The 104,833-nt window shown below is 62.1% G+C and carries 86 protein-coding genes, 1 tRNA gene and 1 pseudogene; 77 read left to right on the top strand and 11 right to left on the bottom strand.

The window, feature by feature from the left end:
* Nucleotides 1–181: 181 nt before the first annotated feature.
* Both ACQ4W4_RS25060 and ACQ4W4_RS25055 read right to left on the bottom strand, forming a co-directional pair.
* Nucleotides 182–760 carry a superoxide dismutase gene (locus ACQ4W4_RS25060; protein WP_076567501.1) on the bottom strand — a complete coding sequence of 193 codons (579 nt, stop codon included), beginning with the start codon at nt 758–760 and terminating at the stop codon, nt 182–184.
* A 327-nt stretch (nt 761–1,087) separates the two neighbouring features.
* Nucleotides 1,088–2,107, bottom strand: a complete 1,020-nt coding sequence (locus tag ACQ4W4_RS25055; RefSeq protein WP_436544254.1) for a LacI family DNA-binding transcriptional regulator — start codon at nt 2,105–2,107, stop codon at nt 1,088–1,090.
* A 426-nt stretch (nt 2,108–2,533) separates the two neighbouring features.
* Here ACQ4W4_RS25055 and ACQ4W4_RS25050 point away from each other — a divergent pair, with 426 nt between their 5' ends.
* From ACQ4W4_RS25050 to ACQ4W4_RS25025, 6 genes are all read left to right on the top strand, one after another.
* Nucleotides 2,534–3,823: an extracellular solute-binding protein gene (locus tag ACQ4W4_RS25050; protein ID WP_436544253.1), complete on the top strand. Its 1,290-nt coding sequence runs from the start codon at nt 2,534–2,536 to the stop codon at nt 3,821–3,823.
* Nucleotides 3,824–3,830: 7 nt separating this feature from the next.
* A complete protein-coding gene (locus ACQ4W4_RS25045; protein WP_436544252.1) occupies nt 3,831–4,829 on the top strand; it encodes a carbohydrate ABC transporter permease in 999 nt (332 codons plus the stop codon).
* On the top strand, nt 4,826–5,644 hold the full coding sequence (locus ACQ4W4_RS25040) for a carbohydrate ABC transporter permease (RefSeq protein ID WP_034751746.1): 819 nt from the start codon (nt 4,826–4,828) through the stop codon (nt 5,642–5,644). The genes ACQ4W4_RS25045 and ACQ4W4_RS25040 overlap by 4 nt, the downstream gene beginning before the upstream one ends.
* Before the next feature lie 32 nt (nt 5,645–5,676).
* On the top strand, nt 5,677–7,053 hold the full coding sequence (locus ACQ4W4_RS25035) for a GH1 family beta-glucosidase (RefSeq protein WP_436544251.1): 1,377 nt from the start codon (nt 5,677–5,679) through the stop codon (nt 7,051–7,053).
* Nucleotide 7,054: 1 nt separating this feature from the next.
* Nucleotides 7,055–8,107, top strand: coding sequence for an ABC transporter ATP-binding protein (locus ACQ4W4_RS25030; protein WP_436544250.1), 1,053 nt, complete (start codon nt 7,055–7,057; stop codon nt 8,105–8,107).
* 107 nt (nt 8,108–8,214) lie between these two features.
* Nucleotides 8,215–10,677 (top strand): TonB-dependent receptor, encoded by a 2,463-nt coding sequence (locus ACQ4W4_RS25025; protein ID WP_436544249.1) that lies wholly within the window; start codon nt 8,215–8,217, stop codon nt 10,675–10,677.
* 83 nt (nt 10,678–10,760) lie between these two features.
* Here ACQ4W4_RS25025 and xseA read toward each other — a convergent pair whose 3' ends face one another.
* Together xseA and ACQ4W4_RS25015 are read right to left on the bottom strand one after the other, a co-directional pair.
* Nucleotides 10,761–12,122 carry an exodeoxyribonuclease VII large subunit gene (gene xseA, locus ACQ4W4_RS25020; RefSeq protein ID WP_436544248.1) on the bottom strand — a complete coding sequence of 454 codons (1,362 nt, stop codon included), beginning with the start codon at nt 12,120–12,122 and terminating at the stop codon, nt 10,761–10,763.
* Between the two features lie 316 nt (nt 12,123–12,438).
* Complete coding sequence (locus ACQ4W4_RS25015; protein ID WP_436544247.1) at nt 12,439–12,582, bottom strand: hypothetical protein; 144 nt, start codon at nt 12,580–12,582, stop codon at nt 12,439–12,441.
* Between the two features lie 869 nt (nt 12,583–13,451).
* Between ACQ4W4_RS25015 and ACQ4W4_RS25010 the strand changes: the two genes are divergently transcribed.
* The 9 genes from ACQ4W4_RS25010 (at nt 13,452) to ACQ4W4_RS24970 (ending at nt 20,770) form a co-directional block, all read left to right on the top strand.
* A complete protein-coding gene (locus ACQ4W4_RS25010) occupies nt 13,452–14,057 on the top strand; it encodes a MotA/TolQ/ExbB proton channel family protein (RefSeq protein WP_436544246.1) in 606 nt (201 codons plus the stop codon).
* Complete coding sequence (locus tag ACQ4W4_RS25005; RefSeq protein WP_436544245.1) at nt 14,054–14,497, top strand: ExbD/TolR family protein; 444 nt, start codon at nt 14,054–14,056, stop codon at nt 14,495–14,497. Before ACQ4W4_RS25010 ends, ACQ4W4_RS25005 begins: the two co-directional genes overlap by 4 nt.
* A 113-nt stretch (nt 14,498–14,610) precedes the next feature.
* Nucleotides 14,611–15,666, top strand: a complete 1,056-nt coding sequence (gene lpxK / locus ACQ4W4_RS25000; protein ID WP_436544244.1) for a tetraacyldisaccharide 4'-kinase — start codon at nt 14,611–14,613, stop codon at nt 15,664–15,666.
* Complete coding sequence (locus tag ACQ4W4_RS24995; RefSeq protein WP_010395789.1) at nt 15,647–15,823, top strand: Trm112 family protein; 177 nt, start codon at nt 15,647–15,649, stop codon at nt 15,821–15,823. The genes lpxK and ACQ4W4_RS24995 overlap by 20 nt, the downstream gene beginning before the upstream one ends.
* Nucleotides 15,824–15,825: 2 nt before the next feature.
* Nucleotides 15,826–16,584 (top strand): 3-deoxy-manno-octulosonate cytidylyltransferase, encoded by a 759-nt coding sequence (kdsB, locus tag ACQ4W4_RS24990; RefSeq protein ID WP_436544243.1) that lies wholly within the window; start codon nt 15,826–15,828, stop codon nt 16,582–16,584.
* 275 nt (nt 16,585–16,859) lie between these two features.
* Nucleotides 16,860–17,516, top strand: a complete 657-nt coding sequence (gene adk / locus ACQ4W4_RS24985) for an adenylate kinase (protein WP_436544242.1) — start codon at nt 16,860–16,862, stop codon at nt 17,514–17,516.
* 178 nt (nt 17,517–17,694) lie between these two features.
* The gene (locus tag ACQ4W4_RS24980) at nt 17,695–19,818 is read left to right on the top strand and encodes a sodium-translocating pyrophosphatase (protein WP_436544241.1); all 2,124 of its coding nucleotides are present in this window, start codon (nt 17,695–17,697) and stop codon (nt 19,816–19,818) included.
* Nucleotides 19,819–20,009: 191 nt separating this feature from the next.
* A complete protein-coding gene (locus ACQ4W4_RS24975) occupies nt 20,010–20,405 on the top strand; it encodes a hypothetical protein (protein WP_436544240.1) in 396 nt (131 codons plus the stop codon).
* A gap of 14 nt (nt 20,406–20,419) precedes the next feature.
* Nucleotides 20,420–20,770: a glycine zipper family protein gene (locus tag ACQ4W4_RS24970; RefSeq protein ID WP_436544239.1), complete on the top strand. Its 351-nt coding sequence runs from the start codon at nt 20,420–20,422 to the stop codon at nt 20,768–20,770.
* Here ACQ4W4_RS24970 and ACQ4W4_RS24965 read toward each other — a convergent pair.
* Nucleotides 20,767–22,836, bottom strand: coding sequence for a TonB-dependent receptor domain-containing protein (locus ACQ4W4_RS24965; protein WP_436544238.1), 2,070 nt, complete (start codon nt 22,834–22,836; stop codon nt 20,767–20,769). The genes ACQ4W4_RS24970 and ACQ4W4_RS24965 overlap by 4 nt on opposite strands.
* Before the next feature lie 279 nt (nt 22,837–23,115).
* Between ACQ4W4_RS24965 and ACQ4W4_RS24960 the strand changes: the two genes are divergently transcribed.
* The 20 genes and pseudogenes from ACQ4W4_RS24960 to ACQ4W4_RS24865 all read left to right on the top strand — a co-directional run bounded on the left by ACQ4W4_RS24960 (nt 23,116) and on the right by ACQ4W4_RS24865 (nt 47,583).
* A complete protein-coding gene (locus ACQ4W4_RS24960) occupies nt 23,116–23,553 on the top strand; it encodes a hypothetical protein (protein ID WP_436544237.1) in 438 nt (145 codons plus the stop codon).
* 236 nt (nt 23,554–23,789) lie between these two features.
* Nucleotides 23,790–25,034: a hypothetical protein gene (locus tag ACQ4W4_RS24955; RefSeq protein ID WP_436544236.1), complete on the top strand. Its 1,245-nt coding sequence runs from the start codon at nt 23,790–23,792 to the stop codon at nt 25,032–25,034.
* A 4-nt stretch (nt 25,035–25,038) separates the two neighbouring features.
* Nucleotides 25,039–26,481, top strand: coding sequence for a UbiA family prenyltransferase (locus ACQ4W4_RS24950; RefSeq protein WP_436544235.1), 1,443 nt, complete (start codon nt 25,039–25,041; stop codon nt 26,479–26,481).
* 42 nt (nt 26,482–26,523) lie between these two features.
* A complete protein-coding gene (locus ACQ4W4_RS24945) occupies nt 26,524–26,868 on the top strand; it encodes a DMT family transporter (RefSeq protein WP_436544234.1) in 345 nt (114 codons plus the stop codon).
* A gap of 163 nt (nt 26,869–27,031) precedes the next feature.
* Nucleotides 27,032–27,790: a 3-hydroxyacyl-CoA dehydrogenase gene (locus ACQ4W4_RS24940; protein WP_436544233.1), complete on the top strand. Its 759-nt coding sequence runs from the start codon at nt 27,032–27,034 to the stop codon at nt 27,788–27,790.
* A gap of 84 nt (nt 27,791–27,874) precedes the next feature.
* Nucleotides 27,875–29,650 carry a gamma-glutamyltransferase gene (gene ggt / locus ACQ4W4_RS24935; RefSeq protein ID WP_436544232.1) on the top strand — a complete coding sequence of 592 codons (1,776 nt, stop codon included), beginning with the start codon at nt 27,875–27,877 and terminating at the stop codon, nt 29,648–29,650.
* Between the two features lie 108 nt (nt 29,651–29,758).
* Complete coding sequence (locus ACQ4W4_RS24930) at nt 29,759–30,928, top strand: patatin-like phospholipase family protein (protein ID WP_070224601.1); 1,170 nt, start codon at nt 29,759–29,761, stop codon at nt 30,926–30,928.
* A 119-nt stretch (nt 30,929–31,047) separates the two neighbouring features.
* The gene (locus ACQ4W4_RS24925; RefSeq protein WP_436544231.1) at nt 31,048–35,211 is read left to right on the top strand and encodes a hybrid sensor histidine kinase/response regulator; all 4,164 of its coding nucleotides are present in this window, start codon (nt 31,048–31,050) and stop codon (nt 35,209–35,211) included.
* Nucleotides 35,212–35,297: 86 nt separating this feature from the next.
* Nucleotides 35,298–36,005 carry a response regulator gene (locus ACQ4W4_RS24920; protein WP_436544230.1) on the top strand — a complete coding sequence of 236 codons (708 nt, stop codon included), beginning with the start codon at nt 35,298–35,300 and terminating at the stop codon, nt 36,003–36,005.
* Between the two features lie 93 nt (nt 36,006–36,098).
* Complete coding sequence (locus tag ACQ4W4_RS24915) at nt 36,099–37,718, top strand: AMP-binding protein (protein ID WP_436544229.1); 1,620 nt, start codon at nt 36,099–36,101, stop codon at nt 37,716–37,718.
* A complete protein-coding gene (locus ACQ4W4_RS24910; protein ID WP_436544228.1) occupies nt 37,715–40,108 on the top strand; it encodes a bifunctional salicylyl-CoA 5-hydroxylase/oxidoreductase in 2,394 nt (797 codons plus the stop codon). The genes ACQ4W4_RS24915 and ACQ4W4_RS24910 overlap by 4 nt, the downstream gene beginning before the upstream one ends.
* A gap of 1 nt (nt 40,109) precedes the next feature.
* Nucleotides 40,110–40,910, top strand: coding sequence for an SDR family NAD(P)-dependent oxidoreductase (locus ACQ4W4_RS24905; RefSeq protein WP_436544227.1), 801 nt, complete (start codon nt 40,110–40,112; stop codon nt 40,908–40,910).
* Nucleotides 40,911–40,923: 13 nt separating this feature from the next.
* The gene (locus tag ACQ4W4_RS24900) at nt 40,924–41,436 is read left to right on the top strand and encodes a MarR family winged helix-turn-helix transcriptional regulator (RefSeq protein WP_436544226.1); all 513 of its coding nucleotides are present in this window, start codon (nt 40,924–40,926) and stop codon (nt 41,434–41,436) included.
* Nucleotides 41,437–41,438: 2 nt separating this feature from the next.
* A complete protein-coding gene (locus ACQ4W4_RS24895; protein ID WP_436544225.1) occupies nt 41,439–42,293 on the top strand; it encodes an enoyl-CoA hydratase family protein in 855 nt (284 codons plus the stop codon).
* A gap of 4 nt (nt 42,294–42,297) precedes the next feature.
* Nucleotides 42,298–43,458: pseudogene (locus ACQ4W4_RS24890) on the top strand (acyl-CoA dehydrogenase family protein).
* Between the two features lie 23 nt (nt 43,459–43,481).
* Nucleotides 43,482–43,874 carry a RidA family protein gene (locus ACQ4W4_RS24885; RefSeq protein ID WP_436544256.1) on the top strand — a complete coding sequence of 131 codons (393 nt, stop codon included), beginning with the start codon at nt 43,482–43,484 and terminating at the stop codon, nt 43,872–43,874.
* Nucleotides 43,875–43,991: 117 nt separating this feature from the next.
* Complete coding sequence (locus tag ACQ4W4_RS24880) at nt 43,992–44,738, top strand: PEP_CTERM-anchored TLD domain-containing protein (protein ID WP_436544224.1); 747 nt, start codon at nt 43,992–43,994, stop codon at nt 44,736–44,738.
* A gap of 172 nt (nt 44,739–44,910) precedes the next feature.
* A complete protein-coding gene (locus tag ACQ4W4_RS24875; RefSeq protein ID WP_436544223.1) occupies nt 44,911–46,383 on the top strand; it encodes an MBOAT family O-acyltransferase in 1,473 nt (490 codons plus the stop codon).
* A 6-nt stretch (nt 46,384–46,389) separates the two neighbouring features.
* Complete coding sequence (locus ACQ4W4_RS24870) at nt 46,390–47,412, top strand: SGNH/GDSL hydrolase family protein (RefSeq protein ID WP_436544222.1); 1,023 nt, start codon at nt 46,390–46,392, stop codon at nt 47,410–47,412.
* A 96-nt stretch (nt 47,413–47,508) separates the two neighbouring features.
* Nucleotides 47,509–47,583: transfer RNA gene (locus ACQ4W4_RS24865), tRNA-Arg, on the top strand.
* 377 nt (nt 47,584–47,960) lie between these two features.
* Here ACQ4W4_RS24865 and ACQ4W4_RS24860 read toward each other — a convergent pair.
* A complete protein-coding gene (locus ACQ4W4_RS24860; RefSeq protein WP_436544221.1) occupies nt 47,961–49,925 on the bottom strand; it encodes an acyltransferase family protein in 1,965 nt (654 codons plus the stop codon).
* A 388-nt stretch (nt 49,926–50,313) separates the two neighbouring features.
* Between ACQ4W4_RS24860 and ACQ4W4_RS24855 the strand changes: the two genes are divergently transcribed.
* From ACQ4W4_RS24855 to ACQ4W4_RS24785, 15 genes are all read left to right on the top strand, one after another.
* Nucleotides 50,314–52,206, top strand: coding sequence for an ATP-binding cassette domain-containing protein (locus ACQ4W4_RS24855; RefSeq protein WP_436544220.1), 1,893 nt, complete (start codon nt 50,314–50,316; stop codon nt 52,204–52,206).
* A 178-nt stretch (nt 52,207–52,384) separates the two neighbouring features.
* Nucleotides 52,385–53,047, top strand: coding sequence for a CAAX prenyl protease-related protein (locus ACQ4W4_RS24850; protein WP_436544219.1), 663 nt, complete (start codon nt 52,385–52,387; stop codon nt 53,045–53,047).
* Between the two features lie 40 nt (nt 53,048–53,087).
* Nucleotides 53,088–54,344, top strand: coding sequence for an XrtB/PEP-CTERM-associated polysaccharide biosynthesis outer membrane protein EpsL (gene epsL / locus ACQ4W4_RS24845; protein WP_436544218.1), 1,257 nt, complete (start codon nt 53,088–53,090; stop codon nt 54,342–54,344).
* An 8-nt stretch (nt 54,345–54,352) separates the two neighbouring features.
* Nucleotides 54,353–55,735, top strand: a complete 1,383-nt coding sequence (locus ACQ4W4_RS24840) for an undecaprenyl-phosphate glucose phosphotransferase (protein WP_436544217.1) — start codon at nt 54,353–54,355, stop codon at nt 55,733–55,735.
* Between the two features lie 669 nt (nt 55,736–56,404).
* Entirely contained in the window at nt 56,405–57,394 is a 990-nt protein-coding gene (locus ACQ4W4_RS24835; RefSeq protein ID WP_436544216.1) for an EpsD family peptidyl-prolyl cis-trans isomerase, read from the top strand.
* 47 nt (nt 57,395–57,441) lie between these two features.
* The gene (gene epsE / locus ACQ4W4_RS24830) at nt 57,442–58,230 is read left to right on the top strand and encodes a polysaccharide export protein EpsE (RefSeq protein ID WP_436544215.1); all 789 of its coding nucleotides are present in this window, start codon (nt 57,442–57,444) and stop codon (nt 58,228–58,230) included.
* Nucleotides 58,231–58,292: 62 nt separating this feature from the next.
* Nucleotides 58,293–59,708 carry a chain length determinant protein EpsF gene (epsF, locus tag ACQ4W4_RS24825; RefSeq protein ID WP_436544214.1) on the top strand — a complete coding sequence of 472 codons (1,416 nt, stop codon included), beginning with the start codon at nt 58,293–58,295 and terminating at the stop codon, nt 59,706–59,708.
* A 14-nt stretch (nt 59,709–59,722) separates the two neighbouring features.
* The gene (gene epsG, locus ACQ4W4_RS24820) at nt 59,723–60,598 is read left to right on the top strand and encodes a chain length determinant protein tyrosine kinase EpsG (protein ID WP_436544213.1); all 876 of its coding nucleotides are present in this window, start codon (nt 59,723–59,725) and stop codon (nt 60,596–60,598) included.
* On the top strand, nt 60,599–61,504 hold the full coding sequence (gene xrtB / locus ACQ4W4_RS24815) for an exosortase B (protein WP_436544212.1): 906 nt from the start codon (nt 60,599–60,601) through the stop codon (nt 61,502–61,504). It begins immediately after the preceding gene.
* Nucleotides 61,501–62,196: an exosortase-associated protein EpsI, B-type gene (gene epsI, locus ACQ4W4_RS24810; protein WP_436544211.1), complete on the top strand. Its 696-nt coding sequence runs from the start codon at nt 61,501–61,503 to the stop codon at nt 62,194–62,196. The genes xrtB and epsI overlap by 4 nt, the downstream gene beginning before the upstream one ends.
* A gap of 110 nt (nt 62,197–62,306) precedes the next feature.
* Nucleotides 62,307–63,815: a lipopolysaccharide biosynthesis protein gene (locus tag ACQ4W4_RS24805; protein WP_436544210.1), complete on the top strand. Its 1,509-nt coding sequence runs from the start codon at nt 62,307–62,309 to the stop codon at nt 63,813–63,815.
* Between the two features lie 10 nt (nt 63,816–63,825).
* Nucleotides 63,826–65,256, top strand: coding sequence for an O-antigen ligase family protein (locus tag ACQ4W4_RS24800; RefSeq protein WP_436544209.1), 1,431 nt, complete (start codon nt 63,826–63,828; stop codon nt 65,254–65,256).
* Nucleotides 65,256–66,194, top strand: coding sequence for a glycosyltransferase family 2 protein (locus ACQ4W4_RS24795; RefSeq protein WP_436544208.1), 939 nt, complete (start codon nt 65,256–65,258; stop codon nt 66,192–66,194). Before ACQ4W4_RS24800 ends, ACQ4W4_RS24795 begins: the two co-directional genes overlap by 1 nt.
* Before the next feature lie 181 nt (nt 66,195–66,375).
* Nucleotides 66,376–68,622 (top strand): DUF4962 domain-containing protein, encoded by a 2,247-nt coding sequence (locus ACQ4W4_RS24790; protein ID WP_436544207.1) that lies wholly within the window; start codon nt 66,376–66,378, stop codon nt 68,620–68,622.
* 246 nt (nt 68,623–68,868) lie between these two features.
* Nucleotides 68,869–70,113: a glycosyltransferase gene (locus ACQ4W4_RS24785; protein ID WP_436544206.1), complete on the top strand. Its 1,245-nt coding sequence runs from the start codon at nt 68,869–68,871 to the stop codon at nt 70,111–70,113.
* On the opposite strand, the gene ACQ4W4_RS24780 is transcribed toward ACQ4W4_RS24785, so the two are convergent.
* Nucleotides 70,089–71,195, bottom strand: coding sequence for a glycosyltransferase (locus ACQ4W4_RS24780; protein WP_436544205.1), 1,107 nt, complete (start codon nt 71,193–71,195; stop codon nt 70,089–70,091). The genes ACQ4W4_RS24785 and ACQ4W4_RS24780 overlap by 25 nt on opposite strands.
* 342 nt (nt 71,196–71,537) lie before the next feature.
* On the opposite strand from ACQ4W4_RS24780, the gene ACQ4W4_RS24775 reads away from it, so the two are divergent.
* The 10 genes from ACQ4W4_RS24775 (at nt 71,538) to ACQ4W4_RS24730 (ending at nt 82,395) form a co-directional block, all read left to right on the top strand.
* Nucleotides 71,538–72,818 (top strand): nucleotide sugar dehydrogenase, encoded by a 1,281-nt coding sequence (locus tag ACQ4W4_RS24775; RefSeq protein ID WP_436544204.1) that lies wholly within the window; start codon nt 71,538–71,540, stop codon nt 72,816–72,818.
* A 54-nt stretch (nt 72,819–72,872) separates the two neighbouring features.
* A complete protein-coding gene (locus ACQ4W4_RS24770) occupies nt 72,873–73,901 on the top strand; it encodes a DUF354 domain-containing protein (RefSeq protein WP_436544203.1) in 1,029 nt (342 codons plus the stop codon).
* A gap of 68 nt (nt 73,902–73,969) precedes the next feature.
* A complete protein-coding gene (locus ACQ4W4_RS24765; RefSeq protein ID WP_436544202.1) occupies nt 73,970–75,061 on the top strand; it encodes a Gfo/Idh/MocA family protein in 1,092 nt (363 codons plus the stop codon).
* Nucleotides 75,062–75,108: 47 nt separating this feature from the next.
* Nucleotides 75,109–75,999, top strand: coding sequence for a hypothetical protein (locus ACQ4W4_RS24760; RefSeq protein WP_436544201.1), 891 nt, complete (start codon nt 75,109–75,111; stop codon nt 75,997–75,999).
* Nucleotides 75,996–77,105: a non-hydrolyzing UDP-N-acetylglucosamine 2-epimerase gene (gene wecB / locus ACQ4W4_RS24755; RefSeq protein WP_436544200.1), complete on the top strand. Its 1,110-nt coding sequence runs from the start codon at nt 75,996–75,998 to the stop codon at nt 77,103–77,105. The genes ACQ4W4_RS24760 and wecB overlap by 4 nt, the downstream gene beginning before the upstream one ends.
* Before the next feature lie 156 nt (nt 77,106–77,261).
* On the top strand, nt 77,262–78,416 hold the full coding sequence (locus tag ACQ4W4_RS24750) for a nucleotidyltransferase family protein (RefSeq protein WP_436544199.1): 1,155 nt from the start codon (nt 77,262–77,264) through the stop codon (nt 78,414–78,416).
* Between the two features lie 14 nt (nt 78,417–78,430).
* Nucleotides 78,431–79,861: a mannose-1-phosphate guanylyltransferase/mannose-6-phosphate isomerase gene (locus ACQ4W4_RS24745; protein ID WP_436544198.1), complete on the top strand. Its 1,431-nt coding sequence runs from the start codon at nt 78,431–78,433 to the stop codon at nt 79,859–79,861.
* Nucleotides 79,862–80,018: 157 nt separating this feature from the next.
* Complete coding sequence (locus ACQ4W4_RS24740) at nt 80,019–80,573, top strand: FxDxF family PEP-CTERM protein (RefSeq protein WP_436544197.1); 555 nt, start codon at nt 80,019–80,021, stop codon at nt 80,571–80,573.
* A 78-nt stretch (nt 80,574–80,651) separates the two neighbouring features.
* A complete protein-coding gene (locus ACQ4W4_RS24735) occupies nt 80,652–81,230 on the top strand; it encodes an FxDxF family PEP-CTERM protein (RefSeq protein ID WP_436544196.1) in 579 nt (192 codons plus the stop codon).
* A gap of 142 nt (nt 81,231–81,372) precedes the next feature.
* Nucleotides 81,373–82,395 carry a TIGR03790 family protein gene (locus ACQ4W4_RS24730; RefSeq protein WP_436544195.1) on the top strand — a complete coding sequence of 341 codons (1,023 nt, stop codon included), beginning with the start codon at nt 81,373–81,375 and terminating at the stop codon, nt 82,393–82,395.
* A gap of 46 nt (nt 82,396–82,441) precedes the next feature.
* On the opposite strand, the gene ACQ4W4_RS24725 is transcribed toward ACQ4W4_RS24730, so the two are convergent.
* Nucleotides 82,442–83,176 carry a PEP-CTERM sorting domain-containing protein gene (locus ACQ4W4_RS24725; RefSeq protein ID WP_436544194.1) on the bottom strand — a complete coding sequence of 245 codons (735 nt, stop codon included), beginning with the start codon at nt 83,174–83,176 and terminating at the stop codon, nt 82,442–82,444.
* Nucleotides 83,177–83,639: 463 nt separating this feature from the next.
* On the opposite strand from ACQ4W4_RS24725, the gene ACQ4W4_RS24720 reads away from it, so the two are divergent.
* From ACQ4W4_RS24720 to ACQ4W4_RS24705, 4 genes are all read left to right on the top strand, one after another.
* Nucleotides 83,640–86,633 (top strand): ExeM/NucH family extracellular endonuclease, encoded by a 2,994-nt coding sequence (locus tag ACQ4W4_RS24720; protein WP_436544193.1) that lies wholly within the window; start codon nt 83,640–83,642, stop codon nt 86,631–86,633.
* An 11-nt stretch (nt 86,634–86,644) separates the two neighbouring features.
* Nucleotides 86,645–87,283, top strand: coding sequence for an NF038129 family PEP-CTERM protein (locus ACQ4W4_RS24715; protein WP_436544192.1), 639 nt, complete (start codon nt 86,645–86,647; stop codon nt 87,281–87,283).
* 184 nt (nt 87,284–87,467) lie between these two features.
* The gene (locus tag ACQ4W4_RS24710; RefSeq protein ID WP_436544191.1) at nt 87,468–88,181 is read left to right on the top strand and encodes a winged helix-turn-helix domain-containing protein; all 714 of its coding nucleotides are present in this window, start codon (nt 87,468–87,470) and stop codon (nt 88,179–88,181) included.
* A complete protein-coding gene (locus ACQ4W4_RS24705) occupies nt 88,178–88,846 on the top strand; it encodes a LuxR C-terminal-related transcriptional regulator (protein ID WP_436544190.1) in 669 nt (222 codons plus the stop codon). The genes ACQ4W4_RS24710 and ACQ4W4_RS24705 overlap by 4 nt, the downstream gene beginning before the upstream one ends.
* On the opposite strand, the gene ACQ4W4_RS24700 is transcribed toward ACQ4W4_RS24705, so the two are convergent.
* From ACQ4W4_RS24700 to ACQ4W4_RS24690, 3 genes are all read right to left on the bottom strand, one after another.
* Entirely contained in the window at nt 88,843–89,256 is a 414-nt protein-coding gene (locus ACQ4W4_RS24700) for a protease inhibitor I9 family protein (protein WP_436544189.1), read from the bottom strand. The two genes, ACQ4W4_RS24705 and ACQ4W4_RS24700, sit on opposite strands and share 4 nt — an antisense overlap.
* Before the next feature lie 104 nt (nt 89,257–89,360).
* Entirely contained in the window at nt 89,361–92,513 is a 3,153-nt protein-coding gene (locus tag ACQ4W4_RS24695) for a S8 family peptidase (RefSeq protein ID WP_436544188.1), read from the bottom strand.
* A gap of 43 nt (nt 92,514–92,556) precedes the next feature.
* Complete coding sequence (locus ACQ4W4_RS24690; RefSeq protein ID WP_436544187.1) at nt 92,557–93,315, bottom strand: NF038120 family PEP-CTERM protein; 759 nt, start codon at nt 93,313–93,315, stop codon at nt 92,557–92,559.
* A gap of 463 nt (nt 93,316–93,778) precedes the next feature.
* Here ACQ4W4_RS24690 and gspG point away from each other — a divergent pair, with 463 nt between their 5' ends.
* From gspG to ACQ4W4_RS24625, 13 genes are all read left to right on the top strand, one after another.
* Nucleotides 93,779–94,222 carry a type II secretion system major pseudopilin GspG gene (gene gspG, locus ACQ4W4_RS24685; protein ID WP_436544186.1) on the top strand — a complete coding sequence of 148 codons (444 nt, stop codon included), beginning with the start codon at nt 93,779–93,781 and terminating at the stop codon, nt 94,220–94,222.
* Nucleotides 94,223–94,258: 36 nt separating this feature from the next.
* Nucleotides 94,259–95,464, top strand: coding sequence for a type II secretion system F family protein (locus ACQ4W4_RS24680; RefSeq protein WP_436544185.1), 1,206 nt, complete (start codon nt 94,259–94,261; stop codon nt 95,462–95,464).
* On the top strand, nt 95,461–97,167 hold the full coding sequence (locus ACQ4W4_RS24675; RefSeq protein WP_436544184.1) for a GspE/PulE family protein: 1,707 nt from the start codon (nt 95,461–95,463) through the stop codon (nt 97,165–97,167). Before ACQ4W4_RS24680 ends, ACQ4W4_RS24675 begins: the two co-directional genes overlap by 4 nt.
* The gene (locus ACQ4W4_RS24670; protein ID WP_436544183.1) at nt 97,160–97,978 is read left to right on the top strand and encodes a hypothetical protein; all 819 of its coding nucleotides are present in this window, start codon (nt 97,160–97,162) and stop codon (nt 97,976–97,978) included. The genes ACQ4W4_RS24675 and ACQ4W4_RS24670 overlap by 8 nt, the downstream gene beginning before the upstream one ends.
* Entirely contained in the window at nt 97,975–98,523 is a 549-nt protein-coding gene (locus tag ACQ4W4_RS24665) for a ubiquitin family protein (protein ID WP_436544182.1), read from the top strand. The genes ACQ4W4_RS24670 and ACQ4W4_RS24665 overlap by 4 nt, the downstream gene beginning before the upstream one ends.
* On the top strand, nt 98,520–99,092 hold the full coding sequence (locus tag ACQ4W4_RS24660) for a hypothetical protein (RefSeq protein ID WP_436544181.1): 573 nt from the start codon (nt 98,520–98,522) through the stop codon (nt 99,090–99,092). Before ACQ4W4_RS24665 ends, ACQ4W4_RS24660 begins: the two co-directional genes overlap by 4 nt.
* Nucleotides 99,089–99,610, top strand: a complete 522-nt coding sequence (locus ACQ4W4_RS24655; RefSeq protein WP_436544180.1) for a hypothetical protein — start codon at nt 99,089–99,091, stop codon at nt 99,608–99,610. The genes ACQ4W4_RS24660 and ACQ4W4_RS24655 overlap by 4 nt, the downstream gene beginning before the upstream one ends.
* Nucleotides 99,610–101,640 carry a secretin GspD/PilQ domain-containing protein gene (locus tag ACQ4W4_RS24650; RefSeq protein ID WP_436544179.1) on the top strand — a complete coding sequence of 677 codons (2,031 nt, stop codon included), beginning with the start codon at nt 99,610–99,612 and terminating at the stop codon, nt 101,638–101,640. The genes ACQ4W4_RS24655 and ACQ4W4_RS24650 overlap by 1 nt, the downstream gene beginning before the upstream one ends.
* Entirely contained in the window at nt 101,637–102,131 is a 495-nt protein-coding gene (locus ACQ4W4_RS24645) for a type II secretion system protein (protein WP_436544178.1), read from the top strand. The genes ACQ4W4_RS24650 and ACQ4W4_RS24645 overlap by 4 nt, the downstream gene beginning before the upstream one ends.
* Nucleotides 102,132–102,134: 3 nt before the next feature.
* Entirely contained in the window at nt 102,135–102,527 is a 393-nt protein-coding gene (locus ACQ4W4_RS24640) for a type II secretion system protein (RefSeq protein ID WP_436544177.1), read from the top strand.
* Nucleotides 102,528–102,532: 5 nt separating this feature from the next.
* Complete coding sequence (locus ACQ4W4_RS24635) at nt 102,533–103,183, top strand: type II secretion system protein (protein WP_436544176.1); 651 nt, start codon at nt 102,533–102,535, stop codon at nt 103,181–103,183.
* Between the two features lie 242 nt (nt 103,184–103,425).
* The gene (locus ACQ4W4_RS24630; RefSeq protein WP_436544175.1) at nt 103,426–103,923 is read left to right on the top strand and encodes an FxDxF family PEP-CTERM protein; all 498 of its coding nucleotides are present in this window, start codon (nt 103,426–103,428) and stop codon (nt 103,921–103,923) included.
* Nucleotides 103,924–104,672: 749 nt separating this feature from the next.
* Nucleotides 104,673–104,833 (top strand): transposase (locus ACQ4W4_RS24625; protein ID WP_436544255.1); only part of this gene is annotated, 161 nt, incomplete at its 3' end.

Genomic DNA, 104,833 nt, shown 5'->3' with positions numbered 1-104,833 from the left:
GACAACGCTCAATTTAAAAGCCAGGCTGTAATCTCGCTGACTGCGTCGAAACCCTTGTTCCATCGGACACTCCTTCTCTGTAACGAAAAAGTGTCAACTTATTCCAGGACGGGTCAGCAGGCAAAAAAAAGCCTGCGCGGGACGGCGCAGGCTTTTTTCGCCCTACGTTGACAAGGACCGCTTACGCGAAGTTCTTGGCAACGAAGTCCCAGTTGACCAGGCCCCAGAACGTTTCCACGTACTTGGCGCGCAGGTTGCGGTAGTCGATGTAGTAGGCGTGTTCCCACACGTCGCAGGTCAGCAGCGGCTTGTCGCCGGTGGTCAGCGGGCAGCCGGCGTTCGAGGTGTTGACGATGTCGACGGAGCCGTCGGCTTTTTGCACCAGCCAGGTCCAGCCCGAACCGAAATTGCCCACGCACGATTTCGTGAATTCTTCCTTGAACTTGTCGAACGACGACCATTTGGCGTTGATCGCGTCAGCCACGGCACCCGTAGGCGCGCCGCCGCCGGCCGGCTTCATGCCGTTCCAGTAGAAGGTGTGGTTCCATACTTGCGCCGCATTGTTGAAGATGCCGCCCGACGATTTCTTGATGATGTCTTCCAGCGACAGGTTCTCGAACTCGGTGCCCTTGATCAGGTTGTTCAAGTTGGTGACATACGCCTGGTGATGCTTGGCATAGTGGTATTCCAGGGTTTCTTTCGAAATATGCGGCGCCAGAGCGTCCATTTCATACGGCAGTGGTGGCAGAGTATGTTCCATGTGATGTCCCTTTATGGTGAGTATTCGGAGTCTACCGGCCTGCGGCCGGAGGGTTGAGCCAAGCTTGCTTGAAGCAGGCATTCTTGCTGAACGAGCCACTATTGTAAAGCGGATGCGCCATTGCTGCAGATTCCCGCATGCGTTGCGGATACTGGTAGCGTATTGATTCTCGTTCAGGAAAATAGTGGTATGGTGAAGCGTCAGCACCTTGAGAAACCGTAGCGAGCAAGCCCGATATCGGGTTGAGTAGCGCAGCTGTACAAAAAGTACAGCGAGCAACGCCGACCCGAGAGTGGGCTGCGCAGTAGGTTTATCATGCTGCAATCCTTAGCGGATGCGGCGCGTAGTCTCGCGTACGATCAGTTCCAGCGGCGGGATGGCCGCCTGCACGGCTTCACCGTTGATCAGTCCCAGCAGCGCTTCCGTGGCGATGCGGCCGATGTCGTACAGGGGCTGGTGGATGGTCGTCAGCGGCGGCGTCGTGTAGGACGAGCCGGGCAAGTCATCGAAACCGACGAGCGAGATGTCGTCAGGCACGCGGATACCCTTGCGGTACAAACACAGGCGCACGCCATAGGCGGACAGGTCGTTGGCGGCGAAGACGGCGCTGAATTGCTGCTGCGTATCAAATAAGTGGTTCATGGCCAGCATCCCGCTTGCCTCGTGGAAATCGCCTTCGACCATCAGCTTCGGATCGATGGCGATGTCCGCTTCGCGCAGCGCGCGCTGGTAGCCCGTCAGGCGCTCGGCCGCATCCGTGTTGTTGGCCGGGCCGGCCACGAAGGCGATGCGCCGGTGGCCCAGTTCGATCAAGTGGCGCACGGCCAGGTAGGCGCCGTATTCGTTGTCGAGCTTGAAGCCGATGGCGCTTTTTGTGGCCAGCAGGCGGCCGGTCGAGACGATGGGCCGCTGCTGCGAGAAATCGAGCACGCTCTCGTCCGAGATGCGCCCGGACAGCAGGATGATGCCGTCGACCTTTCTCGCCAGCAGCAGACGGATGCGGTCCGCTTCTTCCTGCGCATTCCAGTGCCCGCTGACGATGACGGACGCGTAGCCCGTGTCCTTCAGCCCATCGTCGACGCCGCGCAGGCTTTCATCGAAGAAGGGGCTGGAAATATCCTGCACCACGATGCCGATGGTCATCGAGCGGCCCTTCTTCAAGCCCTGCGCCATCTGGTTCGGCGCGAATTTCATGTGTGCAATGGCCGCCAGCACGGCGTCGCGCTTGTCGTCGGACACTTTAGCCGTGCCATTGAGGATGCGCGAGACGGTGCTGGGCGACACGCCGGCCTGGCGGGCCACGTCGAGTAGGGTGGAAGGGGGAGCAGCGTGGGCGCTATCGTTCAAGGTGATTCCTGGGTATCAAGATGGCTGGTCGTCAGTGCTCTGAAAACCTTTTCATCGAAAGATTACCATAAATGCCCACGGGGGGCCGTAGGTCGGGGCAGGTCGGGGTAGGTCGGGTTAGCCCGCAGGGCGTAAGCCGACATATTGTTGGCCGTTCACGTCGGATGACGCGCTTGCGCATCTCGGCGGCCCCGCTAACCCGACCTACGCTTGAAAACGTTTTCACAAAAAACAACGGCAGCCCAAATGATGAATTTGTGCGCTTTTTCATAGGAGAACACGCACCACGGCGGCCCGCTTGCCACGCTGCCCTCAATAAAAATGACAACTTTTTCGGTTGACTTGATTTTCTTTGCGGTGTTAAATGGATACATGTTGTGAAAACGTTTTCAAGATAGAAGACGCTCAATAAACGGAGATGAAATAATGAAGTCAAGCATCCTTGGCGCCGCCCCTTTGGCAGCGCTGACCCTGGCCGCCAGTGTGAGCGCCGCGCCCGCCGCCGTTCCGCCGGCCGCACCGTTGCCGGCGCTTGCCCCCGCCACGATTACCGTCGCCTCGTTTCCCGACCTGGACCGCGCCGTCAAGACGGCCTTGCCCCTGTGGGAAAAGCTGTATCCGCAGGTGAAGGTCAAGCTGGTCAGCCTGCAGATCGACGACCACCATAACTCGATGACGACGGCGCTGGCGGCAGGCGCGCGCCTACCCGACGTGATGGCCATCGACTTCCGCTATGTGGGCAGCTTCGCCGAATCAAAGGGGATGGAAGATTTGCTGCAGCCGCCATACGGGGCAGGGCAGTACCGCAGCCAGTTCGTGCCGTTCACCTTCGTGCAGGCGACCAGTTCGCGCGGCACCTTGGGCGCCATGCCGGCCGACCTGGGACCGGGTACCCTGTTCTACCGCAAGGACTTGATGGACAAGGCGGGCATCAAGGAAGCCGATCTGACGGCTTCGTGGGAGTCCTACATCGCCGCCGGCAAGAAGCTCAAGGCCGCCACCGGCACCTATCTGCTGGCCGGCGCCAGCGACCTGGCCGACATCGTCATCCGCGCCAATTTGAAGGATGGCGAAGGCATTTATTTCGGCGACAAGGGCCAGGTGCTGGTCGACTCGCCCCGCTTCGTCAAGGCGTTCGAACTGGCCAAGGCGGCGCGGGTGGCCGGCATCGATGCGCGCACCGTGGCCTGGACGGGCGAGTGGGCCGAAGGTTTTAAACGCGACAAGGTGGCCAGCCAGATGATGGGTTCCTGGCTCAGCGGCCACCTGGCCAAGTGGCTGGCGCCCGATTCCAAGGGCCAGTGGCGCGCGGCGAACCTGCCGGCCGGCGCGCTGGCTTCCTACGGCGGCTCCTTCTACGGCATCCCGAAAAAGGCGGCCAACAAGGCGCAAGCGTGGGAATTCATCAAGTTCATGACCATCAACAAGGATATCCAGCTGCATTCGCTCAAGGAGATCGGCGCCTTCCCCGCCCTGAAGGCGGCGTATGCGGACCCGATGATGGACGAGCCGCAAGCGTATTTCGGCGGCCAGAAGACGCGCCTGCTGGCGCGCGACACGGCGGCGAAGATTCCCGTCATCCGCGTCGACAAGTTCGACGCCGTGGCGCGCGACATCGTCAACATGGAACTGGAAAGCGTGCTGGCGCAAAACAAGGATATCAAGACGGCGCTGGCCGACGCCAAGGCCCTGATCACCCACCGCGCGCGGCGCTAGGAGCAGCATGACTACCTCCATGCCTTGTACCGAGGGCGCGCCCGCTGCTGCTGCGGCGCGGCCCGCAAAAAAACGCTACAACATGAAGCAGTGGGCGCCGTACATCTTCATCAGCCCCTTCTTCATCCTGTTCGCCGTCTTCAGCCTGTTCCCGCTGCTGTTTTCCATCTATTTGTCGTTCAACCAGTGGGAAGCGGCCAGCGGCGTGGAAGCCATGCAGTGGGTGGGTCTGGACAACTACAAATATGCCTTGAGCGACCCGTGGTTCTTGCGCTCGCTGGGCAATACCGTATGGCTGGCGCTGGCCTCGGGCGTGCCGCAGCACCTGGTCGCCATTCCGCTGGCGGCGTTTATCCACAACAGCTTCAAGCGCTCGCGCAACCTGGTGATCGGCATTTACTTCTTGCCGTTCATCACCTCCAGCGTAGCCATCGCCATGGTCTTCAACACCCTGTTCTCGCGCGACTACGGCCAGATCAATGTGCTGCTCCAGTGGTGCGCCAGCCTGCCGCTGGTGGGCGGCCTGTTCCCGGCGGAATCGATCGACTGGCTGGGCAGCTCGCTGTTCATCAAGCCGGCCGTCGCCTTCGTGATTTTCTGGCGCTATCTGGGCTGGAACCTGGTGCTGTACCTGTCCGCGCTGCAGGTCATCCCCAAGGATTTATATGAAGCGGCGACCATCGACGGCGCCTCGAAACGCCAGCAATTCTGGTACATCACCCTGCCGCAGCTGCGCCCCATGATCTACTTGGCCGTGACCCTCACCATCATGGGCAATCTGCAGCTGTTCGAGGAACCGTTCGTGCTGGTGGCCGAATCGAGCGGCGTAAGCCAGTCGGTGATGACAACGGCCATCTTCGTCTACAAGACGGCGTTTTCCTCGGGCGACTTCGGCACGGCATCGGCCATTTCCTGGCTGCTGTTCCTCATTATCGCCAGCACCACCTGGGTGAACAACCGCATCTTCAGCCGCAATGAACGTCATGAACGCAAGGAGGCCAAATGAAAACCACCCGCTGGACGGCCTACGCCATGGTGGCCATCGGCGCCCTGATCATGGTCGCGCCGTTCTACTTCATGTTCGTCTTTGCCACGCACACGAGCGCCGAGATCTACAGCCTGCCGCCGCCGCGCTGGTTCGGCACGGCCCTGCTGAACAACCTGGAACTGCTGCAGGAGCGCCTGCCGTTCTGGCGCAATATCGGCATCAGCCTGTACGTGGCCCTGATGACGACGGCGCTGACCCTGTTCTTTTGCTCGCTGGGCGGCTATGCCTTCGCCATGTACGAGTTTCGCTTCAAGCGGCCCCTGTTCACCCTGGTGATGGCCTCGATGATCATTCCGTCGTTCATGAACATGATTCCCACCTTCATGCTGATGGATTTCCTCGGATGGCTGGACCAGCCGCGCGCCCTGTATGTGCCGGGAGCGGCCGGCGCGCTGGGCATCTTCCTGATGCGCCAGTACATCGGCACGGCGATACCGAAGGACCTGATCGAGGCGGCGCGCATCGACGGCTGCGGCGAATTCGCCATCTACTGGCGGGTCGTGCTGCCGCTGATCGGCCCCGCCATGGGCACCCTGGGCCTGATCACTTTCATCAACTCGTGGAACAATTTCATTACGCCGCTGGTCGTCATGCGCTCGGTCGAGAACTACACGATCCCGCTGGCCCTGCGTAGCATGCAGGCGCCGAACAACACGGAGTGGGGCGCGCTGATGACGGGCGCCGCCATCGCCGTGCTGCCGCTGCTGCTGATGTTTTTTGTCGCCTCGAAGCGCCTGATCGAAGGCCTGACCCAGGGCGCCGTCAAAGGCTGATCCACACATTTATCTCAACCCCTCACACTGACATGACCACCATGCATAACGACGACATCGACACCAACTTCCCCGCCACGTTCACCTGGGGCGTGGCCACCAGCGCCTACCAGATCGAGGGCGCTGCCGCCATCGACGGCCGCGGCCCGTCCATCTGGGATACCTTCAGCCACACGGACGGCAAGATCATCGACGGCAGCAATGGCGACGTGGCTTGCGACCATTACCACCGCTATGCCGAGGACGTGGAGCTGATCGCCAGCCTGGGCGTAAACGCCTACCGCTTTTCCATGTCCTGGTCGCGCGTGCAGCCCACGGGTTCCGGCGCCTGGAACGAGGCTGGCTTTGCCTTTTATGCGCGCCTGCTCGACGCCCTGGCCGCCAAGGGTCTCGACGCGCATCTGACCTTGTACCACTGGGACTTGCCGCAAGCCTTGCAGGACGAGGGCGGCTGGCTCAATCGCGCCACCTGCTACCACTTCGCCGCCTACGCGGCCGAGGTGGCGCGCCGCTTCGGCCACAAGGTCGCCAGCATCGCCACGCACAACGAACCGTGGTGCACGGCCGTGCTGGGCCACGGCACAGGGCAGTTCGCGCCCGGCATGGCCGATCCGGCCGCCGCCGTGCAAGTGTCGCACCACCTGCTGCTGTCGCATGGCCTGGCCATGCAGGCGATGCGCGCCGTGAACGCGCCGGCCAAGCTGGGCATCGTGCTCAATCAATGGACGGCCACGCCTGCCACCGACAGCGCCCAGGACCGCGAACTGGCCGAACTCGAATATGCGCGCTCGGTGCAGTGGTATATGGACGCCATCTTCAAGGGGCGCTACCCGGCGCTGGCCCTGAAACACGCCGACGCTTCTGCTTTGTCCATCTTTGAAAACGATTTCACGGATATCAAACAGCCCATCGATTTCCTCGGCGTGAACTATTACACACGCGCTTACGTGAGCGCCGAGACGCCGCCGCGCAAGCCCGAATGCAAGCTCGGTGTCAACGACATGGGCTGGGAAACCTATCCACAGGGCTTGACGGAGCTGCTGGTGGGCCTGCATCGCGAGTACCGGCTGCCGCCCGTCTACATCACGGAAAACGGCATGGCCGTGGCCGACAAGCCGGTCGACGGCAAGATCCACGACGAGCCTCGCATCGAGTACGTGCGGCTGCACCTGGACGCCTTGCGCGCGGTGATCGCGCAGGGCATCGACGTGCGCGGCTATTTCTACTGGAGCCTGATGGACAACTTCGAGTGGAACTCGGGCTACGCCAAGCGCTTCGGCATGCTGTACGTCGATTACGCCACGCAGCAGCGCAGCTTCAAGGACAGCGCCCTGTGGTACCGCGACTTTATCGCCGCGCAGCGCGCATCCCATGCACCGGCCCAGCTGGTCCTGGCCGGGGAGCACTGACATGGCCGCCATTTCGCTGCGCGGCATCCGCAAGACCTATGGCGACGGCCCGGAAATCGTCAAGGGCCTCGATCTCGATATCCATGACGGCGAATTCATGGTCTTCGTGGGACCGTCCGGCTGCGGCAAGTCGACCCTGCTGCGCATGATCGCGGGACTGGAAGACATCAGCGCGGGCCAGCTGCGCATCGGCGACTTGCTGGCCAACGACGTGGCGCCGGCCGAGCGGGGCATCGCCATGGTGTTCCAGAGCTACGCCCTGTATCCGCACATGACGGCGCGCGACAACATGGGCTTTGCCCTCAAATTGGCGGGCAGACCGGAAGCGGAAGTGCGCGCGGCCGTCGGCAAGGTGGCCGAGATCTTGCAGATCACGCACCTGCTCGACCGCAAGCCCAAGGCCTTGTCGGGCGGCGAACGCCAGCGCGTGGCCATCGGCCGCTCCATCGTGCGCCAGCCCAAGGTGTTCCTGTTCGACGAGCCGCTGTCCAACCTCGATGCGTCCCTGCGCGTGCAGACGCGCATCGAGCTGGCCAAGCTGCACCAGGAACTGGGCACGACGATGATCTACGTCACGCATGACCAGGTCGAAGCCATGACCCTCGGCGACAGGGTCGCCGTTTTCCACGGCGGGCACCTGGAGCAGGTGGGCGCGCCTTTGGACCTGTACCGCCATCCGGCCAGCCAGTTCGTGGCCGGCTTCATCGGCGCGCTGCGCATGAACTTCCTGCCGTGCGCCGCCGTCCCCGCGCTGGCCAGCCAGCTCGGCGGCGAGGCGGGCATGCTGGTCGGCATACGCCCCGAGCACCTGCGCCTGGTGCCGCGCAATGAAGGCTATGGCGCCAGCGTGACCCTGATCGAGCAGCTGGGCGATGCGCAGATCATCCACGCGACGCTCGACGATCGCAGCGACGGCGGCCCGCATGCGGTGGCCATCAAGCTGCACGGCGAAGCGCGCCACGCGCTGGCGCAGGGCAGCGCCATCGGCTTCGCGCCGGAGGAGGGCCATGCCTTTCTGTTCGACACGGCCGGGCGCGCCGTGGCCACCCATTGACCCGGCACGGAGGCGACATGACTTCAGATTGACACCCAAAAAATGTGCAGCAGTAGCCAAAGAGCTATGTGATCATCATTCAACCAGCGGTACAGGAGACAACAACAATGCAACAGCTCAAACGCAATACCATCGCCCTCAGCCTGGCGCATGCGACCTTCGCCCAGTTCATCTTGCTGGGCAGCGGCGCCGCCATGGCCCAGGAAGCGGCCAGCACCACGGCGGCCACGGATGCGGCAAAACCGGCAGCCGAACAGATGGACCGCATCGTCGTCACGGCCACGCGCCGCAACACCTTCGTGCAGGAGACGCCGCTGGCCGTCACCGCCTTCAACCAGGACACCCTGCAAAACAACCAGGTCAAGGATCTGGCGTCGCTGGCCACCATGGTGCCGAGCCTCGTCGTCGAACAGCATGGCGACTCGGGCGGCGTGCACGTCTACATGCGCGGCGTCGGATCGGCCAACCACACGGAGCTGGGCGACCCGGCCGTCGCCTTCTATGTCGACGGCGTGTATTCGCCGCGTCCCCAGGGCGCCACGGCGCTGATGTATGATTTGAGCCACGTCGAGGTGGCGCGCGGACCGCAGGGCACCCTGAACGGCCGCAATTCGACGGCCGGCGCCGTCAATCTCGTCTCGGCCGCGCCGAGCACGGCCAAGTTCATGGGCTCGGCCGGCATCACCGTGGGCGACTACCGCCACCTGCAGACGCAGGGCATGATCAATATCCCGTTCTCTGACGACGTGGCGCTGCGCATCGCCGCCATCAAGGATAGCCACGACGGCACGGTGGACTTCCGCCGCGGCTCGAACGTCATGCCGGGCACGGCCAAGTATGGCGCCGGCGACCAGATGGGCGTGCGCGCCTCGCTGCTGTGGAAGTTCACGCCGCAGCTGCGAGGCACCTTCATCGCCGACTACTTCCTCGACCAGGGCGCCGGCAACGTCTACCTGGCGGCCGAGCCGAAGCCGGGCGAGAAGCTGCGCTCGGCCCTGATCGACACGCCGGGCACCCTGGATCAGTCCATTTTGACCTACAAGGGCAAGCTCAATTACAAGCCGACCGATGCGCTGGACTTCACGTACCTGGGCAGCTGGAGCCGCTACAAGCGCCAGAACAGCAACGATGCCGATGCGGGCCTGTTCCCCGGCTTCAAGTCGGAAAACCGCACCGACTGGGCGCAGTTCGACAGTTATTCGCACGAGCTGCAGGCGCGCTCGGACGACGATGCGCCGTTCCAGTGGGTGGCCGGCCTGTTCCTGTTCAATGAAAAGAACAAGGTGCGCTTCGATATCGACCGCAGCCAGATTTCGCAGGCGGCCGTGCAGCAGGATATCGCCAACGGCGCCGTGATCTTCGTGCAGCCGACCGTGGGCCAGTATGCCTCGTCCATGTCCTTCATCCAGGGCGACCGCCAGCTCAAATCGAAGGCCGTGTTCGGGCAGGTCAGCCAGCAAGTGACGGACCAGATCAAGCTGACGGCCGGTGCGCGCTACACGAAGGACCATAAATTCGACATCGGCGGCAAGAACTGGGCTTGCCCGAACTGGCCCGCGAACACGCCGCTGGGCACCACCGTGCTCACCGCCGACCAGCTGCGCCAGCTGGTCACGCCGGGCACGGGCCTGGCCAACACGCACAATATCGGCCCGGGCGGCGCCATCACGGCCGCCGCCTGCGGCAATACGCCAGGCGACAATACGGCCGACCTGAAATACGGCCAGGCCACCTGGCTGGGCCGCATCGAGTACAAGCTGCGTCCGGACATTTTGCTGTTCGGCTCCGTGACGACGGGCTTTCATTCGCCGGCCATCGGCGACGGCGGCGCCACCACCAAGCCGGAAAAGCTGACCAGCTATGAAATCGGCTTCAAGTCGGACTTGCTGAATCGCGAACTGACCCTGAACCTCGATGCCTTCCTGATGAAGTACAAGGACAAGCTCGAATCGCAGGTGGTCAACAGCGTGCTGGCCAACTTCAACGCGGCCGGCGCCACCGTCAAGGGCCTGGAAGCGGAATGGGTGTGGCGGCCGACGAAGGTCGACCGCCTGACGGGCAACGCCACCTGGCTCAAAGCCGTGTACGACGACTTCATGTCGTGCGACGTCGATGCGGCGCGCGCGAATGGCCAGTCCTGCGGTTCGACGGCGCCATTGGTGAATGTGGGCGGCAGCACCATGAAGCACGCGCCGAAGTTTTCCACCACCGTCCAGTACGAGCATGATTTCACGGTGGGCGGCGGCCAGCTCACGCCGCGCGCCTCGGTGCATTATGAAACCATGTCGTACGTGGGCGCGGGCGCGTTCAACGGTGACGTGCCGGGCCATGCGGGCGTCAAGCGCCAGGAAGCCTACACGACCCTGGACCTGAGCCTGCGCTTCCAGCCGGCGAACAAGGCGTACACGGTGGAAGCGTTCGTGCAGAACGCCACCGACAAGGCGGTCAAGCTGGACGTCAATGAAATCTGCACGGACGTGGGCATGCCATGCCAGCCGACGCAGCAGATCTACGGCGCCTTCTACAACGCGCCGCGCACGTTTGGCGCGCGCGTGTCGATGAAGTTTTAAATGGAGTAGTGTGAAAGAGCAGTTGCAGTCGCAGTCCACTCAGTAGGGGAAGGTGTTGGGCCGGGGAGCTTCCCCGGCCTTTTTTATTCCAGGGTCGCCTGCACGCTGGCGATGCCGATCTGCGCGCTGCCTTCGGCCAGGCGCACGTTGACGTTCTGGCGCGCCTGCAGCTGCGCCGGCGAGCGCACGATGGCGCCTTTTTCGTCGCGCAGGATGGCGTAGCCGCGCTCCAGGGTACGCTGCGGATTCAACAGTTCCAGCTGCGCCGCCAGGCCGTCGAGGCGGTGGCGCCGCTGGCTGAGCATCTGCGCCATGGCGGCGCCGCCGCGCCGCTGCGCTTCCACCAGGCGCGCGCGCGGCGCCGTGACGTCGGGCCGCAAGGCGGCCCAGCGGCTGCGCAGGCGTTCCAGTGCATATTGCGACTGGTTCACGGGCGCGCGCGCTGCATGCGTCATGGCCGTCGACAGGGCCAGCAGCTGCAGGCGCTGCTGCCGCAGCTGCGCCTTCGGGTTGAGCAGGCGGCGGCTGTGGCGGTCCAGCGTCTGCGCCGCGTCGTCGAGGCGGCGGCGCATGGCGCGGCGCAGGTCGGCCGCATCGGCGCGCAGGGACGCCATCCAGTCCGCGCGCGGCGTGGCCGCCAGTTCGGCCGCGGCCGTCGGCGTGGCCGCGCGCAGGTCGGCCGCGAAGTCGGCGATGGTGAAATCCGTCTCGTGGCCCACGCCGCTGATCACGGGCATGGAGCAGTCGGCGATCGCATGGGCCACGGCTTCATCGTTGAACGACCATAAATCCTCGATGCTGCCGCCGCCACGGCACACCAGCAGCACGTCGCATTCGGCCCGTGTTGATGCCGTGCGGATGGCGTGCGCGATCTTTTCCGGCGCCTGCTGGCCTTGCACGGGCGTCGGGTACAGGATGATATTGACGTGCGGGGCGCGGCGCTGGAGCGCGATCAGCACGTCGTGCAGGGCGGCCGCCTGCGGGCTGGTGACGATGCCGATGCTGCGCGCGAACATGGGGATGGCGCGCTTGCGTTCCTGGTCGAACAGTCCCTGCGCGGCCAGCTTTTCCTTCAGGCGCTGGAACGCTTCGTACAGGGCGCCCACGCCGGCGCGGCGGATGGCTTCGACGTTGATCTGGTAATCGCCGCGCGCGCCGTACAGGGTGACGAGGGCGCGCACTTCGACCTTGTCGCCTTCGCGCGGCGTGAAGCCGGCGTACTGGGCGCGGCCACGGAACATCACGGCGCGCACCTGGGCGCCGTCATCCTTCAGGGTGAAATACCAGTGGCCGGAGGCGGCGCGCGTGAAGTTGGAAATCTCGCCGGCGATCCAGGTCAGAGGGAACGAGCGCTCGAGCAGGCGCGCGACGGCCTGATTCAGGGCGCTGACGGTCAGCACGGGCGGGGCGGCAAAGCCGCTGTCAGTCGGGTTGTCTGTCATCATAAAGCTGGGAGCGGGAAGGGAACTGTCCACATATTATCGGCGAGGTCATGCTTATGTCATACATCGTGCAAAACAACAAGATCTATTTCTAAGTAATTGATTTCATGATGAATTCCCGTATGCCTGATTTGCGTGCACAGGGAAAAAATCCTTTAATATCAAGCACATCAGTGCAGCCCCTTCCACTTACGCACAAAGTTATCCACAGAAAGTGTGCGGAACTTTTTGCCTTGGACAAACGTTGGCCGTCAAACCTATATTGACCGGTAAAAGTACCTTGCTACATTTTTGCGCATGGAAATAAAGTGCATAGGAATCAATCGCTTAGTATGCCATGCATGGCCTTGCGCACAATCTTATCCACAAAAAATGTGCAGAACTCTGGCGCGGTGCCTGATTTATCCACCGGAACGTGCATGGCATGGCTTGCCTGCATTTTACGCAGCATAAAAATAGCCATATAAATCAAGTATTTAGCATGAAGCTGTACGCCTTGCTCACAATCTTATCCACAGAATATGTGCAAAACCGCATAAATCGTTTCGTCTTTTCCGGTACTTTTCCACGGCGCGAGCAGGCGCTCGCGCTGCCTTATTTTTCAGCATCGAAAAAAACTCCTTTAAAATCAATGCTCTTGCATGGAGTCAATCGGCTTGCTCACAATCTTATCCACACTTTATGTGTGGAACTGCGCTGACGGTGGAAAAGTGCCGTCTGGACGTACAATCGGACGCCGAAAACCCCGCTTTTGCGGCCTTGCTGCATTTTTATGCATGGCAATAAAAACGATATAAATCAATGCACTTAGCGCCTATCTTTGCGCTTGCACACAATCTTGTCCACAGATTGTGTGCAGAACTTTGACTGCCTATCTGCCGCCGATTGCGCGCTGGCTGCCACTTTTTTACTCATTGAGTTAATTTCCTTTAAAATCAAAGACTTGATTGAATTTCCTGGGTTTGCGCACAATCTTGTCCACAGTAAATGTGCAGAACTCTTCAAGTATTAATTTATTGACATTGACTACTGTCGATAAGCTGCTATGCCTGTATTTTGCGCAGCACGATAATCTTCATGTAAATCAATCACTTGCATGCTGGACTTCATGCTTGCTCACAATCTTATCCACATAAAGTGTGCAAAACTGTGCCGCAGTGGCAGCTGCTCGCCGCGCGGTGGGGACAAGTGCCATGCAGGCACCACTTGCCGCCGGCGCGGCAACGCGCTACATTGCGCCATCCCTGCGCGCACGTACCATCGGTCTTCGGCGCTCGGTACAATACAGGCTGTCCGGGCGGTCCATCGCCTTCCCTTTACCAGGAGTTTCTTTTGCTCGCTATATTTCAAGCCGCTGGCTGGCCCATCTGGCTGTTGTTGATCGCTTCCATCGTCGCCCTGGCCCTGATCATCGAGCGTCTGCTGTATTTGCGACGCGGCAAGATACTGCCCCGCAAGCTGTTCGATGAAGTGGTGCAGGTATATCGCAGCGGCAAGATCACGCCGGACACGGTGGCCAAGCTGGAAGGCAATTCGCCGCTGGGCGTGGTGCTGGCCGCCGCCCTGCGCAATGTCGACGCGCCGCGCGAGGTGATGAAGGAATCGATCGAAGAGGCGGGCAGCGGCGTGGCCCACACGCTGGAACGTTTCCTGACGACTTTGGGCACCATCGCCACCCTGGCCCCGCTGATGGGCCTGTTCGGCACGGTGGTGGGCATGATCGAAATCTTCGGCTCGCAAAACGCCAGCGGCTCGAATCCCGCACAATTGGCCCACGGTATCTCGGTGGCCCTGTATAACACCGGCTTCGGCTTGGCCATCGCCATGCCGACTCTCGTCTTCTACCGCCATTTCCGCGCCCTCGTCGACAGTTTCGTCATTGACATGGAGCAGCAAGCGGTCAAGTTCGTCGACATCGTCCACAGTGGCCGCAAATGAACTTCCGCAAAGGCAAGGGGCGTGAAGACCCCGAAATCAACCTGATCCCGTTCATCGACGTGCTGCTGGTGATCCTGATCTTCCTGATGGTCAGCACCACCTACAGCAAGTTTACGGAACTGCAGATCACCTTGCCGACGGCCGACGCCGAGCAGGCCAAGGAGAAGCCGCAGCAGATCGACGTCACCATCGATGCCAAAGGCAATTACACGGTCAACCGCGAACCCATATCGTTCCGCGACGTGGCCGGCCTGGCCGACGCCCTGCAAAACGCGGCCAAGGCTGCCAACGGCGGCAAGCCGCCCGCGCAGACGCCCGTGGTCGTGGTCAACGCCGACCAGTTCGCCATGCACCAGATGGTCATCCACGTGATGGAAGCGGCGCGCCTGGCCGGCTATGAAAAGCTGACGTTTGCGGCGCAGGCGGGCGGCAGCAAGTAGGTCGGCTTAGCCGGAACCGCGTAAGCCGACACAAGCCGCAGCCGAGCATGTCGGATGACGCTGCGCCTGGCGGCGCGGCTAATCCGACCTACACCATTTTTACGTCTTCCTTCATGCCCACATCCTCCCCCGCCAAGCTTGAAACCACATTGACTCGCGCCTGGCTGACACGCGGTCCGCTGGCGTGCGCGCTATGGCCCGTCTCGCTGCTGTTCGGCGCCCTGAGCGCCGTGCGGCGCGTTTTGTACCGCGCCAACATCCTGCAATCGGCGCGCCTGCCCGTGCCCGTCGTCGTCGTCGGCAATATCTTTATCGGCGGCACGGGCAAGACGCCGCTGACGATCTGGCTGGTGCAAGCCTTGCGCGAGGCGGGCATGCGCCCGGGCGTGATCTCGCGCGGCCATGGCAGCGCCGACCGGCTGCCGCGCGCCGTGACGGGCGAGTCCACGCCGCAGCAGGTGGGCGACGAGCCGCTGCTGATCTTCCAGCGCGGCGGCTGCCCCGTGATGGTGGGGCGCGACCGCGCGCAGGCGGGCAGGGCGCTGCTGGCCGCGCACCCGGAAGTCGACGTGCTGGTCACGGACGACGGCTTGCAGCATTACGCCTTGCAGCGGGATGTGGAAATCGTGCTGTTCGACGGCCGCGGCGCGGGCAATGGCTGGCTGCTGCCGGCCGGTCCCTTGCGCGAATCGCCGCGCCGCCGGCGCGACGTGACGGTGATCAATGTGCCTGAGCTGGCGCCGGCGCTGGTGGACAAGGTCGCGCCCAAGGGCTCCCTGGTGGTGCAGATGCGGCTCGATGGCGGCGTGGCCGAACGCCTTGCCGACCGCACGCAACGCATGGCGCTAGCCGACCTGGCGACCGGCGGCCAGCGCATCGTGGCGGCGGCCGGCATCGGCAACCCGCAGCGTTTCTTTGCCATGCTGCGCGCGGCCGGATTGGACTTCGCGGAACTGCCCTTGCCCGACCATCACGACTTCCTCGACCAGCCATTTGCGGCACTCGACACGGATGTGATCTTGATCACCGAGAAGGATGCAGTAAAATGTGCGCAAATTGAATATCTCAAAGATGACCCGAGACTGTGGGTCGTCCCCGTCAGTGCGCGCATCGATAGCGCGCTGGCCCAACAAATTGTGGAGAAATGTCGTGGACGCTCGACTGCTTGATATCCTGGTCTGCCCTGTTTGCAAGGGTCCGCTTGAACACGATAAGAAGGCGCAGGAACTGATTTGCCGCGCCGACCGCCTCGCCTATCCTATCCGCGATGGCATCCCCATCATGTGGGCGGACGAAGCGCGCACCCTGCAAGACGCAGTGGAATAACGATGGCGTTCATCGTCATCATCCCGGCCCGCCTGGCTTCGACCCGCCTGCCGGGCAAGCCGCTGGCCGACCTGGGCGGCAAACCCATGGTGGTGCGCGTGGCCGAGCAGGCAGCCCTGTCCGGCGCCGCGCGCGTCATCGTCGCCACCGACCATGAATCCATCCGCGCCGCCTGCGCGGCGCATGGCGTGGAAGTGTGCATGACGCGCGCCGACCATCCGTCGGGCACGGACCGCATCGCCGAAGTGGCGCGCACGCTCGAGCTGCCGCCGGACGCCGTCGTCGTCAACCTGCAGGGCGATGAACCGCTGATCGATCCATCCCTGCTGGCCGCCTGCGCCGCGCAGATCAGCAGTGCCGTTCCGATGGCCACCTGCGCCCATCCGCTGCACGAGGTAGCCGATGCGTTCAACCCAAACGTGGTGAAGGTCGTGCTGGACAAGAACGGCCGCGCCTTGTATTTTTCGCGCGCCACCATCCCCTGGCACCGCGACGGCTTCGCGCAGTCGAAAGACAGCTTGCCGGCAGGTTACGTGCCCCTGCGCCATATCGGCCTGTATGCGTACAGCAATGCGTTTTTGCAAGAATACCCGCAATTGTCCGCCTCGCCGCTGGAAGCCATCGAGGCGCTGGAGCAGTTGCGCGTGCTGTGGCACGGTGTCGCCATCGCCGTGCACGTCACGGACTCGGCCCCGGCCGCCGGTGTCGACACGCCGGAAGATCTTGCCAGAGTACAGGCGCACTACCGCCACGTCACCTGAGAAAACGTCCATGGCTGCCTTGCCCTGAACGTGTTTCAGACGCCGTGCGTGCGCGAGAAAAACTTTATGCGGGGCCTGCCACAAAAAACCACATTTTGAAACGTCCGCCTCGCTAATTGCTGGCTTTGATCAATCAGGGCATAGCAATTCGATAGCAAACTGGCGTTCCGGGGATTTTTTGTGGTAAGTTTCGTAGGGAAAGATAGCCATAGCAACATCATCTAAAAATAATTACACATACCACCATCCAAAATCTGTTTTTTAGGAACTTTTCAATGCGTCTGATACTTTTAGGAGCACCCGGTGCCGGCAAGGGCACCCAAGCTAACTTCATCAAAGAAAAATACAACATTCCACAAATCTCCACGGGCGACATGCTGCGCGCGGCGATCAAGGAAGGCTCCGAACTGGGCCTGGCAGCGAAAAAAGTCATGGATGCGGGCGGCCTCGTGTCGGACGACATCATGATCGGCCTGGTCAAGAACCGCCTGCAGGAAGCCGATTGCGCCAATGGCTACCTGTTCGACGGCTTCCCGCGCACCATCGCGCAGGCGGACGCCATGAAGGATGCCGGCATCAATGTCGACTACGTGCTGGAAATCGACGTGCCCGATGCGTCCATCATCGAGCGCATGGACGGCCGCCGCAGCCACCCGGGTTCGGGCCGCGTCTACCACGTCAAATTCAATCCGCCCAAGGTCGACGGCGTCGACGATATCACGGGCGAGCCGCTGATCCAGCGCGACGACGACAAGGCGGAAACCGTCGAGAAGCGTCTGGACGTGTACCACAACCAGACCAAGGTCTTGCTCGGTTACTACAACGACTGGGCCAAGTCCGGCCTGCCAGGCGCGCCGAAGTACCGCCGCATCGCCGGCGTCGGTCCGGTCGAGCAAATCCGCGACAGCGCATTTGCCGCCCTGGCGGAATAAGCAGTTTTGAAAAGCGGACCTGAGTGTCCGCTTTTTTTGTGCCCGCGCTTCAGGCGGGCGCCGTGTCGTTTTCGTGGTTCAGGTTTTTTGCAGGTCGTGTTTTCCTGGCTGCGCGTGCCTACCCGGTGCGGTCTGCAGCTGTCGGCAATGACGTCGGATAAAAACAGAAGGGGACGATATGGCAGCCAGTTTGTGGTTTGCGGTAGCCTGCGGCGTGATCGCAGTCATCTATGGTTTGGTGTCGCGTAGCTGGATCCTGCGGCAGGATCCCGGCAACGCGCGCATGCAGGAAATCGCCCTGGCCATCCAGCAGGGCGCGGCCGCCTACCTGGCGCGCCAGTACCGCACCATCGCCATCGTCGGCGTGGTGCTGCTGATCGCCATCTACGTGCTGCTGGGCCTGCATACGGCGCTGGGCTTTCTGATTGGCGCCGTGCTGTCGGGGGCCTGCGGCTTCATCGGCATGAATGTCTCGGTGCGGGCCAATGTGCGCACGGCGCAGGCGGCGACCCTGGGCATCAACCAGGCGCTGAACGTGGCCTTCAAGGGCGGGGCGATCACCGGCATGCTGGTCGTGGGACTGGGCCTGCTGGGCGTGACCCTGTTCTACTGGCTGCTGATGAAGACGGGCGCGCCCGGCCTGACCCAGCATGACCTGATCAAGCCTCTGATCGGCCTGGCCTTCGGCGCCTCGCTCATCTCCATCTTCGCGCGGCTCGGCGGCGGCATCTTCACCAAGGGCGCCGACGTGGGCGCGGACCTGGTGGGCAAGGTGGAGGCGGGCATTCCCGAGGACGATCCGCGCAACCCGGCCGTCATCGCCGACAACGTGGGCGACAACGTGGGCGACTGCGCCGGCATGGCGGCCGACCTGTTCGAAACCTATGTCGTGACCTTGATCGCCACCATGCTGCTGGGCGCCTTGCTGATGGCAGAGGCGAGCGGCACGGCCATCATCTATCCGCTGCTGCTGGGCGCCGTTTCCATCCTCGCCTCCATCGTCGGCTGCTCGATGGTCAGGACGGCCCCCGGCAAGAAGATCATGTCGGCCCTGTACACGGGCCTGTGGTGGGCGGCCGGCCTGTCCCTGGTCGGCTTTGCCGTGGTGACGTGGCTGCTGTGGCCCGACGACGCCATGCGCTACAAGATGCTGGGCGCCACCGTCGTCGGCATCGTCCTCACGGGCCTGATGGTGTACATCACCGAGTACTACACGGGCACGGATTTCAAGCCCGTGCGCCACATCGCCGAAGCGTCGACGACGGGCCACGGCACGAATATCATCGCCGGCCTGGGCGTGTCGATGAAGTCGACCGCGTACCCGGTGCTGGCCGTCTGCGTCGCCATCCTCGTCTCGTACCAGCTGGCGGGCCTGTACGGCATCGCCATCGCGGCCACCTCGATGCTGTCGATGGCTGGCATCATCGTCGCGCTCGACGCGTACGGCCCCATCACCGATAACGCGGGCGGCATCGCGGAAATGTCGGGCCTGCCCGACTCCGTGCGCGCCATTACCGATCCTTTGGACGCCGTCGGCAACACGACCAAGGCCGTCACCAAGGGCTATGCCATCGGTTCGGCCGGGCTGGCCGCGCTGGTGCTGTTCGCCGACTACACGCATGCGCTCGAATCCGTGGGCCAGCACATCACCTTCGATTTGTCGAACCCCATGGTCATCGTCGGCCTGTTCATCGGCGGCCTGATACCGTATCTGTTCGGCGCCATGGCGATGGAAGCCGTGGGCCGCGCGGCCGGCGCCGTGGTGGTCGAGGTGCGGCGCCAGTTCCGCGACATCAAGGGCATCATGGAAGGCACGGCGCGGCCCGAATACGACAAGGCCGTCGACATGCTGACGGCGTCGGCCATCCGCGAAATGATCGTGCCGTCCTTGCTGCCGGTGGTGGTGCCCATCGTCGTGGGCATGCTGCTGGGGCCGGCGGCGCTCGGTGGCTTGCTGATGGGGACCATCGTCACGGGCCTGTTCGTGGCCATTTCCATGACCACGGGCGGCGGCGCCTGGGATAATGCGAAGAAATACATCGAGGATGGCCATTTTGGCGGCAAAGGGTCGGACGCGCACAAGGCGGCCGTCACGGGCGACACGGTGGGCGACCCGTACAAGGACACGGCCGGACCGGCCGTCAATCCCTTGATCAAGATCATCAATATCGTGGCCCTGCTGCTGGTGCCGCTGCTGCCGGCCACGGGCTGGCTGGCTGTCAAGGCGCCGGCACCCATCCACGCGCCCGTGCCGCCCATCCTGGCGCCGGCGACACCCGTGCAAAGCTTGCCGGCGCAATAGACTGCGCCACTCCATGCAGCCCCGCGGCCCGCGCTGCGGGGCTGTTTGCGTTTGTATCAGTGAAACTTTCCTGCCGTCCATATCCCCAGCGTATCAAAGGTGAGCAATTGTTACGGCGCCTTTGCTTGTGCTGGCTCTCTGTCAATAATGAAACGAGCGTCACAGTCTGGCATGGAAGGCGGGAGGATGTCATGGACAGCATCAGCAGGAAGGGCGGCGCGCTGGCGGCGCTGCTGGTATTGGCGGTCACGGCGGGAGTAGCTCAGGCGGCGCCGGGCCGGCACGGCGGTTTTCACGACGGCCACGGCCATCACGGCCACTTCCATGGCCGTTCGCACGTGGGCGTCTGGGTGGGATCTCCCTGGTGGTATGGCTATGGGCCTGGCTGGTATGGCGACCCGTGGTATGGCTACCCCTATCCATATGGGCGCACCCTGATCGTGCAGCCGCCGCCCGTGTACATCGAGCAGGGCGGCGAGCAGACGGTGCAGATGTGGTATTACTGCGCCCGCCCGCAGGGCTATTATCCCTACGTGAAAAATTGCAGTACGGCATGGCGTGCCGTATTGCCGAGCAGCGTGCGCTGACCGGGGAGGTTAACATGAACACGAAAGCGTTGATGGGGTATGCCGGCTTGCTGGCGCCCCTGTTGCTGGCGGCATGCACGGTGATGCCGGAAGGCCCGTCGGCCACGGCCTTGCCCGGTACGGGCAAGAGTTTCGCGCAATTTCAGGGGGATGATGCCAGTTGCCGCGGTCATGCGCAGGTGCAACTGGCCGGCACCGCCGCGGACCACACTTCCTCGCATGGCATGCAGCGCCGCTACGATGATGCCTACCAGCAATGCATGTATGCGAGCGGCCACAAGGTCCCGGCCGCCGGGCAGCTGCTGGGCAGCGTGCCGGCCAATGCCGCCACGCCGCCGCCCGATACGCCGCCGCCCCGCTATTAGAAGCGCGACGTCAGGCCGACGAACATGCGCCGTCCCGGCACGTAATAGTCGACCAGGCCGTCGGCCATCGGGCCCTTCTTGAACAGGTTTTGCACGCCGCCGCGCACGGTCCATTGCGGCGTGACCTTGTACGACACGACGGTGTCGACGATGGTGTAGGCCTTGTCGGCCAGCTTGCCCGCGTCGAGTTCCTTGCCCGTGTACTGGGCCGACACTTCGCCGAACAGCTGGTCGTTGACTTGCCAGCCCAGCGCCGAGTACCACGACAGCTTCGGCGTCGACAGCAGGTTGGCGCCCGTGGTGAGGTTTTTCGCCTCGGCCATGTAGGTCACGTTGTTACGCCAGTTCAGGTTTTTCGTCAGCGGGATGGTGGCCGTCGCTTCCAGGCCGCTGGTGCGCGCTTTCTGGATATTCGTCATCTTGGTCCACCACTGCTTCTGGTAAAAACCCAGCGGCGCATAGTCGATCTTGTTCTTGAAATCCGTGTGGAAGTACGTCAGGCCCACGTCCCAGCCATTCTGTTCCCACGCCACGCCGATCTCGCCGGCCGTGCTCGTTTCCGGCTTCAAGTCCGCATTGCCGGCCATGTAGCAGCCGCCCGTGATGTAGCCCAGCGGTTTGAGGCTGCCGCAACCGCGTCCGCCCGACTGCGTGGCCGCCGCCGGCGAGTTTTCCTTCAGGCTGGGGGCGCGGAAGCCTTGCGACACGCCGCCCTTGATGGTCCAGGCGGGGGCAGGGTGGTACACGAGGTACAGGCGCGGGCTGTAGTGGTTGCCGAACTTGCTGTGGTGATCGAGACGCAGGCCGGCCGTCGCCGTCAGGTTGTCGCGCAGGAAAAGCTGGTCTTCCGCAAACAGGGCCGAGGTGGTGCCGGAGAGGGTGGCGCCGCTCACGGGGTTGCCCAGGTAATCGGTGGGCACGGTGCCGATGGTGTCCCTGTTCGTCAGTTCCTGGTGCTTCCACTGGCCGCCCATCACCAGCATCTGCTCGATGCCGCCCCAGCCGACCCGTTTTTCCAGGCTGGCGTCGAGTGTGCTGTCCTTGGATTTGGCCACTGTGCCGACGACTTCGTTGTCGAAATCGTTGTGATACAGGTTGACCATGACCTTGCCGAAGTCCCAGCGGCCTTCATAGCCGATGCTGGCGCTCTTGCGTATCAGCTTGCTCGCGCCCCAGGCGCCGAACAGCGGGTAGCCGTCCGCGTCGAGCGTGGTCGAATCCGTCGATTGCTGCTTGCCGTAGCTGGCGTCCAGCGACAGGTTCTGCTTCTTGTCCAGCGCCCAGTTCAGCTGGCCCGAGACAGTCTGGTTGCGTTCGCCGCCGATGCCGCCCGATTTGCCGATCGCTTTTTCATCGGGATTCTGGCGCGTCTGGCCCACGCCCAGGCGCATGCCCACCGTGTCCGACAAGGGGCCAGCCAGGTTCACGCCCAGCTGGTGCGCCGTGCCGCGGCCGCTGTCCTGCGGCTGCGTGTAGTTGGCCGTGGCCGAACCGTTCCATTTGCCCGGCACCTTGCGCGTGATGATGTTGATCACGCCGCCCATGGCGTCCGAACCGTACAGCGACGACATGGGTCCGCGCACCACTTCGATGCGCTCGATCATGTCGGGCGAGATCCAGTTCAAGTCCTGGCGGCCCAGGTCGGGACGGTAGGCCGTGTCGGCTGAACTGCCCACGCGCTTGCCGTCGACGAGGATCAGGGTGTATTTGTCGGGCAGGCCGCGCAGCTTGATCTTCGATTCCTCGCCCACGGGGCTGGTGCCGCCCGTCACGCCGGGAATGCGGCGCAACAGGGTATTCAAGTCATACACGGGCTGGCGCTCGATTTCCTCGCGCGTGATGACGCTGATGCTGGCCGGCGCATCCTTGATGTCGATGGCCGTACCGGACGCGGTGACGACGACCGTGTTCATGGTCGGATCGGCGGCCGCATTGCCTTCGGCCCAGGCGCTGCTGACGGCCAGCGACAGCAGGCAGGGCAGGACGATGGCGGCGCAATGGCGGGAACGGGCGGGAGTGGCGGCGGGGGCTGCGAAGGTTGCGAAGGCGGGACTGCGCTTGGTCATGGTGAACTTTCCGGATGTTGTTTTTTCCTGGCTGCCTTCCGGGTGGCTCGGGCATGAATGATTGAAAATGCAATAAACTGCGCTCCTATTTCACGAATGAGAATAAGAATCGTTCTTATTGTAATGCTATCCTGGCAAGAAGGAAAGTGCTGAAAGGAAATAAAACGCCGTTGCAGCATGTGTCTGGCGGCTGCCAGCGTGTGCGTGTTACTCGTGCTGGCATCTGGCGCCGTGTGTGCCAATAATGAAAGCGGTATGATCGATTTTTGGGGAGGGGGCATGACGACGATGACAAAAACCGTGCTGGCGCTGGCCGGCGCCCTGCTGCTCGCTGGCGGCCATGCCTGGGCGCAGGAACAGTCGGTGCCCGCCGAGTCCTTGACTGAGCCTTTGCCCGTGTGCCGGCTCGATCCGCATGACAGCGGCAAGCTGGCGGTGGAGCCGTGTCGTCCGGCGTCGCCCGTGCAGCCGCGCCGCGCCGTGGCGCAGGTGATCGGCCGCATGCCGGCGCAGCCCGCACCGCCCGTCGTGCCCATGGCGCCCCTGCCGCCCAGCCCGGCCGTGCCCATGCCGCGCGCGCCGCAGCCCATCGGTTCATGCGACACGGGCGGTTGCCGCGACGCGGCCGGCGCGCGCTACAACGGCGCGGGCAACGCAACGCTCGATGCCAATGGGCGCATCTGCCACCGCAATGGGGCGTTCTTGCAGTGTTTCTAGGAAGTCGGCGCCAGCGTAGGACGCTGCCATGCCGGAAGAATTAGACGGACCCGGCGCGTTGCCGGTGGGCATTATCCGTGCATGCCCCGCCTCTCCATTTCAGAAGTATTAATAAATAAATAAACTTTCAGAATGGATGGCTGGAATTTAATTATTGCTTTTTTGTATATATCATGAAACAATAACAATAAATATTTAATAATTTATTGTTGTCATCGTACTGTTGTTAATTTACAATGAAATCAGCCCATCTCCGTCTCTTGTTCGTCACGTTTTCCATCTGTGCCCTGGCGGTATTTTCCTGGTATTTTTTGGCAGGACATGCACTGGTGGAGGCAGCCTATGACGGGCGCTCATGGTCAGTGCTCAATCGGGTATTGGGGCATGCGGACCGCCACCCGCTGGCATTTTATCTCCAGAAAATGGATGCTTTGGTGAGCTTTTTCCTGCTGCTTTGGCTGGCCTTCACCGTCACTGCGGCTGTGTTCCTGCATCGCTTGCACCGGCCCGCAGCCAAGAGCGACGATGGGCTCGATTACCTGCTGTTCGCCAGTTACACCGCCGTGTTTGCGGGCATGCTCCTGCGTTTCGGCACGCAGGAAAGCTGGTACCTGATCGATGACATCATGGCATTCAAGGGTACGCCGCCGTTCCAGCACCGCGTCATGTTCATTTTCCCGGCACAGGTCCTGCAGCATCTGTTCCCCCGCCTGGGTGCCATCGAGTGTTATCTCTGGTCCCAGGTCCTGGCCGTGGTGCTGATGCTGTGGTCGGTCAGGCGTTTTGCCGCGCTGTTCATCCGCCGCGACCTGGCCTTCGTGGCGCAGTTTCTGGTGCTGTGCATGTGGGCGCCCACGGTCACCTATTACACGTTTTACGATATCGGCATTATTTTTGTCTATTCCTTTTGCCTCTACCATCTGCTGCGCCGCGAAATGCTGCCCTACGTGGCGATGCTGGTGGCGGGAACGTTCAATCACGAGATCACGCTCTTTCTGATCGTGACGAGTGGCTTTGTCTTGCTTGGACAGATGAAACTGCGCTCGCTGGCAGGCTGGATCTTGCTGCAACTGCTGCTGTATGGCCTGGTGCGCGTACTGATGTTTTATGTGTTGCCAGCCCATCAGGCATGGGAAGGGGGCAAGTTTGCCAATAATATCAATCTCTTCCTGCACCATCCGCGTACGCTGGTACAGAATCTGGGTCCTATATTGCTGTGGTATCTCGTGGCCGCCTCCGGCTGGCGCTATGCGTCGGCGCCGCTGCGCCGCTGCCTGATTATCCTGCCGTGTTTGCTGACCATGACCTTGATGGTGGGACAGTTCAATGAAGGGCGCCAGTTTGACGCCTTCATCCCCGTTGCCGTGGCATTCATGTTGTGCGCTCTGAGCGCGCGTGTCGGTGCGCCAGCCATGCCCACGCCGGATCGGGACAGCGCCTGGTTGCTGTCACGCATGCCGGCATCCGGCAAGGGAAGGTAATATCATGGCCGAATCCATGTTGCGCGCGCAGGGCGAGCAGAAGAGTGTACCGCTGGTGGTCGATCTCGACGGTACGCTGATCCATTCGGACTTGCTGTGGGAAGCGATTCTCATCTTTATCAAAATACGCTTCTTGCAGCTCTGGCGATTGCCGTTCTGGCTATTTTCCGGTAAGGCTGGCTTCAAGGAAAAAATGGCGGACATGGTGGAGATCGATCCACAAGCCTTGCCGTATGATCAGATTTTGCTGGCCGACCTGGCGCGTCAGCGCAGCGAAGGGCGCCAGATCGTTCTGGCGACAGGTTCGCAGCGCCGTTTCGCCGACGCCATCGCCGTCCACCTGGGCCTGTTTGACCGCGTGCTGGCCACCGAGGACGGGATCAATCTCACTTCGCACAACAAGGCGCATCAGCTGAGCGAGCTGTTTGGCGCCAAGGGGTTTGATTACATAGGCAATGCCAGTGTTGACGTCGCGGTATGGAATGCCAGCAACGCGGCGTTTTCCGTCACGCGCACGCCGTTCCGTCTGGCCGGTGGCGGCGCCACGCAGGCGGCGGGGACGCCGCGCGCCGGGTGGGGCGCGCCCCTGCTCAAGGCAATGCGGCCCCGCCAGTGGCTGAAGAATCTGCTCGTCTTCGTGCCGATGCTGGCCGGCCATGCGATAAATTTGCCGACCTTCCTGCAGGCGCTGGTGGCGTTTGTCGCTTTTTCGCTGTGCGCCTCCAGCGCCTATCTGCTCAATGATGCGCTCGATGCGCCCGATGACCGGCGCCACCCCAGCAAGTGCCGCCGGCCGATAGCCGCCGGCAGCCTGCCGCTGCCCGTTGCCTTGCTGGCCAGTCCGCTGCTGGCCATCCTGGCGCTGGCCATTTGCGCACTGTTCGATCCCCTGCTGTTGCTGGCCGTGGCGATTTACTTCGCCAGCACACTGGCGTACTCGATTTACCTGAAGCGCTTGCTGATGGTCGATATCGTCACCCTCGCCATCCTGTATACCTTGCGCATCCTGGGGGGCAGCGCGGCGACGCATATCGAACCGTCGTTCTGGCTGCTGGCCTTTTCGTTCTTTATTTTCCTCAGCCTGGCGCTGCTCAAGCGCTATAGCGAGTTATTCAATCTGGAGCGCCAAGGCAAGGAAAAGACGCGCGGCCGCAGTTATACGACGGCCGATAAGGCACCGATCGGCATCATGGGCGTGAACAGCGGATTCATTTCGCTGCTGGTGTTCATGCTGTACTTTAATTCCCAAAACATCCTGGTACTGTATGCGCGTCCCTACCTGTTGCTGGGGATCGTGCCCCTGCTGGTGTTCTGGCTTGGGCGACTGTGGACGCTGACCTTCCGGGGCGAGGTCAACGAGGATCCCGTGCTGTATGTGAGCAAGGATCCTGTCAGCCTCGTGGTCATCGCCGCCTGCATGGCGCTGGCGGTCGGCGCCAGCCTGTAGAATGTCGCACCCTCTCCCGCAACCGTACCCGAACCATTACCGATGATAACTTCCGCTTCCGCCGGCTTCCTATGGTGCGCGCTTGCCTCTGTGGCCAGCGCGGCCGCCACCTTGCTGATCAAAATGTCCAGCCAGTATGGCAGCGGCCTGAATGTCGTCCGCCTGCTGTGGCTGGGCGGCGCGGGGGGCGCCTATGCCCTGGGCTTCATCTGTTATGCGGTGGCGCTGGAAAAGCTGCAAATCAGCCTGGCCTATCCCGTCATGACGGCCATCACGATGGCGCTGGTGACCCTGATCGGCTGCTGCGTGCTGCAGGAAGCGCTCACCATGCCGAAAGTGATCGGCATTGTGCTGATCACGGCGGGCGCTTTCGTCCTGTCCCGCTGAGCGCTCCAGCACCGGCCTGCTCCGTTCATCCATAACTTTTGGCTACGCCGCGCAAAAAATGGCTACAATTGTCGCCGACATTACGTTTACGTAAACGTAATGATGGCATCATGCATCCACCATCAGGCGCCGGGAACACGGCCCTTATCACTCAGGAGATTTCATGCAGATTCAGGACAATGTATTCATCATCACGGGCGGCGCTTCGGGCCTGGGCGCGGCCACGGCGCGCATGCTGACGGCGGCGGGCGGCAAGGTCGTGCTGGCCGACGTGCAGACCGAGGCGGGCCAGGCGCTGGCCGCTGAACTGAACGGTGTGTTCGTGCAGTGCGACGTCACGTCGGAAGAAGACGGCCTGGCCGTGGTGGCCGCGGCGACCAAGCTGGGCACCTTGCGCGGCCTGGTCAACTGCGCCGGCGTGGCGCCGGCCGTGAAAACCGTGGGCAAGGATGGCCCGCATCCGCTGGCCCTGTTCCAGAAGGTCGTCAACATCAACCTGGTCGGCACCTTCAATATGTGCCGCCTGGCGGCCGACGCCATGGCGAAACACGAGGCGACGGCCGAAGGCGAGCGCGGCATCATCATCAACACGGCGTCCGTGGCGGCCTACGATGGCCAGATCGGCCAGGCCGCGTACGCCTCGTCGAAGGCGGCCGTGGTGGGACTGACCCTGCCGATGGCGCGCGACCTGTCGCGCAACGGCATCCGCGTCATGACGGTGGCGCCCGGCATTTTCGAGACGCCGATGCTGCTCGGCATGCCGGCCGAAGTGCAGGATGCGCTGGGCAAGATGGTGCCGTTCCCTTCGCGCCTGGGCAAGCCGGGCGAATACGCGCAACTGGTGAAGGCCATCGTGGAAAACGTCATGCTCAATGGCGAGACCATCCGCCTGGACGGCGCCATCCGCATGCAGCCCAAATAAGCCCGGCGTGATTTGATGTAGGATATCCCCGTATGGGGCGTACAGCCTTGCCTGGCTGTGCGCCCTTTTTTTATCGGAGAATCCATGATCGCATTGAAGCCGCTGGCGCTGAGCCTGACCTTGCTGGGGGCTTTGGCCGCCAGTCCCGTATTTGCCGAAGTGCCGCAGAAGGCGCCGGAAATCGCCACCGCGTATGCGGAAAAAAACGGCTGGGCGGCGCAGAAATTCATGGTCGCCGCCGCCAATCCGCTGGCCGCCGATGCCGGCTACCAGATGCTGAAAAAGGGCGGCAGCGCCATCGACGCGGCCATCGCCACGCAGCTGGTGCTCACCCTGGTCGAACCGCAATCGTCGGGCATCGGCGGCGGCGCCTTCCTGCTGTATTCCACCGCCAAGGGCGTGCAGGCGTTTGACGGGCGCGAAACGGCGCCTGCCGCGGCGGACGAACACCTGTTCCAGAATGCCGACGGCAGTCCCGTCTCGCGCGCCACGGGCGTGGTGGGCGGGCGTTCCGTGGGCGCGCCGGGCGTGCTGCGCATGCTGGAACTGGCGCACAAGGAACACGGCAAGCTGCCGTGGGCGACCCTGTTCGGTCCCGCCATCAGGCTGGCGCACGGCGGTTTTCCCGTCAGCCAACGCCTCAACGGCTTGCTGAACTGGGACCAGGCCCTGAAGCGCGACCCGGTCGCCGCCGCGTATTTCTATGACGGCGAGGGCAAGGCCTGGCCCGTCGGCCACGTGCTGAAAAATCCGGAACTGGCGCGCACCCTGCGCGAGATCGCCCGCGGCGGCGCCGACGCGTTCTACAACGGCCGCATCGCGCGCGACATCGCCGCCAAGGTGGCGGCGCACCCGAGCAATCCGGGCAAGCTGACGGCGCAGGACATCGCCGGCTACCGCGCCAAGGTGCGCGAACCCGTCTGCAGCGACTACAAGGCATGGACCGTGTGCGGCATGCCGCCACCGTCGTCGGGCGGCATCGCCATCGCGCAGATGCTGGGCATATTGGAGGTCAAGGATATCCGCCCGTATCCACCCGTCGACGGCGTGCTCGATGCGCAGGCGATTCACCTGTTCTCGGAAGCGGGGCGCCTGGCCTACGCGGACCGCAACCGCTACGTGGCCGACACGGACTTCGTGCCGCTGCCGGGCAAGGGCGTCGCCTCGATGCTCGATAAAACCTACCTGGCGCAGCGTGCATCCCTGATCGGCGAGAAATCCATGGGCAAAGCCTTGCCCGGCACGCCGCCCGGCATGCAGGTGGCGTGGGGCATGGACAACGCCTTGCAGCGTCCGTCGACGTCGCACCTGGTGGCGGTGGACGCTTTTGGGGGCGGCCTGTCGATGACCACCAGCGTGGAAGACGCGTTCGGCTCGCGCCAGATGGTCGACGGCTTCCTGCTGAATAACCAGCTGACAGATTTCTCGTTCGATTCGCGCGATGCCGACGGCCCGATCGCCAACCGGGTCGAGGCGGGCAAGCGTCCGCGCAGCGCCATGTCGCCCACCCTCGTGTTCGAAAAGGGCACGCACAAGCTGGTGCTGGCGACGGGGTCGCCCGGTGGCTCGTCCATCATCAACTATGTCGCCAAGGTGCTGGTCGGCACCATGGACTGGGGCCTGAACGTGCAGCAGGCGATCAGCCTGCCGAACTTCGGCAGCCGCAACGGCCCGACGGAACTGGAAAAGGGCCGCGCGCCGGCCGCCCAGGTCGAGGCGCTGCAGGCCATGGGCCACGAAGTGCGCGTGATCGAGCAGAATTCCGGCTTGCAGGGCATCATGCGCCTGAATGCGCACGGCAAGGATTTCTGGTTTGGCGGCGCCGATCCGAGAAGAGAAGGCATGGTTCGGGGCGATTGATTTTTTGATTACTACTGTTTAGGCCAAAGGAAAAAGCTGGGGTCAGACCCAACGGGTCTGACCCCGAAACTTTTCCACAAAGTATCAAGACCCTGCTAATCTGCCGGCATGGGAATGCAAAATAAAACAGGCTTGATACTCACGGGAGGGGGCGCCCGTGCCGCCTACCAGGTGGGCGTGCTGCAGGCGATTTCGGCGATTCTGTGGGAAGCGGGCTGGGCGCCGGCGCGCAACCCGTTCGACATCATCTGCGGCACCTCGGCCGGCGCCATCAACGCCACGGCGCTGGCCTGCCGCGCGGATAACTTCGGCGAAGGCGTGCAAAAGCTGCTCGACGTGTGGCAGCACATCGAAGTCGAGCAAGTGTACCGCGCCGACTCGCTGGGCGTGATCCGCTCGGGCGCGCGCTGGCTGTCCTTGCTGTCGTTCGGCTGGCTGCTGCGCCAGTGGCATGCGTCGCCGCCCAATTCACTGCTCGACAATACCCCGCTGGTCAGCCTGCTGCACCGCATGCTCGACCTGCCGCGCCTGGACGCGGCCCTGGCCGACGGCTTGCTGCACGCGCTGGCCGTGACGGCGTCGTCGTACTCGGGCAGCCGCCACATGACGTTTTACCAGACGGCCGGCGATATCGCGCCCTGGGTGCGCACGCAGCGCCTGGCGCTGCCGGACCAGATCGGCGTGGAACACTTGCTCGCCTCGGCCGCCATCCCGTTCATCTTTCCCGCCGTGCCCTTGTACGTGGGCGGCCAGCGCGAATACTGCGGCGACGGTTCCATGCGCCAGCTGGCGCCGATCTCGCCGGCCATCCACCTGGGCGCGAACAAGGTGCTGGTGGTGGGGGCGGGGCGCATGACGGAACCGGCGCCCGCCGCGTCCGAAGCGGCGCGCTACCCGAGCCTGGCGCAGATCGCCGGCCATGCGCTGTCGTCGATCTTCCTCGACGGCCTGGCCGTCGACATCGAACGCCTGAACCGCATCAACCTGACCCTGTCGATGCTGCCGCCCGAGTTGCTGGGCAAGACGGCCTTGCGGCCGGTGGAATTGCTGGTCATCGCGCCGTCCGAGCGGCTCGACGCCATCGCCAGCCGGCATATCGGCAGTTTGCCGCGTCCCATCCGCACCATGTTGTCGGGCATCGGCGCGGCTGAAGCGCGCGGCGCGGCGCTGGCATCGTATTTATTGTTCGAATCGACGTATACTAACGAGCTGATCCGTCTTGGACAGCGCGATACGCAGGCCCGCAAGGACGATGTACTGGCGTTTTTTGGTTCTTGAGACGGCCCCCGGAACAGTTGCCGGAGTTTCGCGTTTTTTTTGACAGGACGATTGTGCTGGTATTTCGACGTGTTTGCGATGTTGCCTCACTGCTAATTTTACTGCTGGGCGGCTGGGCCATGGCGGCACCTGCGCCCACCCTGCGTTTCGATCAGCTCAGCGTCGACCAGGGCCTGGCGCAGGAATCGGTGCTGGCCATCGCCCAGGACCGGCAGGGCTATATGTGGTTCGGCAGCCAGTCCGGCCTGAGCCGCTACGACGGCTACCGCATGGTCGTCTACAAGAATATCGAGGGCGACAAGACCAGCCTGGCCGACAACTGGGTCGGCGAGCTGCATGTCGATAGCCAGGGCCGCCTGTGGGTGGGCACGGACAATGGCCTGGACCGCTTCGACGCCGCCAGCCAGACCTTCATCCATTATGGCCCGGCCGAAAAGAGCAAGCGCGGCAACGGCAACCGGCATATCCACGCCATCCTCGACGATGGCGCGCGCGGCTTCTGGATCGCCACCTCGGACGGCTTGCAGCATTTCGACCCCGCCACGGGCGCCTTCCGCACCTGGCACCATGAAGAAGGCAACCCGCACAGCCTGGGCGACAATGAAATCAAGGCGCTGGCGCTGGACGCGCAACAGCGCCTGTGGATCGGCACGGTCACGGGCCTGGACATGCTGGCGCCGGGCAGCGAGCGCTTCGAGCATTTCGCCGTCGACACGCAACCGGGCTCGAAGTACAACGTCATCCAGTCGCTGCTGATCGACCGCCAGCAGAACCTGTGGATCGGCACCATGGCCGGCGCCGAGCGCTGGCGGCTGGGCGGCGCCGGCCAGCCGCCGCAGGCGCGCGTGCGCTTCGGCGAGAAACATGGCTTTTCCGCCATCCGCGTGGCCAGCCTGTATCAGGATGTCGACGCCACCGTCTGGCTGGGCAGCAATGCCGACGGCCTGTTCCGCTGGCTGCCCGACAGCGACACCTTCCTGCAGTACCGGCACCAGACGGGCGACAAATTCAGCGTCGCCGACAACCAGCTGTCGTCCTTGTACCGCGACCGCGCCGGCACCTTCTGGGTCGGTTCCTGGTACAACGGCGTGAGCCGGGTCGACCTGGGCAGCGGCGGTTTTTCGCGCATGGCGCGCGCCCCCGGCGACGTGGGGGCGCTGGCGGACAAGAAGGTGCGCGCCGTGGCCGACGCGGGCAATGGCAAGCTGTGGCTGGCCACCAAGGGCGGCTTGAAACTGTACGACACGCGCAACGGCAGCTCGCGCCTGTTCGACCTGCGCAGCGCACCCGGCATGTCGCGCGACGAGCAGGTCACCACCCTGTACAAGGCGCCGGACGGCGTGCTGTGGGTGGGCGGCTCGACGGGCTTGCACCGCTTCGATCCGGCGCTGGGGCGCTTCTTTACCATGCGCTTTGCCGCCGGCGACCCCAACAGCGACACCATCCGCAATGTCGTGAGTGACCGCAGCGGCATGCTGTGGGTGTCGACGCGGGGCGGCGTGCACCGCTTCGACCCGGCCAGCAAGCGTTTTACCACCTACCGCCACGATCCCGCCGACCCGAACAGCCTGTCCGACAACATGGTGCGGCCCGTGCTGGAAGACGGTAAGGGGCGGTTGTGGATAGGCTCCTTCCACGGCCTGGACTTGCTGGACCGCGCCAGCGGCCGCTTCCGCCATTTCCGCCACGATCCGCAAAACCCGCATAGCTTGAGCCACGATGAAGTGCATTTCCTGCACGAAGACAAGCGCGGCGTGCTGTGGGTGGGCACGGCCAATGGCTTGAACCGCATGGACGTCGATGCGAAAGGCGAGATCCGCTTCCGGCGCTTCCTGCGCAAGGATGGCATGGCCGACGACGCCGTCGCCAGCATCCTCGGCGACGACAACGAGCAGCTGTGGCTGAGCACCAACAGCGGTATCACGCGGCTCGACATGCGCAGCGGCCTGTTTCGCAACTACGACAGCGCCGACGGCACGGTGGAAGGCTCGTACTTCGATGGCGCGGCGCTGCGCGCGGCGGACGGCACCATGTATTTCGGCGGCTTCAACGGCATGACGGCATTCGTGCCGCAGGATATCCACGACAACCGCGTGCCGCCGCTGGTGGCCGTGACGGAACTGCAGATATTCAACAAGCCGGTGGCCATTGGCCGCGGCGAGTTCGCGCATGTGCTCAAGAAGGCCATCGACCATACGCGCGAGCTGGTGCTGACCAGCCGCGAAAGCGTCTTTTCGCTGGAATTCGCGGCCCTGCATTTCGCCGCGCCCCAGCGCAATATGTTCGCCTACCGGCTCGAAGGCTTCGACCAGGACTGGGTCATGACGGATGCGGGGCGGCGGTTTGCCACCTACACCAACCTCGACGCGGGCAACTACGTGTTCCGCGTCAAGGCGGCCAACAAGGACGGCGTGTGGAACGAGAGCGGCGCCACCCTGGCCATCACGATTTTGCCGCCGTTCTGGAAGACCTGGTGGTTCCGCACCCTGATGGCGCTGTTGCTGCTGGGCGCCGTGTATGGCGCGTACCGGCAGCGTGTGCGCGCGCTGCGGCGCCAGCAGAACGAGCTGGAAAAACTGGTCGGCGAACGCACGGCCGAGTTGCAGAGCAAGGAAATCGAGGTGCTGGCCCAGTCGGAAAAGCTGGCGCAAGTGAACAGCAGCCTGACGAAAAACGAGGAGAGCCTGCGCCAGGCCAAGCGCAAGGCCGAGGACGCGACGCGCCAGAAGTCGGAATTTTTGGCCAACATGAGCCACGAGATGCGCACGCCGCTGGCCGGTGTGATCGGCATGCTGGGCTTTGCCCTGCGCGACGAACAGCTGCACGACGCCACGCGCGAGCAAATCCTGCGCGGCCAGGCCAATGCACAGTCGCTGCTGGTGATCATCAATGACTTGCTCGATTTTTCCAAGATCGAGGCGGGCAAGCTGAGTATCGAAAACATCGACTTCGCGCTCGGCGCGGCCATCGAGACGGTCGTGACCCTGTTCGAGGAGCAGGCGGCCGCGCGCAGCATCGGTTTCTCCATCGATTTCGCGCCCGACCTGCCGCCCTTCGTGGTGGGCGACCCGACCCGCTTGCGCCAGGTACTGGTCAACCTGGTCGGCAATGCCTTCAAGTTTACCCAGCGCGGCGGCGTCAGCGTGTGCGTCGAGCGGGCCGGCGTGGCCAGCGGCAGCGGCGGGCGCAAGGTTAACCTGATCCGCTTTACCGTCAGCGACAGCGGCATCGGCATCGATGCGGACGCGATGGCGCGCCTGTTCCAGAAGTTCGAGCAGGCCGACGCCAGCACCACGCGGCGCTACGGCGGCACGGGCCTGGGCCTGGCGATCTGCCGCCAGCTGGTCGAACTGATGGATGGCGAGATCGAGGTGGCCAGCACGCCGGGGCAGGGCAGCACGTTTGCCTTCACCCTGCCGCTGGCCGACGGCGTGGCGCCGCCGCTGGTGCCGCAGGTGGCGCTGGCGCCGCACAGCCACCAGCTGCGCGTGCTGTGCGCGGAAGACTTCCCCACCAATCAGATCATCATCCGCGTCATGCTCGAAGAACTGGGACACCGGGTCGACGTGGTCGCCAACGGCATGCTGGCGGTGGCGGCCTGCGTGCATACGCGCTATGACCTGATCCTGATGGACGGGCGCATGCCGGAGATGGACGGCGCCACGGCGACGCGGTTGATCCGCGTGGGCGGCTGGCCGGACCAGCCCGTGCGCGACCAGGAACTGATGATCGTGGCCCTGACGGCGAATGCCAGCGAAGAGGACCGCAGCCGCTATCTGGGCGTCGGCATGGATGATTTCCTCAGCAAGCCGGTGGACGAGGCGGCGCTGCATGGCTTGCTGGCGCGCGCCATCGAGCGCCAGCTGCAGCGCGGTTTCATGTTGCCGCGCATGCCGTCGAACGCGCCGCGCGGCGTGGCGCGGGGGCAGGCCGAACTCGACGCCCTGTTCGGCATCGCGCCGGCCATCCCCGCTGCACCGCCATCCCAGTCCCTCCGCAGCGGCGAACTGCAACGACGCATCCGCGTCGCCTTCGTCGCCGATCTGGAGGGACGCCTGCGCGAACTCGACACCGCCCTGGCGGCACAGGACCGGGACAACGCCGGGCGCCTGCTGCACGGTTTGAAGGGCAGCGCCGCCTATCTCGATGAAACGCAGCTGCACATGCTGTGTACGGAAATGGAAGAAGCGGCGGACGGCGGGCGCTGGACGCAAGTGGCCCTGCATTTGCCGCAATTGCGCGCACTGTTGGCGCAAATAGCCGTTTCCGGCAAGGAAATGTAAAATAGGCAATTCCAGCCGTGGAGCGCGCGGCGAAAGTGGGTAGAATACGGCCAGGCACCCTGACGCCGCCGGCAATGGAGAGAGCAATGAAAGTACTGGTGGTTGACGATGATGTCGTGTCGCGCATGGTATTGATGCATCTGATCGACAGTTGCGGCGTGCACGACATCGTGGAAGCCGAAGATGGCGCGGCGGCGTGGGAGCAGCTCGAAGGCGGCTTGCGCCCCGCGCTGTGCTTTTGCGACTTGCGCATGCCGCGCCTGTCCGGCATGGAGCTGCTGCAGAAAATCCGCTCCGACAGCGCGCTTGACGCCATGCCGCTGGTGCTGGTCTCGTCGGCCAATGACCAGGACACGGTGCGCGACGCCGTGCAGGCCGGCGCCGCCGGCTACATCGTCAAGCCCTTCCAGCCGGAGCAGGTGCGCCAGCATATCGACGCCTGCTTCGACGTCTCCGCCTTGCCGGCCGAGGCGCCGCGCGACACCTTGCAGCGGCTCTGCATCGACGGCGAACGGTTGCTGGCCTATCTGACGGGCTTCCAGGGGCAGATCGTCGCCGCCGGCGAACAGGTCGACGCCTTGCTGGCGCGCGGCGAACCGGCCCAGGCGCGCCAGCAGCTCGAACGGCTGCACCTCGGTTGCCGCACCCTGGGCCTGCATGGCGCGGAAGCCGGCATGAGCGCGCTGCTGCAGTCGGCGGTGCTCGACGGCGAGCAGATGCAGGCGGCACTGGCCGCGCTGGCGCGCAGCGCGGCGCAGCAGGCGCGTGTGCTGCGGCAGGACGGCGCCGACTGAATCTGCTGTTTTCCGCTTGCTGGAAAAATACTTTAGGTTTAAAGTATCTGCTTCCGGGCCTTGTGCACGCGCCCGCCACCAGCCAGGATGAGCATGAGCAGCGACCCTTCGCCTACCACCGCATCTCCCCAGGACGACTTTGCGCGCGCGCACCTGCCGCCGCGCGCACTCTGGCCGCAGCTGTGCCTTGACTTGCCCGAGCTGCAGTACCCGCCGCGCCTCAATTGCGTCGCCGCGCTGCTCGATGCGGCCGTGGCCAACGGCGGCGGCGAGCGCACCGCCATCCTTGCCGACGGCCAGCGCTGGAGCTACGCCGATCTGGCGCGGCAGGTCGACCGCATCGCCCCCGTGCTGCGCGCCGACCTGGGCCTGATCCCCGGCAATCGCGTGCTGCTGCGCGGCGCGAATACGCCCATGATGGCCGCCTGCCTGCTGGCCGTGCTGAAGGCCGGCTGCATCGCCGTGCCCACCATGCCGCTGCTGCGCGCGCGCGAACTGTCCACCATCCTGGCCAAGGCGCAAGTGAACGCCGTGCTGTGCGCGCAGGGCTTGCGAAGCGAGCTCGATGCGGTGCCGGGCCTGCCGGCCATGCTGTGCTTTGGCGCCGACGGCGCGGCACTGGAACAGCGCATGGCCGCCCACGATGCGTCCTTTGCCGCATGCGACACGGCGGCCGACGACGTCTGCCTGATCAGCTTTACCTCGGGCACGACGGGCGTCCCCAAAGGCACCATGCACATGCACCGCGACCTGCTGGCCATCTGCGACTGCTTTCCCCGCTCCATGCTGCAGGTGCGCGCCGACGATATCTTCATCGGCACGCCGCCGCTGGCGTTCACCTTCGGCCTCGGCGGCTTGCTGCTGTTCCCCCTGCGCTTCGGCGCTTGCGCCGTGCTGCTGGAAAAACTCACGCCCGACAGCCTGCTGCGCGCCATCGCGGCCTACGGCGCCACCATCTGCTTCACGGCGCCCACCTTTTACCGCCAGATGGCGCCCCTGGCCGCACAGCACGACTTGCGCAGCCTGCGCCTGTCCGTTTCGGCCGGCGAGGCGCTGCCGCTGGCCACGCGCGACGCCTGGCAGGCGGCGACGGGTCTGGCCATGACGGACGGCATCGGCGCCACCGAGATGCTGCACATCTTCATTTCCGCCACGGGCGAGGGCATCCGCCGCGGCGCCATCGGCAAGGCCATCCCCGGCTACCAGGCGTGCATCGTCGACGATGCGGGCGCGCCGCAGCCGCCCGGCGTGACGGGCCGCCTGGCCGTGAAAGGCCCCACCGGTTGCCGCTACCTGTCCGACCCGCGCCAGCGCGAGTACGTGCAGAACGGCTGGAACCTGACGGGCGACACCTTCGAGATGGATGCCGACGGCTATTTCTATTACCGATCGCGCAGCGACGACATGATCGTCTCGGCCGGCTACAACATCGCCGGCCCGGAAGTGGAAGAGGCGCTGCTGCGCCACCCGGCCGTGGCCGAGTGCGGCGTGGTCGGACGCGCCGACGCCGAGCGCGGCCAGATCGTCGAGGCGCACATCGTGCTCAAGGACGGTTTCCAGCCCGGCGACGTGCTGGCGGCCGAATTGCAGGACTTCGTGCGCCAACAGATCGCCCCGTATAAATATCCGCGCGCCATCCGTTTCCTGCCTGCGCTGCCGCGCACGGAAACGGGCAAGCTCCAGCGCTTCAAACTTCGCACGGACACCCCATGAATATCGTCTGCATCGGCGGCGGCCCCGCCGGCCTGTATTTCAGCCTGCTCATGAAAAAGCAGAACCCGGATCACCGCATCACCGTCATCGAGCGCAACCGCCCGTACGACACGTTTGGCTGGGGGGTCGTGTTTTCCGACCAGACCCTGGGCAACCTGGCCAATGCGGACGAGCCGACGGCGCGCGCCATCCTGCAGGCGTTCAACCACTGGGACGATATCGAGATCCACTTCAAGGGCGAGACCGTGCGTTCGGGCGGCCATGGCTTTTGCGGCATCGGCCGCAAGCGCCTGCTCAACATCCTGCAGGCGCGCTGCGAGGAACTCGGCGTGCAGCTGGTGTTCGAGACGGAGGTGCGGGACGACCAGGCCATCGCGCGCCAGTACGGCGCCGATCTGGTGATCGCCAGCGATGGCTTGAACAGCCGCATCCGCACGCGCTATGCGGCCAGCTACCAGCCCGAGATCGAGCAGCGCCATTGCCGCTTCGTCTGGCTGGGCACGCGCAAGAAATTCGAGGCGTTCACGTTTGCCTTCCGCCAGACGCCGCACGGCTGGTTCCAGGCGCATATCTACCAGTACGACGGCGACACCTCGACCTTCATCGTCGAAACGCCCGAACACGTGTGGCGCGCCGCGGGACTCGATTTCATGAGCCAGGAGGAGGGCATCGCCTTTTGCGCAGCGCTGTTCGCCGAGGAACTCGACGGCCATGAATTGCTGAGCAATTCGCCGCACTTGCGCGGCTCGGCGCAGTGGATCACCTTCCCGCGTATCGTTTGCCGGCAATGGGTGCACCGCCAGGATGGCGTGCCCGTCGTGCTGATGGGAGACGCGGCCCACACGGCGCATTATTCGATCGGCTCGGGCACCAAGCTGGCGCTGGAAGACGCGATCGAGCTGGCGCGCTGCTTCGGCCGGCATGCCGACGTCGCTGCCGGTGCCGATGCTGCGCTGGACGCCTATCAGCAGCTGCGCGCCGTCGAGGTGCTGAAAATCCAGAGTGCGGCGCGCAATTCCATGGAGTGGTTTGAAAACGTCGAGCGCTACAGCGCCATGGAAGCGCCGCAATTCGCCTATTCCATGCTCACGCGCAGCCAGCGCATCTCGCATGAAAACCTGCGCCTGCGCGATCCCGCCTATGTGGCCGATTACGAGCAGTGGCTGGCGCGCCGCGCCGCCGGGCAGGCGGGCGAGGAGGCGCCGGACGGCCCGCTGCCACCCATGCTGACGCCCTTCCGGCTGCGCGGCGTGCTGCTGAAAAACCGCATCGCCGTCTCGCCGATGGCGCAGTACAGCGCCGTCGGCGGCGTGGCGGGCGACTACCATCTGATGCACCTGGGCGCGCGCGCCATGGGCGGCGCGGGCCTCGTGTTTGCCGAGATGACGTGCGTGTCGGCCGATGCGCGCATCACGCCCGCCTGCCCCGGCATGTACAGCGAAGCGCATACGCAGGCGTGGCGGCGCATCGTCGATTTCGTGCACGCGAACAGCGATGCGAAGATCGCCCTGCAGCTGGGCCACGCGGGGGCGAAAGGCTCGACGCGCCCCATGTGGGACGGCATCGACCAGCCGCTCAGGGAGGGCAACTGGCCGCTGATCTCGGCCTCGGAACAGCAATACCTGGCCGGCGTGTCGCAGGTGGCGCGCGCGGCGACGGAAAGCGACCTGGCGCGCGTCGAACAGGATTTCGTGCGCGCCACCCTGGCCGCGGCCGTCGCCGGTTTCGACTGGCTGGAACTGCATTGCGCGCACGGCTATCTGCTGTCGAGTTTTATTTCGCCGCTGACCAACCGCCGCGCGGACGAATATGGCGGCAGCCTGGAAAACCGCTGCCGCTATCCGCTGCGCGTGTTCCGCGCCATGCGCGCCGCATGGCCGCAGGATAAACCGATGAGCGTGCGCATCTCGGCCCACGACTGGGTCGAAGGCGGCATCACGCCAGACGATGCGGTCGTCATCGCGCGCCTGTTCAAGCAGGCCGGCGCGGACCTGATCGACTGTTCCTCGGGCCAGGTCAGCAAGCTCGAGCAGCCAGTCTATGGGCGCATGTTCCAGGCGCCGTTCGCCGACCGCGTGCGCAACGAGGCGGGCATCGCCAGCATGGCCGTCGGCTCGATTTTCGAAGCCGACCACGCCAACAGCATCATCGCCGCCGGGCGCGCCGACCTGTGCGCCGTGGGCCGTCCGCACCTGGCCAATCCGGCCTGGACACTGACGGAAATGGCGCGCATCGGCTACAGCGGCGCAGGCGCTGGCGCGATTTGGCCGAAACAGTACCGGCCGGGCCAGCAGCAGCTGGAGCGCAATCTGCAGCGCGAGCGCCAGCTGGCCGCCGCCAATACGGGCCTCACCCCGCAACAGGTGGCCGCGCGGCTGCTGGAAGGATGACATGAGCAAGGAAGCATCGATGGACGCATTATCAGGAAAACACGCGCTGGTGACGGGCGCCGGCAGCGGCATCGGCTTCGCCTGCGCGGGTGCCTTGCTGGACGCGGGCGCCCGCGTCACCCTGGCCGGGCGCGACGGCGCGCGGCTGGCGCGCGCGCGCATGCAGCTGGAAGAGGCGGGCCATGCGGGCAGGGTGGCCATCTGCGTGCTCGACGTGGCCGTGGAAGCGGCGGTGCAGGCGGGCTTCGCGCAGGCCGCCGCGCATTTCGGCCGCATCGATATATTGATCAATAACGCGGGCCAGGCGCATGCGGCGCCCTTTGCCAAGACGGACGCCGCCATCTGGCAGCGGATGCTGGCCGTGAACCTGACGGGTGTGTTCCACTGCTGCCAGGCGGCCATGCCGGCCATGCTGGAAGCGGGCTGGGGGCGCATCGTCAATGTGGCGTCGACGGCGGGCCTGAAGGGCTATCGTTACGTCAGCGCCTATGTCGCCGCCAAGCACGGCGTGATCGGCCTGACGCGCGCGCTGGCGCTGGAAGCGGCACCGCGCGGCGTCACCGTCAACGCCGTCTGCCCCGGCTACACGGAAACGGAGATGGTAGCGCAGGCCGTGCAAAATATCGTGCGCAAGACGGGACGCGGCGAAGACGCGGCGCGCGCGGAACTGGCGGCAGCCAATCCGCAGCAGCGGCTGGTGCAGCCGCGCGAAGTGGCCGATGCGGTGGCCTGGCTTTGCCTGCCCGCGTCCTCCGCCATGAATGGACAATCGATCGCCGTCGCCGGCGGCGAAGTCATGTAACCGAATGAAGACCATGGATAAAGAAACCGAGAATGTGCAATACGAACCCGTGCTGGACCTGGCCAGCCGGTTGACGCAGGACCACCACCAGTCGCTCAAGCTGTGGCTGCGCATGCTCTCGTGCACGGTGAAAATCGAAAACGAGGTGCGCACGCGCCTGCGCGCCAGCTTCGGCATCACCTTGCCCCGCTTCGACTTGATGGCGCAGCTCGAACGCTTTCCCGATGGTTTGCGCATGGGCGAACTGTCCAAGCGCATGATGGTCACGGGCGGCAATATCACGGGCATCACCGACCAGCTGGAGCAGGAAAAACTGGTGGCGCGCGTGGTCGACCCGAAGGACCGCCGCTCCTACAGCGTCAAGCTGACGCCGGCCGGCCGGCGCGCGTTCGACGAGATGGCGCGCGTGCACGAAGGCTGGATCGCCGAACTGCTGCACGGCGTGACGCCGGAAGACAAAACCCGCTTGATCGACCTGCTGTCGCACATGAAGCAGCAACTGAATGACACCTCCATAAAGTACTGACCATGCGCCATCTACCCGGCCAGCCGCAAGACCTGCCAGGCAACCGCGCCAGCCTGGCCGCTTACGCCGCGCGGCATTTTCTGTTTGCCGTCGAAGGCGGCGTCGCCACATTGACCTTGCACCGGCCCGAGCGCAAGAATCCGCTCACCTTCGATTCGTATGCGGAATTGCGCGAGCTGTTTCGCGCGCTGGCGCATGCGGATGACGTCAAGGCCGTGGTGATCACCGGCAGCGGCGATAACTTTTGTTCGGGCGGCGACGTGCACGACATCATCGGCCCGCTGACGCAGCTCGACATGCCCGGCCTGCTGGCGTTTACCCGCATGACGGGCGACGTGGTGAAAGCCATGCGCGCCTGCCCGCAACCGATCATCGCGGCCATCGACGGCATTTGCGCCGGCGCCGGCGCCATGCTGGCGCTGGCTTCCGACATCCGCATCGGCACGGCGCGCAGCAAGACGGCCTTCCTGTTTACCCGCGTGGGCCTGGCTGGTTGCGACATGGGCGCCTGCGCCTTGCTGCCGCGCGTGATCGGCCAGGGCCGCGCCGCCGAACTGCTGTACACGGGGCGCTCCCTGGCCGGAGCCGAGGCCGAACGCTGGGGCTGGCTCAACCGCCTGGTCGAGCCGGAAGAACTGGCCGAGGCGGCGCGGCTGTTCGCCGCCGGCCTGGCCAGCGGCCCCACCTTCGCGCACGGCATGACGAAAAAAATGCTGCAGCAGGAGTGGAACATGGGCGTCGATGAAGCCATCGAGGCGGAAGCGCAGGCGCAGGCCATCTGCATGGCCACCAACGATTTCCACCGCGCCTATCACGCCTTCGTGGCGAAGGAAAAACCCCGGTTCGAGGGCGACTAAGAAGATGAACAATACACGCGACACGACTTACCTGGACTGGCCGTTTTTCGACGCGCGCCATGCCGAACTTGAACGGCAGCTCGATGCCTGGGCGACGCTGCACCTGGACGACGACCATGGCGCGGACGTCGATGCGGCCTGCCGCGCGCTGGTGGCGCAACTGGGGCAGGGCGGCTGGCTGACATACGCCACCGGCACCGATGGCAGGATCGACACGCGCGCCATTTGCCTGATGCGCGAAACCCTGGCGCGCCACAACGGCCTGGCCGATTTCGCCTTCGCCATGCAGGGTCTCGGTTCCGGCGCCATCGGCCTGTTCGGCAGTGCGCAGAACAAGGCGCGCTATCTGCCCGACGTGGCCAGCGGCAAGCGCATCGCCGCCTTTGCCCTGTCCGAGCCGCAGGCTGGCTCCGACGTGGCGGCCATGGCGTGCGCGGCGCGGCGCGATGGCGACGAGTATGTGCTCGACGGCGAAAAGACGTGGATATCGAACGGCGGCATCGCCGACTTTTACGTGGTGTTCGCCCGCACGGGCGAGGCGCCCGGTGCGCGCGGCATCAGCGCCTTCATCGTCGACGCCGACAATCCGGGCCTGGAAATCGCCGAGCGCATCGCCGTCATCGCGCCGCATCCGCTGGCGCGCCTGCGCTTCAGCCAGTGCCGCGTGCCCGCGTCGCAGCGCCTGGGCGAGGCGGCGCAGGGTTTCAAGGTGGCGATGGCGACACTCGACGTGTTCCGCACCTCGGTGGCCGCCGCCGCACTGGGTTTCGCGCGGCGCGCGTTTGACGAGGCGCTGCGCCACGCGACAAAGCGCCAGATGTTCGGCCAGACCCTGGCAGATTTTCAATTGACGCAAGCGAAGCTGGCGCAGATGGCCACCGGCATCGACGCGGCTGCCTTGCTCACCTACCGCGCCGCCTGGCAGCGCGACTAGGGCCGCAAGGTGACGAAGGAAGCGGCCATCGCCAAGCTGACGGCCACGGAAACGGCGCAGCAGGTGATCGACGCGGCGGTGCAGCTGTTCGGCGGCATGGGCGTGGTCAGCGGGCACCCGGTCGAGCGCCTGTACCGCGAAATCCGCGCCTTGCGCATCTACGAGGGCGCCAGCGAAGTGCAGCAATTGATCATCGCGCGCGAACTGCTGCGCGAGGCGGGACACGCATGAACGGCAACAACAAGGAGAACACGATGCAAGTGCTGCAACCGGCGGGATGGGCCAGGCCGCGCGGCTATGCGAACGGCGTGGCCGCCAGCGGACGCACGGTGTATGTCAGCGGCATGATAGGCTGGGATGCGCAGGGCCAGTTTCATACGGACGACTTCGCGGGACAGGTGCGCCAGGCGCTGCAGAACGTCGTCGCCGTGCTGGCCGAGGCGGGCGCCTTGCCCGAGCACATCGTGCGCATGAACTGGTATGTGCTGGACAAGAAGGAATATGTGGCGGCATATCCACACATTGGCGTTGCCTACAGGGAAATCATCGGCAAGCATTTTCCGGCCATGACGGCGGTGCAGGTGGCGGGACTGATCGAGGACAGAGCGAAGGTCGAGATCGAAGTGACGGCGGTGTTGCCTAAATGAATTATTTTGTCAAAATTATATTTTTGCGCTAAAATAAGAAATATAAAAACAATATCTACTATGTTATATTTGGCAACCGGAAAATACGCCGGCTTCAAATACTGACAGTCGAGGCAGATGATGCACAATAATTTTAAGGCGGTAAGAAGTGTGGTACTGGCCCTGGCCGGTATGGGTGTTTGCCTGGGCGCGCAGGCCGGATCCGGCACGTCGCTACTCTCTCCCGGCTATCAAACGCAACTGGAAAGCTGGCTTGGCGAAGGCCGCCTGGCGCTGACGAATATCTACAGCAAAGCGGCGGGCGACACTTCGCTGGATTTTCACAAGGCCTCCGATGGCAAGGGGCGCACGTTTTCCGTCATGGAAGCGACCAATGCCTCGGGGCAAACCTGGCTCGTCGGTGGCTATAACCCGCAAAGCTGGAGTTCGACCGACGGCATGCATGTGACCATGGAAGATAGCCAGCGCACAGGTTTCCTGTTCAATCTGACAGCGGGTTTCATGCTGCCGCAATTGAAGCAGTATTTTAGCGGCGATAGCATCGGCAAGGATCAGACCTACAATCAGGAAAATTATGGTCCCACCTTTGGTGTCGGCCATGATCTGTATGTGCCGCAGGACTTGACGCACGGCGGCTATTCTTCCCTTTACACCTACAATTACCGTGGACACCCGGCGAGCGGGATCAGCCTGATCGATGGTTCCAGTTTTACGGTACCGAACATTACGTACGGCGCGATACAGGTGTTTACCATCAGTGCGGTGCCGGAGCCTGCCACTTATGGCGTGCTGCTGGCGGGGCTGATCTTGCTCGCTGGCATGCATTTGCGTCAGCAGTGGACAAGCTTGCGCGCCCGCGGCTGAATGCTGCAGTCGCGCCGATATCGGATACGCTTGCGCGTGCCGCGGGAGCGGTGCGCCATGTCGCCTGCCGCGCCCTCGTTGCCGGAAAAATGATTGATGGCCATTAGCTCATCGGCAGTCGCCGAGGCTTGATGTTGTCGTATGAGCAACCACCCACGCTTGGGATTTTGTAGTGTTATTTAATACCTTTTCATTTTTCCTCATTTTCCTTCCGCTGGCACTGCTGGGCTACTTTGTCCTGTCACGCTATTCGCTGCGCCTGTCCATCATCTTTCTATTGCTGGCATCGGTTGCATTCTATTGTTACTGGGATATCGCCTTCCTGCCCTTGCTGGCCTTGTCGATCTGCACCAACTTTGCCGTCGGGCGCGCCATTTCGCTGCACCATGGACAGGGCCGCCTGCGCCGGGCAAAGCTGTGGCTGATCGGCGGACTCGTCTTTAACCTGTCCCTGCTCGTCTTTTTCAAGTACTTTGACTTCCTGCTGAGCAATATTGCCGCGCTCACGGGGGCGCCGATAGAGCCCATCGGGATTACCTTGCCCATCGGTATTTCCTTCTTCACCTTCACGCAGATCGCCTATCTCGTCGATTGCCACGCGGGCAAGGTGAAGGATTATCAACCCGAAAGCTACGGCTTGTTCGTCACGTATTTCCCCCACCTGATTGCCGGCCCCATCCTGCATCACAAGGAAATGATGCCGCAGTTTTCGGAGCCGGCCCGGCATGTCTTTCACCGCGGGCGGCTGGTAGTGGGCCTGAGTTTCTTTACCATCGGCCTGTTCAAGAAAGTCGTCCTGGCCGATGGCGTGGCCCGCTTCGTGGGGCCCGTCTTCGATTTGCACTACCAGCATCTGAGCATGCTTGAAGCGTGGGCCGGCGCGCTGGCCTATACCTTCCAGTTGTATTTCGATTTCTCGGCGTATTCCGATATGGCCTATGGCTTGTCCTATATGTTCGGCATCGTCCTGCCCATCAATTTCAACTCGCCATACAAGGCGGCGTCCATCATCGAATTCTGGCGCCGCTGGCATATCACGCTGTCCAATTTCCTGCGCGATTACCTGTACATTCCGCTGGGCGGCAATCGCCACAGCGCGTTTCAGCGCTACCGCAATCTGCTGCTGACGATGCTGTTAGGCGGGCTGTGGCATGGTGCAAACTGGACATTCTTGTTATGGGGCATGTTACACGGCATTTATCTGATCATTAACCATGCCTTGCGGCATCTGCTGGGAGGGCGCAGCAATCGGGCGCTGCGCCTGGGCGGCATGTGCGCCACGTTCCTGGCCGTGGTCGTGGCCTGGGTCTTTTTCCGCGCCACCTCCGTGGGCGTGGCGCTGGATGTGCTTCAAGCGATGTGGGGCGGCACCCTGACGCCGGCCATGCGCGAGACCGTGCTGGGCATGAACCGCATCATGGAACTGGGCACATGCCTGTGGTGGCTGGCCGCCTGCGCCGCGATCGCGTTCCTTTTGCCGAATGCCTATGACCTGCTGGGCCGGGGCTTGCGCCTGGAGCAGGAAAACCGCCTGGAGGGACGGCGCGGCAACCTGTTGCTGGGCGCCTTGCTGCTGCTGTGCTTGTTCTTGCTGTCGATCAGCGAGACCCGCGGCGTGTCCGAATTTCTGTACTTTAACTTTTAGATCATCATGCGTTCATCCATTACGATAGGAATCGGTGTGCTGCTGATGGCGCTGGCGCTCGAGGCTGTGTTGCAGTGCCTGCCGGTGTCGTCCGGCTTGCGCCTCGCGCAAAGCAGTGCAAGCGTGCCGCTCAGCCGTTACTTGCCCCGGCAGGAGTATGTGTATTCGCATGGTTGGGCATTGTCGAACGCGCGCCGCGGTGTCACCAACGGGCAGGGTTTTGCCAATTCCGCCGAGTTCAAGCCGGATCCCGCCGTGCTGTTGCTGGGCGACAGCTTTGTCGAAAGCCTGATGCTCGACTACCCCGACACCCTGCAGGGGGAGCTGGACCGCATGCTGGGCGGGGCCGTGGTGTCGGCCGCCAGTTCGGGCAACGGCCTGGCCGATACGCTCGAGATGCTGCGCCATTATGCGCCGCGCCTGCATCCACGCAACGTGGTCGTTCTGATCGATTCGGGAAATCTGAACAACCTGCTGTTACCCGCACCACGCAGCCACAACCAGTTCGTGGCCGGCCCTGATGGCGTGCGGACGGTCCATGTCGACTATGTCGAATCAAAGCTCAAGCGCTGGCTGGCGCACTCGGCCCTTGTGCGCTATACCTATTACAACCTGAAGCTGCCGGACTGGATATCGTCGCTGCGACGCGAAGCTCATGCGCCAGTGGCCGACGATACCGGGGCGGCGGCGCGCGACCAGATGCTGGCCTACTATTTCGCGCAGATCAAGGCGCTTCCCGGCGCCGCCGACAGGCAAATGGTCTTTGTGGTCGATGGGGAGCGCAACACTTTGTATGAGCCAAAGAAGGGCAAACCGTCGTGGCACGGCGATGACCGCCAAGTTTTCATGGCGCAGGCGAGGCAACATGGCCACGTCGTGGTCGACATGCAGCCCGTGTTCGAGGAGCATTGGCGCCAGCGTGGCGAACGGCTCGATTTTCTGCCGATGGATGGCCACTGGAACAAGGTGGCGCATGGCTTGGCGGCGCAGCATGTCATGCCCTTGCTATTGCCTGGCGGGCAGCCATAGCAGGGAATCGCGCGCCACGCCTGCAGGATTTTCCGTCGCGCACCAGCGTCCGCTATGTCCACGGTGCGCGCCACCCTGTATAATGCCGCTGCGCGTGTCGCCATCGTACAATGGATAGTACAAGGTCCTCCTAAGACTTAAATGCAGGTTCGATTCCTGCTGGCGACACCAAAACCCATTTTCAGGTCATGCATCGCGTTACTGCGTGCGTAGGGCGGCGTTTATATGCCCTAACATCACGGCCCGTTTACGGAAATGGCCGGCCTTCTTTCGCAACAAGATCATGGCTCCATTCCCATGACATCTCAACTGGCGCTTGCATACTTGATGCCAAGCGCCCCCTCTCCTGGACGTTATTGAATTCACGCTGGCCCCCGCCAGAAAGTGCCATGATCTCCATTCTTGTAGTGCCGCAATGCCATCCATTGCCAATGGCAGTTACTTTTTTTGGGCTATGTCAATGCCAAGTGTGGGAATTCACTCAGCGTGCCTTCAATAATGTTTTTTGAAGAGTGGACGCGCTCGCTATTGGGATAGCGCCTGCTTTTTTAGCGCTCGGGCCGTAGAGGCAGGGCTGCCACTGCCGTATGTCTCAGCATGGTTTGATCAAGATAAGTGACCTTGCTGCGGCTATACGCGGGCCGCATATGCACTGAATCCGTGTAAAGCGGCATGCCGGCGCTATCCGTCACAGGACAGACATTTCCTGTGCATAGATAGTCGAGTGGCTCTATGGTGATTGCACCACTTTGCTCCGCAATGCGTTTCAGTTTGTCGCGCACTTTCATGTGTTCGTTCATGAAAGCGTCGCGCGCCAGGTCTTTAATCACGGGAAGCGGGCGTATATCCCTGAAACGCGAGCCGGAATACATGGTGCGTGGGTCAAAAAGAGGACCGCTTGGCGGTTGCAGGATGAGATAGACCTTTTTTCCCTTCTTGACCAGTTGTGTCATGCTGTCACGCAAGGAGTTGTAGCTACTTTCCATTGCATATTCGGATGGGAAGGTCTGGCTGGACTTGCCATCGTCAAAGAGTAATTCACTGAACGATGGATTGAAGTACCCATACCAGGCAGCGCCGATTACGACACTATCGACATTCGCTCCGCTGGCCAAATCGTAAGCGGCCTTGATCGCTGCCGGACACAGGGGGAATTTAAAGCGCGGCATGCGGATAGTGTGGAGAATCGGCGGGCATCCTGCTGCCGTTGCGAAGATTACCGAATTGAAACGTGTTGGCTCGCTGGCAATTGCGAATTCTATGCGCGGGCCATATTGCTGTACCGTCGAGTCGCCAAGAAAAACCGTCAACTGCTCGCTTTGACTGTTCATCTTATGGAAAACAATATCCTGATGCCGTATGGGTGTCAATGTTGGGCCGGGAAAGGCGCTGTCATTGAGTGCCTGTAAGTAAATTTCTGCCCCATGCACATCGATTCGCTCGCGTAAATTGCCATTCGCCATGAACAAGCCTATGACTACGAGACTTGCCATGGCGATAGTTAATCTTTTTGCCACGCGCGTGTCGTCATGATTACGTCTGAGCGGCATCTCAAGCAGGCGATAGGTCGCATATGCCAGTATAAAAGTGGCTACGATCAAACTGATTTTAATGGAAAGCGGTGTCTTTTCACCATAGATGATATGGCTATAAGATAATAACGGCCAATGCCACAAGTAAAGCGGGTAGCTGATCAAGCCTATGCCTACCATCACTTTATTGCTTAGCAGATAGCGATTGATGGTCTGCGCCGGGCCGGCCATGATGAGTAAAAAAACGCCTGCGACAGGCAGGGCGGCCCACCAGCCAGGGAAGAGATCTTCTGGTTTGATGATGATAAATCCTGCCGCCAGGAGTAAGGTGCCGGCGATTGAACTAAATTGACGCGCGCTCTTCCCCCAAGTCGGGCGATATAAATGGAGATAGGCGGCCGCCCCCCCGCTCAGGAGTTCCCAGAAGCGCGTTACTGGTGAGTAAAATGCGGCGGACGGATTCGTCTCCACCGTCATGATATTGATGCCCATGGATAGGCAAAAAATGATCGCCAAGATGAAGGGCAGATGCCAGCGCCGACTAGTTGCAAGCCATAAAATCAGAGGCCACAGCAGGTAAAATTGCTCTTCCACCCCCAGCGACCAGAGGTGCAGCAGCGGCTTGGATGTGCTGGAGTTGTCAAAATAGCCGGATTCTGACCAGAATACCAAGTTCGATACGAAACTACCTCCCGCCGCTATGTGCTTGCCCACTTGGCGAAACTCATCGTGTAGCAACACTACCCAGCCAAAAAGCAAGGTGCATATCAAGACCAGCACCAGAGCCGGGAAAATACGCCGAACGCGCCGCACATAAAATTCGATGATGCTAAACCTGCCAGCATTCAGTTGAGACAGGATGATGGAGGAAATCAGGAAGCCGGAAATGACAAAAAAGATATCGACACCGATGAAGCCACCGACAAACCAGTTCGGCCAGGCGTGATGCAAAATTACCGCAACGACGGCCACCGTACGCAAGCCGTCAATGTCTGGGCGGTATTTGGTGCCGCTTGCATGAGTCGGCGTAACTGTTGAAGTCAGAATAATCTCCTCTTGATATGGTGTAAATTATCTCTGCACTGGGCCGTTCTGTGGGGAAGAACACGAGTATAAATGTTTTTATTTTAACATCTGATGTTATTTAAGTAGCGTGTTCTTTTGGCTTATTTGCAAGCGTGGAGGGCAGCCCGAGCTTGCATATGGTCTTCAAGACGGCAGGATGGCACCGCCACCGCGCATCAGTTTGCCAAGATATACCTATGCTGGCGCGAGTATCGGTACAATGCGTGCTTCATTCATCCAATCGGCGGCTGTTTTGCGCACCACACGGTGTGCAGGAGACGGCGCCCGAGCACCTTTACTCATTATGGCTGTCATTTCTCTTTCATCGGCGCAACTTGCGTTCGGTCACGTCGCGCTGCTCGATCACGCGGAATTTTCACTGGAAACCTCGGAGCGGGTCGGCTTGATCGGCCGCAACGGTACGGGCAAATCCTCCTTACTGAAAGTCATTTCGGGCAAGTTCAAGCTCGATGACGGCTTGTTGGTGATGCAGCAAGGCATCAAGATCGCCTATGTGGAGCAGGAACCGCAATTCGACCCGGACATGTCCGTGTTCGACGCCGTCGCTTCCGGCATGGGCGAATCGCAGGCATGGCTGAAGGAATACGATGCGCTGACGGGCCAGTTTGGCCAGGGAAATGACGACGAGTTGATGGAGCGCATGCACGACATCCAGGTCAAACTCGATGCGGCCGATGCGTGGAGCTTGCCGAACAAGGTGGAAACCGTGCTCGACCGTTTGAACCTGACGGGCGACATGCTGATGAAAACCCTGTCCGGAGGGATGCAGAAGCGCGTGGCGCTGGCGCGCGCGCTGGTGTCGGCGCCCGACGTGCTGCTGCTCGATGAGCCGACCAACCATCTGGACTTCAGCTCCATCCTGTGGCTGGAAGGATTGTTGCGCGACTTCAAGGGTAGCGTGCTGTTCATTACCCATGACCGCTCCTTCCTCGACAATGTCGCCACGCGCATCATCGAGCTCGACCGCGGCCGTTTGCTGTCGTACCCGGGCAACTTCACGGCTTACCAGACCCGCAAGGCGGAGCAGCTGGAAATCGAGGAAGTGGAAAATGCCAAGTTCGACAAGTTCCTGGCGCAGGAAGAAGTGTGGATACGCAAGGGCGTCAAGGCCCGCCGCGTGCGCGATGAAGGCCGCGTGCGCCGCCTGGAAGCGCTGCGCCTGACGCGCAATGCGCGCCGCGAGCAGCAGGGACAGGTCAAGCTGGATGTCTCTGCCGGCGAACGCTCGGGCAAGATCGTGGCGGACCTGGAAAACGTCTCGAAGATCTATGGCGACAAGGTCATCGTCAAGGATTTTAGCGCCACCATCCTGCGTGGCGACAAGGTCGGCCTGATCGGCGCCAACGGCGCCGGCAAGACCACTTTGCTGAAGATGATCCTGGGCCAGGAAGAGTCGGACACGGGCACCATTCGCCTGGGCACCAAGCTGCAGGTTGCGTATTTCGACCAGATGCGCACGCAGCTGAACGAAGAGGCGAACCTGATGGAAACCATCGCGCCTGGCAGCGACTGGGTCGAGATCAATGGCCAGCGCCGCCACGTGATGACGTATTTGAACGACTTCCTGTTCGCGCCGGAACGTGCGCGTTCGCCCGTCAAGTCCCTGTCCGGTGGCGAGCGCAACCGTTTGCTGCTGGCGCGCCTGTTCGCCAAGCCGGCCAACGTGCTGGTGCTCGATGAGCCGACCAACGACTTGGATATCGATACCCTGGAATTGCTGGAAGAGTTGCTGGAAGAATACACCGGCACCGTGTTCCTCGTCAGCCATGACCGTACCTTCCTCGACAACGTCGTCACGCAGGTGATCGTCGCTGAAGGCGAGGGCAAGTGGCGCGAATTCGTCGGCGGCTACACGGACTGGGAGCGCGTGCGCACCTTGCCGATCGCCACGGCGCCCGCCAGCAAGCCGGCCGTGAAGGTCGAAGCTGCCGTACCTGTTGCCAAGCAGAAAAAGCTCAGCTACAAGGAGCAGCGCGAACTGGAAGAGTTGCCGAAATTGATCGCCAAGCTGGAAGACGAGCAATCGGTGCTGGCCGCCGAACTGTCGCATCCGGACTTCTACAAGAAGACGCCGGCCGAAGGCAAGCGCCTGAATGCTCGCGTGGCAGAGATCGAAGGCGAACTGCTGGAAGCGCTGGAAAAGTGGGAGCAGATCGAGGCGCGCAGCAATGCCTGATTAGTTTCTTGCATTCCCTGTTGTAATTTAAGTTAGGATTACTTGCCACGGCAACGGTTCTGCTTGATATAATTATATAATTATATTTTTTACATCGGGGGATGCATGTTTGTTATCAAAAACACGCGCTCCGGACCATCGCGTCCGGCGCGTGGTTCCACCTCCGGTGCGCATCAACATGTTTGACCGCGCCGCCTTGCCCCGGGTAGCGCCATTCCTGGCCTACCTCTCCTTTATCTTTATCGCCGACATGCTCGGCCGGGCCGGCTTCGCCGCACAGGACTTGCGCTGGCTGTACGCCGTCAAGATCGGCGTCGTGCTGGGCATGTTGTTGTACTGGCGCCGCAGCTATACGGAACTGGCCTGGACAGGACTGGGTGCGCGCGCTATTGCGGTCGCCATTTCCTCCGGACTTGTTGTTTTTTTGCTGTGGATTAATTTGAATGCGGGCTGGATGAGTATCGGCAGCGCCGACGGCTTCGATCCCCGCAATGACGGCAGCATCGAGTGGACGCTGGTGGTGCTGCGCATCGCCGGCGCGGCGCTCGTGGTACCTGTGATGGAAGAGCTGTTCTGGCGCTCCTTCCTGCTGCGCTGGATCGATGCCCCGGACTTTCTGAAATTCAACCCGCGTCTGGCGAGTGCAAAGGCCTTTGTTGTCAGCGTGGTGCTGTTTGGCTTCGAACACAATTTGTGGCTGGCTGGGATCGTTGCCGGTGCCGCTTATAGCTTGCTGTACATGCGCAGCCAGAACCTGTGGTCGCCCATCCTCGCCCATGGCGTGACAAATGGCGTGCTGGGCCTCTGGATTGTTTCCGGTGGACACTGGACTTACTGGTAATATTGCCAACTAACTGTTTGCTCTTTCAAAGACAATGCCCATGTTGAATTCCCCGCCAAAAAGTCTCCGTAGCCCCCCATGTCTGCCGCCTGGCATGCCGCTCATGTCTATCTTGCGTGCCGCTTGCGTGCTCGTGGTCGGAGGTGTGGCCAGCTCGTCGGCAATGGCCGCCTGGAGCGATACCATTTCCCCGTTCCTGGCGACCACGTATTCCTATGACGACAATCTGTTGCGCCTCGACGACAATGTTCCCGGCTATAACGGTCCCCGTTCCGATACGTCGCGCCAGATACAGGCGGGTTTTCTCGTCAACCGGCCGATCGGGCGCCAGGTGCTGACGGGACAGGCCAAGTGGTCGCGCGTGTCGTTCCAGCATTTTGACCAGTTCAACTACAGCGGCAAGGATTTCCTGACCGATCTTGAATGGCATCTAGGCAATCATCTCGATGGCCATGCGGGCGCCCTGTATTCGCAAACCCTGACGCCGTTCAGCGATTTCCAGAGTACTGAACGCAATTTGCGTACGCGTCAGCGAGAGTACGTCGATGGCGGCTGGCGTTTCCATCCGAGCTGGCGCGTGCGTGGCGCTTACAGCCGTGAGCGCTACTCTTATGACTTGCTGTCGCAGCGCGTGTCCAACCGTGAAGAAAAAGCGACGGAACTGGGGCTTGATTATTTGCCTGCAAGTAATAGTCGTGTTGGCGTGCAGTTGCGGCATGTCAATGGCAGCTATCCGAATCGTCTCAACGGCGGCCAGTTGGGCGTCGACGATGGCTATACCCAAGATGAGATCAAGGCGAATATTTATTGGAATTACAGTGCGATTACCCAAGTGCAACTCTTGGGTGGATGGGTGCGCCGCAGCCATTCCTTTTATTCGGGGCGCAATTCGAGCGGCGCCAACGGACGCATCGTGGTGAACTGGGCACCGCTGGGCAAGGTGCGTTTCACCGGTTCCCTGTGGCATGAGTATGGAGTAGTGGAAAATGCGCTGATTTCGAGCAGCCTGAATAATGGCGCCAGTGTTGCCGCCGCCTGGGATATCACGTCCAAGGTGCGCATGGATGCGCAACTGCGCCGCGAGAAGCGCGACTTTTCGGCCGCCAGCGGCCTGGTATTGCCCGTCGATGTCAGCGACACCTCGCATACCGAATCTCTGGGACTAACCTATGCTCCGCAGCCGAATATCCAGCTGGGTCTGAACGCCTTCCGCGACACGCGCAAGGGCGCACCTATTATTAATACTGGCAGTTTCCGCGCCAAAGGCGTGTCGTTCAGCGCCAGTGTCCAGTTTTGAAGAGCACTATGACGGTTAATGATATACCCTTGATTTCGTTCTTTCAGCGCATACTCGACCCATTGATTATCATGGGCACGCTGTATCTGTTGTCCGCCTTGTCAGGTTCCCCCTTTACTGGCTATTCGCTGGTATTGATGATCCTTGCGTTCTTTATTTCCTCGTCCGTATTCCAGTATGTCGATCCCTATCGTACCTGGCGCAGCGGTCGCATGCTGGCCTATACCCGCGATATTTTTGTCAGCTGGGGCATCACAGCCCTGATTCTGGTATTCCTGGGTTCGGCGACAGGACTGGCTTTTCATTTCGACCGCGAACTGGTGCTGGCCTGGTTTCTGCTGACGCCATTCATATTGCTGCTCAGCCATCTGGCTGCGCGGCGCATGGTGGCCGATCCCGGGCGCGACAGCGAAGTGCGCTCGGTCGTCATCATTGGGGCCAATGATGCCAGCCTGAAATTTGCCGCCACCGTCGAGCGCAATCCGAATCTGTTCATGAGCGTACGGGGCTTTTTTGACGACCGTACCGATGACCGCTGGCCCGAGAAAATGCGTGAGCCCATGCTGGGCAAGATGGCCGATATCGCCGCCTATGTGCGCGAACATAATATCAAGATGATATTCATCAGCCAGCCCATTTCGGCGCAGCCGCGCATCCGTAAAATGCTCGATGAACTGCAGGATACGACGGCATCCGTGTACTTCTTGCCGGATATTTATATCTTCGACCTGATGCAGGCGCGTTTCGACAATGTGGGCGGCATGCCGGTGATCGCCATCCGCGAGTCGCCGTTTACCGGTTTTAACAGCATGGTCAAGCGTGGCAGTGACATCGTGCTGGGCTTGCTGATCCAGATCATGCTGTTGCCAGTGATGTTGGTCATCGCCATTGCAGTCAAGGTAACATCGAAAGGCCCCGTGATCTTCCGCCAGCGCCGCTACGGCCTGTATGGCGAGGAAATCATCGTCTATAAATTCCGTTCGATGACGGTGAGCGAGGATGGCGACAAGGTGGTGCAGGCCACCAAGAACGACCAGCGCGTGACGCGCGTGGGCGGCTTCTTGCGCCGCAGTTCACTCGATGAGCTGCCGCAGTTCATTAACGTGCTGCAGGGACGCATGAGCATTGTCGGGCCCCGTCCGCACGCCGTGGCGCACAACGAGCAGTACCGCAAGCTGATCAAGGGCTACATGCTGCGCCACAAGGTCAAGCCGGGCATTACCGGCTGGGCGCAGGTGAATGGCTTGCGCGGCGAGACGGAAACGCTCGACAAGATGGAAGCGCGCATCCATTTCGACCTCGACTACCTGCGCAACTGGTCGCTGTGGCTGGACCTGTGGATCATTTTGCGTACCGTCAAGGTGGTGCTGAAGCGCGACAACGCGCATTGAACACAGACCGATGGCAGGGCGCCACACCGGACTTGAATATTTTTTGTAGGGAATTAATACGCGTTAAAATGGCGCAATCATGCGAGATGTCCAATAGCCGGTTCCTGGAGCCGGCCGAACAGTGATTCGATGAGCCAGACGACCCTATGAGGCAAGCACGGCGACATGATGTGGGTGACATGCTCCGCCTGCTTGGCGGCGGGGCAGCTTGTGGCCCGTGGCATGCGCGCCATACCCGCAAGCGTCCCGCCCGGCCCGTATGGCGCAAGGCGGCTGCTCAACACATGCTTTCCCTAAAGCAACGGCCCCATCCCTGCCGCTATCCGGTGTTGGCCCGCTTCCCATTATCGTGCGGCGTAATGCAAGTGCCTGTCGCCGCGCGAGAAATATTGCCGTGTGAAAACTATTTACTGGGATGCATCCAATTCAAAGCTTGTGTTTCTGATGAAACAGTTGTTTTTAAGATCTTTTAATAGTTTTTTAAGCAAATATTTCCCTAGTAAGCTAGTACACTGTGTATCATATTTATAATATTGACAATCATGTGGTCGAAAGCCCATAATTTCAATCGAAATCTGCTTTTTTTGACAATGTTTTGTTGTTAAGTGAGTTATCATCACGTTCACAAAATTATCAGCGGATTTCCTTACCTGAACTGAAGGAGTCATTTTGAACCAAGTGCAAATCGCCCGTGTGTCTTCGAGCACGTCCGCCATGCCTTCCCGTCTGCTGTGCGCAGGCCTGGTTGTGCTGGCCGTCGCAGGATTGTCTGCTTGTGGCAATAAAGAAAAAAAGCCCGGCCAGGCGCTGGCGAGTGTAAATGGGGAAGAAATCACCGTCCTGCAGCTCAATGAAGAGATGCAGCGCGCCAATGTCCAGGCGCCGCAGCAGGAAGCGGCGAGCAAACAGTTGCTCGAATCGCTGATCGACCGCCAGTTGCTGCAGAACGAGGCGGCCAAGGACAAGACGGACCGCGATCCCAAGGTGGTGCAAGCGATCGAACGCGCCAAGGCGCTGATCGTCGCGCAAGCCTATATGCAAAAGCGCATCGGTACGATCGCCCGCCCCACCAAGCAGGAAGTGGAAGAGTACTTCCAGAAGAACCCGCAATTTTTCAGCGAGCGCAAGCAATTCGACATGCGCGAACTGGTGATTGCCAGCGCGGACATGAACGACCAGTTGAAGGCGGCGATGGATAGCGCCAAGACGCTCGACGACGTGGCTGCCTGGCTCGAGGCGCATAAGGTCAAGTTTGCCCGTACACAGTTGTCGCGCACCAGCGCCGACCTGGCGCCCGAGCTGAGCGCGAAATTGCTGTCGATGCCGAAGGGCCAGTTGTTCATCATCCGCGAAGGGGACCGCACCTTGCTCATTTCCCTGGCCGATATCCGCGACAATCCCGCGACCCTGGCACAGGCTGCGCCGCAGATCGAACAATTTTTGTTCAACAAGAAAAACAAGGATGCCGCCGACGCCGAACTGAAGCGTCTGCGTGCCGCCGCCAAGATCGAATACCTGGGCAAGGACGGCCCTCCGGCCGTCGCATCGGCAGCGGCCAGCGCCGCGGCTCCGGTACCTGCACCTGCTTCGGCGGCCCAGGCAGCACCGGCGAAGAGTTCCTCGGAAGCAAATGATCGTGGCGTTGCTGGCTTGAAGTAAGTCGCAGCATTTTAGGTAAGTAACTCTATCAATGGAATAAGCGAATCATGAAACGACTTCTCATGTGGTGCATGGCCACCCTGTTGGCCCTGAGCGCCGGTTTTGCCGGCGCTGCCGATGTACAGCTGGGTGCCGGCGACGTATTGAAAATTTCCGTCTATGGCAATCCCGACCTGGCGCTCGAAACGCGCGTCAGCGAAGCGGGCGAAATCACCTTCCCCTTGGTCGGTAACGTGGCGCTGGGCGGCCTGTCCGTATCGGCTGCCGAGAAGAAACTGGGCGGCTTGCTGGAAAGCGGCGGCTACTTGCGCAAGGCGCAGGTCAATATCATCGTCACCCAGCTGCAAAGCCAGCAAGTATCGGTGCTGGGGCAAGTCAACCGTCCCGGCCGCTATCCGATCGAGGGCAAGCGCAGCCTGATGGACATGCTGGCCATGGCCGGCGGCGTTGGTGCCGATGGCGGCGATACGGTCAGCCTGATCCGCAAGCGCAATGGCAAGACCACGCGTGAAATCATCGACATCGTCGACATGGTGCGCTCGGCCGACCTGAACCGCGACCTCGACGTAGCCGGCAACGACGTGATCTTTGTCGAGCGCGCGCCGCGTTTCTATATCTATGGCGAAGTCCAGCGTCCGGGCGCCTTCCGCCTCGAGCGCTCGATGACGGTGCTGCAGGCGCTGTCCGTCGGCGGCGGCCTGACCCAGCGTGGTACCGAACGTGGCATTCGCATCAAGCGCCGCGACGAGGCTGGCAAGTTGCAAATCATCAACGCCAAGCATGACGACCTGCTGCAAGTTGACGATATGGTGTACGTGCAGGAAAGTCTGTTCTAAGCCGCTGTCCGTATCTTTCCGGCGCAAGCCGGATGTTTTTCATTCTGTGTTGAGGTTTCCCCATGAATTTGTCACAGCTCCTACTGATCCTGCGTGCGCACAAGAAGTTGATCTTGATAACGCTGCTGGTCACTGTCCTCGGCACGTTGTCGGTCAGTTTGCTATTGCCTAAAACATACAAGGCGACAAGTTCGTTGCTCTTGAACTACAAAGGTGTCGATCCCCTGACGGGCCTGGCCATGCCGGGCCAGTTGTTGCCCGGTTTCATGGCGACGCAAATCGACATCATCAGCAGCAAGAACGTCGCCTTGCGCGTCGTCGACCATTTGAAACTGGCGGAAAGCCCTGCCGTGATTGCGCAATTCAATGAAGCGACCGAAGGCAAGGGCGGCACCGTGCGCGACTGGCTGGCCGATCTGCTGCTGCGAAAGGTGGAAATCGTGCCGTCGCGCGAGAGCAGCGTGGTCGACATCAGCTTCAAGGGCAGCGACCCGCAGTTCGTCGCTGCCGTGGCGAATGCCTTTGCCGACGAATATCAAAAGACCAGCATCCAGCTGAAGGTCGATCCCATGCGCCGCGTCTCGACGTATTTCAGCGAACAGACCAAATTGCTGCGCGATAATCTGGAAGTGGCGCAAAGCAAACTGTCCAAGTACCAGCAGGACAATGGCATCGTCAGTGTCGACAACCGTCTCGATGTCGAATCGAACCGCCTGAATGACTTGTCGGCCCAGCTGGTCATGGCCCAGGGGCAGTCGATGGAAGCGTCGTCGCGCCAGCGCATGGCGCAGGGCAGCAATGGCCTGGCGTCGCCCGACGTGTCGTCGAATCCGTTGATCCAGAATTTGAAGATTGGCCTGGGCAACGCCGAAGGCAAGCTGGCGGAAATCGCCCAGCGCCTGGGCCGCAATCATCCGCAATACGAGAGCGCCAAGGCGGAAGTCGACAAGCTGCGCGCCGACCTGCGTGAACAGTTGGCCAATACCTCGAGCAGTGTTGGCAACAATGCGCAGATCCTGCAGCAGCGCGAAGCGGCAGTGCGCGCCGCCCTGCAGGCGCAAAAAGCCAAGGTGCTGGAATTGAACCGTACCCGCGACGAGATGGGCGTGCTGATGAAGGATGTCGAGAGCGCCCAGCGCGCCTTTGACGTGACGTCCCAGCGCCTGTCGCAAACGCGCATCGAGGGCCAGGCGGAGCAGTCGGATATTTCCGTGCTCAATCCAGCCGTGCCGCCGATCGATCCGGCCGGTCCACGCGTGCTGCTCAATACCTTGCTGTCGATTTTCCTCGGCACCTTGCTGGGCGTGGGCCTGGCCATCGTGATCGAGATGCTGTATCGCCGCGTGCGTTCGGAAGCTGACTTGCAAGAAACGCTGCAGATTCCCGTCTTCGGCGCCATCGACTGGAATGCCCACAAGTCGCCGCGCAAAAAAGGTGTGTTGAACGGCATTCTGCCGCGCCGCCTGCGCTTACGTTAAACATGGATATGACGATGAACCAAGCCGCGCTCCCCATTTCGATGAACACCGTGCCACGTACCGGCGACTCCAGTATTGGCGGTCTGCTGCTCGAGTCGGGCAAGATCACGCCCGAGAACGCCGAGCGCGTGCTGCGCATGCAAAAGGAACTCGGCATCCGCTTCGGCGAAGCGGCCCTGCGCCTGGGGCTGATCACGGAAGCCGACATCCAGCAAGTGCTGGCGCGCCAGTTCGATTATCCCTACCTGCAAAAAGGCGAGGGCAAGTATTCGCACCTGCTGGTGGCGGCCTACGATCCGTTCACGCCGCAAGTGGAAAAGCTGCGCGCGATTCGCAGCCAGCTCATGCTGCGCTGGTTTGCCCGCGGGCACAAGGCGCTGGTGGTGCTGGGCGGCGCGTCCGGCGACGGCGCCAGCCTGTTTGCCGCCAACCTGGCCGTCGTGTTTTCGCAGCTGGGCGAACGCACCCTGCTGGTCGACGCCAACCTGCGCAATCCGCGCCAGCATGAAATTTTCGACGTCCAGACACGCCAGGGCCTGTCCGACGTGCTCGCCGGCCGTGCCCAGCTCGACGCCATCACCAAGGTCGAATCGTTCGTCGATCTGTCCGTGCTGGGATCCGGCACCTTGCCGCCGAATCCGCAGGAACTGCTGAGCCGCAGCTCGTTCGCCAACCTGAACACGGAACTCGAATCGCTGTTCGACATCGTCATCTATGACGTGGCCGCGTATGCGCTCGGTTCCGACGCCATGGCCATTGCGGCGCGCGCCGGTGGCGTGCTGATCGTAGCGCGCAAGAATCAATCCTTGTTGAGCGACATCAACGCCATGGCCGAGCAGATCGTGCAGAGCGGCGCCAAGGTGGTCGGTTCCGTGATGGTGGATTTCTAAATGAATACGCAAGCCAAGCGGTGGTCGGGCCTGAACTTGCAGCAATGCAAGGAATACTTGCCAGAATGGCTGCCGTTGGCCGTCGGCCTGCTGGCCATGTACATTCCGTCCTTTGCCGGCCTGTTTGGCGGCATCTGGGCTACGGAAGAGCAGGCACATGGCCCCATCATCCTGTTCCTGTCGCTGTGGCTGATCTGGCGCAATTGGCCGGACATGCTGGAAAGAACCCGTGGCAGCGAACCCAGCGCGCTGGGCTGGGGGGTGCTGGCCATCGCCCTGGTGCTGTACGTGCTAGGCCGTTCTCAGCATCTTTTGGCCTTTGAAATCGGCTCCTTCATCTGGATGCTGGCGGCCGTATTGTTGCTGAAGCGGGGCTTGCGTGCCTTGAAAGTGTTGTGGTTCCCGTTCTTCTTCATGCTGTTCATGGTGCCCTTGCCGGCCCAGATTGTCATCATGCTGACGATGCCGATGAAGATGGCCGTGTCGTACGTGGTCGAGCACCTGCTGTTTTTTGCCGGCTATCCGATCGCCCGTACGGGCGTGATCCTGCAGATCGGCCAGTACCAGCTGATGGTGGCGGACGCGTGCGCCGGCCTGCAGACTTTGCTCTCGCTCGAAGCGCTGGGTCTGTTTTACCTGAATGTCGTGCGCCACACGTCGGCGCTGCGCAATATCGCACTGGCTATCCTGATCATCCCGATCTCGTTCTCGGCCAACGTCGTGCGCGTCATCGTGCTGACCCTGATTACCTATTATTTCGGCGATGCCGCGGGGCAGGGTTTCCTGCACGGTTTCGCCGGTATGGTGCTGTTCATTACGGCGCTGATCCTGATCCTTTCTGCCGATAGCCTGTTGCAATGGATCGTTAAATTGCGTGAGCGTAGAGCGTCGGGGAGCCAGGCATGAAATCGATGATCAATTCCGTCAGGGTCAGTGTGCTGGCCGGCATCCTGATGGTGGCGTCGGCCGGGCTGGCCAAGCATTTGACGCCGAGCGTCAAGATCGCCGACAGCAAGAGCCAGTTCCAGCTCGCGGAAATTATTCCCGTGGCCTTTGGTGGCTGGACCATCGATACGAGCATCGTCCCGCTGCAAGTGGATCCAGAAACCCAGGCGCGCCTGGACAAGATATACAACCAGACCCTGTCGCGCACGTATATCGACCCGCAGGGAAACCGCGTGATGCTGTCGATCGCCTATGGCGGCGACCAGAGCAGCAATATGGCCGTGCACTTGCCGGAAGTCTGCTATGGCGCGCAAGGTTTCGAAGTGCAGAAATCGGGGCGCAGCGAGATCCGTACCGATTACGGCACGATACCGGTAAAACACCTGTATGCCACCAATGGCCCGCGCCAGGAACCGATCACCTACTGGATTACCGTGGGTGACAAGGCGCTCACGCCTGGTCTGGACCAGCGCATGCAGGAGCTGCGCTATGGTTTGAATGGCGCGATTCCCGATGCCATGCTTGTGCGCGTATCTAGCATAGACGGCAATATAGACGCCGCTTATGCGGTGCAGCAAGGGTTTGTGCGCGCCATGTTGTCGGGCATGAAGGCGCAGGACCGTGCGCGCATCATAGGCAACTTCCCTGGTTAAGCGGAGCGCACCGGTGCTGCCTGCCCGGCGCCCTGATATTTTGTCGATAGGAATTACCATTAACCCTACGTTGCAGCGCCATTGCGCCTCATCCTGTTCTGCGTCGCGCCATGTCTGCCAGCGCTGACGTCAAGACACGCGCGGTAAGTGCCGTCAAATGGGCGGCGCTTGGCACGGTGACGCGCTTCGTGCTGCAGATGGGGGTGCAGATCGTGTTGGCCCGCCTGCTGGGACCGGAAATCTATGGCCTGTTCGCCATGGGCTTGCTGGTCATGACCCTGAGCACCTTCCTGGCCGACTTCGGTTTTGCCTGGGGGCTCGTGCAAAATCAGGAACTGCATGACGACGATATCCGCTTTGCCTTCACGTGGCAATGCCTGTCCGGCGCGGCCGCCATGCTTGGCCTTTACTTGCTGGCGCCGTGGATCGCCGCCTATTTCAAGGAACCGCGCCTGGAGTCAATCGTCTGCTGGCTGAGCGTGACGTGCTTGCTGAGCGCGATGACGGCGCCGAGCAGCAATCTGCTGCGCCGCCAGCTTAATTTTCGCTGGCTCAATATTGCACAGATTCTCAGCTATGCGCTCGGCTATCTGTGCGTGGGCGTGCCGCTGGCACTGATGGGCGCCGGTGTATGGACCCTGGTCAGCGCCTGGCTGGTACAGGCGCTGAGCTTGCTGGTCCTGACCTATTGCCGCAATCCTCATACGCTGCGGCCATTGCTGTGGTACGCAGGGGCGCGCCGATCGACGAATACGGGCGGCACAGTCTTCATCACCAACCTGAGCAATTGGTTCTTGAACAACCTGGACCGTGTTTTTCTCGGGCGCATGCTCAGTGCGCATGCGGTGGGCGTCTATGCTGTCGGCTATAACCTGGCCAATACGCCCAATTCGCTGTTTCTCAGTGCGCTGCAGCCAGCCTTCCTGGCGGCCGGCGCGCGGCTGCAGGATGATCTTCCGGGCTTGCGGCAGGCTTATCTGTCCGTGATCGCCGCCACCTGGATCGTCATCGGCCCCGTGTTTGTCGTGCTTGCCTGCCTGGCCGGCGACCTGATCGCCACACTGTACGGCGATGCATGGCGCGAATCGAGCCGCGTGCTGACGGTGTTGGCGCTGGGGATGCCCGCCTACGTCACGTGGGGCATGTCGACACCCATTTTGTGGAACACGGGCGGCAAGCACCTGGAAGCGTTGCTGCAGATGCCGCTAATCGTGCTGACGGGTATTGCACTCTGGCAGTTTTCCAGCCTGAGTGTGGTGGTGGTGGCCGCTATCGCGTCCGCCACCTTGCTGGCGCGCGCGCTGGTGATCGGCGTGACGGCGTGCCAGCGCTTGCAGTTGGGCATCGTCGACTTGTGGCCCAGCGTCTGGCGTTCCGTCCTGCTGATGCTGCTGGCGGCGGCCGGCGCCCATGGCGGCTCGCTGCTGGGACATGTCATCGGGTACGGACCGTTGCCTGCCTTGTTGCTCGGCTCGCTAGGTGGCGGCGGCCTGTGTCTGCTGGCCGGCTTGCTGCATCCGCAGCTACTGGGCCGGCGCGTTGTCGACCTGCTTGGACGTTTCAGTCCGCCGGTGCCAGTACGGATCGGTGTTTATCTTCGTAGTAAATGTTCAGTATGATGAGATTGATATGATTGAATTTGTCCTCGGCCTGATGGTGTTGTTGGCAGCAATTTTTTTGGTGATGGGCGTTGCCTTTAGTGCACACTGGGGGCAAAAACGTGAGTTGGGATTGGTTCAATATATCGCTTATCCCATTTTTTTCACCTATGCATTATCCACATTGTTATCCGGACGAGACCTTTCCGGTCCGGATGACATGATGTCTTTAGCAGTCGCCAAGAGTTCTCTTCTTGTCTGGGCAGGCCGGTTTACCTCCATTTTTCTGATCTTTGCCTGTGGTGAGCGCATCGTACGGCGTCTGCTGAACACCAATCCCGTGAAGCCATTACCCGGCACCTTGCTTTTTGCATTTTGGGTATTTTTTATCACCAATACATTGAGCCCGGCGTTTTTTGGTCAGTATTTTTATATGTCTCATGAATTCCTGTATCCCTTGCTTGCTTGTCAAGCGGCATTGTTGGCGCAAACGAAGGCCGAAGTGGATGCGATGACGAAGGTGTTGCGAAATGCTTTATATGCATTTTTGATAGCGAGTGCTATGTGTCTTGTGTGGAAGCATAGTCTTGTCGTGACGACCAATTATCATGGACTGATTCCTGGCCTTAAGCTGCGTTATGCTGGATTGACGAGCCATGCGAACAGCTTGGGATCGCTATGTGTGCTTTTTATGTTGTGCCTATGGTATCAGCCACTGAAAAATCGTTGGTTGATTCGTTTTGGCTGGGTTATTGGTATCGTCAGTCTGGTCCTTACGCAGTCGAAGACTAGCTGGATCGCCTTTGGGTTGTCTGTAATGGTATTGGCCTGGTATAGCCGGCGAGATGAAATCAATGCGCGTATTCAGGACTTCCGGCGTCCACATCTTCCGGTTCTGTTGGTATTGATGTTTATGTTTTGCGGCACTGCAATGTGTGTCATTTTTATGTTCGGCGGCGCTGGTGACAAAATCGCGCGCTTTTTCACCAGCCGTGACGGGAGCGAACTGATGACCTTCATGGGGCGTGATCAGATATGGCAGGTGGCCATCGAAGAATGGCGAAAGTACCCGGTGTTTGGTTATGGTTTGAATATTTTTGATGAGGCATTTCGTAACAGTGTTGGAATGCCATTTGCGGCGCATGCCCATAGCCAGTTTTTTCAGAGCCTGTCGAGTGCTGGTAGCGTTGGCGCCGCCGGATTCGTGTTCTATGCCTGCGCGATCGCGTATTTTGTTGCGAAGACGGTTCGGGCAAGCCAGGGCTTGTCGCTGGCACTGTTCATCTTACTGGTTTGCAAGTCCATCAGCGAAGTGCCATTGTCAATGGCTGGCTTGGGACAGGATTTGCCAATTCACATGTTGCAATTAGCTGTTTTGGTGCGTTATTACGTCCCCGCTGGGCAGGCGCTGCGTGATCATGCCGTGCAGCGCAGCCGCACTGCAGAAGGGGAGTGGTCATAATGTTGTGCACGGTGATTATTCCTTTGTATAACAAGGAAAAATATATCGTCTCGGCGATCAATTCGGTGATAGCGCAAAGCCACCAGGATTTTGAAATCGTCGTCGTTGATGACGGCTCGCGCGATGGCGGCGCGGCACTCGTGGAAGCGATGGCCGATCCGCGTGTACGTCTGATCCGACAAGCCAATGGTGGCGTGTCGCGCGCGCGCAATGCCGGAATCGCCGCGGCGCGCGGTGAGCTTGTATGCTTTCTTGATGCCGATGACTGGTATGGCGTGGCGTTTCTGGAAGTAATGGTGAATATGTATAGGCAGTATCCCGAGGGCAGCTTCTTCTCCAGTTCGTTCTTGTGCATGGAAGAGGCTGTGGATGGGCAACTTGATACTGATGTTGATGCCAATTTTTTCGCGTTGGACAATTTCTATGAATATCAGGCTGCGCATGGCGTCTTTTATTGTACTAATTCGATAGCTGTACCGCGTTCCACTCTACAGGCCATGCCGCAGTGTTTCCCTGAGGACGATCATTTCGGAGAAGATCAGGATTTGTGGTTCAGGTTGGCAGATCGTTTGCAGTTCATTTTTTGCCCAGCCAAGTTGGTGGCATATCGAATGGACGTTGCCGGCAGCCTTTGTGCCGTGCATGATATGCGCACCATGCCCCAGGTATATTCGCGGCTGGAACAGCGGGCTTTGCGGTGGTCCGCCAGCGATCGTTCACGGCGGGCGGCATTGCGTATTGTGGCGTATGCATACGTGGGCGTTGCTCGATATGCCTTGCAGGATGGGCGTCGTGCCGACGCATTCACTGCCTTGCGCCTCGCCGCACGTTACGCAGTTAGCATGCGATGGCTGGCGACGTTGCTTATGTGTGCAATAGGTAACGGGGCGTTGCTTAAGCGTTGGGAATTGTGGCGCGAACAGCGCATGCGCGACTAATCTATAGATTGTAGAAAAGCAAAACGGTATAATCAGCCTTGCACTGACGTATTCATAAAGCAATGCTAAATTTGCGGATGTGTAGGCTTCATGCGCGCCGACGGCCAGTGAAATGCAAAGCTGTGGAAAAATCGGATGCTACCCCCGACAAGATACCATCATTCTCATGAAGGCTACAAGTATGAAAGCCGCTAAACGAACTTTGCTTTGCAGCGTCGTCTGGGTGCTGTTCCCCTACACTCCTTATGCTTATGCCGACTGGGCACAGTCTACGGATGTCTTGGTTGTGCGGCCCAAGCCGGCGGGCATGGAGACGCAGCCGCAGAATCCTCCTAGCTTTACATGGGCTCGGCATCCCACCAATTTTGCATCTTATACTTTGGAAATTCGCCAAGGCGAGACCGTAGTGCGCTCTTACACGAGTACGCGTAATTGGTACCTACCCAGCAAATCATTGCCTAATGGAAATTACACGTGGCGCGTGCGACCTACTAGTAGCCCTACGGAGTGGTCCACTGACCGTGCTTTTGTCATTAGCGCGGCGTCGCTTCCATTTGAATTGGCCGAGAATGACGTGTTGCGTGCGACGATTTTGCGAAAACCCAGGCCACGCGCGTTGCAATTGAACATGCCACTGGCGAGCGAATGGTCGGCAGCCATCAAGACCGAGCGCAGCGCTCCCTTGTTGTCTCTGACGAACGAAGTGGTGCGTCAATCGACGGCGATTGCATATCCTCGCGATAGTGACTGGCCGCTTGTGTTGCCTAGCACCAAAATCGTCACAGCGGCATTTGCCGCTCAGATGACCTCTATCCGCACGTCGATTAATTTGAATACGCGTCAATTGACAGCTGCGAGCTTGTTGTACCGATTGACTGGCGAAGAGCGGTTCTTGACCGAGGCCTTGAAGCGCGGCGACGCCCTCGCTGCGCTTAATCCTGCAGGCCCGACTAGTTACCTTGAACAGAATCAGGGGAGTCGCGCCACTTCGCTGGCGCTGATACGTGCCGTCGATAGTCTGGGCAGCGCGCTCGATGCCACGCGTCGTGCCGCCTGGCTCAACGTCGTCAAATTACGTGTTAAGGATTTTTATAATGATATGTCCGCAAATAACGGTCGTATTGAGAATTATCCGTATGAGTCGAATGCACATACAAATTTGTTCTTCCTGGCCTTGATTTCTGCCTTGTCCGTTGGTGATATTCCCGAAGCGAATACCTGGTTCGATTTTTCTGTGCGCTACATGGCTAGCTCGCTGATGGTCTGGAGCGGTCCGGAAGGGGGCTATTCAGAAGGTACTGCATATGCGGAATACACTGCTGATTACGCTTTGCAAACCTGGCCAAGTCTGGAGCAGGCGACGGGTATCAATCTGTTCGCCAAGCCATGGTCCGCCGGCCTGGCCCGCTTCTTCATGCATTTCGTGCCACCTGGCACGAAAACGCATTTGTTTGGTGATGGCCAGGAAAATGAGCCGGTATATCGCTTTGAGAAAGCATTCGTTTCACGTTTTGCCACCCCGCAGGCAGCCTGGTATGTGCGCAATATGCCAGGTACGGAAGATGCGTTGAGTCTCCTGTTAGCGCCATATCCTTTGCCAGTAAATACTGTCACGGCCACACCGGCACCGCCAGCGAATGCAGCCCTGTATCCGAGCATCGGTTGGGTTGCCATGCATAGCGATCTCAAAAATTTACAGCGTACCTCTGTCTACTTTAAGGCAAGTCCCTACGGCGCTATTTCTCATGGGCATGGTAACCAAAATGGCTTTGTATTGACGAGCGCCGGGGTTCCCTTAATTAGCGAAACGGGGTGGTACGACTGGTTTGGCTCACCAATGCACACGAGCTGGTACCGGCAAACCAAATCTGCGAATGCGCTGACTTATGATGGTGGTGTTGGGCAAGTCGTTGACGGATATCGCGAGCCGTTTCAAAGCACCGGTTACATCAAGGCGTTTTCGACAACACCGCTGGTCGATTATGTGCAGGGTGATTCCACTTTGGCCTATGGTGGTGCGCTCGGGTCCGCAGTACGCCAGGTGTGGTATTTGCGTCAGAGTGATGCCGTGGTTGTGCGAGACAAGGCAAGTTCCGCGACAAAACGTCTCTTCGAGTGGAATTTTCACGCTCTGGCCCCGATTCTGGTGGATACGGCAGGCAAGGTTTCTATCGTAAAAAGCGGACGTTCTGTTTGCGTAACTCCCATTGTTGCAAATGGCTTACGCTTTGAACGTCGCACCGGCCCGCCACCGCAAACGGGTGTCATCGAGGATCATGGGGTGTTTTTGTCGTCAGCGACCTCGAATAACGCGGAATTCCTGATGTTACTGGATGTCGGCTGTAAAAAACCGCTAGTCTCTGTGGCGCCTGCTGCTGGAGGGCGTAACGTTACCGTTGGCACACAGACTATTTTTATTGCCGATTGAGATAGGCATCTTGCTACATATTCATCCAGCCCGCATGCTGCAACAGCAAGCGGGCTTTTTTTCAATATTGCTTATTGGGAGAATCCAAAGCCAGGTTTCTCATGGTATGGGGATGCGCAATGGTGCCATTGACGATATTTGAGACACGGCATAAGCTGGTCGATAAGGCTATTTTTATATCATAATTGCAACAAAAAGCCTGTATGCATGATACTATTTGCATAATTTTAATTTGCAGGATTTTTAATGCGCAAGAAAGTGACGAGTGTCCTGCCTGTAGTTGATCGGTTGAGGGTTCTGCAACTGGTACCTGAGCCGCTACCAACGTTTCGCGTTGATGTCGCGGCATTGTTTGGTAAATATCTTCCACGCATTGGCATTGAGTGTGATCTGGTGGGGAAGCCAGGCGGGGTGGCAGCGGCAGCGGTAACTGGCTTTTCCCGTGTGCGTATGGCAAATCCTGGTGGTGGCAGGTTGCGCCGGGAATGGTCGTTTCTTTGTACCTGTCTAAATGCACTGCTGACAGCTGATAGGCGCTCTTGCGATATTATCCAGGTACGTGACATGGTGTCCATCGGCATTTTGGGAATGGTTATTGCTCGTTGCAAACGCATTCCATACGCCTATTGGGTATCATTCCTGATGTGTGAAGCGCGTATTGCTCGGGCGCGTGCGCAACTGGCTGCAAACGGCGGCTTACGTAATCGTCTGGTTTTGCTCAAGGGATTGGTGGAAGAGCGCATTTTGTACCGCGTATTGTTGCCACGTGCACAGCATGTCTTTGTGCAAAGCGAAGCGATGTTGCAATTAATGCTAGATAAGGGGATTCCACGAGAGCGCCTTACTGCCGTGCCTATGGGGGTTGATACCCAGGAGCTTGCCGCATTCCCGGTGCGTGGTCAACGTCCATTGGACTGGAGCAGCGGCCCTTTGATTGCCTATCTGGGCACTCTTGATGCTAGCCGGCAGATCGAGAGGATGATTGATGCGCTGACGATAATACGTAAAAGCTTTCCTGATGCCCGGTTGTTGTTGATTGGTAGCGCGGCACTGCCGGTAGATACCAGAAAACTGCGGGCGCGCGCGGAGGAGGTGGGACTGGCGGACGCGGTACGCATTACAGGCTGGCTGCCTTCCTCCCAGGCCTGGACTTTGTTGGCTGGCGCCGATGCCGCTGTTTCATACTTTCCAAGAAGCTTGATTCACGATGTGTGTTCACCAACCAAGCTGCTGGAGTATCTTGCGCTTGGTATTCCCGTCGTCGCCAACGACAATCCAGATCAGGTGCGGGTGTTGCGCGACAGCGGTGCTGGCTGGCTGGTAGACAGTTCGACCGAAGCGATGGCGGAAGGTCTGCTGCAGATCCTGCGCGATCTTCCATCGGCCCGCGCACGAGCCGGTCTTGGTCCTGCGTATATTGAAGCGCAGCGTAGCTATGGCGTCATTGCCGAAGGGGTAGGGCAATCTTACCGCCGCATGTTTCCGGGCTGACCGTCCGCCAGCGTCATGTACAGATTTAGCAAGGCATTGCGTACCTGCAGTGCATGGTGATTTTCAGCGACATGCGTGCGGGCGGCTTGAACCAGTCGCTGATGCAGAGCAGCGTCCTCCCACGCTCGCAGCAGTTGGGTCGCAAATGCCGCAGCGTCGTGCGCAGGTGCCAGCAAGCCATGTACTTCATGTTTTATCAAATCGGGGACGCCTCCCACGCTGGTGCTTACGACTGCGGCGCCACAAGCCATGGCTTCGAGTAGCACCATCGGCTGTGCCTCTGTGTGTGATGCCAGGGCCACTACGCGGGCGCGCCGCAGCCAGGCATTTTTTTCATCGGGACCTATCCATCCTGGAAAGCTCACCTGCTCGCTTACTCCAAGCGTGACGGCTTGCGCCTGCAGTTGCGCCAATGCGGGGCCGTTGCCGGCCATGATCAGGCGGGCGTCAGGATTTTTCGCAAACAGGGTGGAAAATGCCTGCAGTAGTTCTGCCACGCCTTTTGCCGGTAGCAAGGCGCCCAGATAGAGCAGCAAGGGAGCGCGCTGAGCCGCCTGTGTTTCCGTATTGGTGCTTTCAAACAGATGGGCGGGTATGGGGTTGGGCCAGAAGCGTAGTGGGACCAAGGGCGCGATCTGGCGTAGCCACGTTGCGGCCGGGGTGGAAAGGCATAGCAACTGATCGCTGTGCCGAATAGTGGCGAGGGCGCAATAACGCTTCCAGGCAGGCAGTGCTTCGATGAAGCGAATAAAGCCACCGCTATGCAGGTGGAATATGATTTTTCGCCGCCACAGTACCGCTAGCCAGATAAACATGGCTTTGCGCCAGAAGCTGGCGTCGGAAGCGACATGCACGTGGAGAACCTCACCCTTGCCGCGTATTAGCAAGCTTGCATAGCTACATAGCGCCTTGGTAGCCGTGATGAGTTTGTATAACTTACTGCCGCCGCTGAAGCTTGGCAACAAGCGTACTTGTCCATTGCTAAACAGGCCAGACTCCGCATACACCTGTATGACGCTCGCCATGCCTCCCTGGGCTTCAGGGGCGGGGCCTACCATAACGCAGAGAGGATTTTTGCTCATGATGTTCCCTTGCACTGAGGTTGTGCTAACAAAAACGAACGTAATTTATGGCAAGTCGGCATAAGGCGCGTCAACAATATTGTCATGGAAAAGATGGATATGACCATGTAAAAAAAGGGGGGGCATGTGCCTGTGCAGACCTTGTAAATTTCTTGGTCTGTACAGGGTGCGGCATGAAGTTGCATTGGAGGTAAGATGTTATATGTGTAATTTTATTGTAAATAGAGACACTCTATGCGCTGCATCAATTGTATTTTATTCTATAATAAGGTCTTCTTTTGCAATATTTTCGTCATGCTCCTGGTTTGCGCGGGACATGTCTTAACTGCTTGAAAGCCGAATATGAACATTATTGCAGTGATTGGCCTGGGCTACGTAGGCCTGCCCTTGGTCGTGGAGTTTGGCAAGTTGGGACGTACCATCGGCTTTGATATTTCCGTCGAGAAGGTTCAGTCCTGCCAGCGCGGCACGGATCCTTCGCGCGAATTGAGTGACCAGCAAATGGCCGCGGCCGTGCACGCCGAGTATTCGTCCGAGCCGCAGATACTGGCCGAGGCCGATATTATCATCGTGGCCGTGCCGACCCCCGTTGACCAGGCGCACAATCCTGACTTCTCTCCCTTGATCGGCGCCAGCCGCACGGTGGGCCAGTATCTGAAAAAAGGCGCCACCGTCGTCTATGAATCGACCGTGTATCCGGGCGCGACCGAAGAGGTGTGCATCCCCGTGCTGGAAGAAGTCTCCGGCTTGAAGTGGAAGCAGGACTTTTTTGTCGGCTATTCCCCCGAGCGTATCAATCCGGGCGACCGCAAGCATATGTTGACGAATGTCATCAAGGTCGTCTCGGGCGACACGCCGCAGACGCTCGAACGCGTTGCCTCCATGTACGAAACCATCGTCGAGCCGGGCGTGCACCGCTGCTCCAGCATCAAGGCGGCGGAAGCGTGCAAGGTGATCGAAAACACCCAGCGCGACCTGAATATCGCGCTGATGAACGAGCTGGCGATCATTTTCGACAAGATCGGCATCGATACGTCGGAAGTGCTGAAGGCGGCCGGCACCAAGTGGAATTTCCTGAAGTTTTCGCCGGGTCTGGTGGGCGGGCACTGCATCGGGGTCGATCCATACTACCTGACGCACAAGGCGGAAATGCTGGGCTATCACCCGCAGGTGATTCTGGCCGGGCGCCGCATCAACGATGGCATGGGCAAGTACATCGCCGAGCAGACCATCAAGAACATGATCGCTTCGGGCAGCTATATCAAGGGCGCCCGCGTCAACGTGCTGGGGCTGACGTTCAAGGAAAACTGCGCCGACCTGCGCAACTCGAAGGTGGGCGACGTGATCCGCGAACTGAAGACCTACGGTGTGGAAGTGTTCGTGCACGATCCATATGCGGAACAGGAAGAGGCGATGCATGAATATGGCGTGCGCCTGTTCAGCTGGGAAGAACTGCCGCGTGCCGACGCCATCGTGGCGGCCGTATCGCACCAGCAATTGCTCGACCTGCCGGTGGAAGAGTTGCAGCGCAAGCTGATCAAGAGCGGCTGTTTCATCGACGTCAAGGCGTGTTTCGACCAGCAGGCGCTGGAAGAGGTCGGCATCAAGGTCTGGCGCCTGTGAGGGCGGCGCCGCGCACCGGCGCGGCATCTTTTTTTATTGTTGCAAGGGTAATTCATGCGTATCTGGTTTGAACTGACCAACTCGCCGCACATCAATATGTTTGCGGCCATGATCCGCGAACTGGAACGCGAACACGAGGTCTTGATCACGTGCCGGCCACTGGCCAACACGGTCGAGCTGCTCGACTTGCATGGCTTCAAGTACACGGTGGTGGGCAAGCATTACGGCGGCCAGCTGTCGGCCAAGCTGTTCGGCTTTCCCGTGCGCGTCTACCAGCTGTGCCGCTTTTTGAGCGGCAAGAAAATCGACGTGGCGATCTCGCAGAGCTCTTTCCATTCGCCGGTGGCGGCACGCCTGATGGGCATCCGCTCCATCTACATGAACGATAACGAGCATGCGGCAGGCAATATCCCCGCGTTCCTGTTTGCCAACCGCATCATGGTGCCGGAGTTTCTCGGCATGGAAAAACTCAAGAAACAGTGGGCCAATCCACGCAAGGTCCTGCATTATCCGGGCGTCAAGGAAGGGATTTACCTGTGGGAGCTGGACCAGCGCCTCGGCGCCAAGGGAGTACAGCAGCGGGCAGGGCGCGCGCGGCCCGTGGTGTATATCCGTCCGGAACCATGGACGGCCCAGTATTACAAGGGCAGCCGCAACTTCCTTGATGAATTGCTGTTGGGCATGAAAGACAGGGTCGATATCGTGTTATTGCCGCGAGGAAAAGAGCAGGGCGTGCATTACCAGGATCCCAAGTTTGCCGGCGTGCGCGTGGTCACCACTGCCCTCGACATCGCCGATATCGCGCCCGATTGCGACCTGTTCATCGGTGCCGGCGGCACCATGACGCGCGAGATGGCCGTGCTGGGCATTCCCACCATCTCCGTTTACCAGGATGCCTTGCTCGACGTCGACCGCCACCTGCTGGAGGTAGGTGCCTTCGAACACCGGCCCGACCTGACGGCTGCGCAGGCGCTGGCCTACCTGGACAGCGCCACACAGCAACCACCGAATCGCAGCTTGCTGGAAAAGGGCCGCGCCGCGTATGACCTGGTCAAGCGGCAGCTCGTCAACGGCTCAATTTGATTAACAACATCCGGGATGATGGCGGCACAGGCCGTCAGCGTCCCGGCAGCGCTAAAGGACAGGACAATATGATACGCCTCGCAGTAGTAGGCTTGGGCAAGATGGGCTTGTCCCATCACTCGATGATCAATGCACATCCCGGTGTCACGCTGGCGGCCGTCTGCGACGCCACCGGCTACATGCTCGACATCCTGGGTAAATATACGGGCGTCAAAACCTATACGGACTTCGACGTCATGCTCAATGAGCTGGAACTCGATGCCGTGATCATCGCGACGCCATCGAGCATGCACGGCAAGATGGTGCTGGCCGCGCTGAACAAGAATATTCACGTGTTTTGCGAAAAGCCGTTCTGCCTCGACACCGAGGAAGGTGAGCAGGCGACCCGTCTGGCTGCGGAAAAAGGCCTGGTCAATCAGGTCGGTTACCACTACCGCTTCGTTGGCGCCTTCCAGGAGGTCAAGCGCCTGCTGGACCTGGGCGTGATCGGCGAAGTGACGCATATGCTGGCCGAGGCCTATGGCCCGGTGGTGCTGAAGCCGAAAGGCTCCACCTGGCGTACCCAGCGTTCGGAAGGCGGCGGTTGCCTGTATGACTACGCGGCCCATCCGCTGAACCTGCTGAACTGGTACTTTGGCGCGCCGCGCGGCGTGGGCGGCTCCGTGCTGAACAAGATTTTCTCGGCTGACACGGACGATGAAGTGTTTTCCACCCTGTATTACCCCGATGGCAAAAGCGCCCAACTGTCCGTCAACTGGAGCGACGAGTCCTACCGCAAGATGTCGACGAAGATCAGCGTGTGGGGCAAGAACGGCCGTATCGCCGCCGACCGCCAGGAAGTCCAGGTCTACCTGCGCGACGCCAGCGGCGCGCCGGAAGGCTATGGCGAGGGCTGGACCGTGCGCAACACCACGGAATTGACGGAACCGGTCGACTTTTACCTGCGCGGCGAGGAATATTCGGCCCAGCTCGATTACTTCGTCCGTTGCATCGTCGACAAGCGCGCGGACGACAATGTCAACTCGTTCGCCTCCGCGCTGGCGACCGACCGCGTCATTTCGATGCTGATCGCCGATGCGGAAAAAGGTCCTGGCGTGCTGTCCGGCGATGCCTTGCCGGAACTGCCGAAAAAGAAAAAAGGTTTCTTTTTCGGCCGCTGATTTGCCGCGCAGCAGGATTTCGCTACGAAATATGAATGGAGCAGGAAATGGATCAACTCGATCGTTTGTTATTTGGTGATAATCAGTTCTTCGGCGTGAACCATATGTCGGAGGAAAAAGCGCGGGCCCAGGCCATGCGTTTCCAGGATATCAAGGCCGTTATCAAGGTGCTCGATAATGCCTACGATGAAGGGGTGAAATCCTTCATGTGCACGACCCATGACCGTATCGCACAGGTGTGCGATCACATGCGCGCCGACCCGGTGCGCTACAAGGACTTCAAATTCATGCCTTGCATGCCGTATGCCCACAAATACGCGAATGCCGTCACGGAAGACGGCATCATGGGCGCGCTCAGGCGTTTTACGCCCGACGAAGGCTTCCTGAATGCCGCCTTGCGTGGCGGCAAGGCCTTGGCGACCAAGGATATCGAAGGCATCATCACGCTGCTGGTGGATGCGGAAATGAAAATGTTCGCCGGCCTGAATACGCCCGTGATCTTCCTGCAGAACGTGGTGGTCGACCTGTTGCTGGGCCTGGGTTTCAAGGATGCCTTCTCGATCTTCGCCAATCACGTGCGCAAGCGCTACAACGCCGAGCCCGGTTTCATCACGATGAACCTGCCGATGCTGCTCGACGTGCTCGAAGAGCAGGGCATCGACAACCCCATCGTCTGTTCGAACATCAACAAGGTGGGCTTCCGCATGTCCGGCGGCTTCGACGCCTACCAGAGCGCTTTGCGCGACCGCAAGTTCCGCGCGATCGCCATGTCCGTCTTCGCCTCTGGCGCCATCGCTCCCGAAGAAGCGATCGAATGGGTGTGCCAGCAGCCGAACATCGAAGCCATCGTCTTTGGCGCCTCCAGCCGCGGCAATATCCGCAACACGCGCGAACTGGTAGACCGCTACTGGCCGGCGGCGCAGGAGCAGGCATCATGAAGACGATCTACCTGGTGGCCGGCGCGCGGCCCAATTTCATGAAGATCGCGCCCATCGTGCGCGCGCTGCAAGGCCATGCGCGACTGGCGTTCAAGATCATCCATACGGGGCAACACTACGACCGCGAGATGAATGACGTATTTTTTGAAGAGCTGGGCATCCCTGAGCCAGACGTCTTCATGGCGGCAGGCGGCGGCACGCACGCGGAACAGACGGGCAAGATCATGCTGGCCTTCGAGCAGCTGTGCCAGGCCGAGCGGCCTGCCGCCGTGCTGGTGGTGGGCGACGTCAATTCCACGCTGGCCTGCTCGATCGCGGCGAAAAAGCTCGGCATTCCCGTGGCGCACGTGGAGGCGGGCCTGCGCAGCGGCGACATGGGCATGCCGGAAGAGATCAACCGTCTCGTGACGGACAGTATCTCGGACTGGTTCTTCGTCACGGAGCCGAGTGCCGTCGAGCATTTGCGGCGTGAAGGCAAGCCGGAGTCAGCCGTGCACTACGTGGGCCATGTGATGGTTGACAACGTCTTGTACCAGGCCGAGAAACTCGGCCGCGAGTCGCCGCAGCAATTCGAAACGTCGCCCTTCAAGGCGGCGCACAGCGGTGCCGGTGCGCGCTACGGCGTGGTGACCCTGCACCGTCCGAGCAATGTCGACAGCGCCGAAGACATGCGCAAGGTGGCGGGCGCGCTGGTCCAGATCGCCGCCGACCTGCCCCTGATCTTTCCCGTGCATCCGCGCACGCGCGCCAACCTCGACAAGTTCGGCATCGACCTGGGGCCGAACATCACGCTGGTGGGGCCGCAGGGCTACATGGCCTTCCTCAACCTGTGGAAGGATGCGGCGCTGGTGCTGACCGACAGCGGCGGCCTGCAGGAAGAAACCACGGCGCTGGGCGTACCCTGCATCACTATCCGCGAGAATACGGAGCGTCCCGTCACCGTCGACGAGGGCAGCAATGTCCTGGCCGGCACGGATCCGCTGCGCATCGTGGCAGAGGCGCGCAAGGTGCTGTGCGGCGAAGGCAAGCAGGGCCGCCGTCCGCATCTTTGGGATGGCCAGGCCGCGCAGCGCATCGTGGCGCAGCTGGACCAGGAATTGGCGTAGGCACTAGCAGGCAAGGGGCAGGCTGAAAGAGGATTGGACTGGTGCACAGGGCGGACAAGGATAGCGCCGCCCATGCGCCGGCAAGACGGCCGACGGCTGGCGAGCGGCCCGCCGGACGCTGCATCCAACCCCAACCATGATGGAAAGCGATCGACGATGAAAGCAATGATACTGGCGGCAGGCAAGGGCACCCGCGTGCGCCCCCTGACCTATGATTTACCGAAACCGATGATACCCATCCTGGGCAAGCCGGTGATGGCTTACCTGGTCGAGCATCTGTCCCGCTACGGCATTACCGAAATCATGGTCAATGTCAGTTATCTGCATGAAAAAATCGAGGAGTATTTCGGCGAGGGGCACCAGTTCGGCGTGCAGATCGGCTATTCCTTCGAAGGCTATACGAATGACGCGGGCGAAGTCGTGCCCGAGCCGCTGGGATCGGCCGGCGGCATGAAGAAGATCCAGGAATTCGGGCACTTCTTTGACGAGACGACCATCGTGCTGTGCGGCGATGCCTTGATCGACCTCGACATCAAGTCGGCCCTGTTCGAACACCGCCGCAAGGGCGCGCTGGCGTCCGTCATTACGCTGGAAGTGCCGTGGGACAAGGTGTCGAGCTATGGCGTGGTGGTCAGCGACGATGACGGCCGTATCCGCGCCTTCCAGGAAAAACCGGCGCAGGCCGAGGCACTGTCCAATTGCGTCAGCACGGGCATCTATATTTTCGAGCCGGAAGTGCTGGACCTGATCCCGAATGACCGGCCATTCGATATCGGCTCGGAACTGTTTCCCCTGCTGGTCGAGAAGGGCTTGCCTTTTTATGCGCAAAAGCGCAACTACAACTGGATCGATATCGGCAGCGTCAAGGATTACTGGGAAGTGCTGCAAAGCGTGCTGATGGGGGAAGTGGCCCAGCTGGACGTGCCCGGCATCCAGATCGATGACGGCCTGTGGGTCGGCTTGAATACCAGTATCGACTGGAGCGGCGGCACGCGCATCGAAGGCCCCGTCTACATCGGTTCCGGCAGCCGCATCGAGGCGGGCGCGACGATCATCGGGCCGACCTGGATCGGCCATGGCAGCCATGTGTGCGCGGGCGCCGAAGTGGTGCGCAGCGTGCTGTTCGAGTACACGCGCGTGCTGCCCGGCGTGGTGCTCGATGAAATGATCGTCTTCAAGGATTACAGCGTCGACCGCTCCGGCGAGATGCGGCACGCTTCGCAGTATGATCCCGACGCCTGGGCGAATGCGCGCGACCGGCGCAATCGCCGGCGCGCCGATGTCCCCATGGAATTGCGCGTAGTCAAATAACCAGGAGCCCCGACATGAACATCTATCCAGTGATCTTGTCGGGAGGCTCCGGTAGCCGCTTGTGGCCGCTGTCGCGCCAGGCGCTGCCCAAACAATTGTTGCCGCTGATTTCGGACCAGACGCTGCTGCAGGAAACCGTGCTGCGCGTGCGCGATCTGGATGACGTTGCGCTGACGGTCATGCCGCCGCTGCTGGTCTGCGGCAATGAGCACCGCTTCATGGTGGCCGAACAGCTGCGCCAGATCGGCGTGGCGCCGCTGGCCATCGTCCTCGAACCGCTGGGTCGCAACACGGCACCGGCCGTGGCCGCCGCCGCGCAGTTTCTGCTGGCGCACGATGCCGATGCCCTGATGCTGGTCTTGCCTGCCGATCACCTGATCGGCGACGTGGCGGCGTTTCACCAGGCCATTGCGCTGGCGGCCCCGCTGGCTGCCACGGCAGCGCTGGCCACCTTCGGCATCTTGCCCACGGCCGCCGAAACGGGCTACGGCTACATTCTTGCCGGCGCGCCCTTGCCTGGGTCGGCGCAAGGGCGGCAAGTCGAGCGCTTCGTGGAAAAGCCTGACCTGGCCACGGCCCGCGCCTTGCTTGCCGACGGGCGCTACCTGTGGAACAGCGGCATGTTCCTGTTCCGCGCGGCGGCCTATCTCGGCGAATTGCGGGAGCTCGAGCCTGCCATGCTGACGGCGTGCGAACTGGCCGTCGCGCATGGCAGCCGCGACCTCGACTTTTTTCGCCTGGAGCCGGCCGCCTTTGCGCGCTGCCGTACCGTCTCGATCGACCATGCGGTGATGGAGCATACGCAGCATGCCGCCGTCGTGCCGGCCGCCATCGGCTGGAGCGATATCGGTTCCTGGTCTGCCCTGTGGGAAGTATTGCCCGGCGATGAGCAGGGCAATGTCGTGCGCGGCGATGCCTATCTCGACGGCGCGCATAATTGCCTGGTGCGGGCCGGCAGCCGCATGCTGGCCGTACTGGGAGTGGCCGACCTGGTGATCGTGGAAACCGACGACGCCGTGCTGGTGGCGCATCGCGACCAGACGCAGCGGGTGCGGCAGGTGGTCGAGCACCTGGAGCGGCATGCGCGCACCGAGCATATCCAGCACCGTCTCGTGTACCGTCCCTGGGGCAGTTACGAATGCATCGATACGGGCGAGCGCTTCCAGGTCAAGCGCATCGTCGTCAATCCGGGCGGGCAGTTGTCGCTGCAGATGCACCATCACCGCGCCGAGCACTGGGTGGTCGTGCGCGGCACGGCCCGCGTCACCTGCGGCGAGAGCGTCAAATTGCTGACGGAAAACGAATCCACCTACATTCCCATCGGCATGACGCACCGCCTGGAAAACCCCGGCAAGCTGCCCCTGCACCTAATTGAAGTACAGACGGGCAGCTATCTGGGGGAGGACGATATCGTGCGCTACGCCGATGCCTACCAGCGTGCCTGAGCGCTACTTCGCGGGTCAAAAAAGAAATGCCATAAAGAAACTATTTATTAAAGAAAAAATAATTGAATAAGTTACTTTATGATATCATTCTGCCTGGCTGTATTTAATCCAATTCCTGTGGGCAACTATTGTCTGCAATTACGTTTGCTGGAGTCGCATGAAGAACAATACCTGCTCGATCCTGGTCGCCTTGGCATGTGCCGGCGCGGCACTGTTTTCCCCGGCCGCTGCGGCTGCCGTGCATGACATCAGCTCCGTGCCCACGGCTATTACCCTGGCACAGGGCGGATCGCTGACTTTCGGCGATAAGTTTAAAGCCGGTAACAAGGACAATGTCTTTGTCGATCACTTCACCTTCAATGTGGCGCAACTGAGCGACTTGAGCCTGGTGCTGACGTCGACCAGCACCAGCGCTGCGAACGGCCTGAACCTGACAGGTTTCGGTTTGTACAATAGCGCCAACAGCAGCCTGTTACAGGGAACGCAAGTGTTGACGGGCAAGGACGACAAGTGGACCTTGTCCTTTGCGAACCTGTCCGCCGGTTCCTACTACGTCAAGGTCAGCGGCAATCTCGCGTCGGGTGCGGGCGCCACGTTCAGCGGCAATGGCAGCCTGATTTCCGCAGTGCCGGAACCGGCAACGTACGGCATGTTGCTGGGCGGCCTGGGTTTGCTGGGCTTCCTCGCGCGTCGCCGTCAAAAGCCGCTCTGATCGCATTGCAATCGATTCTTCCCGCATTTTATCCCGCGGCCAGCCTGCGCCGGCCGCTGTCTTTTTTTGGTGAAAAGTATGAACAACATTCTGAAATCCCTGTTCCTGGCGATCATGCTGGCCGGCAGCAGCCTGGCCGCCCAGGCCTCGCCCGTCGATATCAGCCATGCGCCAGTCGACCTGAGCCAGGATTTGCTCGATTACTCGGGCAGTAACCTGTTTGGCTCCTTCAGCCTGGCTCCAGGCCAGCTGGCAGGTGCGGAGCACAATTTTTTCAGCGACAAGTTTTTGTTCACCTTGACTGGTAGCAATGATTTCAGCGGCCTGGCCACTTCGCTGAAGCCCAGCCTGAACTCGGGTCTGACCTTGACCGGCTTTAATCTGAAAAATGCCGGTGGCATCGTATTGCAAGGTACGCTGGACCTGGTTAACTTCAGCGCCGCGGACCAGGCATGGACCCTGTCGTCTAACCTGGCCCCCTTGGCGGCCGGTAACTACTTCCTGGAGGTCAGCGGTTACGTTGCCTCGGCAACGGGGGGCAGCTACAGTGGCAATGTGTCCGTCAATCCAGTGCCGGAACCGGAAACCTATGCCATGCTGCTGGCAGGCCTGGGTCTCGTTGGTTTCATGGCGCGTCGGCGCAAGTTGCAAGCCTGAAGTCAATTCGGCTGAGTAAAAGATGGGGGCTGCAGCCTCCATTTTTTTTGCCTGCAGATTTTCAAGGCTATAATCGATCCTACGGTGGACGATCGGAATGCGATTGTCCTGATTCTCCCGCCTGTCCTTTTACGGTAAACCCTTGCGTATCTCCTACTGTCTTTCGCTGCTGCTGGCAGCTGGCGCGGTCCATGGCGCCGACCTCGCCATCGCCCGTGGCCTGCAGCCTGCGCAGCTGGCCGTCGTCGTCAATGATGCCGAGCCGAACAGCGTCGAAGTGGGCGAATATTATCGCCAGGCGCATGCCATCCCCGTAGCCAATATCGTGCACGTGAATATTCCGAATCGTCCGCGCAAACTCAGTGCCAGTCAGTTCGCGCAACTGAAGGAGCACATCGATGCTCAGTTGACGCCGGGTATCCAGGCCGTGCTGATGGTGTGGAGCGCTCCCTATGCGGTGGAATGCAATGCCATCACGTCTGCCTACACGCTGGGCTACGACGCGGCACAATGCGCAAAGACCTGTGGCGCCGGCAAGGCCAGCACCTATTTCAACAGTGATGCGAGCCAGCCATTTACGCAACTGGGCATGCGCCTGTCGATGCTGCTCCCCATTGATTTTGTGGAAGAGGCCAAGGCGGTGGTGGACCGTGGCACGGCCAGCGGTTTTTCCGTTCCTTCGGCCACGGCCTACTATCTCAATACCAGCGACGGCGCGCGCAATAGCCGCGCGGCGTTTTTCCCGCCGGCGGGCGTGGTACGCCAGCGCAAGCTGACCATCAAGAACCTGAAGGCGAATGTACTCGAAGGCGCGCAGGACATCATGGTGTACCAGACGGGCATGGCGAAGGTGGACAAGCTGGAAACCTTGCGCTTCCTGCCTGGCGCCCTGGCGGACCATCTGACATCGTTTGGCGGCGACTTGCAAGGTACGGCGCAGATGAGCAGCCAGCGCTGGCTGGAGGCGGGCGCCACCGCCAGTTACGGCACCGTCAGCGAACCGTGTAATTATTGGCAGAAGTTTCCCAACTCTACGGTACTATTGCGCCGCTACCTGTCCGGCATGACGGCGCTGGAGGCATACTGGGGCAGTGTTTCCTGGCCAGCCCAAGGCTTGTTTATCGGCGATCCCCTGGCCGCCCCCTACGCCACTTTCCGTCGCTGACGACCTGCTGGCAGGCGAAAAAAATGGCTCGTATGAGCCATTTTTTTTATGCCTTGCCGTTGCGGCGGCGGCCGATCCAGCTTAGCAGTCCCAAGCCCGCCAGCAGCATTGCATAAGTTTCCGGTTCCGGCACGGGAGGAATCGGCGGTATCACGATGCCATTGCCGCCCGTGTTGATGCCGCCGCCACTGCGGTCGAAGCCGCCGCCAGCGCCGCCACCACCGACACCGCCACCGGCCGGTGGCGCGATGCCGCCGCCCGACGAGGTAATCAGCGGCTCATACACGTCGCCCGCGCGCAAGGCACGGCCAGCTTGATAGCCGCGGCCCTCGATGGCCGGTTCTTCCTGCGCATACACGAAGTCGCGGCTGCCGAAATGGTGCTCACCGGTGCTGGCCAGCAGGCTGGCATTGGCGCCGTAGCCGGCATCCGCAGCCTGGCCCAGGGAGTTGGCCAAGCGGTGATTGTTGCCGGAAAAGGCAGGCGTGCGTAAGACCTGGTCGGACTCGCCGGTGCCGAACTCGGGTGGCGAACCGACGCCGTCATTGGTGCGTGAACCAAAGTTGACGAAACCGTTTGCCAGGCTGCAGGCGCTGCTTGAGCTGTCGGGGTTGAAGTCGCCCGCCTTGCCGCTGCCATCTGCATTGGCCGCTTCACAGCGCTTGCTGTCCGCACTAGCCTGTGGCGCCGTACTTTGTGCCTGTGCCATCCCCGCTGTCATGAACAGGGCTGCCGTCATGGCGGTGCAGAAAATCGTGTATTGCTTGCGTGGTTTGAACATGGTCTATCTCTTCAGAATGCCCCCGAGCGGCGCGCTGCTGCGCGGTTCGTTCGGGATGCGATTAACGTTGCTACCGGTAATGCGACCTTTGCGTGCATGGCCGGATGTGCATTCCAAGAGGCAAGCGAGGCTGGGGCCTGCTCTCATTAGCGCGGTATTGTTGTTGCGAAGCCGGGTGTTGTTAGGAACCAAACTTATTTGCCTTAAATATATCACATTTTTCCTGTCGGCGTCTTTTTGACTTGCTACACGGTGTTGTATGTTGTTCAAAAGATACGTTCCATTGGGCATCAAAAGAGGCTGAGAGGCAAGGTTTTTACTCCGTTCGGCTTAATCAAATGTCATCAAGTCGTCATCCCCGGCCTTTAATATGCAAATAACAAGTCTGAAATACTTTTGTTAATTGTGGCGCGCCGGCCCATCATGCGGGACCGGCGTCATCCATTTACCGACCGGGATCCTCATGCACACCTCGTTTTCCCCCTTGCGCGCGCCCCTGCGCCTGACCGTCATGGCCAGCTTGCTGGCCAGTCTGACCGTGCCGGCCCTGGCGGCTTCCGATATCGTCATCAGCCAGGTATATGGCGGCGGCGGCAATAATGGCGCGCTGTATCGCAACGATTTCATTGAAATCTTCAACCGCGGCGGCAGCCCCGTGAACCTGAGCAACTGGAGCGTGCAGTATGGCGCGGCCGGCAATACCAGCTGGGCCGTGACGGCCTTGCCCGCTATCGATTTGCAACCTGGCCAGTATTTGCTGGTGCAGGAAGCCAAGGGCGCGGGCGGCACGCTCGACTTGCCAGCGCCGGACGCCACGGGCGGCCTGACCATGTCGGGCACGACGGGCAAGGTGTTGTTGAGCAATAGCAGGACGGCACAGGTGGGGGCCGCGCCGACAGGCGCCGCCGTGATCGACCTGGTTGGCTTTGGCACGGCCAACGGCTTTGAAGGCAGCGTGGCGCCCGCGCCGTCGAATACCCTGTCCATCCTGCGCGCGCATGGCGGCTGCAGCGATACGGACGACAATGGCGCCGATTTTGCCGCCGGCAGCGTGACGCCGCGCAACACGGCTTCCGAGCGCCACGTCTGCGGCGGCCCTGTCGTGCATCAGATTATGACCAGCTGCCCCGCCAGCCTGGCCTTGGCCGCGGGCAATGGCGGCAGCGCCGCGATGCGCGCGTCCGATGTCGATGGCGTGGTGAATGCCGCTGCCTTGATCTCGCCGGCCGTGGCCGGCATCAGCCTGGCCAATTTCAGCGCGGCCGGCGTGGCCGGCGAGAGCGCCAGCGTGAGCCTGCTGGTGGCCGCTGGCGTGCCGGTGGGAAATTACCCTGTCATCGTGAATTTCAGCAACGACCAGCAGCAGACGGCATCGTGCAAGGTCGATGTCGCCGTGCAAGGCCTGGCCGCCATCAGCCACACGATCCCGCAAATCCAGGGCAGCGGCGCGGCCAGCCCGTACGCCAATTCCGTGCAGACGACCGAAGGCGTGGTGACCTTGAAAGTGGGCACCGGCTTCTTCATCCAGGATGCGGCCGGCGATGGGGATCCGTCGACGTCGGACGGCATCTTCGTCTACACGGGCGCGACGGCCACGACCGTGCAGCCGGGCGAACTGGTGCGGGTAACGGGCACGGTGGTCGAATACACGCCGACGGGCGCGAAAAATTCCTACACGGAATTCAAGGACGTGACGGCCATCCTCACGCAAAGCGCGGGCCACAGCATCGTGCCGGCGAACGTGACCTTGCCGAATGACAACCTGGCCGCCGTGGAAGGCATGCTGGTGCGCTTCACGCAGCCCCTGACCGTGTCGCAGAACGCCTACCTGGGCGCGCGCGGCGAGCTGACCCTGTCGGCGGGGCGGCGCGAGGTGCCGACCAACCGCCATCCGGCCGGCTCCGCCGAGGCGCAAGCCTTGATCGCGGCCAATGCGAACAACCTGATCGTGCTCGATGATGGCATATTCGTGGCGCCGCCGACGATACCGTACATTGGCCAGGACAACACCGTGCGCAGCGGCGACACGGTGGCCGACCTGACGGGCGTGGTGGATTTCGGCGCCATCGGCGGTGGCGGCGCCGCCTACAAATTGCAGCCGACGCAGACGCCGCAGTTTTCGCGCGACAACCCGCGCACGGGCAGCCCGGAACTGCGGTCTGGTAACGTCAAGGTGGCCAGCGCCAACGTGCTCAATTTCTTCACGACCTTTACGAATGGCAGTAACGTCTTTGGCCAGACGGGGCAGGGCTGCACCGTGGGTGCGTCGACCACCAAGTCGAACTGCCGCGGCGCCGACAATCTGGCCGAGTTCGTGCGCCAGCGCGACAAGATCGTGGCAGAACTCAAGGCCATCGACGCGGACGTGGTGGGCCTGATGGAAATCCAGAACAATGGCGAAACGGCCGTCACTTACCTGGTCGAGCAGCTCAACGCCGCCATCGGCGGCGTCACCTACGCCGTGGTGCCGAAACCGGCCGCCACGGGCACGGACGCCATCCGCGTGGCCATGATCTACAAGCCGGCACGGCTGGGCCTGGTGGGCGGCGCCTTGTCGGACGCCAACGCAATCAACAACCGTCCGCCGATGGCGCAAACGTTCAAGACCGCCAACGGCGAGAAATTCTCGCTCGTCGTCAACCACCTGAAATCGAAGGGCAGCTGCCCGTCGAGCGGGCTCGATGCGGACCAGAACGATAGCCAGAGCTGCTGGAACGCCACCCGCGTGCAGCAGGCCCAGCGCCTGGTGGGCAGCTTCGTGCCGCAGGTGGTGGCCGCCGCCGGCGACGCGGACGTGCTGGTCATCGGCGACTTGAATTCCTATGGCGCGGAAGATCCGATCCAGGTCATCACGGGCGCCGGCTTCGTCAATGAACTCGAGCGTTTCGTGCGGCCGTCCGGCATGCCGTATTCGTATGTGTTCGGCGGCCAGAGCGGCTACCTCGACCATGCCCTGGCCAGCGCTTCGCTGAGCCCGCAAGTGGCCGGCGTGGCCGAATGGCATGTGAATGCGGACGAACCGGAAGTGATCGACTACAACATCGATGCGGCCAAGCCGCAAGACCTGTACAACGCCTTGCCTTACCGCGCCTCGGACCACGATCCCGTCGTCATCAGCCTGGACTTGCAGCCGGCCTACCGCGACATCACGGCCGGCGTGGCGCAGGCCAGCTCGGGCCTGACGTTCAACCGCGCGACGCAAAAGTACACGGGCACGTTCTCGTTCACCAACACGGGCACGGCGGCCATCAGCGGCCCGTTCCAGGTGGCGTTCGGCGGCTTGCCGTCCGGCGTGACCCTGGCCAATGCCACGGGCAGCCATGCGGGTGCGGCTTTTGTCACCGTCAACGCCGCCAGCCTGGCGCCAGGCGCGACGGCCTCGTTCGCCGTCAGTTTCACCAATCCGTCGAAAGTGACGATCACCTACTCGGCCAGCATTTTTGCCGGCAACTTCTAAGGAACATGACCATGTTTGCACCGACATTCAACCTCACCTTGCGCCGCGCCGTGCTGGCCGCCTTGCTCGCTGGCAGTTCCAGCCTGGCGCTGGCCGATCCGCTTGCTTACCGCGTGGAAATTGACACGAGCCAGTTCTCGGGCGCCGGTTTCCTCGATTTCGCCTTTATCGCCGGCAACAGCCCGGCGCCGGGCGCCAGCGCCGTGCTCAGCAATTTCTCGGGCGCGTTCGGCGCGCTGGCGTCGCAGGAAGGCAACGTCAGCGGCAGCGTGCCCGGCACCTTAACCTTCGGCAATGGCGGCGCCTACAACGACTGGTTTCACAACGTGACCCTGGGCGGCAAGTTCGGTTTCAACGTCGTCTTTGGCGGCGACTTCCTGAACACGGCCGGCAACGCGGGCACGACGTTTGGCGTCGGCTTGCTCGACTACACCGGCACGTCCTACCTGGGCAACGCGAATGGCAACCTGCTGCAATTCGAACTGACGCCGCTCAACGGTGGCTTGCCCGCCAGCATCGCCGGCAGCACGTATGCGAGCATCGCGTCGATCTCGGCCGTGCCGGAAGCGTCGGAATGGATGATGCTCACGGGCGGCCTGGCGCTGATCGGTTTTGCCCTGCGCCGCCGCCTGCCCGTCGCACGCGCCTAGTCTTTCCAGCCAAAACACAGCGCGCCTGCGGGCCGCTGTGTTGCGTCTATTTATTTGAAATAGCTATAAATCAGGAAACTAAATTGTATTGGTCACCGTTTTACGCTTGATGCATAGTAAAAAAACTTGTCGGGCAGTCTAGTATTTTCATGGGCGGCCGCCACTTTTTTGGAAGGATGCATCGATGCCTGGCCATATCCTGGTGCTGGACCCTGCGCCTGCCATGCAGGCGCTGCTGGCGCATAACCTGACGGGCGCCGGCTACCGGGTCAGCTGCGCCCCGGATGCGCGCGGCGCGCTGGCGCTGCTGGCGGCCGATCCGCCCGACGTGCTGCTGCTGGAATGGGAATTGCCGGACGCGTCCGGCATCGCGCTGCTGCGCCAGGTGCGCCAGGATGGCGCGCTGTGCGACTTGCCCATCATCATGCTCAGCGCGCGCGACAGCGAACAGGACAAGGTGCTGGCGCTGGAAAGCGGCGCCGACGACTATCTGTGCAAGCCTGTCGGTCCCCGTGAAATGCTGGCCCGCGTGCACGCGCTGCTGCGCCGGCGCACGCCATCGGCATGGCGCGCAGGCGCAAGCACGGCCGGCGCCACCGTCCTGCGCGTCGACCCGCATACCCTGCGCGTGACGGCCGGCAGCGTACCCGTCAGCCTGGGCCGCGTGGAATTCAAACTGCTGCATTTTCTCATGGACCATCCGGGCCGGGTGCATAGCCGCGCGCAGCTGCTGGACCAGGTGTGGGGCCACGCCGCCTATCTCGACGAACGCACGGTCGACGCCCACGTGGGGCGCCTGCGGCAGGCTTTGCAGCCGGGCGGCTGCGGCCACCGCATCGAAACCGTGCGCGGCAGCGGCTACCGCTATCTGGCGTTTGATGCCGCCGCGTGCACATGATGCTGCTGACGGGGCGGGAACAGGAATATCTGCTGCACGCCATCCTCGGCGCGCATGGCATTGCCGTGCCCGGCGATTTCTTTCTGTGGAGCCAGGGGCCGCTGCAAACGCTGTTGCCGCACGACTTATTAATGTGCGCGCAGCTGGGAGCCGACGGGGCCGTGCTGCGCAGCGAAGCCTGGCACACCATCGCGCCCGATCACGCGCAGCTGCGCGAGCGCCAGGGCAAGCTGGCGCACCTGGCGCTGGCCTGGCGCGCGGGCGGCCAGAGGGCGGGCGTCATCGATGGCGTGCTGGTGCATGGCAGCGTGGGCGAGGGGGGCAGCTTTTTTGCCCTGTTCGCCACGGGAACCGTGGACGCGGCGCGCCAGGCCTACGCGCTGGAATTGTTGCTGCCGTATTTGCACGTGCATTGGCTGGCGTTGCCAGTCGGCCGGCCGGCGCGCGTGCCAGGCCCCCCTGCCACGCGCGCGGCCAGTGCGCGCGAGCTCGAAGTGCTGCATTGGGTGCGCGAGGGGAAGAGCAATGACGAGGTGGGGCAAATTCTCGGCATCAGCGGCGCCACCGTGAAAAGCCATTTGCAGCGCATCTATAAATTACTGGGAGTGAGCAACCGCACGCAAGCCGTCTCGCGCGGCATCGCGCTGCGCCTGCTCAGCCATTAGCGCTGGTCCTGTATTTTATGATTGCCATTGCCGCCGCCATCCTGCATGTGTTCGATGGTGCCGGGCGACAACCGCGCCACGTCCGGACTCGCCTGCAGGCGCGCCACTTCGTCCGCCGTCAGCATGGCGGCGAAGCCGTTGAAGGCCACGGTGTAGCGGTATTGCACCGGGGCGTCCGGCACCAGCGCCAGCACGGCGCGCTGCTGCGCTTCCAGCCGGGCCGTGTAGCGCCGCGCGGCGTCGCTGTTCGTATCGAGCCCATGCACGCCATCCGCCTGCGAGGCCAGCGGCGGGGCGCGCAATTGCACCAGATACGATACGCGCGCCGCAGCGGCCTGCGCCGCGACAGGCAGGGCATGGATGCCGGTGATGCCGGCCAGGATGGCAATACTGAGGCGAAATGCGGACATGCTAGCTCCTTTGGCGCATGGCGCCCATGCGCCGATTGTACGCGCGTCGCGCATAAAAAACGCGCCCCGCAGGGCGCGCCGTGTGACTGCCTGGAGCGAGACCGTTACAGCTTGGCATCCACTCTCACGTTGCGCTGGCTGGGGACGGCCAGCGGCAAGGGGGTGTTGGTCTCCACCGACAGCACGGTGGTGGACGCGGCCGCGTTGTTGCCATCAAGGAAGACTACGCCGCCCAGGTAGCGTTTGCCCGTTTCCAGCCCCGACCAGCTGACGCCGGCCGTGGCGCTGCCGCCCACGTACACCTTGCTGGGCACGGTGGCTTTCAGGTTGCCGCCCTTGTCGGCTGTCGTGACGACGGCCGTCGACAGGCCGAAGCCGGTCGACACGCCATTTGCCACTTCGTAGCCGATCACGCATACCTTGTAGCTGCCTGCCGGCGGGGTGGTCACGGTGATGGCCTCGTTCGAGCCGGCCGTGGCCGAGGTGGCGACGGTCGTGCCGGCGCCGTTGAGCAGCAGCAGGTCGAGGTCATTGCCCGCGCCTTCCGTGGTGTCGCGGTCGAAGATTTCGAAGCGCGCCACGACGGTGCTGGCGGGAATGCTGACATTGACCACGCGCACGCCGCTGCCGCCCGCCTTGCACGCGTCGGCCATCTGCGCCAGCGTGTCGACGCTGCCCGGCGCGGCCTGGCTGATGGTTTGCTCGCTGCGCGCCACTTCCTTCAGGCCGCCCGTCGCCGCGCCCACCTTGCCGGCAAAACCGGTGGACAGGGTCAGCGAACGCAGGCCGCTGACCTTGTCGGCCTGCAGCAATGCCGGCGACTGCACCGCGCGGCCCGAGCGGGCGGTGACGGGGCTGCGCACCGTGTGCACGCCGTCGCTCCACACGAGGGCGCCGTACTGCCAGGCATTGTCCGGCGCCGTGGTGCGCGTCAGGGTCACGGTGAAGGACTTGGTTTCGCCAGGCGCGAGCGCCAGGGTGGCAGGCGAAACCGCCACGCTGTAGCCGCTGACCGAGGCGCTGGCCGTATAGGTGGCGCTGCCGCTGCCCACGTTGGTGACGCGGCGCGTCACCGTTTGCGTGCCCAGCACGTTGCCGATGGTGATGGACGGCATGTTCAGGTTGTAGCCGGCCAGGGTGCCGCCAGCGCATTCGGCCGTCATGCCGACGCCGCACATGTATTTCTTGTAGTCGGCCAGGCTGGCGTCATACACGAGGCCGGGATCGGTCGCCTTGTTCGGCGTTACGTGGCCGGCGCCCTGGCCCCATGGCAGGATGCCGCGCGCGTCGCCGGCCTGGATGTCGGGCAGGGTGGTGCTGCCGGTCGTCATCAGGGCCGACTTGATGGCGGCCGGGCTCCAGTCCGGATGCTGCTGGCGCAGCAGGGCGGCCAGACCGGCCACGTGCGGGCTGGCCATCGAGGTGCCTTGCAGGAAGATGTAGGCTTGCGGCGGCACCAGGTTGCCATCCTGCACGGCGTCGCGCTGGGCGCGCGACAGGGCAGGCGTGCCGCCGGCCAGGATGTCCACGCCAGGGGCCGTGACGTCCGGCTTGAGCAGGTTGGCGTCGTACAGGTTCGGGCCGCGCGACGAGAAGTCGGCCACCACGGGCGCGGCGGGGCCGTTGCCGTTGGTGACGAAGCGCGAGATGGCGGCCGTGGCCGCGCCCGTTTGCGCCTGGGCATTGATCAGCGCGCCATCGGCGGCGCTCACGTGCACGGCCGGCAGCACGTGCGGATCGGACACCAGGCCGATGCCCGTGTCGACCAGCACCATGCCGGCGCCGCCGGCTTCGAGCACGGCGACGCCCTTGTCGGTACGCGCCGTCGTGCCGCGCAGGCAGCTGACGACCTTGCCGGCCACCTTGGCCGGGTCCAGCAGGGCCACGCCGCCGTTGTCGCCGGCGCGGTAGCACAGGGCCAGTTTTTGCGCATCGGCGCCGGGCAAGCCCGCATCCTGGGCGCGGATCAAGGTGGTGGCGGGCAGCGGGTTGTAGTTGAGCGAGGCGCCCGTGTACTTGGCGCCATTGCCCAAGGTCACGGTGGCCTGGTTGGCGCGGTTATGCGTCGAGGCGGCCACCGTCGTGATCCATGGGCTGACGTGGGCCACGGTATTGGCCGGTCCCGCATTGCCGGCGGAGGCGGCAACAAAGACGCCCGCGTTCGACGCGTGCAGGAAGGCTTGCTCGACCGGGTCGTTGACGGTGCCGCCGCCGCTGATCGAGTAATTGATGACGTGCACGCCGTCCTGCACGGCTTTTTCGATCGCCGCCACGCTGTCGCCGCCGTAGCAGCCGTTCTTCGCACCGGTCGGCTGGGTGGCGAGGTTGTAGGACCAGCACACCTTGTAGACGGACAGGCGGGCGCGCGGCGCCACGCCGGATATGGCGCCCAGCGGTGTGCCGCTCACGGTGACGGGCACGCCCGCATTGCCGCCCGCGGTGGACGAGGTGTGCGTGCCGTGGCCGCCTTCGCCATTCGGGTCGCCGATGGAATCGCGCGGCGAGGTGAATTCGCTCCAGTGCTGGATCTTGTCCGTCTCGGTCAGGCGCACGGCGTTGAAGTATTGCGCGCCGAGCAGCTTGTTGTTGCAATGGTCTTGCGTAAAGCCTTCGCCCGCCTGGCAGCTGCCTTTCCAGGCGGCCGGCGGGGCGCCGTAGGCCAGGGTGGCGTTCGGATCGAAGGTCGGGGCGCCGTTGGCGTCGACCTTGTCCGCATACGACAGGTTTTCCGGCCACACGCCGCCATCGACGATGCCGATGATGATGTCTTCGCCCGCATGCTGCTTGCCGCCCAGCTGGCTCCACAGGCCGCCCGGCTGGTCCAGGCCCAGGAAGGTGGGCGTGTAGTTCGTCTGCAGGGCGCGCGGCTCGTCAGGGGCGATGCTGGCCACTTCGCCGCTCGCTTGCAGCTGGCGCACTTCGGCGTCCGTCAGCAGGGCGGAGAAACCGTTGAGAACGATCTTGTACTGGTATTGCACGGGCGCGGCGGCGACGAGCGCCTGCACGCGGGCCTGTTTCTGTTCCAGGTAGTCGCCGTACAGCTGCACTTGCGCGCTGGCCAGGTCGAGGCGGCCGCCGGCGGCAGGCTGGGTGGCGCCCAGTCCTTCCACCGAGCCGGTGTAGGAGGCGATCGGTTTGTCGGTCAGTTGCACGATGTAGGGGCGGCGCAGGTCGTCGGCGTGGGCCTGGAAGCTGAGGCTGGCAAACAGGCTCAGCACGGCGAGCGAAATGGGACGCAAGGCGGGACGGAATGTCATGTCGGGTTTCCTGGTGACGGTAGCGGGAATCGAAAAGGGGAGATCAGGCTTGCTGGCGGCGGCGCGCCGCGAAACCGATGCCTGCCAGGCCCAGCAGCAGCATCGCGTAGGTCGATGGCTCCGGTACCGAGGCGACGATATTGTCGAGCGCAAACTGGCCCTTGTTCGTGCTGAAGGCGCTGCAACTGCCAGCCGTGTTGCACGTGAAGCCGAAGAAGGCCAGCGAGGCGAATTGCTGGCTGCCGAAATTGGCGCTGGTGTTGTAGCGTTGGAACTGGAAGTTGCCGCCGACGGGGCCGCCCAGCTGGTAGGTTTCATACAGGGACGAGCCGTCGGCATAGAAGCCTTGCACGCGCAGCAGGCCCGCCACCGCCGGATAGGTGACGCCCTGGGCGTAGCCGATGAAGCTGGCGTCGAAGCCCTGCAGGCTGACGCTGCCGCCCGGGTTCAGCGGATCGAGGTAGACGATGCCGTCGTTGAGCGATGCATAGTAATTGCTCTTATTGTTGGTCGGGCACGCCATGCCGCAGGCGGCCGGGTCCGTGCCGTCGAACACGGCGCCGACCAGGTCGCCATAACTGGCGCCGTTGGCATTCGATGCACCCGTCAGCAGGAATTTGCCGAGTTCCAGGGAGTCGCCGTGGCCGACGAACTGGCTGTCGAGGTTATCAAAGTTGATCACGTCCGCGATGGCGGCGGGAGCCCAGGCGGCGGACAGGGCCAGGATGGCGGCGCCGGTCCACTGCTTGGCCGAGAAAGGACTTGCTGCGGCAGTTGCCTGCGAATGCACAATACGAGTCATGAATTTTCCCTTGGTGATTATGTCGGATGCAATATGTTTTGCGTCTTGGAGCCTCTTTCCCGCGCGGTCGGATAAGACCAATGCGCAGAAAATTGATTTTTACTATAGCAAAATAGGCAATTCCATTGTTTGATATTCTTTCAAATTTAATTTGAAAGTTACAAATAATGAATGAATAAAATTCACGAAATACTATGATTTGCATACTGATAGTTACAAGTTTCCTACGCGAAAATAGTTGGTTCCTGACACGTGCGCGTAGAGTGCAAGTGCCTGTCGTCCCTTTATTGCGCCAGATCGTTTCCTCGGCGATTTGTTGTTCGCCGTACAAAGAAAAGATTGTATTAACCATAACCGGCATGGTAGGCTGGTAAGCATCAGGCAAGCGCGTGTCGCCCGTGCGTGGCCATCCGTTGCGCGCGGCGACGCAATGTATTGAAGGTAGGCAATAAGGAGTTACCGGATGCATGCAGCACACAGGCAGAACCTTGCGGCCGCGCGCCATGCGCGCGGCTTTACCTTGCTCGAACTGCTGGTGGTCATCGTGATCATCGGCTTGCTGGCCGCGTATGTCGGCCCCAAGTATTTCGCCCAGTTGGGCAAATCCGAAGTGACGGTGGCCAAGGCGCAGATCGAGGCGTTTGAAAAATCGCTCGATACCTATCGCCTCGACGTGGGCCGCTATCCGACCACGGAAGAAGGCCTGGCCGCGCTGCTGGCCGCGCCGCCCGCCGCCGGCACGCGCTGGAACGGCCCCTACCTGAAAAAAGCCGTGCCGCTCGACCCGTGGGGCCATGCGTATCAATACCGCGCGCCCGGCAGCAAGGGCGAATATGACATCGTTTCAATGGGCAAGGATGGCCAGCCGGGCGGCAGCGGCGAGAACGCCGACATCAGCTCGCAATAGCGCCAGCGCCAACCTTTTTCCTACGGACAAGCCATCATGCAGTTCGAAGTACGCGCGCTTTCCACGGACCAGGCCGTAGCTACCTTGCAGACGTGCGTGATCGACGGCCGCGACGAAGCCGACGCGCGCCGCCAGGCCGAGGCGCGCGGCCTGTTCGTCAGCGCCATCCGCCCCGTGCGCGCCACGCCGTTTAGCGCGGCAGGGCGCCAGCGCGCGCGGGCCTTGCCCCTGCTGCTGTTCAGCCAGGAATTGCTGGCGCTGCTGCAGGCGGGCCTGGGCATCGTCGAAGCGCTGGAAGCCTTGCTGGAAAAGGAAGCGTCGCCGGCCACGCGCAGCGTGCTCACGCGCCTGCTGGAAGGCTTGCGCGAAGGCAAGCGCTTTTCCGCCGCCCTGGCGGAGCAGGCGGAGCTGTTTCCCCCCTTGTATATCGGCATCGTCAAGGCGGCCGAGGGCACGAGCGACTTGCCGCGAGCGCTGTCGCGCTACATCGACTACCAGCAGCGCATCGATACGGTGCGCGGCAAGATCGTCAGCGCGGCCATCTATCCCACTATTTTGCTGGCGGTGGGCGGCGGCGTCAGCGCCTTCCTGATCAGCTATGTGGTGCCCCGTTTTGCCGAGGTCTACCAGGGTGCCGGACGCAATCTGCCGTGGATGTCGCAAGTGATGCTCAGCTGGGGCCAGTTCGTCACGCAGCATGGCGTGCTGCTGTTGCTCGGACTGCTGATCACCGGCAGCGGCGTGTTCACGGCCGTGCGGCGCGTGCTGCGCAACGGCGGCGTGGCGCGACTGCTGGCGAAGTTGCCGGGCATCGGCGAGCGCGTGCGCATCTATGAACTGTCGCGCCTTTACCTGACCTTGGGCATGCTGGCCGAGGGCGGCATCACGATCGTGCAGGCGATTGCCACCGTGCAGGCGATGGTCTCGCCGGGCATGCAGGCATCCTTGCAAGGCGCGCGCGGCGCCGTCGAGGCGGGCCAGCCGCTGTCGTCGGCCTTCGAGCAGCATCAATTGACGACGCCGATTTCCCTGCGCATGCTGCGCGTGGGCGAGCGCACGGGCGACATGGGCCCCATGCTGACGCAGTCGGCCGCCTTTTACGACGGCGAAATCAGCCGCTGGATCGACCGGTTTACGCGCACCTTCGAACCCTTGTTGATGGCCGCCATCGGCCTGGTCGTGGGCGCCATCGTGATCCTGCTGTACATGCCCATCTTTGACCTTGCCGGCGATATCTCATGATGCCATCCGCAGCCGAATCCACCGCCGCCATCGCGGCCATCGACCCTGCGCTGCTGCAGCATGCGCGCATCCTGAGCCGGCAATCGAAGCGCAGCCTGGTCGAGGAATTGCAGGAACTGAGCGGCATCGAGGCGCGCGCCGTGGTGCGCGCACTGGCGCGCCCGTTCGGCCTGGACGTGCTGGAAACGGCCGACATGCTGGCCTTGTCTCCTGCCTTCGACGTGCTGCCCCTGTCGCAGGCGCTGGCGCGCCACAGCGTGCTGCTGCGCGCGGCCGACGGCCAGCTGCTGGGCGTGATCGCCGATCCCTTTGACCTCGACCTGCAAACCTGGCTCGGCGCGCGCGCGGGGCAGGGCGTTTTGAACGTGCGCCTGGCGCTGCAGGCCGACATTGGCGCCTACCTGTCGAAGCAGGAAGAGTCGGCGCGCGCCGTCGACAGCCTGCTGCCCGGCGCCGCCACCGACGCGCGACGCGATGGCAAGACGGCGGCCGTGCTGTCGTTTGCCAGCGTGTCGGAAGCGGCCAGCCCCGCCGTCAAGCTGGTCAACTCGACCCTGTACGACGCGCTGAAGGCGGGCGCCTCGGACATTCACCTGGAAAGCACGGCCGGCGGCCTGGCCGTCAAGTACCGCGTCGACGGCGTGCTCGATCACGCCACGGCCGTCAATGGCATCGAGGTGGCCGAGCACATCATCTCGCGCCTGAAAGTGCTGGCCGAACTCGATATCGCCGAGCGCCGCGTGCCGCAGGACGGCAGCTTCCGCGTCGAATCGGGCGGGCGCGAAATCGATTTGCGCGTCTCCATCATGCCCAGCATCCATGGCGAGGACGCCGTCATCCGCATTCTCGACAAGCGCGCCATGATCGAGGCGTACGGCGCCCTGACCCTCGAAGCGCTGGGCTTTGACGCGCCCTCGCTCGAAGCCCTGCGCGCGCTGGCGCAGGAAGCCTACGGCATGCTGCTCGTCACGGGCCCCACGGGCTCGGGCAAGACGACGACCCTGTACGCGGCGCTGACGGAAATCCACAACGGGCGCGAAAAGATCATCACCATCGAAGACCCCGTCGAATACCAGCTGCCTGGCATTCTGCAAATCCCCGTGAATGAAAAGAAGGGGCTGACCTTTGCCAAGGGCTTGCGCTCGATCCTGCGCCACGATCCCGACAAGATCATGGTGGGCGAGATCCGCGACCGCGAGACGGCGGAAATCGCCGTGCAGTCGGCACTCACGGGCCATTTGGTGCTCACCACCGTGCATGCGAATAATGTGTTCGACGTGTTTGGCCGCTTTACGCACATGGGCATCGATCCGTATGCCTTCGTCTCGGCCCTGAACGGCATCTGGGCGCAGCGCCTGATCCGCACCAACTGTCCCCATTGCGCCGCCGACTACACGCCCGACGATGCTGAACTGGCCAGCGTGGGCCTGGCGCGCGCCGACGTCGATGCATATCAATTCAAGCAGGGCAAAGGCTGCGGCGACTGCCGCGGCACGGGCTACAAGGGGCGCCGCTCGATCGCCGAGATTCTCGTGCTGACCGATGAAATCCGCGAACTGATCGTCGATAAGAAGCCGATCCGCCAGATCAAGGCGGCCGCGTATGCGAACGGCACGCGCAGCCTGCGCCTGGCGGCGCTGGAACTGGTCAAACGGGGCGCCACCACCATCACGGAAATCAAGAGGGTCACCCTGCATGCGTAGAGCTTACGGACTAGGACTGCGCCTGGGCGTGGCGGCGGGCAAGGTGAGCCTGTGGCGCAGCAGCCGCTGGCGCGCGCCCGCCTGGACGCCGCTGGGCGAAGCGGCGTATGTGCCGGATGACTCCTTGCACGGCGATTTTGCCGCGCTGGGCCAGGCGCTGGCGCAGTTGCTGCCAGAGGGCCAATACGCGGGCTGGCCCCTGTCCGTGGTGCTCGACGATGGCTTGGCGCGCCTGTGGCAGGTGGATCTGCCGCAAGGCGCCGCGCGCCTGGCCGATATCGAGGCCGCCGCCGCGCTGCGTTTCCAGTCGCTGTATGGCGATGCGCCCGGCCTGTGGCACAGCAGCAGCGCCTGGGATGCGCGCGCGCCGTTTTTCTGCGCCGTGCCCCGTGCGCTGCTGGCGCAGCTGACGCGCGTGGCGGCCGCGCGCAAGCTGGCCCTGATCTTCATTACGCCGCAATTCGCGCGCCACTGGAACCGCTGGCATGGGGCGCTGAAACCGGGCGCCTGGTTTGGCCAGCTGCAGGAGAACACCTTGACCCTGGGCGTGCGGCACGATGGACGCCTGCGCGCCGTGCGCGCGCTGCCCGTCCCCGCGGATGCCGGCCATGGCTGGCTGGAACAGACGCTGATGCGCGAAGCGCTGCTGCAAGGACTGCCCGCACCGGCGCTGCTGCAGCTGTGCGGTACGCCGCCGCCAGCATGGCTGGCGCCGGCGCAAGCGTTCCGCTGCCAGCTCTTTGCCACGCCGGACGGGGAAGGCGCCCTGTCGCCGGCCGGCCGGCTGGCCCGCAGCGGAGGCGTGGCATGACGCGTCTCGATATCGATTTCGCTCCGCCAAACTGGCGCCGCAGCCTGCACCGCGTGCCCGTGTGGGCGTGGAGCACGGGCGCGCTGGGCGTGGTGCTGGTCGTCACGGCGGCGTACAGCGGCAGCGCCGCGCTGCAGCGCCGGCAGGCAAGCGAGGCACGCTGGCATCTGGCGCAGCAACGCGTGCTGGCCGCCACGCGAGGCCCGGCGCCTGCGCCGCAAATGATCATCGTACCGGCGCAGGCGGCGGCCGTGAATGCGGCCATCCTGCAATTGAACCTGCCGTGGCGCGACCTGCAGGATGCGCTGGCCAGCGCCACGCCGCCCGCCATCGCGCTGCTGGCGCTGGAGCCGGACGCGCGCAAGCGCGTGCTGAAGATCACGGCCGAAACGACCGGCAGCGACGCCATGGTCGCCTACATCGCGCAACTGAAGCAGCAGGAGCTCTTCGGCGCCAGGGTGCAGCTGCTGCGCCATGAAATCAATGCGCTCGATCCGAACAAACCCTTGCGCTTCCAGCTTGAAGCGCGCTGGGGCACGCCATGATGTCCATCGATTTCAATATCTTGCGCCTGCGCGCGCAACTGCTGCTGCGCCGCCTGGGCGTGCCTGCCTGCCTGGCCGTGGCCCTGCTGGCGCTGGGAATCGCCGCCTGGACGTGGGCCTGGCAGCAGCGCGCCGTGGCGGCGCAGCTGGAAGCGCGGCCCTTGCCGCAGCCAGCGCTGGCCGTGGCTGCCTTGGCGCCGCAGGCGACGGCCAGCGAGAACCTGGCGCGCTTTTATGCCGCCCTGGGGCAGCAGCGCCACGCGGAGCAGCAGGTCAAGCAGCTGTTCGATCTGGCCGCGAAAAACGGCTTGCTGCTGGCGCAGGGCGAATACAAGAGCGGTTACGACAAGGCCAGCAGGGTCGCCACGTACCAGGTGACTTTGCCGCTGAAGGGCAGTTATGCGGCCGTGTGGCAGTTCGCGCTGCAAGCGCTGCGCGCCGTCCCCTTTGCCTCGCTCGATGAATTGAGTTTCCGCCGCGAGCAGATCGCCGACACGCAACTCGAAGCGCGCTTGCGCCTGACCTTTTATCTGACCGATACGCCTGGCGATGCGGGAGCGGCGCCATGACGCCGCGTCACTATCTGCTGCTTGCCGGCGTGCTGGGCGCGGGCGCCTTGCTGTTGTTCGGCGAGCGCCAGCCCGTGGCCGACGTGGCCGAGGCGGTGGAGCGGGCCGTCGCGCCCGCGCGTAAGCCGAGCGGCAAAGCGGAGGCAGCGCAGCCGGCCATCCTGGCGCTGCTGCCGCGCAGCGAGGTGGCGGGCGAGGAGGGCGAGACCTTTGGCGGCGCCGGCGCTGTCTTCCAGAGCCAGAACTGGAATCCGCCGCCGCCGAAAACGGCGGTGACGGCCGCCCCGCCGCCACCGCCGCCGATGGCGCCGCCGCTGCCCTTCGTCTACCTGGGCAAGGCGGCCGCCGACGGCGCCTGGGAAGTGTTTTTGTCGCGCGCCGACAAGACGTATATCGTGCGCGCCAATACCGTCATCGATGGCGCCTACAAGGTCGTGACGATCGCGCCGCCCGTCATGACGCTCACCTATCTGCCGTTGAACCAGGTTCAGCAGCTCAACATTGGAGTACTCGACTGATGTCTCGTTCCTTTTCACCGGCGCCGTTGCTGGCGTTGCTGGTGCTGCTGTCCGGCTGCGCGGGGCAGCAAGCTTACCGCGACGGGCGCGAGCTGATTGCGCAAGATCAGATCCCGGCGGGCCTGCAAAAACTGCAGGAGGCGCTGCAGCAGGACCCCGGCAACGCGCAATACCGCAGCGCGTATCTGCAGGCGCGCGAACGGGCCACCGGCAGCCGCTTGCAGCAGGCCGAGCGCCAGGCGCAGGCGGGACAGGGCGACCAGGCGCGCACCTCCTTCATGAGCGTGCTGGAAATCGATGCGCAGAACGAGCGGGCCAACAGCGGCTTGCGCGCGCTCGAACGCGAGCAGCGCCAGGGCAAGCTGCTGGCCGAAGCGCAGAAGGATCTCGACGCCAAGCGCTACGACCCCGCGCGCCAGCGCCTGAACGCCATCCTCACGGAGCAGCCGAACCACGCCGGCGCGCGCGCGCTGCTGCGCGAGGTCGATGAAAAGACGGCGCCGCCCATCGTCGAATCGGGCCTGGCCAAATCGTACAAGCAGCCGATCACGATCGAATTTCGCGACGCGCCGTTAAAACAGGTGTTCGAGCTGATCGCGCGTCGCTCGGGCCTCAATTTCGTCTTCGACAAGGACGTCAAGGCGGACGCGAAAACCTCGATCTTCCTGAAGAACAGCACGGTGGAATCGGCCGTCTACTTCCTGCTGGTGACGAACCAGCTGGAGCAGCAGGTGATGGATGCGAACACGATCCTGATTTACCCGAACGTGGCGGCAAAGTTGAAGGAGTATCAGGAGGTGCTGGTAAAGACCTTCTTCCTGGCGAACGCGGACGCCAAGCAGGTGGCCAACACGCTCAAGACCATCCTGAAGACGCGCGACGTGGTGGCCGATGAAAAGCTCAACCTCGTCATCGTGCGTGACACGCCCGAGGCGATCCGCCTGGCCGAGCGCCTGATCGCGCTGCAGGACGTGCCCGAGGCGGAAGTGGTGCTGGAGCTGGAAATCCTCGAAGTCAAGCGCAGCCGGCTGATGGAACTGGGCGTGGCCTGGCCATCGAGCCTGACCCTGACGCCGCTTTCCACCTCGGGCGGGATCGGACTGACCGTCAACGACCTGAATAATCTGAACCAGCGCACCATCGGCGTGAGCAACCTGGCCGTGACGGCGAACGCCAACAAGACGGACGGCGACGCGAATATCCTCGCCAACCCGCGCATCCGCGTGCGCAACCGGGAAAAGGCGAAATTCGTCATCGGCGACAGGGTGCCCGTGGTGACCACCACCATTTCGCCGGGCACGGGCGGCTTCGCTTCCGAGTCGATCAGCTACTTGGACGTGGGCCTGACGGTGAACGCCGAGCCGACCATCTATTTGAACAATGAGGTGGGTATCCGCATCTCGCTCGAAGTAAGCAACCTGGGGGCGGCCACCACCACCCGGAGCGGCTCGACCCTGTACCAGATCGGCACGCGCCAGGCCTCGACCATGCTGCAACTGAAGGATGGCGAAAACCAGGTGCTGGCGGGCCTGATCAACAATGAAGAGCGCAGCTCGGGCAACAAGGTGCCGGGCCTGGGCGACATCCCCGTGCTGGGACGCCTGTTCGGCAGCAGCAAGGACGATAGCCAGAAGACGGAAATCGTGCTGTCGATTACGCCGCACCTGGTGCGCACTGTGCAGCGTCCGGAAGCGAAGGAATCGGAATTCTCGGCCGGCACGGAAGGCAGCTTCCGCCGCCGTCCCGACATGGCAGCCAAGGCGCCCACGCAGATGCCGGGCACGGTGATCGTGCGTTCCGGCCCGTCGGCCGTCGGCATGCAGCCGGCGCCGGCGCAGCCGCTGATGACGCATGGCCAGGTACCGGCGGCCTTGCCGCAGAGCGTGCCCGCGCCGGACGTGGCGCCGTCGCCGGAGCCGGCCGCGTCGCCTTTGCCGATATCGGCTGGCCAGCCCGTACCGCTGCAGGCGGCGCCCTTGCCGCTGTCGTCGAGCCAGCCGGTGCCGGTGCCGCCGCCCCCTGCCAAATGAGACTGGCGCATCATGCGCAGGGGGAGCAGGGCGGCTTTACCCTGATCGAGCTGCTGGTGACCCTGGCCATCCTGGGCGTGCTGGCCACCCTAGTGATCCCCGTCACGCAGGTGACGGTGCAGCGGCGCCAGGAGCAGGAATTGCGGCGCGCGCTGCGCGAGATCCGCCAGGGGCTCGATGCCTATAAACGGGCCGGTGACGAGGGCCGGATTGTGCGCGCGCCCGACGCCAGCGGTTATCCGAAAAGCCTGGAACTGCTGGTCGAAGGCGTCCCGGACCAGCGCAATCCGAAGCGCAGCAAGCTGTTTTTTCTGCGCCGCGTGCCGCGCGACCCGTTCAATGCGGACGCGGGATTGAGCGATGCGCAAACGTGGGGCAAGCGCAGCTATGCCAGCGAAGCGACCGAGCCGCGCGAAGGCGACGACGTGTACGACGTGTACTCGACTTCCAGCAAGACCGGCTTGAACAACGTGCCTTACCGTCTATGGTGAACCATGGCTGCTGACATCCTTCCCGCCCGCAGGCGCGGCTTCACCCTGATCGAATTGCTGGTGGTGCTCGGCATCGTGGCGCTGCTGCTGACCCTGGCCGTGCCGCGCTACTTTCCCAGCCTCGACAAGGCGAAGGAAACCGTGCTGGCGGATAACTTGCGCAATCTGCGCACGACCATCGACCAGTTCCACGGCGATACGGGACGCTATCCCGACTCTCTGGAACAACTGGTGGAAAAGAAATACCTGCGCGCCATGCCCATCGATCCCATCACGGAGAGCGACAGCAGCTGGCTTATCGTGCCGCCACCGGACGAGACGCCGGGCCAGGTATATGACGTGAAAAGCGGCGCGCCCGGCAAGGACCGCAGCGGCACGCCGTTCGCCGACTGGTAGCGGCCATGCACCGTCCTGCGCGCCGCCAGCGCGGTTTTACTTACCTGGGCCTGATCATTCTGGTGGCCATTCTGGGCCTGATAGGGGCAGCCGGGCTGAAGATGGGCTCCTTGCTGCAGCGCCAGGCGGCCGAGCAGGAATTGCTCGACATCGGCGCGCAGTTTTCAGACGCCCTGTACAGCTATGCGGCCGCCACGCCGCCCGGCCAGCCGCAACAGCCGCCCACCCTGGCCGCCTTGCTGCGCGATCCCCGCTTTCCGCAAGTGCGCCGCCATTTGCGCAAGCTGTTTGTCGACCCCGTCACGGGCCGCGCCGAGTGGGGCTTGCTGTATCAGCCGGGCAGCAACGGCATCATCGGCGTGTACAGCCTGTCGCAGGCGGCGCCATTAAAAGTTGGCAACTTCGAGGCCCGGTTTGCCGGCTTCGAAGGCAAGGCGCATTTCTCGGAATGGCGCTTCATGGTCGATGCCCGGGTGTCATCCGTGCCGTCTGCGGGACCGGCAGCGGTGCCAGCGAGTGATGAGGCCGGCATCGCGCCCGCCTTGCCCGCGCCACCGTTGTTTTTTCGCCCTGTTACCCCACCGCAAGAACAAACGCCGCCAGAGCCAAATGAACAGCCTGAACCGCAAAATCCCCCTGAAAACATTGCCGAATAGATGTTTTCACCTTAAAACATGGAGAAAGTAAATGTATTCGTCGGCAACTATTTTTTCATGGAAATTCATAGATGCCGGCAAATAGTTCATTTTGAAAATAGTTATCACTGGTGAAACTTAGATAAAAAATTTATAAGTAATTCAATGCAATTATGTTACCATTCCATTCAGTACTTCCGGTACTAATAAACTATTGGTGGCCTGCACATTGCAGCCATAAATTACTTTTTAAGGGATAAGCTATGAAATTGAAATTTATCGCTGCAGGCATCATGGCAGCAGCATCGTTCAACGCGTCGGCAGCAATCTACGACCTGGGCATTCTGGATCCAACCGGTTCCGATACCCTGTCGGGTTTCACGACCAAGTTCGCGATCAATTCGCAGATCAATGATTCGTGGACCTTCCAGTTGCTGGCTCCATCGTCGACCTCGTTCGGTGCATTGCAAACGTTCTCCGTTGCTAACGGCGCGATCAAGGATTTCGCCGCTAACCTGGTCGGCTACGGCGACCTGACCAAGAGCACGTCTAACGGCATTCAGAATCTGAGCTGGGCAGGCCAATTGGCTGCAGGCACCTACACGGTGCAAGTCACGGGCCTGACGCTGGTGAAAAATATTCAGTACGTAGGCACGGTTTCGGCCCTGCCAGTACCAGAACCAGAAACCTATGGCATGCTGCTGGGCGGCCTGGCATTGGTTGGCGCCGTGGCACGCCGCCGCGCCAAGAAAGCTGCTTAAGCTTTCGCTGCAAGGAAAAAACCCGCTCCGGCGGGTTTTTTTTCGTCTGGATCATTTGCGCAAGGCAGTGTGCCGGCAACAACGTCCTGCGCCATCGGGACAAGCTGCGCAGGATCAGGCGCCAAGTCGGAGACAGCACGCGAGTACGTCGAGACATCGGCAACAACGTCCTGCGCCATCGGGACAAGCTGCGCAGGATCAGGCGCCAACTCGAAGACAGCACGCGAGTACGTCGAGACGCCGGCAACAACGTCCTGCGCCATCGGGACAAGCTGCGCAGGATCAGGCGCCAACTCGGAGACAGCACGCGAGTACGCGAGACAGCGGCAACAACGTCCTGCGCCATCGGGACAAGCTGCGCAGGATCAGGCGCCAAGTCGAAGACAGTACGCGAGTACGGCGAGACAGCGGCAACAACGTCCTGCGCAATCGGGACAAGCTGCGCAGGACCAGGCGCCAACTCGAAGACAGTACGCTAGTACGTCGAGACACCGGCAACAACGTCCTGCGCCATCGGGACAAGCTGCGCAGGACCAGGCGCCAACTCGGAGACAGCACGCGAGTACGTCGAGACACCGGCAACAACGTCCTGCGCCATCGGGACAAGCTGCGCAGGATCAGGCGCCAACTCGGAGACCGCACGCGAGTACGCGAGACACCGGCAACAACGTCCTGCGCCATCGGGACAAGCTGCGCAGGACTAGGGTCTCTCTGACTGAACTTAATTAAGGTTGGATGGTCATAGGGCGATGAGCCGAACTGACCTTACTGAAAAGCAGTGGCGCAAACTTGAGCCCCATCTGCCATCCAACCCCCATCACGGTCACGTGTATGTCGAGCATCGGCACGTGATCAATGGCATCCTATGGCGCTTGCGCACAGGCGCCCCTTGGCGCGACATTCCGCCACG

Source organism: Janthinobacterium glycogeni, from assembly GCF_051380725.1.
Classification (GTDB): Bacteria; Pseudomonadota; Gammaproteobacteria; order Burkholderiales; family Burkholderiaceae_D; genus Janthinobacterium.
Note: the sequence above shows the minus strand (reverse complement) of the source record. Positions and strands in the feature narration are given on the sequence as shown.

What these genes read in the sequence shown, in the direction of transcription:
- ACQ4W4_RS24955 (WP_436544236.1), top strand. Translation starts at nt 23,790, where the DNA reads ATGAAATCAGCCCATCTCCGTCTCTTGTTCGTCACGTTTTCCATCTGT.
- ACQ4W4_RS24980 (WP_436544241.1), top strand. Translation starts at nt 17,695, where the DNA reads ATGGCAGCCAGTTTGTGGTTTGCGGTAGCCTGCGGCGTGATCGCAGTC.
- ACQ4W4_RS24680 (WP_436544185.1), top strand. Translation starts at nt 94,259, where the DNA reads ATGCAGTTCGAAGTACGCGCGCTTTCCACGGACCAGGCCGTAGCTACC.
- ACQ4W4_RS24870 (WP_436544222.1), top strand. Translation starts at nt 46,390, where the DNA reads ATGCGTTCATCCATTACGATAGGAATCGGTGTGCTGCTGATGGCGCTG.
- ACQ4W4_RS24900 (WP_436544226.1), top strand. Translation starts at nt 40,924, where the DNA reads ATGGATAAAGAAACCGAGAATGTGCAATACGAACCCGTGCTGGACCTG.
- ACQ4W4_RS24705 (WP_436544190.1), top strand. Translation starts at nt 88,178, where the DNA reads ATGATGCTGCTGACGGGGCGGGAACAGGAATATCTGCTGCACGCCATC.
- ACQ4W4_RS24970 (WP_436544239.1), top strand. Translation starts at nt 20,420, where the DNA reads ATGAACACGAAAGCGTTGATGGGGTATGCCGGCTTGCTGGCGCCCCTG.
- adk (WP_436544242.1), top strand. Translation starts at nt 16,860, where the DNA reads ATGCGTCTGATACTTTTAGGAGCACCCGGTGCCGGCAAGGGCACCCAA.
- ACQ4W4_RS24945 (WP_436544234.1), top strand. Translation starts at nt 26,524, where the DNA reads ATGATAACTTCCGCTTCCGCCGGCTTCCTATGGTGCGCGCTTGCCTCT.
- ACQ4W4_RS24915 (WP_436544229.1), top strand. Translation starts at nt 36,099, where the DNA reads ATGAGCAGCGACCCTTCGCCTACCACCGCATCTCCCCAGGACGACTTT.
- ACQ4W4_RS24920 (WP_436544230.1), top strand. Translation starts at nt 35,298, where the DNA reads ATGAAAGTACTGGTGGTTGACGATGATGTCGTGTCGCGCATGGTATTG.
- ACQ4W4_RS25040 (WP_034751746.1), top strand. Translation starts at nt 4,826, where the DNA reads ATGAAAACCACCCGCTGGACGGCCTACGCCATGGTGGCCATCGGCGCC.
- xrtB (WP_436544212.1), top strand. Translation starts at nt 60,599, where the DNA reads ATGAATACGCAAGCCAAGCGGTGGTCGGGCCTGAACTTGCAGCAATGC.
- ACQ4W4_RS24670 (WP_436544183.1), top strand. Translation starts at nt 97,160, where the DNA reads ATGCGTAGAGCTTACGGACTAGGACTGCGCCTGGGCGTGGCGGCGGGC.
- ACQ4W4_RS24630 (WP_436544175.1), top strand. Translation starts at nt 103,426, where the DNA reads ATGAAATTGAAATTTATCGCTGCAGGCATCATGGCAGCAGCATCGTTC.
- ACQ4W4_RS24665 (WP_436544182.1), top strand. Translation starts at nt 97,975, where the DNA reads ATGACGCGTCTCGATATCGATTTCGCTCCGCCAAACTGGCGCCGCAGC.
- ACQ4W4_RS24650 (WP_436544179.1), top strand. Translation starts at nt 99,610, where the DNA reads ATGTCTCGTTCCTTTTCACCGGCGCCGTTGCTGGCGTTGCTGGTGCTG.
- ACQ4W4_RS24790 (WP_436544207.1), top strand. Translation starts at nt 66,376, where the DNA reads ATGAAAGCCGCTAAACGAACTTTGCTTTGCAGCGTCGTCTGGGTGCTG.
- ACQ4W4_RS24960 (WP_436544237.1), top strand. Translation starts at nt 23,116, where the DNA reads ATGACGACGATGACAAAAACCGTGCTGGCGCTGGCCGGCGCCCTGCTG.
- ACQ4W4_RS24760 (WP_436544201.1), top strand. Translation starts at nt 75,109, where the DNA reads ATGGATCAACTCGATCGTTTGTTATTTGGTGATAATCAGTTCTTCGGC.
- ACQ4W4_RS24735 (WP_436544196.1), top strand. Translation starts at nt 80,652, where the DNA reads ATGAACAACATTCTGAAATCCCTGTTCCTGGCGATCATGCTGGCCGGC.
- ACQ4W4_RS24635 (WP_436544176.1), top strand. Translation starts at nt 102,533, where the DNA reads ATGCACCGTCCTGCGCGCCGCCAGCGCGGTTTTACTTACCTGGGCCTG.
- ACQ4W4_RS25035 (WP_436544251.1), top strand. Translation starts at nt 5,677, where the DNA reads ATGACCACCATGCATAACGACGACATCGACACCAACTTCCCCGCCACG.
- ACQ4W4_RS24895 (WP_436544225.1), top strand. Translation starts at nt 41,439, where the DNA reads ATGCGCCATCTACCCGGCCAGCCGCAAGACCTGCCAGGCAACCGCGCC.
- ACQ4W4_RS24885 (WP_436544256.1), top strand. Translation starts at nt 43,482, where the DNA reads ATGCAAGTGCTGCAACCGGCGGGATGGGCCAGGCCGCGCGGCTATGCG.
- ACQ4W4_RS24745 (WP_436544198.1), top strand. Translation starts at nt 78,431, where the DNA reads ATGAACATCTATCCAGTGATCTTGTCGGGAGGCTCCGGTAGCCGCTTG.
- ACQ4W4_RS24710 (WP_436544191.1), top strand. Translation starts at nt 87,468, where the DNA reads ATGCCTGGCCATATCCTGGTGCTGGACCCTGCGCCTGCCATGCAGGCG.
- ACQ4W4_RS24725 (WP_436544194.1), bottom strand. Translation starts at nt 83,176, where the DNA reads ATGTTCAAACCACGCAAGCAATACACGATTTTCTGCACCGCCATGACG.
- ACQ4W4_RS24800 (WP_436544209.1), top strand. Translation starts at nt 63,826, where the DNA reads ATGATTGAATTTGTCCTCGGCCTGATGGTGTTGTTGGCAGCAATTTTT.
- ACQ4W4_RS25005 (WP_436544245.1), top strand. Translation starts at nt 14,054, where the DNA reads ATGAACTTCCGCAAAGGCAAGGGGCGTGAAGACCCCGAAATCAACCTG.
- ggt (WP_436544232.1), top strand. Translation starts at nt 27,875, where the DNA reads ATGATCGCATTGAAGCCGCTGGCGCTGAGCCTGACCTTGCTGGGGGCT.
- ACQ4W4_RS24660 (WP_436544181.1), top strand. Translation starts at nt 98,520, where the DNA reads ATGATGTCCATCGATTTCAATATCTTGCGCCTGCGCGCGCAACTGCTG.
- ACQ4W4_RS25045 (WP_436544252.1), top strand. Translation starts at nt 3,831, where the DNA reads ATGACTACCTCCATGCCTTGTACCGAGGGCGCGCCCGCTGCTGCTGCG.
- ACQ4W4_RS24905 (WP_436544227.1), top strand. Translation starts at nt 40,110, where the DNA reads ATGAGCAAGGAAGCATCGATGGACGCATTATCAGGAAAACACGCGCTG.
- ACQ4W4_RS24770 (WP_436544203.1), top strand. Translation starts at nt 72,873, where the DNA reads ATGCGTATCTGGTTTGAACTGACCAACTCGCCGCACATCAATATGTTT.
- ACQ4W4_RS24750 (WP_436544199.1), top strand. Translation starts at nt 77,262, where the DNA reads ATGAAAGCAATGATACTGGCGGCAGGCAAGGGCACCCGCGTGCGCCCC.
- ACQ4W4_RS24850 (WP_436544219.1), top strand. Translation starts at nt 52,385, where the DNA reads ATGTTTGACCGCGCCGCCTTGCCCCGGGTAGCGCCATTCCTGGCCTAC.
- ACQ4W4_RS24950 (WP_436544235.1), top strand. Translation starts at nt 25,039, where the DNA reads ATGGCCGAATCCATGTTGCGCGCGCAGGGCGAGCAGAAGAGTGTACCG.
- ACQ4W4_RS24795 (WP_436544208.1), top strand. Translation starts at nt 65,256, where the DNA reads ATGTTGTGCACGGTGATTATTCCTTTGTATAACAAGGAAAAATATATC.
- wecB (WP_436544200.1), top strand. Translation starts at nt 75,996, where the DNA reads ATGAAGACGATCTACCTGGTGGCCGGCGCGCGGCCCAATTTCATGAAG.
- ACQ4W4_RS25025 (WP_436544249.1), top strand. Translation starts at nt 8,215, where the DNA reads ATGCAACAGCTCAAACGCAATACCATCGCCCTCAGCCTGGCGCATGCG.
- epsG (WP_436544213.1), top strand. Translation starts at nt 59,723, where the DNA reads ATGAACCAAGCCGCGCTCCCCATTTCGATGAACACCGTGCCACGTACC.
- ACQ4W4_RS25050 (WP_436544253.1), top strand. Translation starts at nt 2,534, where the DNA reads ATGAAGTCAAGCATCCTTGGCGCCGCCCCTTTGGCAGCGCTGACCCTG.
- ACQ4W4_RS24695 (WP_436544188.1), bottom strand. Translation starts at nt 92,513, where the DNA reads ATGACATTCCGTCCCGCCTTGCGTCCCATTTCGCTCGCCGTGCTGAGC.
- ACQ4W4_RS24965 (WP_436544238.1), bottom strand. Translation starts at nt 22,836, where the DNA reads ATGACCAAGCGCAGTCCCGCCTTCGCAACCTTCGCAGCCCCCGCCGCC.
- ACQ4W4_RS24785 (WP_436544206.1), top strand. Translation starts at nt 68,869, where the DNA reads ATGCGCAAGAAAGTGACGAGTGTCCTGCCTGTAGTTGATCGGTTGAGG.
- ACQ4W4_RS24645 (WP_436544178.1), top strand. Translation starts at nt 101,637, where the DNA reads ATGAGACTGGCGCATCATGCGCAGGGGGAGCAGGGCGGCTTTACCCTG.
- ACQ4W4_RS24910 (WP_436544228.1), top strand. Translation starts at nt 37,715, where the DNA reads ATGAATATCGTCTGCATCGGCGGCGGCCCCGCCGGCCTGTATTTCAGC.
- epsI (WP_436544211.1), top strand. Translation starts at nt 61,501, where the DNA reads ATGAAATCGATGATCAATTCCGTCAGGGTCAGTGTGCTGGCCGGCATC.
- ACQ4W4_RS24840 (WP_436544217.1), top strand. Translation starts at nt 54,353, where the DNA reads ATGACGGTTAATGATATACCCTTGATTTCGTTCTTTCAGCGCATACTC.
- ACQ4W4_RS25030 (WP_436544250.1), top strand. Translation starts at nt 7,055, where the DNA reads ATGGCCGCCATTTCGCTGCGCGGCATCCGCAAGACCTATGGCGACGGC.
- ACQ4W4_RS24655 (WP_436544180.1), top strand. Translation starts at nt 99,089, where the DNA reads ATGACGCCGCGTCACTATCTGCTGCTTGCCGGCGTGCTGGGCGCGGGC.
- ACQ4W4_RS24720 (WP_436544193.1), top strand. Translation starts at nt 83,640, where the DNA reads ATGCACACCTCGTTTTCCCCCTTGCGCGCGCCCCTGCGCCTGACCGTC.
- ACQ4W4_RS24640 (WP_436544177.1), top strand. Translation starts at nt 102,135, where the DNA reads ATGGCTGCTGACATCCTTCCCGCCCGCAGGCGCGGCTTCACCCTGATC.
- ACQ4W4_RS24690 (WP_436544187.1), bottom strand. Translation starts at nt 93,315, where the DNA reads ATGACTCGTATTGTGCATTCGCAGGCAACTGCCGCAGCAAGTCCTTTC.
- ACQ4W4_RS24925 (WP_436544231.1), top strand. Translation starts at nt 31,048, where the DNA reads ATGGCGGCACCTGCGCCCACCCTGCGTTTCGATCAGCTCAGCGTCGAC.
- ACQ4W4_RS25060 (WP_076567501.1), bottom strand. Translation starts at nt 760, where the DNA reads ATGGAACATACTCTGCCACCACTGCCGTATGAAATGGACGCTCTGGCG.
- ACQ4W4_RS24780 (WP_436544205.1), bottom strand. Translation starts at nt 71,195, where the DNA reads ATGAGCAAAAATCCTCTCTGCGTTATGGTAGGCCCCGCCCCTGAAGCC.
- ACQ4W4_RS24715 (WP_436544192.1), top strand. Translation starts at nt 86,645, where the DNA reads ATGTTTGCACCGACATTCAACCTCACCTTGCGCCGCGCCGTGCTGGCC.
- epsF (WP_436544214.1), top strand. Translation starts at nt 58,293, where the DNA reads ATGAATTTGTCACAGCTCCTACTGATCCTGCGTGCGCACAAGAAGTTG.
- ACQ4W4_RS24775 (WP_436544204.1), top strand. Translation starts at nt 71,538, where the DNA reads ATGAACATTATTGCAGTGATTGGCCTGGGCTACGTAGGCCTGCCCTTG.
- lpxK (WP_436544244.1), top strand. Translation starts at nt 14,611, where the DNA reads ATGCCCACATCCTCCCCCGCCAAGCTTGAAACCACATTGACTCGCGCC.
- ACQ4W4_RS24700 (WP_436544189.1), bottom strand. Translation starts at nt 89,256, where the DNA reads ATGTCCGCATTTCGCCTCAGTATTGCCATCCTGGCCGGCATCACCGGC.
- ACQ4W4_RS24940 (WP_436544233.1), top strand. Translation starts at nt 27,032, where the DNA reads ATGCAGATTCAGGACAATGTATTCATCATCACGGGCGGCGCTTCGGGC.
- gspG (WP_436544186.1), top strand. Translation starts at nt 93,779, where the DNA reads ATGCATGCAGCACACAGGCAGAACCTTGCGGCCGCGCGCCATGCGCGC.
- ACQ4W4_RS24765 (WP_436544202.1), top strand. Translation starts at nt 73,970, where the DNA reads ATGATACGCCTCGCAGTAGTAGGCTTGGGCAAGATGGGCTTGTCCCAT.
- ACQ4W4_RS24805 (WP_436544210.1), top strand. Translation starts at nt 62,307, where the DNA reads ATGTCTGCCAGCGCTGACGTCAAGACACGCGCGGTAAGTGCCGTCAAA.
- epsE (WP_436544215.1), top strand. Translation starts at nt 57,442, where the DNA reads ATGAAACGACTTCTCATGTGGTGCATGGCCACCCTGTTGGCCCTGAGC.
- ACQ4W4_RS24930 (WP_070224601.1), top strand. Translation starts at nt 29,759, where the DNA reads ATGGGAATGCAAAATAAAACAGGCTTGATACTCACGGGAGGGGGCGCC.
- epsL (WP_436544218.1), top strand. Translation starts at nt 53,088, where the DNA reads ATGTTGAATTCCCCGCCAAAAAGTCTCCGTAGCCCCCCATGTCTGCCG.
- ACQ4W4_RS24975 (WP_436544240.1), top strand. Translation starts at nt 20,010, where the DNA reads ATGGACAGCATCAGCAGGAAGGGCGGCGCGCTGGCGGCGCTGCTGGTA.
- ACQ4W4_RS24880 (WP_436544224.1), top strand. Translation starts at nt 43,992, where the DNA reads ATGATGCACAATAATTTTAAGGCGGTAAGAAGTGTGGTACTGGCCCTG.
- kdsB (WP_436544243.1), top strand. Translation starts at nt 15,826, where the DNA reads ATGGCGTTCATCGTCATCATCCCGGCCCGCCTGGCTTCGACCCGCCTG.
- ACQ4W4_RS24675 (WP_436544184.1), top strand. Translation starts at nt 95,461, where the DNA reads ATGATGCCATCCGCAGCCGAATCCACCGCCGCCATCGCGGCCATCGAC.
- ACQ4W4_RS24855 (WP_436544220.1), top strand. Translation starts at nt 50,314, where the DNA reads ATGGCTGTCATTTCTCTTTCATCGGCGCAACTTGCGTTCGGTCACGTC.
- ACQ4W4_RS25015 (WP_436544247.1), bottom strand. Translation starts at nt 12,582, where the DNA reads ATGGCTATTTTTATGCTGCGTAAAATGCAGGCAAGCCATGCCATGCAC.
- ACQ4W4_RS24740 (WP_436544197.1), top strand. Translation starts at nt 80,019, where the DNA reads ATGAAGAACAATACCTGCTCGATCCTGGTCGCCTTGGCATGTGCCGGC.
- xseA (WP_436544248.1), bottom strand. Translation starts at nt 12,122, where the DNA reads ATGATGACAGACAACCCGACTGACAGCGGCTTTGCCGCCCCGCCCGTG.